Source organism: Ectopseudomonas composti (assembly GCF_900115475.1).
GTDB lineage: Bacteria > Pseudomonadota > Gammaproteobacteria > Pseudomonadales > Pseudomonadaceae > Aquipseudomonas > Aquipseudomonas composti.
On record NZ_FOWP01000001.1, the window covers coordinates 168,930 to 284,272 of the forward strand.

Genomic DNA, 115,343 nt, shown 5'->3' on the forward strand with positions numbered 1-115,343 from the left:
CCTGTTGCTGGCCGTGATGCTCAGCGTGCACGCGCAGGCCGCAGACGACCTGGTGGTGTGCAGCGAAGCCAGCCCGGAAGGTTTCGACATCGTCCAGTACACCGCAGCGACCACGGCCGACGCCAGCGCCGAAACCCTGTTCGAGCGCCTGGTGGACTTCGCCCCCGGCAGCACGCAGATCGTGCCCGCACTGGCGCAAAGCTGGGACATCAGCGGTGACGGTCTGGCTTACACCTTCACCCTGCGCAAGGGGGTGAAGTTCCACACCAACAAGGGCTTCACGCCCACTCGCGAATTCAACGCCGACGACGTGCTGTGGAGCTTCCAGCGCCAGCTCGATCCGGCTCACTCCTGGCACAGCCTGTCGCTGCGCGGCTTCCCGTATGCCGAGGCCATGGGCCTGGCGCAGTTGATCGAACGTGTGGAAAAGCTCGACGAGCACCGCGTGCGCTTCGTCCTCAAACATCCGGAAGCGCCCTTCCTGGCCAACCTGGCCATGGGCTTCGCCTCCATCTATTCGGCCGAATACGCCGATCACCTGCTCGCGACTGGCACTCCGGAGCGTCTGAACAACGAGCCCATCGGCACCGGACCGTTCATTTTCGAGCGTTATGCCAAGGACGCCCAGGTGCGCTTTCGCGGCAACCCCGATTACTGGAACGGCGCACCGGCGATCAAGCGCCTGGTGCTGGCCATCACCCCCGAGCCCAACGTGCGTCAGCAACGGCTCAAGGCCGGTGACTGCCAGATCACCCTGTTCCCACGCCCGGTGGACATCCCGGCGCTCAAGGCCGACCCCAGGCTGCAGGTGCTGGAACTGGATTCGCTGCTGACCGCCTATATCGGCATCAACACCCGTCACCCACCGCTGGACGACGTGCGCGTGCGCCAGGCACTGAACCTGGCCTTCGACAAGGCCGCCTACATTCGTGCGCAATTCGGCGAAGGCAATGCCACGCCGGCCGTGGCGCCCTATCCGGCCACCTTGTGGGGGCACGATACAACGCTGAAGGATTGGCCGCACGATCCCGGACGCGCTCGCCAGTTGCTGGCCGAAGCCGGTCACGCCGACGGCTTCAAGCTATCGATCTGGACCCGCCCCGGCGGCGGGCCGACCAATCCAAATCCAGGGATCGGCGCGCAGATGCTGCAGGCCGACCTTGCCGCCATCGGCATTCAAAGCGACATCCGCGTGTTCGAATGGGGGGAGCTGATCAAGCGCGCTAAGAATGGCGAGCACGACCTGGTGTTCATGGGCTGGGCTGGCGACAACGGCGACCCGGACAACTTCCTCACGCCCAACCTCTCCTGCGCCGCCGCCGAAAGCGGCGAGAACCAGGCGGGCTGGTGCGACAAGGCCTTCGATGCGCTGATCACCCAGGCCCGCCAGGAGCCCGAGCAGAACAAACGCGCTGCGTTGTACCGGCAGGCCCTGGCGATCTTCCATGAGCAGGCGCCGTGGATCGCCCTGGCTCACCCGAAGCAGTTCGTTGCGCTGCGCAAAGGCGTCGAGGGCTTCGTGCTCAGCCCGCTGGGCTCGAACAACTTTGCCCGGGTGAAGCTGCCGTGAGCCGTCCGCGCCATGCTTTTGTGGGAGGGGCTTTAGCCGCGAACCTGTCGCCGCTGAAGCGCCTCCCACAACACACCTGCCGATCCGCGACTGCCCCGGATTGCATCCGGGCTACGCACTATCCAAAACAGCACCGGGCCATGCAGTCCGGTGAGTACATACCGTCATGGAGTAAAAACGCCTGATGCTGTCATTCATCGCCAGACGCCTGGGGCTGCTGATCCCCACCTTCTTCGGCGTCACCCTGCTGACCTTCGCGCTGATCCGCCTGATCCCCGGCGACCCGGTGGAAGTGATGATGGGCGAACGCCGCGTCGACCCGGAAATGCACGCCCAGGCTATGGAGCGCCTGGGTCTGAACAAGCCGCTGTATGCGCAGTACTTCGACTACATCGGCCAACTCGCCCAGGGCAACCTGGGCGAATCGCTACGCTCACGCGAAAGTGTGTGGAGCGAGTTCCTCACCCTGTTCCCGGCCACCGTCGAACTGGCCCTGGCCGCCCTGCTGTTCGCCGGCACCCTGGGGCTGATTGCCGGGGTGGTCGCGGCACTCAAGCGCGGCTCGCTGCTCGACCATGGTGTGATGAGCATTGCCCTCACCGGCTATTCCATGCCGATTTTCTGGTGGGGCCTGCTGCTGATCATGTTCTTCTCGGTCGGCCTGGGCTGGACGCCGGTGTCCGGGCGCATCGACCTGCTCTATGACATCCCGCCGGTCACCGGTTTCATGCTGATCGACACCCTGCTCAGCGATGAACCAGGCGCCTTCGTCGACGCCCTGCGCCATCTGATCCTGCCCGCCATCGTGCTCGGCACCATCCCGCTGGCGGTGATCGCGCGGATGACCCGCTCGGCCATGCTCGAGGTACTGCGCGAAGACTACGTGCGCACGGCGCGGGCCAAGGGGCTGTCGCCAACACGCGTGGTGTTCGTGCACGGCTTGCGCAACGCGCTGATCCCGGTGCTGACGGTGTTCGGCCTGCAGGTCGGCGCGCTGCTGGCCGGTGCGGTGCTGACCGAAACCATCTTCTCCTGGCCGGGCATCGGCAAATGGCTGATCGAGGCTATCGGCGCCCGTGACTACCCGGTGGTGCAGAACGGCATCCTGCTGATCGCCTGCCTGGTGATCATGGTCAACTTCATCGTGGACATTCTCTATGGCCTGGCCAACCCACGTATTCGCCATCAGAAGTAAGGAAGGCGCCATGCATAACCACATTGCTCACGTAGGGTGGACGACGCTCTTTTCATCCACCGTGAAAACACGTCAGTGGACGGATCAAGAGGTGCGCCCATGACCACCTCCACCACGCTCGACCAAAGCCTGCTCTACCCCTCGCCACTCAAGGAGTTCTGGCAAGCCTTCGCCCACAACCAAGGCGCCCTCGGCGGCCTGGCCTTCATGATCCTGCTGGTGTTCTGCGCACTGTTCGCGCCCTGGGTCGCGCCGCACGATCCCAGCGAGCAGTACCGCGATTTCCTCCTCACCCCGCCGGTGTGGCTGGAGGGCGGCCAATGGCAGTTCTTGCTCGGCACCGACGAACTAGGCCGCGACCTGCTCTCACGGCTGATCCATGGCGCACGCCTGTCGCTGCTGATCGGCCTGGCCTCGGTGCTGATGTCGCTGATCCCGGGCATCCTCCTGGGCCTGATTGCCGGGTTCTTCCCGCGCCTGCTCGGCCCCAGCGTCATGCGCCTGATGGACATCATGCTGGCCCTGCCCTCGCTGCTGCTCGCGGTGGCCATCGTCGCCATCCTCGGCCCCGGGCTGATCAACACTATCTTCGCCATCGCCATCGTCTCGCTGCCGTCCTACGTGCGCCTGACCCGCGCAGCGGTGATGAGCGAGCTGAACCGTGACTACGTCACCGCCGCGCAACTGGCCGGCGCCGGGCTGCCACGGCTGATGTTCGTCACCGTGCTGCCCAACTGCATGGCACCGTTGATCGTGCAGGCCACGCTGAGCTTCTCCTCGGCGATTCTCGATGCCGCCGCGCTGGGCTTTCTCGGCCTCGGCGTACAACCGCCGACGCCCGAGTGGGGCACCATGCTGGCCTCGGCGCGCGACTACATCGAACGCGCCTGGTGGGTGGTGAGCCTGCCTGGCCTGGCGATTCTGCTCAGCGTACTAGCGATCAACCTGATGGGTGACGGCCTGCGTGATGCGCTCGACCCGAAACTGAAGAATGCGCAGTAAGGAGCCAGGAATGAGCCTGCTGAATATCCACAACCTGTCCGTACGCTTCGGCCCCGCCATGCCAGTGGTCGATGGCCTCGACCTCAGCGTCGAACAGGGCGAAGTGCTGGCCATCGTCGGCGAGTCTGGCTCCGGCAAGTCGGTCACCATGATGGCGCTGATGGGCCTGATCGACGCCCCCGGCATCGTCCAGGCCGACTGCATGCAGTTCGACGGCACCGACATGCTGCGGTTGAAAGGCCGCCAGCGCCGACACATCGTGGGCAAGGATCTGGCCATGGTCTTTCAGGACCCGATGACCGCCCTCAACCCCAGCTACACCGTGGGCTTCCAGATCGAGGAAGTGCTCCGCCAGCATCTCGGTTTGAAGGGCAAGGCAGCGCGTGCCCGTGCCCTGGAGCTATTGGAACGGGTGGAAATTCCCGGCGCCGCCAGCCGCCTGGATGCCTACCCGCACCAGCTTTCCGGGGGCATGAGCCAGCGCGTGGCAATTGCCATGGCGATTGCCGCCGAACCCAAACTGCTGATCGCCGATGAACCCACCACTGCGCTGGACGTGACCATCCAGGCGCAGATCATGGAGCTGCTGCTGGATCTGCAACGCGACCAGGGCATGGCCCTAGTGCTGATCACCCACGACCTCGCCGTGGTGGCCGAAACCGCCCAGCGCGTCTGCGTGATGTACGCCGGGCAAGCGGTGGAGCTGGGCCAGGTGCCAACCCTGTTCGATGCCCCCAGTCATCCATACACCGAAGCGTTGCTCAAGGCGATCCCTGAACATAGCGCCGGCGCCAGCCGCCTGGCCACCCTGCCGGGCATCGTGCCTGGCCGCTATGACCGTCCACTGGGTTGCCTGCTGTCACCACGCTGCCCCTACGTGCAGGAGCGCTGCCACCAACAACGTCCGACCCTGGACGAACATGCCCGTGGCGCCGCGCGCTGCTTCTTCCCGCTGGAGGTGGCCTGATGAGCACCGTACTCGAAGCCCATGAGCTGACCCGTCACTACAGCGTTTCGCGCGGTCTGTTCAAACCAGCGGCCACGGTCCAGGCACTCAATGGCGTGTCCTTCAGCCTGCAGGCCGGCAAGACCTTGGCGGTGGTCGGCGAGTCCGGCTGCGGCAAGTCGACTCTGGCCCGCGCCCTGACCCTGATCGAGGAGCCCAGCGCCGGCTCCCTGCAGATCGCCGGGCGCGAAGTGGCCGGCGCCAGCAAGGCCGAGCGCAGGCAACTGCGCCGCGACGTGCAGATGGTTTTCCAGAACCCCTACGCTTCGCTCAACCCGCGGCAGAAGATCGGCGATCAACTGGCCGAGCCGCTGCTGATCAATACCGACCTGTCACGCAGCGAACGCCGCGAAAAAGTGCAGGCGATGATGCAGCAGGTGGGCCTGCGCCCCGAGCATTACCAGCGCTACCCGCACATGTTCTCCGGCGGCCAGCGCCAGCGCATCGCCCTGGCGCGCGCTATGATGCTGCAACCCAAGGTGCTGGTGGCGGACGAGCCGACCTCGGCGCTGGACGTGTCGATCCAGGCGCAGGTGCTCAATCTGTTCATGGATCTGCAGGAGCAGTTCGCTACCGGCTACGTGTTCATCTCGCACAACCTCTCGGTGGTGCGCCACGTCGCCGACGACGTGCTGGTAATGTACCTCGGCCGTCCGGCAGAAATCGGCCCAGCCGAAGCGCTCTACAGCCGGCCACTGCACCCTTACACCCGCGCCCTGCTGTCGGCGACGCCAACGATTCATCCCAATCCGGACAAGCCACGGATGAAGATCAGCGGTGAACTGCCCAACCCCTTGGATCCGCCGTCGGGCTGCGCCTTCCACAAACGCTGTCCGCACGCCGACGAACGCTGCCGTGGCGAGCGCCCGGAGCTGAGACTGATCGATGCGCGGCAGGTGGCCTGCCATCATGTGGAGCGGATCGTCGACTAGCAAGCCGTTGAGAAACTACCTACGTTGCCATTGCTGCGTTAAAAACAGCCTCAAAATGCTCATTTACAACACGTAAACTGCGCTTTTTCGGCTGTTTTTGCCTTGCACTGGCTGCCTCGCCTACGGTTTTCAACGGCCTGCTAGCTCCCTACCATGGCGCGCCGCGTGGCAGGGTCTCGCGGTGCTCACCCTACAGGTCAAGTGCCGGCCGCCGGTCCCAAGCAATGGATTGAGCTGCGCCGATTCATGGCGCCGACGGCAGGGTCAGCTCTATGTTCTCCGCCAGCGAATCCTCTAGTCGCTGCAGCTCGACGCCGACCGCCGCGGCGTCATCGGCCAGGGTTTCGGCGATCTGCAGAAACTCTGGCGTCGCCTCGACGAAGGCCAGCACCACCAGCGGGTCAAATCGTGTACCGCTGGCGGCGCTGATCTGCGCCACCGCCTGAGCTGGGTTGATGCGCGGCAAATAGGGATGCTGGCAGGTCAGTTCTTCGAAGTGGCCCACCAGCGCCATCAAGCGCGCAGACAGCGGAATCTGCTCACCGAACAGCCCCTGCGGATAGCCTTTGCCGTCCCAGCGCTCATGCTGGCCGTAGACGATGTCTTTGGCATCGGAAAGAAAGTCGGTGATGCTGCCCAGCTTGCGTTCGGCACGTTCGAGCGCATCACGCCCGGCGATCACGCCTTCGCTCAGCAGACGCAGATCGTTGTCATCGGGCTCGCCATGGCTGAGCAGCACACGATCCGGCAGGGTCAGCCGGTCGATCACATGCAGCATGGCCGACTTGCCCAACTGGGCGATGCGTTCCTCGCTCAGGTACTCCGACAGCGCCGGCTGCTGCCGTCCCAGAGCGGTGGTGAGACAGCTCATATAACGCTCGATGCGCTCCAGACGCCGGCTGCTCGGGTTGTCACGCATGACGGCAACACTGGCCATGGCTTCGATGGTGACGTCCTGCAAGCGCTGGATATCGCGCGTCCGGCGCTTGACCTCGAGTTCCAGGTATTCGCTCTTGTCGCGCAGGTAATCGGTGGCCGCCTTGAGCTGCAATTGCGCCCGCACACGGGCCAGCACGATGGGCGGGCTGACCGGCTTGGTGATGTAGTCGGCGGCGCCGAGGTCGAAGCCCAGTTGCTCGTCGGCCGCATCGCTGCGTCCGGTGACCAGAATGAGAGGAATATGGCGGGTCTGCGGATCGGTCCTGAACCCGCGACACAGTGCGTAGTCGTTCTGCCAGTCGAGCAGAATCAGGTCTGGCTGCGGTTGCGACTTGGCAGCCTGCAACGCCTCCTCGCTGCCGACCAGGCGCACCTGATAGCGGTCGACCAATAACGCACCCAGGCGCTGGCGCGCGTCCACGGCGTCGTCCACCACCAGAATCAGTTCCTGCTCCGGCCTATCGAGCATCCCGCGCATGACGACCTCCGTTGGCACCTGCCTACTCATCATTAAAGGCACTGGGCTGCATTTGCGCTCAGGCCGACATACAAATGACCTCGACAGGGGTTTGAAAGTGCAATGCGGATTGGCAGGCCAGCGCGCGCAGCCGACAATCGTCAGCAATACCGTTACCAGAGGGCTGCGCCATGCTCGACCAGGAACGCTGCTGGCAGGCTGTTTGCGAACGCGATGAGGCGTTCGACGGACGCTTCGTTTTCGCCGTGCGCAGCACCAGCATCTATTGCCGGCCGAACTGCCCCGCGCGGCGGCCACGGCGCGACAACGTCAGCTTTCATGCCGATGCCGCGAGTGCCGAGGCGGCCGGTTTTCGTCCATGCAAGCGCTGCTCGCCGCAGGGGCAAAGCCCGGCGCAGCAACTCGACACGCTGGTCGCGGCCGCTTGTGAGCTTCTGCGCGGTGAACAGCGCCTGACGTTGCCGCAGCTGGCGGCGCGCATCGGCCTGTCGCCGTCACACCTGGCCCGAGCGTTCAAGGCGCGCACCGGGATGACGCCCAATGCCTGGGCGGCGGCGCAACGCCGCCAGCGCCTGGATGCCCAGTTGCCACAGGCAGATAACGTGCTCGAGGCGGCCCTGGCCGCGGGTTACTCCGGCACCCGAGCATTGTATGAGAAGCCCCAGGCCATGAGCCCGGCGCAGCGCCGCCAGCGCGGTGCGGGCGAACACCTGCGCTACAGCATTGCCCCTTGCCCGCTCGGCCAGGTGCTGCTGGCCACCAGCGACAAGGGCGTTTGCGCCCTGCTGTTTGGCGATGAACCGGCAGCCCTGCATGACGAGCTGCAACAGCGTTTCGGCGCCGCCCAGCTCGAAGAAGATGATCAAGGGTTGCGCAACTGGCTGCAGCAGGTGCTGGCGCAACTCGAAGAGCCCGAGCGCGCCGCCCATCTACCCCTGGACATTCGTGGCACGGCCTTTCAGCAACGCGTGTGGCAGGCGCTGCAGCACATTCCCCGCGGCGAAACCCGCAGCTATAGCGATCTGGCCGGGCAACTGCACAGCCACCCGCGGGCGATTGCTCGGGCCTGCGCCAGCAACGCCATTGGCTTGCTACTGCCGTGCCACCGCGTGGTCGCCAGCGATGGCAGCCTCAGCGGCTACCGCTGGGGGCTGGCGCGCAAACGGCAGTTGCTAGAACGGGAAAAACAGGACGCGTAGCCAGGATTGCATTGAGTTCGGAGGGCAGGTGCAACCCGCCAGGCCGCTGATGGCGGGTTGCACCCGCCCTACAGACTGTCCGCCCGTAGGGTGCGCCATGCGCACCGGCTCTTTCTCCGGTCTCTAGACCAACATCGCCTCGGCCACCTCCCTGCGCGTGCCGCGCCCGACCAGTTGCTCCACCAGGGTCAGGGCAAAGGCCATTGCCGTGCCCGGGCCCTGGCTGGTGATGCAGTTGCCATCAACCACCACCGCCTCATCGACGAAGGTGCAGCCATTCAGTCGATCACTGAAGGCCGGATAGCAGGTCATCCGGCGCTGCCTGAGCACCCCATACTGCTGCAAGGCTAGCGCCGGCGCAGCGCAGATGGCGGCGAACAGCTCGCCGGCCTTGGCCTGCTTGCGCACGCGCTCGGCCAGTGGTTCGAAATCGGCCAGACGCTGCGCGCCAGGCATACCACCAGGCAGAACGATCAGGTCGAAATCCTGCGCCAGCACGTCCACCAACATGGCATCGGCAGTCAGCCGGGTGCCACGGGCACAGGTGATCATCCGCCGCTCTTCGATACTGGCCACCAGTACCTCGATATCGGCGCGGCGCAGCACGTCGATCAGGGTCACGCATTCGAGATCTTCGACACCATCGGCAACCGTAATCAGGGCTCGCTTGCTCATCTATCAACTCCATTTAAGGCAAAAAAAAACTGTCCACCTGGTCATAAAAAGACACGACAGACCATAAATTCACCCGGTAAAACCTTGCTGGTATGATGCGCGGCTTTTGCGAAATCGGGGCAATTTTCCGGCCTGCACGGACGAATGTGCTTTGCTTTCTGCAGATCAATTTCGGCGCGTTCGCGCCTCGGGGAGCCACCATGCTGGAAAGACTGTTCCAACTCAGAGCCCATAACACCACTGTGCGCACCGAGGTACTGGCCGGGATCACCACCTTCCTGACCATGGCCTACATTCTCTTCGTCAACCCGGAAATGCTGGCAAAGACCGGTATGGACCACGGCGCGGTGTTCGTCGCCACCTGCCTGGCTGGCGCCATCGGCTCGCTGATCATGGGCCTGCTGGCCAACTACCCGATCGCCCTGGCGCCCGGCATGGGCCTCAACGCCTTCTTCACCTACACCGTGGTGATGACCATGGGCTACAGCTGGCAGACCGCTCTGGGCGCGGTGTTCCTCTCCGGCGCGATCTTCTTCCTGTTGTCGATCTTCAAGATCCGCGAATGGATCATCAACAGCATCCCGCTGGCGTTGCGCGCCGGTATCGCCGCCGGTATCGGCCTGTTCCTGGCGATCATCGCACTGAAGAACGCCGGCATCGTGGTCGATCACCCGGCCACCCTGGTCGGCCTCGGCGACATGAGCAAGGGCGGCGCGCTGCTGGCCTGCCTGGGCTTCTTCGTCATCGCCGCACTGGCCTATCGCAAGGTCACCGGCGCGGTGATGATCGGCATCCTGCTGGTCACCGGCCTGTCCATTGCCCTCGGCCTGTCCGAGCTGCAAGGCGTGGTGTCGATGCCACCGTCGCTGATGCCGACCCTGCTGCAGCTGGACATTGCCGGCGCGCTGGATATCGGCTTGATCAGCGTGATCTTCGCCTTCCTCTTCGTCGACCTGTTCGACACCTCCGGCACCCTGGTCGGCGTGGCACAAAAAGCCGACCTGCTGGACAAGGACGGCAAGATGCCACGCCTGGGCCGTGCCCTGCTGGCCGACAGCACCGCGACCATGGCCGGCGCCGCACTGGGCACCAGCACCACCACCAGCTACATCGAATCCGCTGCTGGCATCAGTGCCGGTGGGCGTACCGGCCTGACCGCCTGCGTGGTCGCCGCGCTGTTTCTCCTGGCCCTGTTCTTCGCCCCGCTGGCTGGCGCCGTGCCGGCCTACGCCACCGCGCCAGCACTGCTGTTCGTCGCCGTACTGATGATGAGCAGCCTGGCGCAGATCGACTGGGACGACCTGACTGTCGCCGCCCCAGTGGTGGTTGCCGCCCTGGCCATGCCGCTGACCTTCTCCATCGCCAACGGCATCGCGTTCGGCTTCATCGCCTGGACCGCGGTCAAGGTACTGGCCGGCCGCTGGCGCGAACTGAACCCGGCAATGTGGGTGCTCTCCGCCCTGTTCGTGATCAAGTTGGCCTACTTCGCCTGATCAACCGATAACGGCGTACTGCTTCGCGAGTACGCCCTACGCCGCCGCCCGGACAATCTGCGTAGGGTGGGCCGGGCGGCGTTCCGTTTCAGCCCACCATAGGCCTCGTCATGATCGTTCCCACGCTCCGCGTGAGAACGCCTCCCTGGGACGCTCTGCGTCCAGCGCCACCAATGATCGACGACAACGGCACATCGGCAACGGAGTCGCTACAATGGCGCCCCGTTTTCCTGCCCCATGAGTGACCGATGAGCCGCCCCGCATTCGACCCCGCCACCTACGAAGCCCAACTCGCCGAGAAGAAGGCACGCCTGGTCGAACTGCTGGCGCCCTTCGCCGCGCCGCAGCCCGAAGTGTTCGAGTCGCCGCGCGAGCACTACCGCATGCGCGCCGAGTTCCGCCTGTGGCGTGAGGATGGCCAGCGCTACTACGCGATGTTCGCCCCGGGCGACAAGCACACGCCGATCCTGCTCGACGACTTCCCCATCGCCAGCCTGCGCATCAATGAGTTGATGCCGCGCCTGCGCGCTGCCTGGCAGGCCAGCGAAGTGCTGTCGTTCAAGCTGTTTCAGGTCGAGTTCCTCACCACCCTGGCCGGCGATGCGCTGATCACCCTGGCCTACCACCGCCCGCTGGACGAGGCCTGGCAGGCCGAGGCGGAGAAACTGGCAGCTGAGTTCAATGTCAGCCTGGTCGGCCGTTCCCGCGGCCAGCGCCTGGTGATTGGCCGCGACTACGTGGAAGAGGAGCTGACCGTAGCTGGTCGCAGCTTCCGCTATCGCCAGCCCGAAGGCGCCTTCACCCAGCCCAACGGCCGGGTCTGCGAAAAGATGCTGGGCTGGGCCTACGACGTACTCAGCGAGCGCGGCGACGACCTGTTGGAGCTGTACTGCGGCAACGGCAACTTCACCCTGCCGCTGGCCACTCGCGTGCGCAAGGTATTGGCCACCGAGATCAGCAAGACCTCGGTCAACGCCGCCCTGGCCAACCTGGCCGATAACGGCGTGGAAAACGTCGAGCTGGTGCGCCTGTCCGCCGAAGAACTGACCCAAGCGCTCAACGAAGTGCGCCCGTTCCGTCGCCTGGCCGGTATCGACCTCAAGAGCTACGAGTTCGGCAGCGTCTTCGTCGACCCGCCACGCGCCGGCATGGACCCGGACACCTGCGAGCTGACCCGCCGCTTCGAGCGCATCCTGTACATCTCCTGCAACCCGGAGACCTTGGCCGCCAACATCGCCCAGCTCAACGACACCCATAAGGTGACGCGCAGCGCGCTGTTCGACCAATTCCCCTACACCCATCACATGGAAGCCGGTGTGTTGCTGGAACGGCGCTGAGCCGCCTCCCTGTAACTCGGATGCAATCCGGGGCAATGTGCAAGACCGTCCGCGGATTGCATCCGAGCTACACAGCTGGTGGGGAATGCGGTGCTAGCGTTCAAGCCCGCGCAACGCCCACCAGGCCAGCCCGGCCGACACTGCTTCGAGCAGCAACGCGTAGAGGTTGAAGGTCTGCTGCGCGCCACCGTCGAGCCACAGCCCGCCGACTCGAGCCAGTGCCAGCACGCTGTACAGCAGCACCAATAGCAGTAGCGCCGGCCGCAGTAGGTCCAGGCGCAGCAGCGCCATCACCAGATACGCCGCCAGCCCCAACTGCAGGCCACCGTAATAGGCGCGCACCTCGGTCACAGCAGCACTCTCCATCAGCAACGCGCCACTGAAACTGGCCATTTCCTCGGGCCGAATGAAGTAGGCCAGCCCCAACACGAGCAGGGCAGCGATCTGGATCAGCAAGACGATTCGGGCAAACAGCATCGTATGACTCCTCACTCGATGAGTGGCGGCATGACCTCAGGCATTTCACCGCCACAAGCCAGCTCGTTCAAACCTAAGACATTCGTGCAGAGCGCTGCCAGCAGAGACTGATGGCACTTTCGCCAGAATGATCTACAACTATCCTTGCAACTGCGACACCCCACCGTACTCGACAAGGAGGTCGACATGCCCGCCATCCCTCTTGCGTCGCTCACGTCGTACCGCTCGCCGACAACGGCGCAGCCATGTCCGAGTACCGCCTCGTCAACTCCAACTCAGGAGCTTGCACAACACCGTGAACCGGCGCGACGGACACCGCGCCACAGCCGATAGAACCATAACGGACACCCTGCCCCTACGCGAATACCTCGCCTGGCAGGCGTAGCCACATAAGGAGATGATCCATGCGTAAGTCACAAGGAACTCTGATCTGCACACTGGCGCTTGCCGCTCCCCTGCTCACCGCAGCGGCCCACGCCGGTACCTACCCCGACTTCGGCTACAAGCCACCTCCCGCCGAGTACAGTGGCCCGCTGTTCCAACTCAGTCAGTCCTACCCAAGCTCCGCCCCACCGGCATCCGCCTTGCCGGCCTTCTTCAAGCTGCTGCCAAAGGAACGGAGCAACGACTTCGAGACCTGGCGCGCCTACATGGATGCCGTGAAGGACTACTGCCTGGAAGGCAACGTGGAAAACGACTGGGACGTGCAGAAAAACAAGGTGCGCGACTGGTTCCACATGCCCTGGCAGCACTACGGCCCCCTGGGCCGCGAAGGCATTCACGGGATGACCAAGGAAGCGCAGATTCAGGCCAAGCAACTCGCGCCGACCCAGACCACCACAGGCCAGACCTACGCGGTCGGCATCTACAACGACATCGGTGCCTACACCATTGGCCAAGTATGGAAGGATCCGCAAAACCCCAATCCGGAATTCACCTCCAAGCCCAACAGCTTTGCGGATGGCACCGTGGTGTGCAAACCGCTGTTCGCCGATGTTGACCGCAGCCAGGTGCCCTTCCTACAGAATCCGGTGCTCTGGCAGGGCTACATCACCAAGACCTTCGACTCGGCTGACCGCGAGGTGAAAGAGGTTGCGCTGATTCAGATGGACATCGCTGTGCGCGACACCCGCATCAACGAAACCGGCTGGATCTTCGGCACCTTCCAGTACAACGGCGCTATTACCGGCAAAGCTGGCTGGGACAACTTGGTACCAGTGGGCATCATGTGGGGCAACGACCCTGAGGATAACGGTAACGATTACAGCAACCCTCAACCGAGCCAGACGCGCATCAACCCCAACCTCAAAGAGACCGCAATCAACGCCAAAACCAGCGAGCTGCCGCCGACCCACCTGGGTTGGAACGGCCGCCTCAACGGCCCGGTGGACAACCCGGTGAGCTCCTGTCTGAGTTGCCACATGACCGGCGAATACCCACAACTGGCGATCATGAACCCGACCTTCCAGGCCAATCCCCCAGCCGTAGGGTCGCCTGAGTGGATGCGCTGGTTCCAGAACATTCCCGCCGGTCAATCGTTCACCCCTGGCACTCAGAGCACCGACTACAGCCTGCAACTGGCTGGAGGCCTGGCCAACTTCTACGACTGGAAGTGCAATCAGGGCGGCATTTTCGCTGATGGCAACAATGCCTGCCAGAAGTCCAGCCAGCTGAAACTGATGCTAAAGAGTGGGATCAAGCCTGAGCAGATCCAGCCCGTACAGCGCGATCCGAGCCTGATGGAACTGGAGTAACCCGACTGCGGCTCCGGAGTCTCCCTTCGGAGCCGCATCATGATCCTTGGGCATCACCGGACATGGCGCTATCCTCTACGCCATCGCCCATTGGAGCCCCATTATGCGCCACTCGCTGCTCGCCCTCTGCCTCTTCACTGGCCTGGCTCATGCCAGCGAGCCACTGACCATCGATGTGCATCGCGACGCCAATTGCGGTTGCTGCAAGGCCTGGATCAGCCATCTGCAGGACAACGGTTTTACCGTCAACGACCATGTCGAGTCTGACATGAGCGCGGTCAAACAGCGCCTTGGCGTACCGCCGCGCCTGGCCTCCTGTCATACCGGGGTGATCGACGGCAAGTTCGTCGAAGGCCATGTGCCGGCCGCCGACATTCTCAAGCTGCGTCAACGGCCCGATCTGATCGGCGCCGCCGTACCCGGCATGCCCATGGGCTCGCCGGGCATGGAATATGGTGATCGTGTCGACGCCTATCAGGTCATCGGCCTGGATCGTGAACGCCAGGATCAGCTGCTGAGCAACTACCCGGCCAACTGAGTCGACACGGACGCAGCTACACTGCAGCGACAACCAACCTGGGAGTACGGCCATGCGCTGGCAACGCGGTAGACGCAGTGACAACGTGGTGGATACGCGTGGTCGTTCCGGCAGGCGCCTTGGCGGTGGCCTGAGCCTCGGCGGCGTGGCGGTGATCGTCATCGTCGGCCTGCTGATGGGCCAGGACCCGCTGCAGATTCTCGGCCAGATCGCCGGCCAGGCCACCCAGCCGCAGGTCGCGCAGACGCAGAGCGCGCCTCCGGCGAACGACGCGCAGAGCGAGTTCGTCCGCGCCATTCTCGGCGATACCGAAGACACCTGGCGCGAGCTGTTCCAGCAAGCCGGCCAGCAGTATCGCGACCCGCAATTAGTGCTGTTCTCCGGCGGCGTCAATTCCGCCTGCGGCTTCGCCAGCTCGGCAGTCGGCCCCTTCTACTGCCCCGGCGATCAGCGGGTGTATCTGGACATGGCGTTCTTCCGCGAGATGGAGCAGCGCTTCTCGGCTGCCGGCGATTTCGCCCAGGCCTACGTGATCGCCCATGAAATCGGCCACCACGTGCAGACGCTGCTCGGCGTTTCGGCCAAGGTCAACGCGGCACGCCAGCGTGGCGAACGAGTCGAGGGCGATGGCGGCCTGCTGGTGCGTCAGGAACTGCAAGCCGATTGCCTAGCTGGGGTCTGGGCGCATCACGCGCAACGCCGGCATGACTGGCTGGAAGCGGGCGACCTGGAAGAAGCGCTGAATGCGGCCAGCGCCATCGGCGATGACCGCCTGCAGAAGCAGGCGCGCGGCCAAGTGGTGCCGGACGCCTTCACCCATGGCACCTCAGAGCAGCGTGTACGCTGGTTCAGCAGCGGTTTCGAGAGCGGCCAGCCGGGGCGTTGCGACACCTTCAAGGCGGCGCGCCTGTAGCGTGCTGGCTCACACCACGAAACGCTTGCTCCACCAGGCAAAGCCGCAGGCTGCAAGGCCACACAGGGCAATCACCAACGCCATGGGCATCGCCGAACCGTCATGCAGGAAGGCCACCAACGCCGACGCGCCGGCGGCCACACTGAACTGCATGCTGCCCAGCAACCCGGATGCGCTGCCCGCATGTCGCCCCTGCCCCGCCATGGCGCAGGCAGTGGCATTGGGCAGCACGCACCCGAGGCTGGCCACGCAGATGAACAGCGGAATCAGCAGCGGCCACAGCTGGGCCGGTTGCCACAGCGCCAACCCCAGCAAACACAAGCCGCTGGCTAGGTACACCAGCACCATGCGCCGCAGCCACAGCGCCGGCCCGCCATTGCGTACCAGCCGCGCATTGACCTGCGCCATGATCACGAAACCCGCCGCGTTGCTGCCGAACAGCCAGCCGTAGTCCTCGGCCGGCACGTCATACAGCTCGATGAACACGAAGGGCGAGCCGGCGATGTAGGCGAACATGCCGGCCATCGCCACGCCACCGGCCAGGCTGTAACCCATGAACGGCGCATTGCCCAGCAGCGCGCGGTACTGACCAAAGGCACCGCTCAGTGGTGCCGGTGGCAGATGCTGCGGACGCGTTTCCGGCAGCCACGCCAGCACGGCCAGCAGGCACAGCCCGGCAAAGAGCGCCAGGCTGTGGAAGATCCACGGCCAGCCCAGGGTGTTGAGCAGCAATCCGCCACCGAGGGGCGCAAGAATCGGCGCCAGGCCCATCACCAGCACCAGTTGTGAGAACACCTTGGCCGAGGCCAGCGGATCGCACAGGTCACGCACCACCGCGCGGGTGATCACCATCCCGGCGCAGCCACCGAGCGCTTGCACGAAGCGCGCCGTCACCAGCCACTCCAGATTCGGTGCCAGGGCACAGGCCAGCGACGCCACGCTGAACAGCGCCACCCCAACCAGCAGCGGTACGCGGCGACCGAAGCGATCCGCCAACGGGCCATAGAACAGCTGACCGATGGCGATACCGACGAAATAGGCCGCCAGCGACAGCTGGATATGTTCGACATCGGTGCCGAACTGCTGGGCCAGGGTAGGGAAACTCGGTAGATAGAAATCGATGGCCAAGGGGCCAAAGGCGCACAGCGCGCCCAGAATCAGCATCGTTCGCAGGTTCATGAATAGTCCGGACTATTGTTAGCCGGCTAATCATCTCACCGACCGGGTCGCTTACGAAAGCGCGGGCCGCCGAACGACGGCCCGGATGACTCAATGCGGTCGCTGCTCCTCCTTGGCCTTCTCGCGCCGACCTACCCGCTGCGCCGCTGTTTCCACCAGCAGGTAGAACATCGGGATGACGAAGGTAGCCAACAGGGTTGCCGCGAGCATGCCGCCGATCACCCCGGTACCGATGGAGTGACGACTGGCCGAGCCGGCGCCGGAACTTATGGCCAGCGGCACGCAGCCGAGAATGAAGGCCAGCGAGGTCATCACGATGGGACGGAAACGCAGTTTGGCCGCCTCCAGCGCCGAGTCGAAGATGCCCTTGCCTTCGGCGCGCAGCAGCACGGCGAATTCGACGATGAGGATGGCGTTCTTCGCCGCCAGGCCGATCAGGGTGACCAGGCCGACCTGGAAGTACACGTCGTTCTGGATGCCGCGTAGCCATACCGCGAGGATCGCGCCGAACACCGCGAACGGCACGGCGGTCACCACCGCCAACGGCAGCGTCCAGCGCTCGTACTGCGCGGCGAGAATCAGGAAGACCAGGATCAGGCCGAAGACGAACGCCTGGGTGCCCGAACCCTGGGTCGCCAGTTCCTGGTACGCCGAACCAATCCAACCAAGACTGTAGTCCTCGCCCAGCACCTCATCGGCCACCTCCTGCATCGCCGCCAGTGCCTGCCCGGAGCTGTAACCCGGCGCTGGGCCGCCAAGGACCTTGGCCGAGGGATAGACGTTGAAACGGTCATAGGAATCCGGTCCGAGGATGCGCCGCACGCGCAGCAGGGTCGACAGCGGCACCAGATCACCGCTGCTGGAGCGCACATAGACCTGACCGAGGTCTTCCGGCTTGCGGCGAAACTCGGATTCGGACTGCAGGCTGACCTGCCAGGTGCGCCCATAGAGAGTGAAGTCGTTGACGTAGTAGCTGCCGAAGGTCGCCTGCATGGCGGTGAACACATCGCTGACGCTGACCCCCAGTGCCCGCGTCTTGGTGCGATCCAAGTCGATGTAGTACTGCGGCACGTTGGCGCTGAAGGTGCTCTGAATGCCGGCCAGCTCCGGCCGCTTGCTGGCCGCCGCGACGAAGGCCTGGACCTTCTCGCCAAGCTGCTCGACGCTGCCGCCGGAGCGGTCCTGAATGAAGGATTCGAAGCCACCGGTGGTGCTCATGCCGGTGATCGGCGGCGGGTTGAACGACAGCACCAGGCCGTCTTTCTGCGCGGCCCCCGCGCCCATGAACTCGCGCGTCAGGTTGCGCGCATCGAGCTCGGGTGTGGTGCGCTCGCTCCAGTCCTTGAGCGGCACGAAGGACACCCCAGCGTTGCTGCGCACGCCGAAGGTGAGCACGTCGAAACCGGCGAAGGTGACCACGTCCTGCACCGCCGGGTGCTCCATCAACTGCTGGCTCACTGCGCCGCTCAGGGCCTCGGTGCGATTGAGCGATGCGGCCGGCGGCAAGTAATAGGCGTTGATCACGTAACCCTGATCCTCATCAGGTACCAGCGAGCCGGGTACCCGCGCGAACAGCAGCATGATCAGCGCGATCATCCCGCCGAACAGCAGCAGCCCCACCAGCGAACGCTTGAGGAAGAAACGCACACCGGCGCCATAACCTTCGGTGGCCTTGTCGAAGAAACGGTTGAATACACGAAACGGCGCAGCCGGCTCGTGATGGCCGGGCTTGAGCAGCAGCGCGCAAAGCGCGGGCGAAAGGGTCAGGGCGACGATGCCGGAGATCACCACCGACACCGCGATGGTGATCGCGAACTGCTTGTACATCTGCCCCGCCAGGCCGCCGAGGAAACCCACCGGAACGAACACCGCGCAGAGCACCAGGACGATGGCGATGATCGGCCCAGTGACCTCCTCCATGGCCTTGATTGAGGCATCCCGCGCGCTGAGGCCTTGGGTGCGCATCACCCGCTCGACGTTCTCGATCACCACGATGGCGTCGTCGACCACGATGCCGATGGCCAGCACCATGCCGAACAGCGTCAGCAGATTGATCGAGAACCCCAGCATGTACATGCCGGCGAAGGTGCCCACCAGCGACACCGGAATCGCCAGCACCGGAATCAGTGTGGCGCGCCAGTTCTGCAGGAACACGAACACCACCAGCACCACCAACACCAGGGCCTCGAAAAAGGTCTTGATCACCTCGTCGATGGAGACCTGCACGAACTTGGTGGTGTCGTAGGGGATCTTGTAGGCGATGCCTTCGGGGAAGCGCTTGGCCAGGCGTTGCATGGTGCGCTCGACCGCTTCAGCGGTGTCGAGGGCGTTGGCGCCGGGTTGCAGATAGATACCGAAGGCGGCGTTCTGCTGGCCGTTGAGAGTGGTGACAAGCGAGTAGTCCTGGGCGCCCAGTTCGACCCGCGCCACATCCTTGAGCAGCAGGCTGGCACCGGTATCGTCGGTGCGCAGGATAACGCTCTCGAACTCCTTGGGATCGGTGAAACGCCCTTGCGTGGTGACGGTGTAGGTGAAGTCCTGTGGCTCCTTCAACGGCTGCTGGCCGAAGCTACCGGCGGCGAACTGCGAATTCTGCTCGCGAATGGCATTGACCACATCGGTCGGTGTCAGGTTGTACTGCGCCAGCTTGTCCGGGCGCAGCCAGATGCGCATGGAATAGTCCTTGGAGCCGAACTGGCTGGCGTCGCCAACGCCCTTGAGGCGCTTGAGTTCGTCAATGACGTTGATCAGCGCGTAGTTGCTGATGAAGATCGGGTCGCGCGAACCATCCGGCGAATAGAGGGTGATCACCTGGAGGATGTCGGAAGACTTCTTCTCTACCTTCACACCCTGGCGGCGCACCTCTTCCGGCAACTTGGCCAACGCCGCCTGAACCTTGTTGTTGACGTTGATGGTGGCCTGGTCCGGGTCGGTGCCGACCGCGAAGTACACCGTCAGACTCATCGCCCCACTGCTGGAGGAGTTGGACAGCTGGTAGATCATGTTCTCGACGCCGTTGATCTCCTGCTCCAGCGGCGCCGCCACGGTTTCGGCGATGACCTGCGAGCTGGCACCGGGGTAAGCGGCGCTGACCGATACCTGCGGCGGCAGGATTTCCGGGTACTGAGCGATGGGCAGCGCGCGCATCGCCGCCAAGCCGGCGAGCACGATGACGATGGAGATGACGGTGGCGAATACCGGACGGTCGATGAAAAAGCGCGAGATCATGGCCGTTACTCCTGCGCCGGGCTGGCTGGCGTGGCTGCCTTCGCCTCCTCGACCTTGACCGGGCTGTCCGGTCGTACCTTGGCCAGGCCATCGACGATCACCCGCTCGCCGTCACTGACGCCGGCGAGAATCACCCAGCGCCCGCCGGCCGTATCACCCGTGGTGACCTGGCGCATGCGCGCGACGCTCTGCTCGTCCACCACGTAGACAAAAGTCCCGCGTGGCCCCTGAGCCACGGCGCGCTCCGGTACGGTGATGGCATTGGGGCGAGTCAGGCCCTTGACCTGCACGCGCACGAACTGCCCAGGCAGCAGTTTCTGCTCGGGGTTCGGCACCACACCACGGGCGCTGACGGTGCCAGTGCCGCGGTCGATCAGGCTGTCGGTGAAGTCCACCTCGCCCGCCGTCGGATAGGCCGAACCATCACCAAAATAGACTTCGACACTCAGCTTGCCGCTACTCGGCGGCACCAGGCTGCCCTCGGACAATTCTCGGCGCAGGCGCTCGGCCTCGGCGTCCGGGTAGGCGAAATTGACGAAAATCGGATCGAGCTGAGTGATCTGGGTCAGCAGGCTGGCACTGGGATCGCCAGCGACGATCAGGCTGCCTTCGGAGACGCTTTCCTTGCTGGTCATACCGGTGATCGGTGCCTTCACCGTGGTGTAGTCGAGGTCGATCTGGCGCGACTGCACCTCAGCCTGGGCCGCCTCGATATTGGCCTTGCTCTGCTCGAAATTGGAGATAGCGTTATCCAGTTCGCTCTCGCTGGCGAAGCCCTTCTTCTGCAGTTCGCGGATACGCTTGAGATCTCGATCGGTCTGGCGAAAGCGTGCCTGTTCTTGCGCCAAAGCGCCTTTGGCGCGGGCCAAGGCAGCTTCATAGGGGCGCGAATCGATGCGAAACAGCACCTGATCCTTCTGCACCCGACTGCCCTCCTGATAGGTACGCTCCTGCAGGATGCCGCCAACCTGAGCCCTGACCTGCACCTCGCGGTAACCGGCGGTTCGTGCGGGGTATTCCAGCACGATGGGCAGTTCGCCCGACTTGATCTGCTCCACCGTCACGGCGGTCGGTGGCGCATCGGCCGCCTGAGCGTTCAGGGCTAGCAGGCCCAGACTGATGGGCAGGCAGAAACCGACCAGACGAACGAAGGGCATGAGGCATTCCTCTCCTTGGCTAGACGCGGGCAGTAGCGACATGACGCAGCCCGCCACCAGTAGGCGGGGCAAAATCGGTAAACTCGATACAATCTGAGCCTAGTTCCAATTAACCGGATCGCCATGCGTAGAACCAAAGAAGACGCGGAGAAGACCCGCTGCGCCATTCTCGCCGCCGCCGAACAGCTGTTCCTCGAGCGCGGAGTCGCCCACACCAGCCTAGAACACATCGCCCGGCATGCGGGGGTCACGCGCGGTGCGGTTTACTGGCATTTCCAGAACAAGGCGCACCTGTTCCACGAGATGCTCAATCAGGTACGCCTACCGCTGGAACCCCTGGCTGAGCAATTGGCGGCGGTCGATGGTCTGTCATCGCTGCAGTTGCTGCGCGACCTGTGCATAGAAGCCATGGCCAATCTGGTGCTCGACGAACAGCGGCGGCGCATCCTCACCGTGCTACTGCGCCGCTGCGAGTTCACTGAGGAACTACGCGAAGCCGAGGAGCGCCACGAAACCTTCGTCAATCAATTCATCGACCTGTGCGAACAGCAGTTCGCCCTGCCGACCGTGCAACCATACCTGCAGTCAGGCATCACCCCGCGCCTGGCCTCACGTACGCTGCACGCGCTGCTCGTCGGCCTGTTCAGCGACTGGCTGCGCGACCCCAACCTCTTCGACGCCCAGACCGATACCCCAGCGATGATCGACAGCTGCTTCCGCGGCCTACTGCGGCAGTGGCCGTAGCAGGCCGTTGAAAAACGTAAACAACGACTACACGGATGCAGGAAGCCAAAGCCGAGGTTGTTTTTAAACAGCCTGTCAGGCTGATGCATCGGTGCCCGCGAAGCTACGCGGGCACGACCTCGTAACCTTCTTCGCGAATCGCCGCCTGTATCTGCGCGGCATTCAGACGGGCATCGACATGCACCACCCCGGCGGCGAGGTCGACCTCGACCCGCGCGCCTTGATCCAGCGCCTGGATCGCCCGGGTGACGGCCCGTACACAATGACCGCAGGACATTCCGCTAACCTTGAATTGCTGCATTGCTGACTCCTTGAATCGCTGGTCGATGGGTGTAGTCTCGACCTTGCCACGATGGCAAGGTCAAGCCCTTGCGGCATGTCATTCGCTCCGATTTCAGCATGAGGATCATCACCATGCGCCTGCTCTGCTCCACCCTTGCCCTGCTGATGGCGCCTCTGACTCAGGCCGAACCCATGGCACCGTTGCCCTCGACAAGCCAGGGCGAAGGCTACGCGGTGCTGATCGTCTCGCGCGAACGCCTGGAAGTGGCCACCACCTGTGAGGTCGCGCTGTATCTGCATGACCAGATGGCCGCACGCCTGCATCAGGGCCAGTCGGTGTCCTTCAACCTGCCGCCTGGCAAGGTTTCGCTGCGCCTCGGCCTGACCGGCACCGGTCCCTGCCAGGACGGCATCAACCAGCTCGCCGGACAGTCGCTGGAACTGCAGGCCGGTGAAGTACGCCGCTACCGCATCGCCATGGGCAGCGATGGCCTGCGACTGCATGCCGCGCCCACGCTGAACTGAAGGCTTGACCTTGCCATGGGGGTAAGGTTGATCCTGTAGCCACGACGTTACAGGGAGCCCCGCTATGACCACCTTCGACCTGCCGATCCAGGGCATGACCTGCGCCAGTTGCGCCGGCCGTGTCGAACGCGCGCTGAACAAGTTGCCGCAAGTCAGCAGCGCCAGCGTCAACCTGGCCAGTGAGCGGGCACGTGTCGAGGCGGCGGCCGACAGCCTGCCGCAGTTGATCACCACCATTGAAGGCGCCGGTTACAGCGTTCCCAGCCAGCCGCTGGAGTTGGACATCGACGGTATGACCTGCGCCAGCTGCGCCGGCCGCATCGAGCGAGCGCTGGGCAAGCTGCCGGGCGTCAGCCAGGTCGCCGTCAACCTCGCCGACGAGAAAGCACGCCTGCATGTACTCGCCGGTTTCGATCCACAGCAGGCGCTGAAGGCCGTGGTAGCCGCCGGCTACAAGGCCAGCCTGTTGGACGAACGCCCGGCCACGGATCAGGTGCAACGCCGTTTGCAGCGGGAACGCCTGACCCTGCTGGCAGCTATCGTCCTGACCCTGCCGCTGGTGCTGCCGATGCTGGCCGAACCCTTCGGCCTGCACTGGATGCTGCCCGCCTGGGCGCAATTCCTGTTGGCCACGCCGGTGCAATTCCTTTTCGGCGCACGCTTCTATCGCGCCGCCTGGCAGGCGCTGAAGGCTCGTGCCGGCAACATGGATCAACTGGTGGCCATCGGCACCAGCGCCGGCTACGGCCTGAGCCTGTACCAATGGGCCGTGACGCCGGCCGGGCAGATCCCGCACCTGTACTTCGAAGCCTCGGCGGTGATCATCAGCCTGATCCTACTAGGCAAGTATCTGGAGAGCCGCGCCAAACGCCAGACCGCCAGTGCCATTCGCGCCCTGCAGGCGCTGCGCCCGGATCACGCGGTACGCCTGGTGGAGGGTCGCGAGGAACGCGTCGGTATCGACGCACTGGTGCTGGGCGATCTGATTCTGGTCAAGCCGGGCGAGCGCTTCCCGGTCGACGGCCAGGTGCTGGAAGGCAGCAGCCACGCCGACGAGGCGCTGATCAGCGGTGAAAGCCTGCCGGTGGCCAAGCAGCCGGGCGACAAGGTCACGGCCGGCGCCATCAACGGCGAAGGCCGACTGCTGGTGGAAACCACCGCCCTCGGCGCCGAAACCGTGCTGTCGCGCATCATCCGCCTGGTCGAGGACGCCCAGGCGGCCAAGGCGCCGATCCAGAAGCTGGTGGACAAGGTCAGCCAGGTGTTCGTCCCAGCCGTGCTGCTGATCGCCCTGGCCACGTTGCTCGGCTGGCTGGCAGTAGGCGCGCCGCTGGAGAACGCCCTGCTCAACGCCGTCGCCGTGCTGGTGATCGCCTGCCCCTGCGCGCTGGGCCTGGCCACGCCGACCGCGATCATGGCCGGCACTGGTGTTGCCGCGCGCCACGGCATCCTGATCAAGGACGCCGAAGCCCTAGAGGTGGCGCATGCCGTGCGCCACATCGCCTTCGACAAGACTGGCACACTCACCGAAGGCAAGCCGCGCATCGTCCATATCGGCCTGGGCGAATCCAGCGAGGCAGAACTGCTGCGCCTGGCCGGCGGCCTGCAGCAAGGCAGCGAACACCCATTGGCCAAGGCCGTGCTGCTGCGCTGCGCCGACCAACATATTGGTCTGCCAGCGCTCAGCGATAGCCGTGCGCTGGCCGGTCGTGGCATCACTGGCGATGTCGAGGGCCGCAGCCTGCAACTGGGCAGCAGCCGCCTGCTGGAGGAAAACCAATTGCACGCGGGTGCGCTTACCGAATCCGCACGCACCTGGGAGGCCGAGGGCCGCACCCTGTCCTGGTTGATCGAAACCGGCAGCCCCCCTCGCCTGCTCGGCCTGCTGGCGTTCGGCGACCAACTCAAGGACGGCGCCGCCGAGGCTATCGCCGAACTGCGTGAACAGGGCATCACCAGCCACCTGATCAGCGGCGACAACCAGGGCAGCGTCACCGCCGTCGCCAGCGTGCTGGGCATCGACGAACCACACGCTCAGGTGCTGCCAGCGGACAAGGCGCGCCTGATAACCGAACTGCGTCAGCACGGCACCGTAGCCATGGTCGGTGACGGCATCAACGACGCCCCGGCGCTGGCGGCGGCGGATGTCGGCATCGCTATGGGCGGCGGTACCGACGCAGCCATGCATGCTGCCGGCATCACCCTGATGCGTGGCGACCCGCGTCTGGTGCCGGCCGCACTGGACATCAGCCGGCGTACCTACGCCAAGATCCGCCAGAACCTGTTCTGGGCCTTCATCTACAACCTGATCGGTATCCCGCTGGCTGCCGCAGGCCTGCTCAACCCGATGTTCGCTGGCGCCGCCATGGCTCTGTCCAGTGTCAGCGTGGTGAGCAACGCGTTGCTGCTCAATCGCTGGCGACCGAAAGGATCGTAGCCGGCATTTTCTTGAACCGGCGCATGGTATGGGAATGCCATCATTGAACCTGCGCCTGGTGTCCGGCACCCTTCAGGCTTCGCCCAACTCATGGATGGAGGCCAAGGCATGCTGGATGCCAACCAGGCGCATATCACCCTCGCCATTCCTGCGGTCGAGAACGACCTGCAGGTTCTGAGCTTCGAGGGGCGCGAAACGCTCAACAAGCCCTACCGCTTCGACATCGAACTGGTCAGCCAGAACGCCGATCTCGACCTCGATGCTCTGATCAACCAGACCGCCTACCTGGCCTTCGGCCCCTCCGGCAAAGGCGTGCACGGTGTGGTCTACGCCATCGAGCAAGGCGACTCCGGCAAGCGCCTGACGCGCTACCGCATCAGCCTGCGACCACAGCTCGCCTACCTGGCCCATCGCTACAACCAGCGCATTTTCCAGCACCTGACGGTGCCACAGATCATCAGCCAGGTCCTCGAAGATCACGGTATCCAGAGCGACGCCTATCAATTCCAGCTCGGTTACATCTACCCCGAGCGCGACTACTGCGTGCAGTACGACGAAAGCGACCTGCACTTCATTCAGCGCCTGTGCGAGGAAGAAGGCATCAGCGTCCACTTTCAGCACAGCGAAGACAGCCACCGCCTGGTGTTTGGTGACGACGCCAGCGTCTTCCCCAAGCTCGATCCGCTGAATTACCAGCAAGACAGCGGCCTTTCCGCTGACAACGAAGTGGTCCGCGCCTTCGGCGTGCGCCTGGAAACCCGCAGCACCCACGCCACCTGGCGCGACTATGACTTCGTGCAGCCCAAGCTGCAGATGGAGGCGGACTACCGCAGCGAGTTCAGCCCGGCACTGGAGGTCTACGACTACCCTGGTCGCTTCACCGACCGCACACGCGGCAAGCACCTGGCCAAGCGCAGCCTGGAGCGTCTGCGCAGCGACTACGAACTGGCCGAAGGCCAGAGCGACGCCTACCTGATCTGCGGCCACTTCCTCGCCCTTGCCGGGCACCCGCGTGAGCAGTGGAACGACCTCTGGCTACTCAATGAAGTCATCCACGAAGGCAAGCAGCCACAGGTGCTGGAAGAGTCGGTGACCAGCAATACCAAGCCTGGCGACGGGTTCCAGCAGGGCTACCGCAACAGCTTCAGCGCCACCCCCTGGGACATCCCCTACCGCCCCGCGTTCGAACATCCCAAGCCCAAGGTACTCGGTAGCCAGACCGCCGTCGTCACGGGCCCGGCCGGCGAGGAAATCCACTGCGACCAATACGGCCGGGTGAAAGTGCAGTTCCACTGGGATCGCGAAGGCCTGGGCAACGACACCACCAGTTGCTGGCTGCGCGTAGCCTCCAACTGGGCAGGCAAGGCCTATGGCGGCGTGACCATTCCCCGCGTCGGCATGGAGGTGCTGGTCACCTTCCTCGAAGGCGACCCCGACCAGCCTCTGGTCACCGGCTGCCTCTATCACGCCGAACACGTCGTGCCCTACGACCTGCCGGCAAACAAGACCCGCAGTCTGTTCAAGACCCTGAGCAGCCCCGGTGGCGGCGGTTACAACGAATTCCGCATCGAAGACCGCAAAGGCGCCGAGCAGATCTACATCCACGCCCAGCGCGACTGGGACGAGAACATCGAGCACGACCAGAAAATCCGCGTCGGCAACGAGCGCCACGACACGGTCGAGGCCAACACCCATACCGAACTCAAGGCCGAAGAACACCGCACCACCGACCTCGACCGCAAGGTGGAAGTACGCGCCAACGATCACCTCACCGTCGCCCTCACCCAGCACAACAAGATCGGCACCGGCCAGTTCATCGAAGCCGGCAACGAAATCCACTACAACGCCGGAAGCAAGGTAGTGATCGACGCCGGCATGGAGCTCACCGCCGCAGGCGGCGGTAGCTTCCTCAAGCTTGACCCGAGCGGCGTGACCCTGAGCGGGGCGACGATCAAGATGAATTCAGGGGGTGGATCGGGTGCAGGAGCAGGCGCCAAACCGATACTGCCTGGACAGGTGTTGCCGGCAGATGCCGATAAGGCCGGCAATCTATTGATTCAGGCACAAAAGCAGGCATTGCAACGCGCTGCCAGTCAGGCTCAACCATTCTGCGCCATTTGCCAGCTCATGGAGCAGAAGCGATGAGCGAACAACCACGCCAGTACCTGCTGCTCGACGGTGCTCAGATCGACAACCTACTGGCTCAGCTCTACCAACTGGACGATGCGCCGCATCTTCACCGACTCTACCAGGGTACTCTCTACCAAGATCTGGCCGATATCGGCCCGGTACTGGTTCAGCTCTCCTGCGCAAACAGGCTGGAGGAGCATTTCGCCGAGCATTGGCAGGCAACAGCCGGCGTGTGGCTGGAAACCGATGCCAGTGAGCAAGACCTGACTGAACATCTACGCAGCCTGGTGCACGCCAACGTACAAGGTATGACAGTGCTACTGCGCTACTACGACCCCAGGGTCATGCGGCACTGGCTGGCCGAGTTGCCAGACGAAGAACGCAACTATCTGATGGGGCCAGTCAAGCGCGCGCGTATCGCGACTCGTGGCGGAGAGAACGAGCCGATCGAGCTTCAGCGCCAGGCGGCGTCCCCTGCTGCCCGCTATGACGATACACCCTGGCTGCACCTTAGCGACGAACAGGTCGAGCGCCTCAACCGCGCTCAACTGGAAACCTTCGACGAGCAGGTGCTAGTTCATATCGATCACTACTTCCCCGACTGCCTGGCTGGCAAGAATGTTGCCGCGCGTCAGGCTTGGGCGGTGAGCTGTCGACAAAGTGCCAATGCCCATGGCTACAGCGCTGCCGACCAAGTTGTGCAATGGGCAAATCTGCGTGCCGTGCTGGGAACGGAGTTTCCGCAGGCACCAGCGCATCAACCCTATCGCCAGATACTCGATACACCACAGTTGCGCCCCGAGCAGCGCTTGGAACGCCTGGCCCTCGAACTGCAACGGCAACTGCTGACCGACAAGGAAGTCACCGCATGACCACCTCGAATCAGAACCAGGCACTCAACCTGGCAGCGGCCAACAACGCCGCTCAGCAGAATTTCCCCGCTGAAGACCTGAACTGCTCGGTAGGCGCCTGCCCAGCCAGGCAGGCAGAGGTTTTCATCGTCCCGACCCGCTATGCCCTCGCCGAACAGCCGGCGGAACATACCTGTCTCCAGCCCGACACCACGCCGCAGAGCCACCCGATGGCGCTGCGCCGCCTGCGCACAGGCTACCTTTACCTCTGGCACCACGAAGGTCCCCTACGTCGCTACGCCGTGGCGGCCGACGGTCTGCTGACGGAACAAGCCCTGGACGACGAAGACTCCCAGCCCATGCAGGGCCAGGCAGCCGGTATTGCCCTGAACAAACAATACGATGCCTGGCTGCTTTACAGCGAAATCCCCCTGCCCGCCGAGGCCCGCAAACGACTGACGGATGTACCCGGCGAGCGCCGCGCACGCATGCGCCACATCGCCCTAACGCAAGTGGCCCACAGCCTGAAGGCGACCCACTGCCCTCCCTTCGACAACGCCGACCAGGTGCTGGCGGAACTGTTGCCCGAAGTGCGCGAAAAAGCCCTAGCCCACGACCATACGCGCAACGGTGCAGCCCACCGAGAAGGTGTGGACGCCCTCGGCCAACGGATGATGGAGAACCCCAGCTCCGAGAACGTGCAGACCTATGTGAATGCCCGGATCTGGCTGGCCGAGCGCGAGCGGGCCTCAGCACGCCACCCCGAAGCGGCGCAGCACGGGCCGGGAGAATGGAGTGCGGTCGCCTGGGATATACCCGCCACCGACGCCTGGCTCAACCGTGCCCGCAGAGAGGGCGCCGAGCTACATGCAGTATTCGTCGCCCTCGATGATGACCTGGGCGTGCTGCGCGACCTCAACCATGAGCAAGAGCGGCTGGAGGCTGGCCATGAGAACTGGATAGCCGACAACAACCTACGCCAGAGTGTAGGCGGCTTCATCCGCAGCCTGATCCGCGAGGACGGCGGTGAAGTGGCCAACCTGCTCAACTACCGCTACCGCGACCGTGATATCCAGCTCACCCCTGATCAAGGCGAAACCATTCTGGCCAGCCAGCGTCGGCTGGACGAACTGTTCAAGGAAGAAAGCCGCATCAACCAGGAACGCGGCCGCCGCTACAGCCATACCCAAGCCGATGCTGAACTGGCCAGGGTACATGCCGAAGTAGCCGCCACCACGGCGCCGGTGCGCGGCTTCATACCAATTGAGTTGCATGGAGAAGTTGAGTACGTCGTGCGCGAATACCGCAAGGAAAAGGTCGCCAACCTGGCCGGTGGCCGCGCCAATGCGCAGGTCGCCGAGCATATCGACCTGGAGCGTATGGACGCTTGGCTCGACCAGGAGGCTCCGGCACACTATCGCCAGGTGGAACAACGCCATCAGGCGCTCTATGCCGACCGAGACCGGTTCCTACCCCGCCATGCCTCGGGCACCTGGTTCGTCGACTACGACGATCCCGCGCACCAGCGCTGGCTCGACGAGTTGGCCGACGCCTGCCTCAGCGCCCAATGCAGCCGCCAGCAGGGCGCCGACCAGTTCGCCGACTATGTGCGCTCCGACGACCCCGGCAGCCTGCGCCTGGTCTTCCATGCCTGGAGTCCGTCGCTGGAGGCAGCGGTCAACAGCTCCAACCGCCTGAACGAACTGGCCGCCGCGCTCAGCCTCGACAACCTAGCCGATACCCGAGCGGCACTGGGCAAGACCCTGGACGAGGCAGCCCTGCGTGCCCTGGAGCGGCTCGCCGACGATGTCGAGGGCTACTGGGCTGGCGCCATCTCGCGCCTGGGTGCGGCGCTGCTCGCCGGCAAAACCCAGGCCGGCCTCGCCAGCCAGTGGATGGGCCTGCTGCTGGTGGCGCGCTTCGGCCAGGACTCGCGCCTGGTACGCGGCCTGGAGAACGGCGTGGAAGTCTGGCGCCTGCTGGGCGAAAAGGCCGACGCCCTGCAGCAGTGGACACGCAACACCGCGCAAGCCATCCGTAGTGGCAACGCCGCCGGCGTGCTGCAATCCCCGGCGGTACAGAACAGCGGCGGACTACTGCCGCTGGCCGCGCTGCTGCTAAACGCCCTGAACGCCAGCAACTATGCCAGCCAGGCCGACTTGCTCGAAGGGGAAGGTGCCCAGCGTCGTGCCGAACACCTGTCCGCCACCCTGTTCGCCGCCGCTGCCCTGACTGCAGTAGTGCAGAATTGGATGATTATTGGGAAGGGTATTGAGGAGATTGGGCGGAACGCAACAATTGCTCCGACGCTGACTTTGTTTGGGGGGATTGTTGGACTTCTCTCATTCGGTGCGGCAGGAGCAGAACTCATATCCCTTCAAAAACAAATCGAAAACACCCAGAGCCGGGTTGACCCCTGGCTAGATATCCGTCGCTTGGCCGTGACCGGGCAGGTAGCAGTCTATGGAGCACAAACTCTATTAGGGCTTGGTCTAACTGGAATGCGCCTGGCCAACAGGATCGATACCCCTACCGCCATTCGCCGTTTCCGGCTGGGCATGGGGCCGCTCAACCTGCTGTTACTGGGGCTGGGCGGGCTCTACCTCTATGCCTGGTCGCGTCAGTCCACCCCCTTGCAGAACTACCTGGCCGGCTGCTGCTGGTCGCGTGGCCGCGCCTACAAGCGTGAAAGCCTGGCTGCGGAACAGCAGGTAGCCGAATTCGAACAGTTGCTCGCCCTGCTGTATAAACCGCGGCTGGGCCTGCGGACTGAGAGCGTGCGGATCGCCGGTACACTGGGCGATACCGTTACCCAGGACGGCATCGCTGCCCTGACCGTCGACCTGCCGGGAGCCGATCCCGACAGCGTGCAACTGGAGCTGGCCCTGAGCGGCAACCCGACCCCGGCCAGCGTCAGGATATTCGGCGAAGGTACCCGGGGTACGCCAACCGACCTGGGCGCCACCTGGCTCGGCGACAGCCGCTGCACCTGGATACCGGCGGGGGAAGGTCAGGGCCTGCGCCTGAGCGGTTCCTTTGCCCGCCCGCTGACCCGCGCCTCGTTGCGCCTGCGCTATCACAGCCCGGTCGCCTTGCTGGCCGGCCTGGAGAACGTGATCGGCGGCCCACGTGGGCTCGCCTACACCCTTGGCCCCAGCGGGCTGCTGACCGACGGCGAGGTGATCGAGTTACGCGCCGACGACCCGACCCCGGAGCTGGATCGCGTCACGCCCCACCGCCTGGACGGCACCGAATACCTGCAACCCAAGGACTCCGCATGAGCCAACCCGCAGCCGGCAACCGCCGCAACGGCCTCTTCTCCCGCGACGACTACCTGGCCCCACCGCATATCCCCACCGGCCAGCCGCCCAAGGATGTGCTCAATACCATCTGGCGCAAGAACGAGGTATTTCTCGATATTGGTGACTACAGCATAGGCTCTGCGGTCATGGTGCTATGGCCATGCCTGATGCTTTGTTTGCTATTGATTTATTCCACACGGAATAGCTTGCCCGAGTTTTCAAATTTCCTGTTGGTAGGTGGGGCGATCATTGTTGGCATTCCAACCTTGATCGTACTCTATGGCCTGACCCAGTCAGTCCCTCTCCCTGTACGTTTCAACCGCCAGCGCCGCGAGGTCTGCGTGCCGCAGAAGGATGGCGGCTACTGGATCGTGCCCTGGGAGCAAGTGACCGCCGCCTCCACTGCCGTCTCCTCGGTTGGCCAGCATGGAAAGACCACCCAGGGCATGCTGGTGGTCGGTTTCACCAACCCTGATCCGAACGCCAGGGAGGCGGACAGGCATTTCTCCCTGGGCTTCAGTTGTGGTGGCGGTACCACGGCCATGTGCCTATGGGAATGCATGCGCAGCTATATGGAGATCGGCCCAGAGGCCGTACCCGATACACGCCTGGGCAAGCGGCCATACGAGGAAACCCAGATAGGCTCCATCGTGACCAGCCTGCGCAAGGGTGATATCAAGGACGTTCTGCATGGTCTGTTCTTCGTGATATTCCTTGGCACCTACTTCGCCGAGAAACTCCAGAACCTCAAACTGGCGCCTCCACCCGACCTGACCGATCCCGCCATCGTCGAATGGTCAAAACCCCTGCCCCCCGAACAATGGGCCAAGCGCTCCCCGGAACTGGAGCGTGCCATTGCTGAGCGAGAGGCTAAGTTGGCCCAACAGGCAGGCACAGCGGAAGATGAATCGAGCCGGTAATGGATGCCACACTATCGATAAAGGCCGCTCTGGCGAACACCCTATTGCTCATACTGGTGACCGGCACCATCAATCATATCTATGCTGCCTTCTTCGGAATTCGCAGGCTGGATAGGTACTTCTCCCGCAAGCCTGATCCAAGCTGGGAATCACGGAGCCCGTTCGATGGTTTCTATAGATTGCACAAGTACAGTTTTCTCTACTCGCTGGGCATACGCCGCCCCGCTGTAGGCGCGGGTCTATCGCTCTGGCTGTACTTCTCGTTCTTCAGCCTCTCGATCATTTGGATCACATTAGGCTTGGCGGCGCTCGGCAGGTATTTACTGGTCGGCCCCTTTGCCTAGGCGTATCCCGGCATGAGTGACGCATCGCACCTGCAAATCTTATTGGTCCTCGTCTGGGTGCTGCTTTTCGTAACCGGCGGCTTCAACGGCATCTACCTCTGCTTCCATGGGATAAGTCGGCTCGACCCATACTTTTCCAGGCTTCCTGATTTCAGGCAGGAGTCCGTCAGCCCCTTCGACCGCTTCTGCCGGATGCACCGCTACAGCTTTCTCTACACCCTGGGCTTGAATAAACCCAGGGTCAGCCTGCCCCTGTCGATATGGTTGTACTTCACCTGCATCAGCCTGACGGTATTCTGGATCAGCATGGCCATCGGCCAACTCAAGATTCATTTCGGGTTCAACCCTCTGGCATAGTCACGCGGAGTTCCTGCCTACGAGAAGGCTGTATCCATGAACATCGGCCAAGCCGCCAAAAACACCGGCCTCAGCGCCAAGATGATTCGCTACTACGAGTCCATCGACCTGCTGCCCCATGCCGGACGCACGGAGAGTGGCTATCGGCAATACAACGCAAGCGACCTGCACCGCCTGGCCTTTATCAAGCGGGCGCGGGATCTGGGGTTTTCACTGGAGGAAGTCGGCAAGCTGCTTGCGCTGTGGCAGGACAAGCAGCGCGCCAGTGCCGATGTGAAGGCGCTGGCCGAGGAGCATATCGCCGAGTTGGAGCGCAAGATTGCCGAAATGAGTGCGCTGCGCGACACGCTGGTGGAGCTGGCGACCAGTTGCCAGGGTGACAACCGGCCGGACTGTCCGATCCTCAAAGGCATCGAGCAGGGCGTGGGCTGTGGCGCATCCATCTGTGCGCACGGAGGTACCGTGTAGCCTGGATGCAATCCGGGGGAGGCTGCGAAAACGCCCCGGATTTCATCCGGGCTACGGCTCTGCGCGCATGGAGACCCAGTGCAATCCGGGGGCATGCGAGCGTCACTACAGGATGTAAGCAGGCCCACAAAGCAGGTGCGCGCGGCGCACCCTACGCAGTGAAGCCGTCTCAGCGCATCCAAGGCGGGATCGGTTCGGCGTCCTTGGGTTCGTCTTCGGCGTTGAGCAGGGCCTGCTTCTTCGCTTCCTCGGCCAGGGCAGCCTTGATCTCGCGCATTACCGCGTCGATGTCGGCGGCGTCCTCGGGCTCGGCGAATTCGCCGGTCAGCTGCGTATCGGGCAGCAGTTTGCCGGCCTCGTAGAGCGCCCACATTTCCTTGGCGTACTTGGTGTACCTGAGCTCGGGAGCGAACTGGCCAAAGTACTCGGCCATGTTGCGCACATCGCGCTCGAGCATGCTGAAGGCGTGGTTGTTGGCGGCGGCGTCCACGGCTTGTGGCAAGTCGATGATCACCGGGCCTTCGGGGCCGAGCAGCACGTTGAATTCCGACAAGTCGCCGTGCACCAGGCCGGCGCAGAGCATCTTGACGATTTCCTGGATCATGAAGGCGTGGAATTCACGCGCGTCATCCGGGTGCAGGTCGACGTCATTGAGCCGTGGTGCCACGTCGCCCTCGCCGTCGCCCACCAGCTCCATCAGCAGTACGCCGTCGAGAAAGTCGTAGGGCTTGGGCACCCTCACGCCGGCATTGGCCAAACGGAACAACGCGGCGACTTCGGCGTTCTGCCATGCGCTTTCCTGCTCCTTGCGACCATATTTGCTGCCCTTGGCCATGGCCCGCGCCTGACGGCTGCCACGCACCTTGCGGCCTTCCTGATACTCGGAAGCCTGGCGAAAGCTACGTTTGTTGGCTTCCTTGTAAACCTTGGCGCAACGCAGCTCGTCGCCGCAGCGCACCACATAAACCGCTGCTTCCTTGCCGCTCATGAGCGGTCGCAGCACCTCGTCCACCAGGCCGTCTTCGACCAGGGGTTCAATACGTTTGGGCGTCTTCATCGGTGTGGATCACGGGTCCTTTTTGGCCAGAGGCGGACTTTCAGAGGCCATCCTCTCACAGCGCGGGGCAGATGCCGACTCCCTCTGTTCAGGCACTGACCAGATGACGCCTGAGCGCCTCGATGGCGTAGCGTACTTTGGCCGGCTGAGCGTCGCGCCGAGGGGTGACGATATGCAGGCCGATGGGCTCGAGTTGCCAATCCGGTAGCAGCGGCAACAGCTCGCCGCGAGCCAGCAGTTCACGGATTTCCGGCTCAGGCTGCAACGACACACCCATACCCGACAGGGTGAACTGGCGCGCGGCCAGGATGTTGTTGCAGCTGATGCGCATCTCCAGCCGCAAGCGCTGCTGCACTCCACCGGGGCCATGCAAGGTCAGGTGCTGGCTACGTTCCAGATGCAGGCCGATCCAGTCGAGCTTGAGCAATTGCGACGGCTCGATTGGCAAACCTGCACGGGCCAGGTAGGCCGGAGCAGCGCACAGGATCATGCGCCAGTTGGTCACATAGCGTGCTACCAGGCTGGAGTCCTCCTGGCGGCCGACACGGATGGCCAGATCGATACGTGATTCGATCAGGTCGATCTGCTCATCGTGAAAGAACAGGCTCAGGCTCAACCCCGGATGGGCACTGAGCAACGGCGCCAGCGCTTCGCTCAGCAACGGCCCGGAAAACCCGACCGGGGCGGCGACACGCAACTCGCCCACCGGCGCATCACGCTGCTCGGCCAGGCGCTGCTCGGCTCGCTCTGCCAGTTCGACTATCTGCCGGCAGCTTTCATAGAACTGCGCGCCGGCCTCGGTCAGGGTCAGTTTGCGTGTGGTGCGGTGCAGCAGCGTGACGCCAGTGGCCTCCTCCAGTCGGCGCATCTGCTGACTGACCGCCGAAGCCGTCATGCCCATGACTTCGGCAGCTGCCACCATCGAGCCCTTCTGCACCACGGTAGCGAACAACGCCATGCGCTTGAGTTGCTCCATTATGAAGCCCTTCTTAATTATCCAAGTATATCAGGCCACTTTTTCCAGACTTTATCCAGCGGTGATCATGTATCAACCATCACCTACCAAGGATTACTTCATGAAGATCGCTCTGATCGGCGCCACTGGTTATGTGGGCGCACCGCTGCTGCAAGAAGCATTGAACCGCGGCCATCAGGTCACCGCATTGGTACGCCACCCGCAAAAGCTGAGCGCGCATCCGCAGCTGAACGCCATTGAGGCGGACGTTCACGACAGCACAGCGCTGGCCGCGCAGTTGCGTGGACATGACGCGGTGATCAGCGCCTTCAACCCGGGCTGGGGCGTGGCAGAGATTCGTGAACAGTTCATCGCCGGCAGCCGCTCGATCATCGCGGCGAGCAAGCAGGCTGGCATCAAACGCCTGCTGGTTGTCGGCGGTGCCGGCAGCCTTTATGTCGCCCCTGGCGTGCAATTGATCGACACCCCGGACTTTCCGGGCGAGTACAAGGAAGGTGCCGAGGGCGCACGCCAGGCGCTGAATATGCTGCACGAGGAAGCACAGCTGGAGTGGACCTTTCTCTCGCCAGCCGCCCTGCTCGTTCCGGGCCCACGCACAGGCAAGTTCCGTCTGGGCCACGACGAGCTGCTGATGAATGGCGATAAGCCGGGCAGCATTTCGGTCGCCGACCTCGCCGTGGCGCTGATCGATGAAACCGAGCGGCCGCAGCATATCCGCCAGCGTTTCACCTTGGCGTACTGAACGTCGCGGCCGCTCAAGCGGTCACTCCGAACGCTAATCACTCAGAGGACTTTTCATGAGCCCATTCAGCAGCAGCGCCTTCGTCGCAACCGACACCCCGGCGCGCTACATCAGCCGCCTGTGCAAACACTTCGCACACAAGATTCCAGTCAGCTTCGACGAGCAGCAGGGTCGCATCGAGTTTGGCGCAGGTCTGGCGACCTTGAAAGCAGAAAACCTGGGCTTGCGCCTGCAGGTTGAAAGCGCCAGCAGCGAGGACCTGCAACGTCTGGAGGGCGTTGTCGGCAGTCACTTCGAGCGCTTTGCCTGGCAGGAAGAACTGACCCTGGACTGGCAGCCCGACTGATCCCTCAGAGCGCATCCAGCCGCGCGCGCAAGCGGCGCAGCACCGCCAGCGACTCGGAATTATCGCCATGCACGCACAAGCTGTCGGCCCGCAGCCGCAGCGGCTTGCCATCGATATCGGCAAACGGCTCGCCGCTGGCGATGGCCAGCGCCTGAGCAAGGATACGCTCGGGGTCCTGGTGCACCGCAGCGCTGAGCCGGCGCGGCGCCAGTTGCCCATCGGACAGATAGGCACGGTCGGCGAAGGCCTCGAACATCAGCGGCACATCGGCCTCGTCAGCCAGATGCAGCTCCCGGTCATTGTCAGCCAGCGCCAGCACCATCAGCGGCAGGCCCTTGCGGTAGCTGGCACAGGCATCCAGCACCGCCATCAGTAGCGCATCGTCACGCACCAGGTCGTTGTACAGCGCGCCATGCGGTTTGACGTAGGCCAGCTGGCAACCAGCCGCTCGGCAGAAGGCATCCAGTGCTCCCACCTGATAAAGCACCAGTGCGCGGACCTCCTCCGGCGAGCATTGCAGATGACGCCGACCAAAGCCTTGCAGATCCGGATAGGACGGATGCGCGCCAATACTCACGCCGTGCGCCACGGCCAGCTCGACACAACGCGCCATGATCAGCGGATCACCCGCATGGAAGCCACACGCCAGATTGGCCTGGTCGATCAGCGGCATGGCCAGTTCATCGTCGCCCATGCGCCAGGCGCCGAAGCCCTCGCCCATGTCGCAGTTGAGAAGAATACGGTTCATGCTGGCAGCTTAGAGCGCCTGGAAAGCCGGCGTAAAGCCCTCCCAGCACTCGAGAATTAATCGTATTTACAAAATTTACACCTGCTTGCAGCCCAGTCGCCACGGCCTCTCCAGCCCGGAGACATGGACTCCAGCATCATCTGCAATTGAACCTTATATGCAAATCACTATCATCCCGGCCGTCTGCAACCGTTACGACTGCACCCTCTTACCGCCAGGAGTAGATCGATGTCCGCCCTTAATTCCCGTACCGCCTTGGCCAGCGCCATTGCTTTGGCCGCCAGCTTCGGCGCCCAGGCCAACGAGCCCATTGCCCTGGGCGACGTGGTCGTCAGCGCCTCCGGCTTCGAACAGAAGATCACCGAAGCCCCCGCCAGCATCAGCGTGATCAGCCGCGAAGAACTGCAGCAGAAGCGCTACAACAACCTGGCGCAGGCTCTGGGTGATGTGGAAGGTATCGACATTGGCCAGGGCACCGGCAAGACCGGTGGCCTGAACATCAGCATTCGTGGCATGCCCAGCCAGTACACCCTGATCCTGATCGATGGCCGCCGTCAGAACGCAGCCGGTAACGTCACCCCCAATGGTTTCAACGAAACGTCCACCAGCTTCATGCCGCCGATGTCCGCCATCGAGCGTATCGAAGTGATCCGTGGCCCGATGTCGACTCTGTATGGTTCGGATGCCATGGGCGGTGTGATCAATATCATCACCCGCAAAGTTGGCAAAGAGTGGGCAGGCTCTTTGACTCAGGATTACACCTATCAGGAGAATCGCGATTTCGGCGATACCCGTAGCACCAGTGTGTATGCCAGCGGTCCGCTGATCGATGACCTGCTCGGCCTGCAAATACGGGGCAGCCTGTTCAATCGCGAAGAGTCCGAGCTGAGCTATGGGGATGGTGTAGAAGTCAGTAAACGCGGCCCATCTCCAGTCGATGGCGGTACCAACAATCTCGGGGCACGTCTGACTCTCACACCGCACGAGAACCACGACTTCGCTCTGGACATTGAGCGCAACCGCCAGAAGTACAACAACGACGAGTGCCAACTCGGCAGCCTCGATGGCTTGAACCGCGACTGCACAGCCAACGCCACCACCGCCAACGGTTATGTCGACGAGCTACGCTTCGAGCGCGAGCAGATCGCCCTGACCCACACCGCACGCCTGGGCTTCGGCACTCTGGACTCCAGCTTGATGCACAACCGTACCGAAACCATCGGTCGCACCATTCCCGGCAACGTTATCGGCAACAGCTCCGGCATCCCAGGCACACTCATCGGCGACGACCGAGATCTGGAAACGACCAACTTGGTTTTCGATACCAAACTCGTAGCACCAATAGGCGAATCACACATCGCCACGCTCGGCGGCCAGTGGTGGAAAGCCGAAATGACAGACGGCATCGCTCTGGACGATTTCGAGCAAAAAACCTGGGCACTGTTTGCCGAGGATGAATGGCGTCTGCGTGACGATTTGGCTCTAACGCTGGGCACACGCTATGACGACCATGAGGCGTTCGGCGGCCACATCAGTCCACGTGCCTACCTGGTCTGGAATACAACCGACAACTGGACCCTCAAAGGCGGTATCAGCCGCGGGTACAAGACTCCGGATCTGAATGATCTACATAGTGGCATCAACGGCGTCACCGGACAGGGCACCATCATCACCATCGGTAACCCGGACCTTGAACCAGAGACCACCACCAGCACGGAGTTCGGTGTCTACTTCGATAGCCTGGAAGGCTTCAACGCCAACGCCACGCTGTTCCACAACAAATTCAAGGACAAGATTGCGACTGGTGACCCGGTTTCCAACCCGCTGTGCGCCGGCAACAACGGTGGCACCTGTGCCCAGCAGATCAACATCGACGAGGCGGTCACTCAGGGCCTGGAACTGGCTGCCAGCTGGAACTTCGCACCAGCCTGGACGCTGAGTGCCAACTACACCTACACCGACAGCGAGCAGAAGAGCGGCGACAACAAGGGTGAACCGCTGACCAATACGCCGGAGCACCTGGCCAATGCCAAGCTTGCCTGGCAGACCACTGATCGTTTCAATCTTTGGCTGAAGAGCGAATACCGTGGCGAGCGTGCTCGCTTTACCTCGAAGTACGAGAACCTGGCCAACACCAATGGCAGCTACTCCACCAATCAGTCGATCTACGACACCCTCGGCAAGAACACCAAGGCCTACACCCTGTTCCACCTGGGCGGCTCGTTCAAAGCCTCGGAAAACGTGACGCTCAATGCAGCAATCTACAACTTGCTCGACAAAGACTTCGTCAAAGGCAAGGCCTACACCACCTACGCCAACAGTGGTGCAGCCAACGGTACGGCTTACGGTACGGACTATATCCAGAGCACCCAGTCCACCACTGGTGTGATGGAAGAAGGTCGTCGCCTGTGGCTGTCGGCGGTAATCGAGTTCTGATCCCGCGCAGATACGCAAAAGCCGCCACCCTGTAAGGGCTGGCGGCTTTTTCTTTCTGCCGGGTCACTTCAAATCCGCAAGGTGCGCCATGCGCACCTGGGATAGCGGCGTTGATCGTTCAGGCGCGCCCGACGAACAGTCGGCTACGACCCTGCTTACAGGTAGTAAGACTTCAACGGCGGGAAGCCATTGAATTCCACGGCGCTGTAGCTGGTGGTATAGGCCCCGGTGGACAGCCAGTACAGGCGGTCACCGCTGGCCAGGTTCAGCGGCAGGCCGTACTTGTAGTTCTCGTACATGATGTCGGCGCTGTCGCAGGTCGGGCCGGCGATCACCACCTCTTCCATCTCGCCCTTCTTCTCGGTCCAGATCGGGAACTTGATGGCTTCGTCCATGGTTTCGATCAGGCCGCTGAATTTGCCCACATCGGCATACACCCAACGCTCGACGGCGGTACGCGACTTGCGCGCCACCAGCACCACTTCCGAAACCAGCACGCCGGCGTTGGCGATCAGCGAGCGACCCGGCTCGAGGATGATTTCCGGCAGCTCGTCACCGAAGTCTTCCTTGAGGAAGCGGGTGATTTCCTCGGCGTAGGTTTCCAGATCATTGGTGCGCTGGATGTAGTTGGCCGGGAAGCCGCCACCCATGTTGATCATCTGCAGGGTGATGCCATCTTCTTCTTTCAGACGCTCGAAGATCACCTTGACCTTGGCGATGGCGGCGTCCCAGACGTCGATGTCGCGCTGCTGCGAGCCGACATGGAAGGAAATGCCATAAGGCACCAGACCCAACTGCTTGGCCAGAATCAGCAGATCCAGGGCCATGTCCGGCTGGCAGCCGAACTTGCGGCTCAGCGGCCAGTCGGCACTGGTGGAACCTTCGGTGAGGATACGCACGTAGATCTTCGAACCCGGCGCGGCCTTGGCGATGTTGCGCAGGTCGGCTTCGGAGTCGGTGGCGAACAGGCGCACACCCTTGTCGAAGAAGTAACGGATATCGCGGGATTTCTTGATGGTGTTGCCGTAGCTGATGCGCTCCGGGCCAACGCCGGTGGCCATCACCTTGTCCAGCTCGTAGATCGAGGCGATATCGAAGCTCGAGCCTTTATCACGCAGCAGTTCGATGATCTCGGTGGCCGGGTTGGCCTTGACCGCGTAGTAGATCTTGGCGAACGGGAAGCAGTTGCCCAGTTGATCGTAGGCGTCGGCGATGATTTGCCGGTCGATCACCACGAACGGGGTTTCGTGCTGATCGGCGAACGCCTTCATGCGCTGGAAAGTGGCGGGTGCGTAGTAGTCTTCGACCTTGATCGACATGCTGGGGACTCCAATGGCAAAACCGGGAACACATTGATTCGGGCAGCAGAACCGCTTACAGGTTCCGCTACGTGTCGGGGCTGGCCGCGCCATGCGCTGGCCTGAACGTCTGACAGTTTCCCCACTTTGGTTCGCCTACTTCCCAAGGCATGTCGCCGAGCATCACCGGTACCGACCATAAGCCGGCCGGCAACCTCTCGTCGTCAGTACTTGAGCCGGATGGATCGTTTCCAGCATGGACGTTCGGGCGCGGACTTTAAGACCATGCGCCCCTCAGATCAACCGGAAATTCTGCCTAATTTCATGTCGTTCCAGATATCACACAAAACGTCCTGAAATGCTGAACAGGCGGGGCTTTCAGCCAGTTTGGCGCAGCAGTGTTTCAGGCCCATTGCAGCGCCGATAACGCCCCTGCTATTCAGTACACGTCGCGGCGGTAGCGACCGTCCTCGACCAGCGCCTGCACCGCCTCGTCGCCAAGCAGTTCACGCAGCACCGCATCGACGCCGCCGGCCATGCCTTGCAGGCTGCCGCACACATAAATGGCAGCCCCTTCGGCCAGCCAGGCCTGCAGACGCTCGCTCTGCTCGCGCAATAGGTCCTGCACGTAGCGTTTCTCGGCCTGATCGCGGGAGAAGGCCAGATCCAGGTGCTGCAGCTCGCCCCTGCTCAGCGCCGCCTCCAACTCCTCGCCACAGAAGAAATCCTGTGCGCGGTTGCGCTCGCCGAACAGCAGCCAGTTGCGCCCCTGCCCCGCCAGCGCGCGTGCCCGCAACAGCGAGCGCAGCCCGGCCAGACCGGTGCCGTTGCCAATCAGGATCAGCGGGCGGTCATCGTCCGGCAGGTGGAAGCCGCTGTTGCGCCGTACCCGCGCCAGCAACTGGCCGCCCTCGGGCAGGTGCTCGGTTAGCCAGCCGGAACCCAGGCCTAGGCAGCCATCGGCCTGCACCGCCTGACGCACGATCAACTGCAGCACGCCGTCGGCCGCCACCGAGGCGATGGAGTATTCACGCGAGCCCAGCGGCGCCAGAGCATCGACCAGCGCCTGGGCGTGCAGCCCGACCAGGTGAGCGAAACTGTCCGGCAATTGCCGCTCGGCCAGTGCCTCGCCGAGGTTGAGCGACTGGCCATCCAACGTCACCGTTTCGCTACCGGCGAACCCGGAATGCTGCAGCCAGGTCTGCACACGTGCAGATGCGTGACACGGGCGAATCTCCAGGATGTCGCCGGCTTGCCAGGTGCTTTGTGCCGGTGGCGTCAGGCCGATGAAAAACACCGGTGCGCCCTGGCTGCCTGGGTTGAGCAGCCGGCGCTCGGCCAGCGTCCAGTTCTGCCACGGCGCCTGTTCGAAACGCACCGGCGCGGCACCGGTCAGCTCGCTCAGTTGCTGCTGCCAGCGCTGCAGCGCAGCCTGGTCGGCGCCGTCGACCTCAACACTGTCGAACAGCCGATGCGCCCCTTGCAACCCCAGCCAATCGTTAATGCGCCGGGCGAAGCCGCAGAAGTGCTCATACTGCCGGTCCCCCAGTGCCAGCACGGCGTAACTGAGCTGGCCCAGCGGGGCCGAGCCGCCAAGCACCTTGCGCTCGAAGCCCTGCGCGGCATCCGGCGCCTCACCATCACCAAAGGTGCTGACCACGAACAGCGCTTTTTGCGCCTGACTCAGGCTGTCGGCGTCGAGGCGCGAGAGTGGCTCGACCCGCACTGGGATACCGGCAGCCTGCAACTGCCCGGCGCTCTGCCAGGCCAGTTGCTCGGCAAAGCCGCTCTGGCTGGCGAAACCGACCAGCCAGCCCTCGCCCGACTCGTTGCCCTTCAGCGTGCCGCGTGCCGCCAGCGCCGCGCGCTTCTTGCGCCGGCGATCCAGGTACAGCAGCAAGCCGGTAACGAAGAACAACGGCATGGCGCCGGTGGCCAACATCATCAGGATGCGCCCCGGCATGCCGAAATACTCGCCGACGTGCAGCGCATAAATGCTGGCCAGCAGCTGCGCCTTGAAGCTCTTCTCAGCGTAGCGTTCATGGCGGCTGACTTCGCCACTTTTCGGATCGATCTGGAACTGGTTCAAGGCGCGCACATGCTCAGCGCCATCGAGTACATAGAAGACCGTCGCCGGCTGCCCCGCCACCGGCGGCAGGCGCAGGTTCCAGGCAACCAGCCCGGAGCCCGCAGTCTGCTGGATGCTCTGCCATACAGCGTCGTAGTCAACTTCCGGCGCAGGACCGCGGGGCACCTGACGTCCGCCACGGCCACGCTCACCGCGCTGCTCGGGGGGAGTATCAGAGAGCATGCGTGTCAGCCCCTCGCGGTACCAGTCATAAGACCAATACAGCCCCGTTAAACCGGCACAGAGGTAGAACAACAGCGCCCAAGTGCCAGCGACAGCATGCAGGTCCCAATTGAAGCTGCGGCCCTTCTTCTTCCAGTCCAGGGTCAGCCAGATACGCCAGTTTAGGGCCTTGCGCGGCCACCGTAGATACAGGCCGGAGAAGCAGAAGAACAGCAGCGCCACGGTACTCGCAGCGGTGATCTGCTTGCCTACTTCGCCCATCGATAGAAAGCGGTGCAGCATCAGCATCAGGTGGAAGAAATCCTGACCAATGGGCTCGGCCAGCACCTCCCCGGTGTAGGGGTCGAAAGGGATGCGCGGCCCGCGGCGCTCGCCCGGCGGTGGCATAAGAAAAGCAGTGCCAGGCCCGTCATGGCGACCATCAACCCACAGCCCGGTGACGTGATCAGCGGTGGCCGCCTCGATCCGCGAGGCCATCTCGCCCGGTGTCAGGTGCCCCTGCGCACTGGGCTGAATCTGCCAGCGCTCGGCATTCAGCGCCCGGGTTATCTCGCCCTCGAAGCTATAGAGCGCGCCGGTGATACCCATGATGGCCAACACCAGCCCGGCGCTGATGCCGAAGAACCAGTGCAGCTGGAAGATGATTTTCTTGAACACGACGGAGCCACCCTTACCCTGACCCACTGCGACGGGCGGCTACTCTATATGGGAATAATTTTCATAACCATTCATTTACGCGATATTTACGCATCTACTGCACGGCCCGTCAGCATCACCTACCGGCCCACCTGAAAACCGATGGCCGCTCTCCGCCAGAGCGCACAGTTATCGGTATAATCCCGCGTTTTACGGGTGCCAAGGCACCCTCAACGATTCCATCCAGGCACATATTCATGACCACCCAGGCCGCCGAAGTCGCCAAGCGCCGTACTTTCGCCATCATTTCCCACCCGGACGCCGGTAAGACCACCATCACCGAAAAGCTGCTGCTGATGGGCAAAGCCATCGAAGTGGCCGGCACCGTGAAGTCGCGTAAATCTGACCGTCACGCCACCTCCGACTGGATGGAAATGGAGAAGCAGCGCGGCATCTCCATCACCACCTCGGTGATGCAGTTCCCCTACCGCGAGCACATGATCAACCTGCTCGACACCCCCGGCCACGAAGACTTCTCCGAAGACACCTACCGCACCCTGACCGCGGTGGACAGTGCGCTGATGGTGCTCGACGGCGGTAAGGGCGTCGAGCCACGCACCATCGCCCTGATGGACGTCTGCCGCCTGCGTGATACGCCCATCGTCAGTTTCATCAACAAGCTCGACCGCGACATCCGCGACCCCATCGAGCTGCTCGACGAAATCGAGGCGGTGCTCAATATCAAGGCCGCGCCGATCACCTGGCCGATCGGCTGCTACAAGGATTTCAAGGGCGTCTACCACCTGACTGGCGACTACATCATCGTCTACACCCCGGGTCACGGCCACGAACGCACCGCAGTCAAGATCATCGAGAAGCTGGATTCCGACGAAGCTCGTAACCACCTCGGCGACATGTACGAGCGCTTCGTCGAAGAGCTGGAACTGGTGCAGGGCGCCTGCCATGAGTTCGAACCCGAAGCCTTCCTCAAAGGCACGATGACCCCGGTATTCTTCGGCACCGCATTGGGCAATTTCGGCGTCGACCATGTGCTCGACGCCGTGGTCGATTGGGCGCCGCGCCCACTGCCACGCGTAGCCAACGAGCGCACCGTGGAGCCGACCGAGGAGAAGTTCTCCGGCTTCGTGTTCAAGATCCAGGCGAACATGGACCCGAAGCACCGCGACCGCATCGCCTTCATGCGCATCTGCTCGGGCAAGTACACCCAGGGCATGAAGATGCGCCACGCGCGCCTGGGCAAGGACGTGCGCGTCGGCGACGCCCTGACCTTCTTCTCCAGCGAGCGTGAGCACCTGGAAGAAGCCTATGCCGGCGACATCATTGGCCTGCACAACCACGGCACCATCCAGATCGGCGACACCTTCACCGAAGGCGAAAACCTGGGTTTCACCGGCATCCCGCACTTCGCCCCGGAACTGTTCCGCCGCGTGCGCCTGAAAGATCCGCTGAAATCCAAGCAACTGCGCCAGGGCCTGCAGGAGCTGGCCGAGGAAGGCGCCACCCAGGTGTTCTTCCCCGAGCGCAACAACGACATCGTGCTCGGCGCGGTCGGTGTGCTGCAGTTCGACGTGGTCGCCAGCCGCCTGAAAGAGGAATACAAGGTCGAGTGTGCCTACGAGGCGATCAACGTCTGGTCGGCGCGCTGGATCGAGTGCAACGACGAGAAGAAGCTCAAGGAATTCAAGGACAAGGCCTTTGAAAACCTCGCCGTTGATGGCGGCGGTCATCTCACCTACCTGGCCCCGACCCGCGTCAACCTGAGTCTGATGGAAGAGCGTTGGCCAGACGTGAAATTCCGCGCGACGCGCGAGCATCACTGATCCATCGAACAAGGCCCGCTCTGCGGGCCTTGTGCTATCTACTCATCCTCCTCCTCCAGCGTCCAGGCCACCAGCGAGTCGCCCAGGCGCGTACCGAACGAGCCGTGCCCGCCGGCCATTACCACCACATATTGCTTGCCGGTCTTCTCCGACACGTAGCTGATAGGCGTGGCCTGGCCGCCGGCCGGCAGCCTGTCCTTCCACAACTCCTCGCCGGTGCGCATGTCGTAGGCGCGCAGGTAGTAGTCCAGCGTGCCGCTGAGAAAGCCCAGACCACCGGCAGTGACCAACGGGCCGCCGAGGTTCGGTACGCCGACGGTCAGGGGAATGCCCAGCGGGGCACTGTCGCGGCTGGTGCCATTCTTGCGCTGCCAGACCTTGTCCATGCTGCGCAGGTCCACCGCCGTGACAGTGCCCCATGGCGGCGCCTGGCAAGGCAGGCCGAGGACCGAAAGAAACGGCTTCAGGCTGACCATGTAAGGCGCGCCACGATTGGGTTGCAGACCGGTTTCGCCACCGCCATAACGAACATCCTGCGCCTCCTCACGCTTGACCAGCCGTGACACGAACGCCAGGTAATTAGGCGCGCCGAAGAGAATCTGCCGCTGCGGGTCGACCGCCACCGATGGCCAGTTGAACACGCCGACGTTGCCCGGGTAGATCAACGATCCCTGCTCCGATGGCGGAGTGAAGTCGCCCTCGTACCGCAGGCGATGGAACTGGATGCGGCAGATCAACTGATCGAAGGGCGTACCGCCCCACATGTCGCGTTCGCGCAGCGGCTCGTCAGGGGCATAGCTGAGTTTTGATGCCGGCTGGGTCGGCGCGGTGAAGTCGCCCTCCACCGTACCCTGCGGCACCGGATGCTCGCTGACCGGCACGATGGGTTCGCCGCTGCGCCGGTCAAGCACGTAGAGATCGCCGCGCTTGGTCGGCTGGATGATCGCCGGCACAGGCCCATCAGCGCCGTCGATATCTATCAGCGTGGGCTGAGACGGCAGGTCACGATCCCAGAGGTCATGATGCACGGTGCGGAATTCCCAACGCACCTTGCCGGTTTCCAGGTCCAACGCCACCAGCGCCGCGGTGAAACGTTCGGCCTCGGCGCTGCGTTGCACACCCCACTGATCTGGCGTCTGGTTGCCCATGGGGATGTACACCAGGCCCAGTGCCTCGTCCGCCGTGGCGATGGTCCAGGAATTTGGCGTGCTGCGCACGTAGGTCTCACCGGCCGGCAGCGGCTCGGTGGCATCGGGACGGCCAGGATCGAAGTTCCACACCAGCGCGCCGGTGCGTACGTCGTAGGCACGGATCACCCCACCCGGCGAATCCACCGAGCCGTTGTCGGTCACCGAACCACCGACTATCACCAGTTTCTCGGTGACCACCGGCGGCGAGGTGGGCAGGTAAATGCCCAGCGCGTCATCGCCCAGGCCCACCTTGAGGTCGACCATGCCGGCCTCGCCAAAGTCCTCGCACGGCTTGCCGTCATGCACATCGAGCGCGTACAGCGTGGCATCGTTGGTAGGCAGGAACAGTCGCTGGGTGCAGCGCGCCGTTGCCGCTGGTGAAGGCTCCGGCGCCGCGCCATCTCGGGCGGCAATCAGTGGGCCGCGATAGGCTGTCGCATCGTGGTAAGCCAGACCACGGCAGGTCATGTGCTGGTAATACTCGGCCTGACGGTTGATCGCTGGGTCGAAGCGCCAGCGCTCCTCGCCGGTGTCGGCATCCACCGCGATGGCGATGCTGTGCGGCGTGCAGATGAACAGGTTGCCACCGACCTTGAGCGGCGTCACCTGATTGGTAATCTCGCCGGGGTCGCCCTCACCGGGCAGATCCCCCGTGTGGAACTCCCAGGCCTTCTTCAGCCGCCCGACGTTGGCCGTGGTGATCTGCTCGGCACTGGCATAGCGCTCGCCACGCGACGAGCCGCCGTAGGCAGTCCATTCGCTGGCCGAACGACTGGCTGTCGCCACACCGGCAGCGGCCATGCGCGGCTCGTCGAAGCGGCCGGGCAAGCGATGATAGTCCTGCGTCAACGAATAGCCCGCCATGCCCGCTCCCAGCAGCAGGCCGATACCCAGCATCACGCTGGCACCGTCACGCCAGGGTTGCCCAGGCGCGATATGCCGGTTGATCCAGGGCAGCAGTAGCCACAGGCCGAGCACGCACCACAGGTCGATGCGCGGCGCCATCTGCCACCAGTCGAAGCGCACCTCGAAAACTGTCCAGGCCAGGCTCGCCAGCAACACCAGGGCATACAGCCACAGCGCCGCGCGCTGACGGCGATGAATCAGCACGCCCACCGACAGCAGGCCGAGGCCGGCCAGCAGGTAGTACCAGGAACCGCCCAGCCACAGCAGATAAGCGCCACCGAGCGCCAGCAGCGCGCCCAGAACGATAGCCACCCAGACCGTAAGCGTGATGCGCAGGAGCTGCGCCTTGTTGTTGTCAGTCATTGCTCGCTCCCCGAAACGCTGCCCCCGGAGATCGGGGCCGTGATCTGTGGATGCGAAGTGAGGGATAGAGTTCAGCGATTCTGCGAGTAAGGCTGCACTTGCAAAGCCATATGCTGGACATGTCGCCACCCAACGCTCTACAGAGTGTAGAAAAACCGGCTGCTAACTGATCAACAGGTGGCCATCTTTAGCTGTGCAGGACAAGCGGAGCAGATCCGGTTGCGCCAACAGCCGTTCAGCAATTGCCGGCTCCAGCTCGGTACGGATGCGACGCGCCAGCGCACGAGCGCCGAAACGCCCGTCATGCTCACGACACAGCCAGGCGCGGGCGCTCTGCTCCACCTGTAGTGAGCGGCCCTGACGGCCCAGGCGCTGGTTGAGCTTGTCCAGTTCGATATTCAGCAAGGCATCCAACCACTGCTCGTCGACCCGCTCGAACACCAGAATGCGGTCGAGGCGATTGAGCCATTCCGGCTCGAAGCGCTCGTGCAGCACCTGCTCCAGCAATGCACCCTCGCCTTTCGGTGCCAGCCCCAGCCAACGCCGCCAACCGCGCGTGAAACGCTCGCGGTAGCGCTGCGCCTGCTGCGCGCCGACGTTGCTGGTCATGAAGATCAGGCTGTTGCGGAAATCCAGGGTACGGCTGCCGGCAGTCAACGTCAGGCGGCCATGCTCGAGAATGCCGAGCAGGCTGCGCAGCACTTCCGGGCTGGCCTTCTCCAGCTCGTCGAACAGCACGATGCCGGGCCTGCCGAAACTGCCAGCGATGGCTTCGGCATCGAATAGCGTGGTGCCTTCCTTGCTGCCAACGTAACCAGGCGGCGCACCGGTCAACGCCGCAGCGTAGTGCTCCTGGGCCAGGGTGTGCATATCGATGCGGCACAGGGCATCGGCACGGCCATGAATGGCCTGCGCCAGCAGACGCACGATCTCGGTCTTGCCGACACCGGTCGGCCCCATGAACAGGTTGACCGCCAGTGGCCGCTCGCGCTCGCCGATATCGGCCTTGACCACCTTGAGCATGGACTCGACCTGCGCCAGCACCGCGTCCTGGCCGACGATACGCGAACGCAGCAAGGCCATCACGGTAACGGGCTCGAAGAGGAAGCGTGATTGCAGCCGAGTGACGCCCTGCTGCTCCAGGCGCTCGCGGTTGCTGTCGATCAGGTCGTTGGCGAAAGGCATAGACCGCCTCGGGTGTTGGAAAAGCTCGCGGCTAAAGCCGCTCCTACAAGGGCGCTGCCCCTCCCACAGCATTCATCCGGCCGTGCGTTCCTTGCCCGGATGTGGCAGCTCACCCACCGGACAGTCAGCCACACCGATGGTCGAGCGAGTGAGTTTCTCCACGTCCTCCTGGGCCTTCTGCGCATCCAGCACCCAGGTGCGATAGAACTCGAACGGACAATCAGCCACACCCTTGTCGCCATCACCGGAGTTGTAGACGCCGGTGTAGCCACGATGGAGTAGCTTGAACAGGTGGTTTTGCGACTGGTCGTTGGCGCGCGCATCACGGATCTGCGACACCGACAACTGGGCGTACTGGATGCCCATTTCTTCCTCGCCGCATTCCCCGAGAGTGCGGCCATCGAAGCCGATCAATGCGGAGTGGCCGAAGTAGCTGTACACGCCGTCGAAGCCGGTGGCGTTGGCTACCGCCACGTAGCAGTTGTTGGCCCAGGCCATGGTCTTGGCCATCAGCACCTGCTGCTCCTTGGCCGGGTACATGTAGCCCTGGCAACGCACGATCAGCTCAGCGCCCTTCATCGCGCAGTCGCGCCAGATTTCCGGGTAGTTGCCGTCGTCGCAGATGATCAGGCTGATCTTCATGCCCTTGGGGCCTTCGGAGACGTAGGTGCGGTCGCCCGGATACCAGCCCTCGATGGGGCACCAGGGAATGCACTTGCGGTAGCGCTGGACGATCTCGCCCTGATCGTTGATCAGGATGAGCGTGTTGTACGGTGCCTTGTGCGGGTGCTCTTCATGGCGTTCGCCGGTGAGCGAGAAGATGCCCCAGGTCCTGGCCTCGCGGCAGGCGGCGGAGAATATCGCCGTCTCTTCGCCGGGGATGGTCGCGGCGGTGGCCATCATCTCGTCCTTGTCGTACATGATGCCCATGGTGCTGTACTCGGGGAATACCACCAGATCCATGCCGGGCAGGCCGAGCTTCATGCCCTTGATCATCTCGGCGATCTGGCGCGCGTTGTCGAGCACCTCGGCCTTGGTGTGCAGGCGCGGCATCTTGTAATTGACGACGGCGACGCCGACGGTATCAGGGCTGCTGGAAATATCGCCGTGACGCATGGAAAACCTCCGGTTGACTGCTTGTTTGTAGGAGCGGCTTCAGCCGCGAAACTCTCTCTGTGTCGACGGTTATCGCGGCTGAAACGCAATGCCGCCCAGCCTCTCCTACAGGAACGTTCTGCGAACTGGATTCCCGCCTACGCGGGAATGACGGTGAAAACCCACGTCATCCCCGCGCAGGCGGGGACCCAATAAACAGCCTCAGTGACTGATCATCCACGGCCTGGCCGATGGGCTGGCCTTGAGGCCGTGGGGGTTGGCCTTGGTGCGCTCGACCGGTTTGCTCGGGCCGCAGCAACTGCAGCCGGCCGGGTGCTTGCGGTTGGCCTTGTACGCTTCGAGGCTTTGCGGCGCGTGGGCGCTGCGTTCGTTGGTTTCATGAGCGCGGCGCTGGCTGCCGGCCATGCTAGCCAAGCCCGGAGCACTGAGGATCACCCGCTCGCTCGTCGAGTCGCAGTATGGGCAGGCGCAAGCGGCGTCACGCTCAGCCATCGGCCGCAGCACGGTGAAATCGCCACAGCTCGGGCAGTCGTATTCGTAGATGGGCATGGTGCACTCCTCGATAAATTCGGTGCGCACGGCGCACCCTAGGGTGGCCGTGCGCGCGAGCATCACTTGTCGTAGGCGATGGGCAGGTCGATGCTGCCGTCGAGGAACTTGGTCGGGCCGCTGGCGCTGGGGTTGATGTCGAACTCGAAGATATCGGTCGGCAGCCACAGCGTGGCGCAGGCGTTGGGGATGTCGACCACCCCGCTGATATGCCCCTGCACCGGCGCCGAGCCGAGCAGCGAGTAGCCCTGGGCCGGCGAGTAGCCGAACTTGGTCAGGTAGTTGATGGCATTGAGGCAGGCCTGTTTGTAGGCCAGGTTGACGTCCAGGTAGTGCTGCTTGCCGTCGTCGTCGACCGAGATGCCTTCGAAGATCAGGTAGTTGTTGTAGGTGGGCACGATCGGGCTGGGCTTGAAGATCGGGTTCTTGATGCCGTACTTGGCCATACCGCCCTTGATCAGCTCGACCTTCATGTGCACCCAGCCGGCCATCTCGATGGCGCCGCAGAAGGTGATCTCGCCGTCGCCCTGGCTGAAGTGCAGGTCGCCGACCGACAGACCGGCGCCATCGACGTAGACCGGGAAGAAGATCTTCGAGCCGCGCGACAGATCCTTGATGTCGCAGTTACCGCCATGCTCACGAGGCGGCACGGTGCGTGCGCCGGTGGCGGCCGCCAGGTCGCGCGCCTCGCCCTTCATCTTGCCCATGTGCGCGGTGCTGGCGAACGGCGGGTTAGCCAGCGGCGGTACGCGAGTCGGGTTGGTGTCGATCAGCGCCTGCTCACGCTTGTTCCAGTCGGCGAGCATCTTGTGATCTGGCAGGCAGCCGATCAGCCCAGGGTGGATCAGGCCGGCGAAACGCACGCCGGGAATGTGCCGGCTCTTGGTGAACATGCCCTCGAAGTCCCAGATCGACTTCTGCGCCGAGGGGAAATGGTCGGTGAGAAAACCGCCGCCGTTGTTCTTCGAGAAAAAGCCGTTGAAGCCCCAGAGCATGTCCTGCTTGGCGCCAATATCGAGCAGTTCGACGATCAGCAGGTCGCCCGGCTGAGCGCCTTTCACGCCTACCGGGCCGGACAGGTAATGCACGGTGGACAGGTCGACGTCGCGCACATCGCTGGCGTCGTCGTCGTTCTTGATCGCACCGCCGGTCCAGTCGTAGGTCTCGAGAATGAAGTCATCGCCCGGGTTGACCCAGCAGGCCATGGGAATGTCCGGGTGCCAGCGGTTGTGCACCTGTTCGTTATCGGTAGCAGCCTGGTTGAGGTCGACCTTGATCAGGGTATCGGTCATGACTGAACTCCATAAGACCTGTGAGGAATGCCGGCCTGTGCCGGGGTACGGAGTCAGTCTCGGGCGCACGGAGAAATCGGCAAATACGTTGGATGACGTATGCCCGTATTGCAGGATTCATGAGGCCTTCAGGCCTTTTTCGCGGACACGAAAAAGCGGCCGCTGCATGGAGAACACAGTGGCCGTAAAGCGGGAATAGATGCCCTCTCCCTAACCCTCTCCCGCAAGCGGGAGAGGGGACTGATTGGCGCTGTCCCTAGGACTGGCGCCGTTCTATTCCCCTCTCCCTTTCATTGGAGGCACGCCTAGTGGAGAGGGGTTAGGGAGAGGGCAAAAACCTCACACCGACAGATAACGACTGATGCTCGCCTCGTCGACCTTGTCGCGAGTTTCCTCGACGACGAACTTGCCCTTCTCGATGACCAGGAAGCGGTCAGCGATTTCCATGGTGAACGACAGCACCTGCTCGGACACCACGATGGTCAGGTCGCGCATGTTGCGGATCTCCTTCAGGCTGCGGGCGATGTCCTTGATGATCGACGGTTGAATACCCTCGGTCGGTTCATCGAGCAGCAGCACCTTGGGGTTGGTGGCCAACGCGCGGGCGATGGCCAACTGTTGCTGCTGGCCACCGGAGAGGTTGCCGCCCTTGCGGTGGCGCATGTCATGCAGCACCGGGAACAGCGCATAGAGATCGTCCGGCACCTTGCCCCCGGCGGAGGCCGGCAGACCGGTCTGGATGTTTTCCAGCACGGTCATGTGCGAGAAGATCATCCGCCCCTGCGGCACATAAGCGATGCCGCTTTCCACCCGCTGATGGGTTTCCAGTTTCGACACGTCCTTGCCGTCCACGCGGATCTGCCCACCCCATTGCGGCAGGATGCCCATCAGGCTCTTGAACAAGGTGGTCTTGCCCATACCGTTGCGGCCCATCACCGCGACGATTTCCTTCCTCGCCACGTCGAGGTTGAGCTCGTGGAGGATCTGGCTCTGGCCGTAGCCGGAAGCGAGGTTGCTGATCTGGAACATGCTTGTCACTCCAACATAGACGGTGCGCATGGCGCACCCTATGGTCTGATACCCGGGTGTAGGGTGCGCCGCGCGCACCGTTGCGTAGCCATGACCATCAATGCCCCAAGTACACCTCGATGACCTTGGGATTGCTCTGCACCGCCTCCATGTTGCCTTCGGCCAGCACCTTGCCCTGGTGCAGCACGGTGACGCGATGAGCGATGCTCTTGACGAACTCCATGTCGTGTTCGATGACCAGTACCGAGCGGCCCTGGCTGATACGGTTGAGCAGATCGGCCGTGGCCACTCGCTCGCTGACGCTCATGCCGGCCACCGGCTCGTCGAGCATCAACAATTGCGGGTCCTGCATAAGTAACATGCCGATCTCCAGCCACTGCTTCTGCCCGTGCGAGAGCAGGTCGGCCTGACGGTGCAGGTGATCGCCGAGCATGATCTCCTGCGCCACCTGTTCGACCCGCTCGATCACCTCTTGCGTGCGCTTGAAGAACAACGCGCCGAACACCTTGCGTCCGGCCGGGTAGGACATTTCCAGGTTTTCAAACACCGTCAGGTTTTCGTAGATCGACGGGTTCTGGAACTTGCGCCCGACGCCAGCACGAACGATGTCGAACTCACGCATCTTGGTCAGCTCACGGCCGTCGAAATCGATGCTGCCGGTGGTGGCGCGGGTCTTGCCGCAGATCAGGTCGAGCACTGTGGTTTTGCCAGCGCCGTTGGGGCCGATCACCACGTGCACCTCGTTGCGATCGACGTAGAGGTTGAGGTCATTGACCGCCTTGAAACCATCGAAGGACACGGTCAGCCCCTCGATGGCCAGTACCGGCTTGGCGGCCTGAAAGCCTGCTGGGCTGTTCATGGCGTGGTCTCCAGTTCAGGGGTTGGGCGCTTGCTGGTGGCAACGGCAACAGGTTTCGGCGCAGCGACTACCTGCGGTTTGCGCCGCAGGCGGGCCAGCCAGCGCTTGCCGTGGCTGTCCCACAGGCCGGCCAAGCCATTGGGGAAGTACATGACCACGACGATGAACAGGCCGCCCATCAGATACAGCCACAGCTCGGGGAAGCTCTCGGAGAAGTAGGTCTTGCCGAAGTTGACCAGCAGCGCGCCGTACACCGCGCCCAACAGCGACAGGCGCCCGCCGACCGCGGCGAAGATGACCATCTCGATCGACGGCACGATGCCAACGAAGCTCGGCGACATGAAGCCCACCTGCAGGGTGAACATCGCCCCGCCGATACCGGCGAACGCCGCACCGACGCAGAACACGAAGATCTTGAAGCTGGCCACGTCGTAGCCGGAGAAGCGCACCCGCTCCTCCTTGTCGCGCATCGCCAGCAGCAGGCGGCCGAGCTTGGAGGCGATGATGAAACGGGCGATGAGGATGCAGCCGATGAGCAGCGCCGCACTGACGAAGTAGAGAATCAACTTGGCCTCGTCACTGCGGATGTCCCAGCCCTTGAGCGTGCGCAGATCGGTGATGCCGTTGACGCCACCGGTCAGCCCCTGCTGGCCGATGATCAGCACGGTGAGGATCAGCGCGATGGCCTGGGTGACGATGGAGAAGTACACGTCACCGACGCGGCGCTTGAACATCGCGACACCGATCACCAAGGCCAACAACACCGGCACAGCCACCACCGCGATCAAGGTGAAGCTCAGGCTGTGGAAGGGTTCCCAGAACAGCGGCAGTTCGGTGATCTGGTTCCAGTCCATGAAGTCCGGGATACCGGGTGTGGACTGGATCTTGGTGCTTTCCGGGTCGGATGCCTCGAGCTTGAGGAACATCGCCATGCAGTAGCCACCCAGGCCGAAGAAGATGCCCTGGCCCAGGCTCAGGATGCCGCCATAGCCCCAGCACAGCACCAGGCCAACGGCGACGAAGGCGTAGGTCAGGTACTTGCCGACCATGTTCAGGCGGAAGGCATCCAGCGCCAGCGGAAATACCACCAGGATCAGCGTGGCGAGCAAGGCCAGGCCAATGGCGCCTTGCTTGCCGCCGAGCAGGCTTTCGTATGCGTTTTTCATCCGTTAATCCCCCTGCATACAAAAAGTCGCTTTGAACCGTAGCGAGCAGCCCCAGCAGCAAGAAGCCCGGAGCGCTGCAACGAAGGCGTACACGCAATACGTCGAGCAAGCGAGCACCGCGCGCCGCCGCAGATGGGGCGCGCAGTAGGTTGAAAGTGATTTTTCATTTGCGCACCTTGGCCGAGAACAGCCCCTGCGGACGCAGCATGAGGATCAGCACCACCGCGGAGAGGGTCAGCACCTTGGCCATCGAACCACTGGTGAAGAACTCCAGCAGCGATTGCGCCTGGGCGATGCTGAACGCCGAGGCGATGGTGCCAAGCAGGCTGGATGCACCGCCGAACACCACCACCAGGAAGGTGTCGACGATGTACAGCGAACCTGCGGTCGGCCCGGTTGAACCGATGGTGGTAAAGGCCGCGCCCGCCACGCCGGCGACGCCACAACCAAGGGCGAAGGTCATGCGGTCGACGCGCTTGGTGTTGATGCCCACGGAGCGCGCCATCACCCGGTTCTGCATGGTGGCGCGCACCTGCAGGCCCCAGCGCGAGCGGTAGATCATCAGAAACAGCAGCGCGGTGAGCAGCAGGGTCAGGCCCATGACGAACAGGCCGTTGCGCGGAATATCGATGGCCTCGGTCGGGTTCCACGAACCCATCAACCAGTCCGGCAACGTAGCGCTGACTTCACGCGCGCCGAAGATCGAACGAAAGCCCTGCTGCATCACCAGGGACAGGCCCCAGGTAGCCAGCAGGGTGTCCAGCGGACGCTGGTAGAGCTTGCTGATCATCGCCCACTCCACCAGCCAGCCAATGGCGCCGGCAATCAAGAACGAGAGGATGATCGCGAGAAAGAAGTAGTAAGGCCCGAAGGCCGGTGCGTAGCTGGACGTCAGCGAGGACACCACGAAAGTGGTGTAGGCGCCGATGGTGAGAAACTCGCCATGGGCCATGTTGATCACGCCCATCTGGCCGAAGATGATCGCCAGCCCCAGAGCCATCAGCAGCAGCACGCAGAACACGGACAAGCCGTTGAACCCCTGCATGGCTGCGATGGCGCCGAATTCCGATAGCCATTCCATGTCGATGGTCTCCAGAAGAAAAGAGATAAGCCGGTAGGAGCCGGCTTGCCGGCAATTCACTCTTTGCCAGCAAGCCGACTCCTACGAGAGGGTGCTGCTTACTGGTAGCCTTTCGGGAAAGGGTTCGGCTCGATCAGGTCGGACTCGAACACCACCTTGAACTGACCGTCTTTCTGCACTTCACCGATGCGGGTCTTGCTCCACAGGTGATGGTTGTCGTGCACCTTGACGTAGCCTTCCGGCGCAGTGTCCAACTCGATGCCCGGAGAGGCGGCGACCACCTTGTCGATGTCGAAGCTGCCGGCTTTCTCCACGGCGGCTTTCCACAGCCATGGGCCGAGGTAGGCGGCCTGGGTCACGTCACCGATCACCGCGTCCTTGCCGTACTTGGCCTTGAAGGCCTCGACGAAGGCGGCGTTGTTCGGGTTGTCCAGGCTCTGGAAGTACTTCATCGAGGCGTAGAAACCGGCCATGTTCTCGCCGCCGATACCCAGCAGCTCGTCTTCGGTGACCGACAGGGTCAGCAGGGTCTGCTTGTCGGCGGTGACGCCGGCGGCCTTCATCTGCTTGTAGAAAGCGACGTTGGAGCCACCGACCACGGCAGCGAACACCACGTCAGGCTTGCGCAGCTTGATCTTGTTGATCAGCGAGCCGAACTGGGTGTTGCCCAGCGGGTAGTACTCCTCGCCGACCACCTTGCCGCCGAGCACGTTCTCGATGTGCTTACGGGCGATTTTCATCGAGGTACGCGGCCAGATGTAGTCCGAGCCGAGCAGGTAGAAGGTCTTGGCGCCCTTCTCCTTGGCTACCCAGTCCAGGCCCGCGAGGATCTGCTGAGTGGCTTCCTGGCCGGTGTAGATGACGTTCTTCGACTGCTCCAGGCCTTCGTAGAAGGTCGGGTAGTAGAGCAGGCCGTTTTCCTTCTCGAACACCGGCAGCACTGCTTTACGCGAAGCAGAGGTCCAGCAGCCGAACACGGTGGCGACCTTGTCACCGACCAGCAGCTTGCGCGCCTTCTCGGCGAAGGTCGGCCAGTCGGAAGCCCCATCTTCCTGCACGACCTTGATCTGCCGGCCGAGCACCCCGCCGCTGGCGTTGATCTGCTCGATGGCCAGGCGCTCGGCCTGGATCGAACCGGTTTCGGAAATGGCCATGGTGCCGGTGGCCGAATGCAGGATGCCGACCGTGACCTCGGTGTCGGTCACCGCCAGGCCGGTGGTGTTGACCTCGGCGCTGGCCACATGGCTGAACAGGCTGGCGGCCAGCAGCGAGAGCGCTGCCGCCCCCACCGCCAGCCGGCGGGGAAGAAGTCGAATCGGTTGAGAGTCCATGGTCGTGCTCCTGTGCTGGTTATTCGTGCCGAACCACGCCGGCTTCGCAGCTAGGATGCGTTTGCCCCACCGAGCGGGGTATACGCAGCATGACGTAAGGGCATACGTCATCTGACGTACAGCGCCCTGCGCCAGCCTGGTGCAAGCTGAGCGCAGCAAGACCAGGCAGACAGAAGCCCGCGCGCGCGGCAGAGGCCTCGCCGAGCCAGGGCATGGAAGTTGCACTTTCAGCCTGTAGGCGCGGCTGGGCAGCATCGTGCTGCTGCGAAAACGCTTCGCGACTGAAGCCGCTCCTACAATCCGCCCACGATCAGGACTTCGCCCGTGCAGCCAACCGGCACCCAGCGCATCATCAAGATTCGCCGCGACTACAACGCCTGGGTCGCCGACGAGACCATGGAGGACTACGCCCTGCGCTTCACGCCCAGGTCGTTCCGCAAATGGTCGGAGCTACGCATCGCCAACACCGCGCTCGGCGCCGTGTCGTTCCTCGCCCTGGAGGCCATCGGCGGGGCCCTCGCGCTGTCCTACGGCTTCACCAACACCCTGTGGGCGATCCTCGCGGTCAGCCTGGTGATCTTCCTCACCGGTCTGCCGATCAGCTACTACGCTGCCCGCTCCGGCCTGGACATGGACCTGCTGACCCGTGGCGCCGGTTTCGGCTACATCGGCTCGACCATCACCTCGCTGATCTACGCCAGCTTCACCTTCCTGTTCTTCGCCCTGGAAGCGGCGATCATGGCGCTGGCTCTGGAGCTGTACTTCAACATCCCGCTGGCCCTGGCCTATGTGATCTGCTCGGTCATCATCATTCCGCTGGTGGCCTATGGCATCACCCTGATCAACCGCCTGCAGATGTGGACACAGCCCGTGTGGCTGTTCCTGCTGGTGCTGCCTTACGTGTTCGTCATCGCCAAGAACCCCGAGGCACTGTCGGACTGGACCAGCTTCGCTGGCCGCGAGGGCGAACCTGGCAGCTTCAACCTGCTGCACTTCGGCGCTGCCTGCACCGTCGCCCTGGCCCTGATCACGCAGATCGGCGAGCAGGTCGACTACCTACGCTTCCTACCGGAAAAAACCCGCGCCAACCGCGTACGTTGGTGGACCGCACTGCTGCTGGCAGGTCCCGGCTGGATCATCCCCGGCGCGCTGAAGATGCTTGCCGGTGCCTTCCTCGCCTTTCTCGCCCTGCAACATGAAATCCCCATGGAGCGCGCCGCCGAGCCGACGCAGATGTATCTGGTGGCGTTCAACTACGTGTTCGCCTCGTCGCAATGGGCACTGGCGGCCATGGTGCTGTTCGTCATCGTCAGCCAGGTGAAGATCAACGTCACCAACGCCTACGCCGGCTCGCTGGCCTGGTCGAACTTCTTCGCCCGCATCACCCACAGCCACCCCGGCCGCGTGGTATGGCTGGTGTTCAACGTGGCCATCGCGCTGATGCTGATGGAGCTGGGCGTGTTCGAGGCGATCGAGGAAGTGCTCGGCCTCTATGCCAATATCGCCATCGCCTGGATCGGCGCGCTGGTGGCCGACCTGGTGATCAACAAGCCGCTGGGCCTGTCGCCGAAATACATCGAGTTCAAGCGCGCGCACCTCTACGACATCAATCCGGTGGGCGTCGGCGCCATGCTGATCGCCTCGCTGCTCTCGGTGCTCGCCCACGGCGGCCTATTCGGCGCACTGGCGCAAGCGGCTTCACCAGCCGTGGCGCTGGGCTCGGCTTTTTTGTTGGCGCCGTTGCTGGCCTGGCTGACCGGTGGGCGCTACTACATCGCTCGCGAACGTCAGCCGCACCTGCTCTACCCCCACACCGAAGCCGGCCAGGTGCAGTGCTGCCTGTGCAACAACCGTTTCGAAGAGCCGGACACCGCGCACTGCCCGGCCTACGGTGCGCCCATTTGTTCGTTGTGCTGCTCGCTCGACGCGCGTTGCGAGGATCGCTGCAAGCCGCGTGCACGCCTGACCGATCAGCTCGACGACTTCATCGGCTGGCTGTTCCCACGGGTTTCCATCCCGCGCCTGCACAGCCGCCTGGCGCAGTACCTGGGCCTGCTGAGCCTGCTGGTACTGATGCTGTTTGGAGCACTGGCACTGATCTACAGCCAGGTCTCGCTGGGGCTGCCGACACAAGAACCGGAGATGCGCCAGACGCTGTTCCAGGCGTTCCTCAAGGCCTTCCTGACCCTCTCGCTGTTCGCCGGCATGCTTGCCTGGTGGCTGGTGCTGACCCGCGAAAGCCGCCGCGTGGCGCAGGAGGAATCGGATCGACAGACGCTACTGCTGATGCAGGAGATCGAAGCCCACCGCAAGACCGACGAAGCCCTGCAGCAAGCCAAGGAGGCCGCTGAGGCGGCCAACGCAGCGAAGAGCCGCTATGTCACTGGGCTGTCGCACGAGCTGCGCACACCACTCAACAGCATCCTCGGCTACACCCAGATTCTGCAGCGTGATGCCGCCATGCCGAACCAGCACAAGGATGCTCTGGCCACCATCCTGCGCAGCGGCTCGCATCTGCTGTCGCTGATCGATGGCCTGCTCGACGTGGCCAAGATCGAAGCCGGCAAGTTGCATCTGGAGCTCGCGGAAATTCCCTTCCCGGCGTTCATCGACCAGATCGAGCGTATGTTCACACCCCAGGCCGCCGAGAAAGGTCTGCGCTTTCGCCTTGAATCCAGCGGCCGCATGCCCACGGTGGTGCGTGGTGACGAGAAACGTGTGCGGCAGATCCTGATCAACCTGCTGGGCAACGCGGTGCGCTTCACCGAGCGTGGCGAGGTGTGCCTGCGGGTTGGCTACATGCGCGAGACGGCCACCTTCGAGATCATCGACACCGGTATCGGCATCGCCGCGGAACAGATCGAGCGCATCTTCCAGCCTTTCGAACGCGGCGACCTGATGCACCAGGACAACGGTGTCGGCCTCGGCCTGACCATTACCCGCATGCTCACCTCGTTGATGGGGGGCGAGCTCTCGGTGCACAGCGAACCCGGCCAGGGCACGCGCTTTCAGGTCCGCCTGTTCCTCTCCGAAGTGCGCGTACCGCAGGCGGTGGTGCACGTCGAACACGACATCACCGGCTACCAGGGCGAGCGCCGCCTGATCCTGGTGGTGGACGATCACCTCGAACATCGCCGCGTGCTGGCCGGCATGCTCGAACCACTGGGCTTCGCAGTTATCCAGGCCACCAGCGGCCAGGAGGCGATTCGCCAGGTGGCGCTGCACAATCCGGCGCTGATCCTGATGGACCTGTCCATGCCGCAGATGGACGGCTGGGAAACCAGCCGCCTGATTCGCCGCAACACGCAGTGCCAGGCGCCGATCATCGTGATCTCCGCCAATGCCTTCACCGATGACCGTGAGCGCAGCATCGCCGCCGCCTGCGACGACTACCTGGCTAAACCGGTGTACACCCCGCAGTTGCTCGAGCGCATCCAGCATCAGCTCGATCTGACCTGGCTGCGCCGCACCCAGGAGCAGTCGCCACTGCCCGAGGCCATGGTGCTACCGGGTAGCGACGACCTGCAGGCGCTGCGCGAACTGGGCGCTCTGGGCTATGTGCGCGGCATCCAGCAACGCCTGGACGATATCGACCGCCGCAACCCGAGCTGCGCCGGCTTTACCGCATCCATGCGCCTGTTGGTGAAGCGCTTCCAGCTCGACGAATTCAACCGCCAACTGAAGGAGGCCGAACATGAATGCGCCGCTCCACCAGCCTGAGTCATGCTCGACCGCCAGCCTGTCGGCCGAACGCGGCATCATCCTCATCGTCGACGACACGCCGGACAACCTCGCGTTGCTCTCCGACGCCCTCGACGACGCTGGCTACATGGTGCTGGTGGCGTTGGACGGCGCCAGCGCACTGGGACGCATCCAGCGGCGCCGGCCCGACCTGATCTTGCTCGACGCAATGATGCCGGGGCTGGACGGTTTCGAGACCTGCAGGCGCATCAAGGCCGAACCGAGCAGCGCCGATATCCCGGTGCTGTTCATGACCGCCCTGACCGACAGCGAGCACGTGGTGCAGGGCTTCGAGGCCGGCGGCATCGATTACGTGACCAAGCCGATCAACCCCGAGGAAGTGCTCGCCCGTGTCGCCTCGCACCTGCGCACCGCGCGCATTCTGCAAGCCGCACGTGCGGCATCGAAACCCGTCAGCCTCAGCCTCGACGATGCCCCGGCGCATGCCAGGCTATCGGCGCGCTTCCAGCTCACCGAACGCGAGGTGCAGGTACTGCGCTGGGTCGCCTGCGGCAAGACCAACCGCGACATCGGCGACATCCTCGGCCTCAGCCCGCGCACGGTGAACAAGCACCTTGAGCACGTCTACGTGAAGCTCGGCGTGGAAACCCGCACCGCCGCTACCTCGGTGGCGCTGGCGGCAATGAGCGAGCGGGGATGACCCCAGCCCCTGCATGTGTCGTCTTGCTCCAGAGCCAGCAAAGGCGTAGCCCGGATGCAATCCGGGAGCGCTGTGCCGGTGATTCCCGGATTTCATCCGGGCTACGGTTCTGACCCACGCGTAGGGCGGGTGCAACCCGCCATTGCCGAACCGGCGGGTGTCACCCGCCCTACAGAATAAGTGAACGCCCGTAGGGTGCGCCGCGCGCACCCGGGCAAAGGCGTTGGTGCGCACGGCGCACCCTACGGTATTCGGAATTGGCTTAGAGTTACCGCAATGCAGACCTGCTTCGGAGCCGCCATGCCCCATCCCAATATCGTCATTCTCACCGGCGCCGGTATCTCCGCCGAGAGCGGTATCCGCACCTTCCGCGCCGCTGACGGGCTCTGGGAAGACCACCGCATCGAAGAAGTGGCCACGCCCGAAGGCTTCGCCCGCGACCCCGCGTTGGTGCAACGTTTCTACGATATGCGTCGCGCCCAATTGCGCGACCCGGCCATCGCGCCGAATGCCGGGCACCTGGCCCTGGCCAAGCTGGAAGACGGCTGGCAGGGCGAGTTCCTGCTGGTCACACAGAACGTCGACAACCTGCACGAGCGCGCCGGCTCCAGACACCTACTGCACATGCACGGCGAGTTGCAATCGATGCTGTGCAGCAACAGCCAGCAGCGCTTTCCATTGCAGGACGACATGCCGGTTAGCCAGGCGTGCACCTGCTGTGGCCTGAAGGGCACCTTGAGGCCGGACATCGTCTGGTTCGGCGAAATGCCCTATCACATGGAGCGCATCTACGACGCGCTGGAGCAGTGCGAGCTGTTCGTCAGCATCGGCACCTCGGGTCATGTCTACCCGGCGGCGGGGTTCGTCGAACAGGCCCGTCGCGCGGGCGCGCATACGCTGGAGATCAATCTGGAACCGAGCCAGGGCCATTCGCTGTTTGCCGAGAAACGCTACGGCCCGGCCACCGAGCAATTGCCCCGCTGGGTGGCTGAGCTGCTGACGAGCTAAGAGCCACAGGCCTTTTAGGCGCCAGCTTGCTGGCGATTAGTCTATCTGCCACAACAGAACGTAGGGCGGGTGAAACCCGCCAATTATCGAGCCGGCGGGTTGCACCCGCCCTACGCTTATCAGCTGACGTCCCCTCTCCCCCGGCCCCTCTCCCGCAAGCGGGAGAGGGGTGGCAAGTACCTACTGCGCAGCGGCGTCGACAGGCGCCGCCGCTTCGGCCGGCACCTCCGGCTCCGGGCTGAACACGCCATGGCTCCAAGCGTAGTAGCCCAAGCCCAGCGCCAGCAGCAGCGCCAGTATCCACGGCCACACCACCGGCTTGTTGGCATAAGGATCGCGCAGAGCGCGGTCGCTGCCTTTGGGCAATTCCGCCATCTGCGTGAGCGCGGTGCCGAAGGGGATGCTGATGCGCGCCTGGGCATTCACCGCCCAGCCGTTGCCATCGAGGATCGGCCCCAGGCTGCGGCGACGCAGCTTGAACCAGGCCAGCAGCATGGCCGGCCCGGAAATGGCCAGCAGCACGCCGAGCAGCAGCAATGGAACCTGCCACCAGGCCAGCGACAGAATCCCTGTGACCACTGCAGCCAGTGCCGTGCCCAGAGCGCCGACCGCCAGGCCGATGGCCGCGAAGATACCGGCGAACTTGGCGATATCGAAGGCCGGGGTAGGCGTAGCGGCCGGAGCGGCCCCGGTTTCGCCGACCTTGGCTGCGGTCTTGCTGACCATGTCCGCGTCACGGCTGGCGGCGAGCTTCTGTACCTGATCGGAAACCAGCTTGGAAATGCGTCGATACGGTGACCAGAACGCCTCGCGAATGCTGATGGCGTGCTGCACCACCTTGACCACGGTGGCATCCCAGTCGTTGCCGTCGCGGTCGTAGAACAGGCCATGGCGGCCCGCCTGCAGATCACCTTCGCTGCCAGCGGTCACCGCCACCACGATATTCAGCGCCTCCTTACCCCGCACCGGCTCGCCGCGACGCGTGCACGTGCAATAGAGCAGGAAGCAATCGCTGGCCGCCGCCACCTTGGCGTGAGCCTCGACGTTGTCGACCTCCACCACCAACTCGCAGCTCTTGCCGTCGATATACAGAACCCCGGCCTGGAACACGGCCTTCTCGTGACGCGAATAGAACGCCTGGAAGGACACGAAGTTGCGCAGCAGCGTAACCAGGCCATGACGCAGGCGAATCAGCTTGTCCAGTTCGACCAGCCCGTCCGCCGCCTCGGCCACGGTCTTGTCCTCTTCGACCAGCGCCAGCAAACGGGCCTCGGCGCCCTGCTCCACCAGTTCGAGAATACGTCCGCGCTCCAGCATTTCGGCAATCGCCACTTTCGGCGTCTCGGCGCGCCAGGCCAGGTAGTTGCTGCACAGCGCAACCAGGTGCTGCCACTGCTCGCGCGACAGGCTGTCCTGCTCGCCATACACCGGCACCACCACACGCTGGCGAAACTCATCGATGGCACGCTGCCAGGCCGGGTTGAGCCCCTTGTCCAGCGGCAGCTCATCGCCATGCTGCACCACCGCCAGCGGCAGGTCGGCCACCTCGCTGGCATCGGCTAGGGACAGCGCGGCCAGACGCACCAGCTCTTCTTCCTTGGCATTCATCAGGGCGGCAGCACGCGGGTCGAACTCGGCCATGGCCACGCGCGTGAAATAGTCGTCGATCTTGGCGCGCACCGCGCTCAGCGCCTCGACAGCGGCCACCGTACCCTCGCCGAAAGCATCCAGCCCCTGCTCGGCGGCACGCGCATGCCAGGCATGCAGCTGACGCGCCTGATCGAAGAAGGCGGTGATCTGCTCGGCACCGATGGCCGGCTCACCACTGCGGTCGGTCTGTGCGCCCAGGCAGGCGATGATATCGGCGATGGCGGCCTTGAGTTCGGCATCATCGGTCAGCGTCGCCGGCACCAGACCATCACCATTGGATTGGTGCGGCGGGAACAGCTTCGCCAGATCGGCGGTATCGGCCGGCGTCAGGCTCTCGGCATCGGGCCGCCCAAGCACCCCCAACAGGCGTTGCGCGGCCAGACGCAGGCGCGCGCCCACAGCATCTTCGGTGAGCGAGGACAGCTGCAGCGGGCCGTCATGGAACAGCACGGCGGGGTCGACCAGGCGCGCCAGTGTCCAATCGACCACATCGAGAATTTCCGGGGCGCGGATACGACCATCATTGTTCAGGTCGATGTATTGCAGCATGCGCCGATCCAGCTCCAGGTTGTTCACCGGGCAGGCCAGGCTGGCCCAGAGTTTCTGGTCCAGGCCGCGCAGAGCAGCGAGATCCGCCGGGGTTTCAAGTTGCACCTGATCGAAGCCGCCGGCACGGAAGAAGCGCCAGCGATGCGCGAGAGCTTGAGTCATCTACAGAAGATCCTTTCTTTTGTGAGGGCGACTGCGCCACGAAGCCAGCGACGATCCGTCGCTGTGTATCGGCGCGTGGATCAGCCAACAGACTCCTACTACCCAGGCGCTGTTCGCCTCAGTGTAACCGAGGCGCAGCGCCGTGCGCCTATCGTGCCTCGACCGTCATCGGCTGCGCCTCGGGCTGCTTGATCAACGCATAGAGCACGCCAGTAAGCAGGCTACCGGCAACGATGGCCAGCAGGTACAGGAGCGCGTGGTTGATGGCGTTGGGGATCAGCAGCACGAACAGACCACCATGCGGCGCCATCAGCTTGCAGCCAAAGTACATCGACAGCGCCCCGGTCAGCGCACCACCGGCGATACTCGCCGGGATCACCCGCAGTGGGTCCTTGGCGGCGAAGGGAATCGCCCCCTCGGAGATGAAGCACAATCCCAAAACACCGGCTGCCTTGCCGGCCTGGCGCTCGCTCTGGGCAAACTTGCGCCGCGCCAGCACGGTGGCAATGGCCATGGCGATCGGCGGCACCATACCGCCAGCCATGGTCGCAGCCATCGGCGCGTAGCTGCTCGACGCCAGCAGACCGACCGAGAACGCATAAGCCGCCTTGTTGATCGGCCCGCCCAGGTCTACGCACATCATGCCGCCAAGCAGCGCGCCAAGCAGGATGGCATTGGTACTACCCATGCTGTCGAGGAACTGGGTGAGCGACTGCAACACATCAGCCACGGGGCTGCCGACGATATAGATCATCGCCAGGCCGGTGACCAGACTGGCCAGCAGCGGGATGATCAGAATCGGCTTGAGCGCCTCCAGACTCTCCGGCAAGCGCACCCAGCGGGCAATGGCCTTGGCCGAATAGCCGGCGATGAAACCGGCGACGATGCCACCGATGAAGCCGGCCCCCAGCGAGCTGGCGAGCATCCCGCCGATCATCCCCGGCGCCAGGCCCGGGCGATCCGCGATGGAATAGGCGATATAACCGGCCAGCACCGGCACCATCAGCTTGAAGGCGGCATCACCACCTATCTGCATCAGCGCGGCGGCGAAGGTGCCCTCCTCCTTGAACGCCTCGATGCCGAAAACGAACGACAGCGCGATCAGCAGACCGCCTGCCACCACCATCGGCAGCATGTAGGAAACACCGGTGAGCAGGTGCTTGTAGGGACCGGACTTCTCGCCGCTGCTGGCCGCGGCCTTGCCTTCGGTTGACGCGGCCTCGCTCACCGGACGCGCCTCGCTCAAGGCCCGCTCCAACGTCTGTTGCGGCTGCTTGAGCGCCACGCCAGTGCCACAGCGATAGACCTTCTTGCCAGCGAAACGGCTGGTATCCACCTCGATATCGGTGGCCAGCAGCACGGCATCGGCGGCGGCGATGGCGGCATCGTCGAGCAGGTTGCGCGCACCGACCGAACCGCGGGTTTCCACCTGCAGGTCGATGCCCATGCGCAGCGCCGCCTGCTGCAGCGCTTCGGCAGCCATGAAGGTGTGCGCCACACCGGTGGGGCAAGCGGTCACTGCTACCAGTCGGCGGCGGCCGTTCGCAGCAGGCTCGCTACTTTCGCCATAGGGCTGAGCACGCTCGGCGGCGTCACGCAGAAAACGCTGTGGGTCGGCCAATGCCTCGGCCGGTGAAGCCTGAAACAGACGCTTGCCGGCAAAACGGGCCAGCGGCAGCTCACCGGTCTTGACCACCAGCACCCAGTCGGCGGCGGCGATCTGCGCTTCGCTCAATGGCGATCCAATCGCGCGCGCGTCATGCACCTCGACACGGGTTTGCCAGCCCAGGCGCTCGGCTGCGGCCTGCAACAAGCGCGAACACAGCACGCTGGTGACCTGGCCATTGGGACAGGCAGTGACGATCAGCAGATTCATGGTGGGTGCCTCTTATTTTTCTAAAGGGTGCAATTGCACGGCCGCTTCGAAACGGGCCAGTTGCTCGCGATCATGGATGCCGAAGCCGATCTGGGTGACCGCCTGCGCGGCCACCGCGGTGGCCAGGCGCAACGTACGCTCGGCCGGCCAGCCCTCGAGCAGGCCGTGCAGGCTGGCCGCCAGCAGCGAATCGCCGGCACCAACCGTGCTGACAACCTCGACACGCGGCGGTAAGGCGCGCAGGGCAATCTCCGGCCCATGCCAGTCGACGCCGTCGGCGCCACGTGACAGCAGCACGTGCTCGATACCCTGTGCGCGCAGCGCCTGCACGACAGCAGGCAGGTCGCTGCCGCACACCTCGGCCAGCTCTTCTTCGTTGGGCTTGATCAGCCACGGGGCGACGCCCAGGGCTGCCTGTAGGGCGGAACCACTGCTATCGACCGCCAGCGGCACGCCGCTGGCCTTGATCCGCCGCAGCAGACCGGCGAACCACTCAGGCGTCACACCCCGCGGCAGGCTGCCGGCAACCACCACGGCGTCATGCCCGGCGAGCAACGGCTCCAGCTCATCTTGTAGACGTTGAAGGTGCTCGGCCTCGACCTGCGGGCCGGGGCCGTTGAGGTCGGTGATACAGCCATCGGCCTCGGCCAGCTTGATATTGCTGCGCGTCTCACCTGGCACACGGACAAACAGATCGCGGAAACCACGCTTGTGCATCAGGCTCTCGAACGGTGCGGCATTGGCGCGGCCGAGAAAACCGCCGACGCTCAGGCTGTGGCCAAGGTCGGCCAGCACCTGGGCGACGTTCAGGCCCTTGCCGGCGGCGTGGCTGCGCAGCTCATGGCAGCGGTTGATCGCGCCGGGCTGCAGGCGGTCGAGACGCAGGGTCAGGTCCAGCGCCGGGTTCAGGGTCAGGGTCAGAATTCGAGCCATCAGTGCATCTCCGCCACCAGCGCACGCACGGCGCTGGCACTGTCCAGGGTCAGGGCGCGGTCCGCCAGGGTTCGCGCCTGGCGGCTGTCCAATTCGCGCACACGCGCCTTGACCAGGGCAATCGAACGCGGCGTCACGCTCAGCTCGTCTACGCCCAGGCCAACCAGCAGCGGCACGGCCAGGCGGTCGCTGGCCAGTTCACCGCAGACACCGACCCACTTGCCCTGTGCATGGGCAGCGGTCACGGTCATCTCGATCAAGCGCAGCACGGCCGGGTGCAGGCCATCGGCCTGCGCCGACAGCTGCGGATGACCGCGATCGATGGCCAGGCAGTACTGGGTCAGGTCATTGGTGCCGATACTGAAGAAGTCCACTTCGCGCGCCAGCACCGGTGCCAGCAGCGCCGCCGAGGGCACTTCGATCATGATGCCGATCTGCAGGTCGCGCACTTCGATCTCTTCGCGCAGGCGCTGCACCAGGTCACGCGCCGCGCGCCATTCCTCCACCGAACCGACCATGGGGAACATGATCCGCAGCGGACGGCCATCGGCCGAGGCGAGCAAGGCGCGCAGCTGGGTTTCCAGAATCTCCGGGCGCTGCAGGCTCAGGCGAATGCCGCGCACGCCGAGGAAGGGGTTCTCCTCGGCCGGCATAGGCCAATACGGCAACGGTTTATCGCCGCCGACATCCAGCGTGCGCACCACCAGCGGGCGCCCGGCCAACGCATCGAGCACGCGCCGATACTCGCGCTCCTGCGCGGCATGATCCGGCGCCTGGGCATGCTCCATGAACACCAGTTCGGTGCGCAGCAGGCCCACCGCTTCCGCGCCCAGCGCCACCGCATCGGCGGTTTCGCCACTGGCGCCGATATTGGCCGCCACCTCCACGAGCACGCCATCGCGCGTCTGCGCACTGTCAAAACGCGCGGCATGCGCCTGCTCACGGCGTTGCTGTGCGCTCTCACGCTCATGTAGCGCCTGGTCGCGCTCTGCTGCGTCCGGAGCGATGCGCAGCAGCCCGCTGTCGCCATCGAGCAGCAGCGGCGTGCCTTGCGCCAACGCCAGCACGCCATCACCGGCACCTACAACAGCGGGAATCCCCAGGGCGCGGGCGATGATCGCGCTGTGTGCGGTGGCGCCACCGCGAGCGGTCAGGATGCCGGCAACGCGCTGGCGGTCGAGGCCAGCCACGTCCGACGGCACCACCTCGGCCATCACCAGAATGTAGGGCTCGCTCGGCTCACTGGGCAACTCAACGCCACAGAGGTGTGCCAGCACACGGTTGCCGATATCACGCAGATCAGCCGCACGCTCGGCCAGCAGCGGGTCGTGCAGTGCTTCCTGGCGTTTGGCCGCGGCCTCGACTTCGACCTGCCAGGCTGCTTCGGCGCTCGCCCCCTTGCTCAGGCAGGCTTCGACATCCTCACGCAGCGCCGGATCAGCGAGCATGGCCAGGTGGGCACTGAAGATCTCACGAATGCTCGCCACGCCGGCACCATCGACCAGGCGCTGAATCTGCGCGGCGACAGCCGCCAGTGCTGAATCCAGTCGCGCGCGCTCCTGATCGACGCCCTGGCCTCGCTCGGCGAAATCAAACACCGGCGGCGTACGCACCAACGCCGGGCCGATGGCGATACCGGGCGAGGCACCGACCGCCTGCAGACGGCTACCGGCAACGGGGGCGAGCGCTGCGACCGGCTCCAGCTGCGCTGCCACCTCGGGCAACGCTTCGCTCAGCGGTTCGACGGCTTCGCCCAGGCCACTTTCCAGCGCGGCACGAATGGCCGGCAATGCGCTGTCGGCAATCGCTGGTTCGGCGCTGAATTCGAGCATCTGGCCGCGTCGCGCACCCAGCGCCAGCAAACGGCTGAGGCTCTTGGCCGAGACCCCGGCCCCCGTGTCACCGAGCAAGCGCACGCGAACTTCGCCGGTGAAGCCCTGCACCAGTTCGCTCAGCGCCTTGGCAGGGCGCGCGTGCAGACCATGGGCATTGAGCAGCGGCACACTGAGGTTGGGCCAGTCTGGCGGCACTTCACCGCCCAGCGCCTCGATCACCTGGCGGCTGTCGCTGGCTTCACTGAACGCAGCAGCACGACCACCAATCAGCACATCGCACAGGCGCTCCAGCGCCTGACGGTGCGCCTCGCCCTGGCTGGCCAGGCAGAACAGGCCGCGTAGCGCCTCATCGCGAAACGTCAGCGGCTGCGCTGGGGTGACGAAGGCCAGGCCAGGCCGCTCGACACTGGCCTCGCTGTGCAGCCACCACAGACCATCGCCCAGCGGCAGCGGCTCACCACGCGCCAGCCCGAGGGCGAAGCCACTGCGAGCACAGCCGGCTTGACGCAACAGACGCGCGCCCTGCCAGAGCAATTCGTCGAAGTCTTCGGCGGGCTGTGCCAGCGCCACCAGTTGCCCGTCCAGTGCCAACGCCTGCGGTGCGCCCTGCAGCAGTTCGAGTATCTGCGCCGGCTCGTGGGCTTCACGCAGCGCCTGGCTCAGATCGCCTTCGCCCAGGGCACGGGTCAGTAGTTGCAGCAGGTGCAGGTGTTCGTCGGATTGCGCGGCAATGGCGATGGCCAGGTAGACCTGCTGGCCGTTGCCCCAGTCCACGCCTGCGGGGAACTGGATCAGGCTGACGCCGGTGCGCAGCACCTGATCGCGGGTCTGCGGCGTGCCATGGGGAATCGCGATGCCCTGGCCGAGATAGGTCGAACCCTGCGCCTCACGTGCCTGCAGGCCTTCGAGGTAAGCCGCAGTAGCCAGGCCGGCACTGGCCAGCGCATCGCCGAGCATGGCCAGGGCTTCGCCCTTGTTCGCCGCCGCTCGGCCCATCTGGATTTGGCTGGCATCGAGTTCGAGCATGGTGGTCTCCGACTTATTGTTTTGGCTAAGACTAGCTGATGAATCGCATTGCTGAAACGTTTCATCAGGCACTGGCACCTTATCCGATAATGGGTAATCCTTGAAGCCCGGTCGTCGTCGAGTCGGTGTAGACTCGCCGCGCTCGCACGCTCGAAATTCTCTCTCTGCATGGTGCTGCGCCCGTGAAACTCAGCGACATTGCCCGCCTGGCTCAGGTCTCCGTGACCACCGCCAGCTACGTGATCAATGGTCAGGCCGAACGTCGGCGCATCAGCCCTGCGACCGTGGCCAAGGTCTTGGCAGTGGTCGAGGAGCATGGTTATCGCCCGGATCAGCAGGCCGCCAGCCTGCGCCGTGGGCAAAGTCGCTGCCTGGGCTTCATCCTGCCGGACCTGGAAAACCCCAGTTATGCGCGCCTGGCCAAGTTGCTCGAACAGAAAGCTCGCGCCGCCGGCTATCAGTTGCTGATTGCCAGTTCCGACGATGACCCGAGCAGCGAGCGGCAGTTGCTCGAACTGTTCCGTTCACGCCGCTGCGAGGCACTGATCGTCGCCAGTTGCCTGCCAGCGGATGACCCGCTGTATCCAGCCATCGTCGCCGCCGGCCTGCCGGTCGTGGCCGTGGACCGCGCGCTGTCGCCCACCCACATTCGCTCGGTGGTCAGCGATGACGAGCAGGCCGGGCGTACCCTGACCGAAAGCCTGCTGACGCCCAAACCCCGGCATATCGCCCTGCTCGGCGCACGTGCCGAGTTGGTCATCAGCCAGGCGCGCGAACGGGGCTTCCATTCGGCACTGCAAGGTTTCGACGGGCGCATCAGCGTCTACCACGGCGAGCTGTTCAGCCGCGCCAGCGGTTACCGGCAGATGCAGGCACTGCAGGAGGAAGTCGGCCCGCCAGATGCACTGCTGACCACCGCCTATGTGCTGCTCGAAGGGGTGTTCGACGCTCTGCGTGAACAGGGCAGCGAGCAATGGCCGGCGGTACGTCTGGCCACCTTCGGCGATACCCAGCTGCTGGATTTTCTGCCGCTGCGGGTCAATGCCATGAGCCAGCAGCACGAACGCATCGCCGAACGCGTGCTGGCCTGGACCCTACGGGCGGTGGAGCACAACGACTACCAGCCCGGTATCGAGGCCATCGGCCGCAGCTTCAAGGCGCGAGCCTAAATATCGGCCTTAGAGACTGAGGCGGGTTGCACCCGCCCTGCGCGCCGGGCGGCTCACTGACCACCCTGAATCTTCCGCAGCAGCGGCTCGCACTGGCTCGGCTCATCCCCAGCACTGGGCGCCACCAGCGCCAGCAAGCCGGCGGCTGGTGCTACGGCCACCCCCAACGCGACCATGCCGGCACCTCGCAGTGCCAGCGGCGTAGCCTGCACGCCAGGCGCAGGTTCCTTGAACGTACCGCGCACATACAGCGGCGAGCGCAGGGAAAAGATACGGAAGCCCTTGGTCGACGGCGTGATGGTGAAATCCAGGCGCTCGCTGGCGAAGTTGGCGCTGCCATCGACCTTGATCACCGCATTGTCGGTGTCGATGACGAACAACCGCGTACTCATCAGCCCCTGCTCGATCCCGAGATCAGCCGCCGCGCAGTGGATCTTCACCTCCTCGTCGCCGAACAGCCTGCCCACCAGGTAGTTGCCGACATTCAGCCCGGCGATCTCCATCAACCCACGGCTGACCGCTCCATCGTTGATCAGCATCTTCAACTCGCCATCGGCGCTGCCGAGCAAGGCCGCCACCGAGTTGCCGCGACCGCTGATGCGCGCATCGCCGTTGAGCTCGCCGAAGCTGGTCTGCATCGGCGCGAAGGTCGGGAACAGTTGCTTGAGTTTGAGATCGCGTGCGCGCAGACGCATCTGCCCCTGCAGCGGCGTGGTCGCGCCGTTCAGACGAATCTGTGAGTCAAGCACACCGCCGGCCATGCCAAAACGCAATGGCTCCAGACTCAGCGTGCCGTCATTGAGCACCACATGGGTGTCGAGATCGGTGATCGGCAACTGCTCGCTGTGCACGATGCGCTTGCCGACGAAGCGCACGTCAGCGTCCATCGCACGCCAGCGGTCGGTACGAAACCCGGAAACGGGCAACGCCTTGTTCGCCGGCTGTACGTCCCGCTCACCACGTTCGCGCTTGTCCTCGCTGGAGCCGGCGCCGATCAGCGGTGCCAGGTCACTGAACAGCAGCTGGTTGGAGGTCAGTCGGCCGGACAGTTTCGGCCGCGGCTCGCGGGCCACGAACGTCAGGTCGCCATGGATATCGCTGTCGCCGATCCGGCCATTGAAGCCGAGGTAGCGAAAGGTCGCCCCGTCGGCGTCGTGCAGGTCGGCCTGCAGACGACCATCGGTGCTGTAAGGCGGGGTATCCGGCAAGGTCACGCCGGTCAGCGGATACAGCTGACCCAGGCTGGCACCGGACAGGCGCAAACGCAGATCCAGAGCGCCCAGGTTCTGCGGATCGGTCAGGCTGCCGGCCAGCACGATGCGCGTCGCACCAATGCGCAGATCGGCCTGCAGCGGGAACGGTTGCGACGCGTCGTGCAGCGCCAGCAGGCCACCGACCTTGCCATTGCCGGTCAGCGGCTGACCACGGAAGCTGCCCTTGGTCTGCCAGGCGAAGGCGTAATCCTGGGCGCTGACATTGCTCTGCGCCAGACGCTCGGCAGTGCTCTTGCCCACGATGTCGGCGAATGGAATCGGCTCCCCCAGCGGTTCGATCACCGACTCCAGACGGGTGTTGCTGACCTTGTCATCCAGCTTCACCTGCCCCTTGTCGAAAACGATGGTGCCGATATCCAGCGTCCATGGGCTGGGCTGAGCGTTATCGTCCGGCTGTTCCTTGCTCAGGTCGAACACCCAGTTGGCCCGGCCATCGGCCAGGCGCTGCAGATCGGCGACCGGCGCACCAAGTTCGATACTGGGGATATTCACCGTCTTCCATAGAAGCGGTAGCGGAGACAGGCGAAAACTCACGCTATCGAGGCTGACGAAGGTATCGCCCTGCGCCCAATCGGGGTTACCCAGACGCAACTGCTCGGCGGCAAAATGTGGCCAGGGTAGCCAGGCACTCAAGCCTTGCTGGCCGGCCTCACGCTGCCAGACCACGCGCAGGTCGCCCTCGATGGCGAACGGCCGATTCAGAGCCGCAGAAACCTGCTCGTTGATCAACGGCCGCGCCCGGTTCCAGTCGAACAGCACCAGAAACAGCATCAGCGCCGCCACCAACAGCAGAAAAACGGCGAGCAACGCGCCCAACAGTTTGCGTACTTGGCGCACCCAGCGACCTCCTTATTTCACTGCCCGAGTGAAACTCGTCCATGTCCATACGACTGAAAAGATTCGCCAACGCTCCCTTGCTCTGGCAGGAAAGGGAAAAATAGCCGACTCTGAACGCCCACTCGTGAGCTGACCGATGCGCCTGATCGACACCCATACCCACCTCGATTTCCCCGATTTCGACGCCGATCGCGACGAAGTGCTCGCGCGCAGCCGCGCGCTCGGGGTACAGCGCATGGTGGTGCTTGGCGTCTACCAGGCCAACTGGCAGCGGCTGTGGCAGTTGGTCGAGGACAACGAAGGCCTGTACGCCGCATTCGGCCTGCATCCGGTCTATCTGGACGAGCACAGCCCGCAGCATTTACTTGAGCTGCGCGACTGGCTGGGCAAACTGGCTGGGCAGCGCAAGCTGTGCGCTGTGGGTGAGTTCGGCCTGGACTATTACCTGGAGCATCTGGATCGCCAGCGCCAACAGGCACTGTTCGAAGCGCAGCTACAACTGGCCGCCGACTTCGAACTGCCGGCGCTGCTGCACGTACGCCGCGCGCATGCCGCGACCATCGCCACGCTCAAACGCTTTCGTCTGCCGCGCGGCGGCGTCATCCACGCCTTCGCCGGCAGCCATGAGGAAGCCCGCGAGTACATCAAGCTGGGTTTTCGCCTCGGCCTTGGCGGCGCCGCCACCTGGCCGCAGGCCAATCGGCTGCGCAAGGTGGTGGCAGCTCTGCCACTGGACGCCATCGTGCTGGAAACCGACGCCCCTGACATGGCGCCGGCCATGTACGCGAATCAGCGCAACAGCCCGGAATACCTGGCTGAAATCTGTGCCGAGCTGGCGGCGCTACGCGGTATGACGGCCGAGGAGCTGGCAGCGGCCAGCAGCCGTAATGCGGATAAAGTGTTCGGCTGGTACTAAAGTCAGGTCGACTCTGTGGGAGGGGCTTCAGCCGCGACGACTACAAACGCATCGCTGCTGAAGCGCCTCCACAGAGCAGTCAAACCCGGAACGCGCTGATCAGTTGCTTGAGACGCGAAACCAGTTCGCTCAGTTCGCGGCTGGCCTGTTCGGTCTGGCTGGCACCGGCTGCGGTGCGCTCACCCGCGTGGTTGATCTCGACGATGTTCTGATCGATATCGTGCGCCACCGCTGTCTGCTGCTCGGCAGCCGCCGCGATCTGCTGATTCTGATCGACGATCATGCCCACCGCGCCAAGGATGTTCTCCAGGGCCGACTGCACCTTGGCCGACTCGCTCACCGTGCCGTCAGCCATCTGGTGGCTGGCATTCATCGCCTTGACCGCGGCACCGACGCCGCCCTGCAGTTTGACGATCATCGTCTCGATTTCTTCGGTGGACTGCTGCGTGCGCTTGGCCAGGTTACGCACCTCGTCGGCCACAACGGCAAAACCACGGCCCTGCTCGCCCGCACGCGCCGCCTCGATGGCAGCATTGAGCGCCAGCAGGTTGGTCTGCTCGGCAATGCCCTTGATCACATCCAGCACCTGGCTGATGGCGGCACTGTCGCTGGCCAGCTGATTGATCACCGCCACCGACTGATCGATCTCGCCGGCCAGACGCTGAATCGCGCCGACCTGCGCTTCGACCAGCGCGCGCCCGGTGACCGTCTCCTGATTCACGCTCTGCGCACTGCCTACCGCCGCGGCGGCACTGCGCGCCACTTCCTGAGCCGTTGCCGACATCTGGTTCATCGCGGTCGCCACCTGCTCGATCTGCGCACGCTGGCTGGCCACCGCCTGGTTGCTCTCGCCCGAGACCAGTTCGACACGATCCGCCTGGCCGCCGACTTCGCCCACCGTATGCCCGACGCGCTCGATCAGGTCATGGATGCGCACCACGGTCTGGTTGAATACCTGGCCCAGCTCGCCCAGCTCATCACGGCTCTGCGCCTGGAAGTTGACCGTCATATCGCCCGCCGCCACCTTGTCCATCACCTGGCCTAGGTTCTTCAGGGTCGAACGAGTAGACACATAGAAACCGCTGTAGAGGTAGACAATCAGCAGGAACACCACCACCAGCGCCACCACCAACAACACCATCTGGGCGCGGTTCTCGGTCAGGCGCTCGCTCAACTGACTGTCGAGGAAGGCCAGCAAGCCGTCGTTGAACGCATAGGTCTTGGCCATTTCCTGGCTGACCTGATCGTAGAACTGCGCCCAAGGCGTATCCAGGCTGTCGGCGATGATCACCTGATCCTCGAACAGCACGGCGCTGTCCTTGAGCGTCTGCCGACTGGCCTCGGCGAGACTGCCCAAGCCGTTCTGAGCAGCGACGTTGCCGGCCAGCGCTTCCTGCAGGTTCAGGCCATATTCGGCATGGAGTTTCTCCAGCAGCAGCAACAGCTCATCGAACTTGGTGCTGGCTGAAGAATTGAGGAAGCCCTGTCCCAGGGAATAAGCACCAATAGCGCGGCCCTGGCTCAGGGTCTCGGTAATCTGCGGGGTGACATTGGTGATCAACTCGGTGATCTGCCGCACCTGACGCTGCGGATCCTGGCTGAGGCCGGCCTGGCTGGCCACCAGTTTGATGAACACCTGGGAAGAGCCGAGCAGCTTCTCGACGATCACCGCCTTGCTTTGCAACGACGTCTCGGCCTCGGCGCTCTTCAGATCGGCCAGCAGTTCGTCGCGTTTGGCGACGAATTCGGCACTCTGCTCGGCATCGTAGGTCACCGGATCGAGACCTTGCAGACCGGCGCTCAGCGACTGCTCCAACTGGTCGATGCGCCCCTCCAGATCCCCCGCCTGACCGGACTGACCGATCATCGAGTTGATCTGCACCAGATCGTTGAGGCTCTCCAGGTCGCGGCGCAGCTGCAAGCTACTACCCAGCAACTCGAGGCTCTCCAGGGCAGTCTGGGTGCCAACGAACTGTCGATAGGAATCGCGCACCAGGTAGAAGTTGGTGACGAGCATGGGCAGGAAGAATAGAACGCTGATCAGGCTGAACTTCATACCGAAGCTGAGGCGATTCATCAGCGCGATGGCCGGATACAACACGGTCTTCACTAGACGTCTCCAGTTGCCATTATTGTTATTGGTATCACTTGAACGGCCGCCGCGCCTGTTACGGGCTGACAACGGCGTCCTGCGCAGCCCGACCTGTTGCGCGTGGATCGACGCGGTCAATACAGGCAGTAAATGTGACGATAATCACTAAACAGGCTCGGCTACCGCCTCCTTATACCCCTTATCGACAGGCGCCTTTGTAACTTAAGGTTAAACACGCGCAGCGCTAGTCGCCCTCCTTGAAAGGTAAGCGTAGTTCGCCATAGCAATGATAGAAGGACGCAGGGCGGGCACAGTCCGCCACGCTGCGTTACAGCAGGCTGCACACAGCCTGCATGGCGCCGCCTGGATACGGGCTCTAGATGAACAGCACCCAAACCGCGTAACCGGCGTACCAGACCACGGCAGCACGTATCAGCAGTTGCCACAGTTGATCCAGGGTATCGACACCCTCTTCGCCCATCACCGGCGGCGGCATTTCGCCGGCCGCACGCCCGGCCTTGACCACCAATTGCGCGGCGGAAATGTCCCAGCTCAGCAGCTCATGCAACAAGGCGCGGCTGACGGCGACGAAGTTGCCGACCAGGGCGAAACTCGAAGCCAGCACCCGCGCGGGCAGCCAATCGAAGGCATGCCGTAGTTGCACGGCTCGCTCACGTAGAGCTGGCTGCTCCGCATGCTCCGCGCTCAATGCCAGCAAGCGATAAGCCAGCGCAGCCATGGGCCCCAGCAGCAGGTACCAGAAGATCACCGCAAAGAAGCTCTGGTAAGCCTGCCACAGCAAATGCCCCTGAACCTGCTGGAGCAGCTCGGCGCCCTCCTCCGGCGTCAACGCCAGGTCACGTTCGGCCACATGGTAGGCCGCCTGACCATCACCGCGCCGCCAGGCATCACGAAACGGCCCCAGCGCCGCGAGCAGGTCACCACGCCCCAGGCTGTAGATCAGTACCAGCAGGTGCACGGGCAAGGCCAGCCAGCCGTAAGCCAGCGGCTTGAGGATCAACAACACCAGGCCGAGCAGCAACACCGGCAGCAGCACCAGAAGCGCCAGGCACAACCAGGGGGCTTGCTGCAGGCCACTTTTTTGCAAGCGCTGCAATTGCGCCAGCCAAGGGCCGTCTTGCTGGATGCGCAGGCGCCATGCGGAAAATTTCTCGACCCACAGCACCAGCAGAATCACCAGAAAACTCATTGCTACCTCTCCTTCAATTCGGCATGCAGGCGCGACCAGTCGAACGCTGGCCCCGGGTCGGTCTTGCGCCCTGGCGCAATATCGCAGTGGCCACGGATACGCTGCGTCGATAACGCCGGGTAGGCGTCCAGCAGTTGCCGCGTCAGTTCTGCCAAGCGGGCGTACTGAGCATCGGTATACGGCAGGTCATCCGTTCCTTCCAGCTCCACACCTAGCGAAAAATCATTACAGTTGTCACGCCCGTCGAACCAGGACACGCCAGCGTGCCAGGCACGATCCAGACAGGAGACGAACTGCGTGGGCCGGCCATCACGCTCGATGAAGAAATGCGCGGAAACCTGCAGGGATGCAATCTCGACAAAGAAAGGATGTTCATGCGTGGGCAGCTGATTCTGAAAGAACGCCTGCACCTTGCCAGTGCCGAACTGCCCAGGCGGCAGACTGATGTTGTGCACCACCAGCAGGGAGATCTCGCCACTGGGGCGAGCATTGAAATTCGGCGAAGGACAGTGATGAATGCCCTGAAACCAGCCGGTTGAGGGGTCGAGCTGCATGGAATGCTCCTGAACGAGCCCCCACTCTAGAGCAGGTGGCTACAGCGGCCAAGAGCGAGGCCGCAACAGGATGTGCAAGAGGGGAAATCTCAGGCTAAAACAAAGAGCGGGAAACGCAGAACGGTGAGTTTGTAGGATCCAGCTTGCTGGCGATCATCCGCTCGCCTGACGAGGACTATCGCCAGCAAACCGACTCCTACAGATAGCAGCAGAGCTGCTCTCAGACGTAAATCAGGCGTTCTTCAGTTTGCGCAGGTTACCGATTACCGACTCCAGCGCACGATCGAACAACAAGGCATCGTCGAGCAGGCGAATGGCGTTGCGACGGAACTCCACGGCCAGGGCGTTACGCGTTTTCTCCAGCACCTTCATGCCGGTGCGATTGACGAACACGTACTTGCCAGTCGGCTTGATGATCGCCGCCAGCTTGCAGCGCAGTTTGTGTTCTTCGTCCTCCTGAAACTCGACCCAGCTGCCGACGCGCAGGCTATCTACGTACTGCAGCGCCTCGTCATCGTCCGGCAACACTACATCGGGCTCCTGAGGCCGAGTCTGCCCGGGCGCCAGAAGAATGATTTCCTCGACCACCTCGACCATGGCCGGCGCGTCTTCCACCGCCTCGGCAGCCGGCAGCTCCAGCAGCGGCAGCTCGATGTCGGCTTGAGCAGCGTCGCTCGTCGCCTCGGACTCCTGTGGCGCCACCTCAGGTTCCGGTGCAACGCGCTTGAAGCGCTGGAAGGCCTGCACATGCAGCACTTCCAGCTGACTGAAGAATTCGCTGGTGGAGAAAGGATCGAAGGCCGCACTGGCCATGCCTTCACGCAGCGCCTTGAGCAAGCCAGGCACCAGCTCCAGCAAGCGCAGACGCGCTTCGGGATCTTCATGTGGCGCGACGCTCCAGACCAGATCATCCATCGTCTGCAGCGCAGCATGCCACTCGTCCGAGTCCACGCCATGCTTGAGGCAAGTGAGCATCAGCACCTTGCTCCAGGCTTCCTGCAGCAGACGCACCACCACCTCCGGCAGAGTCTTGCCCAGCAGACGCTCGTTCAATGCATGTTCGACCTGGCGGCGAGCTAACTCGGCCTTGGCGCTGCCTTCTTCGGCATCGCGGGTGCGTTGTTCGAGCAATTCGCTACGACGGCGCTCGTCGCCGGTGAACGCCATGAACTCGGCCAGCAGCTCGGAGAAGATCGCCGGATCATCGACGAAATCGTTGAGCAAACGCTGAACCACCTGCTCGATCTTCTGATACAGGCTGTCGCGCTGCGCATCGTCTTGATCGACCCAGCCCAATGCCGCAGAAGCAATTTCATTGAGCAGGCGGCGTGCCGGATGGCTGCCACGGCTGAAGAAGGTCTTGTCCAGCACGGCGACCTTGAGCATGGGGATCTGCAGGCGGCCGATCAGTGCCTTGAGCGAATCCGGCAACGTGCGATCATCGAGAATGAACTCGAACAGCATCGACACCAGATTGATCACATCCTCATCGACCTCACCCACCACCCGCGTCTTGCCGCTCTTGCTACTGGCACGCTCGAGCAGTTGTTCGAGTTGCTCGCGAAGGTCGAAATCTTCGATGTTGACCTGTGCCGGAGCACGCTGCTGCATATGCGACAGCAGGCGCATCAGATCATTACTGGTGATCGGCAGCGCATCGCTGACCTGGGCACGGCGCGGCATCGCGCTACCGCGCACTTGTGACAACAGATCCTGCAAGGCGCCGAATACTTCCTGCACGCCTTGATCGGCACCCTCAAGCAAGGGCATGCCTTCCTCACCGGCGCTGTGGGCATAAGAGGACGTTGCAGGGCGCTGCTGGCGGCGCGGCTGTGCGGACTTCAGCTCAGGCAGTATGCCTGCGCTGATCAACGCCTGATTGGCCTCGGCGTAGAGAACATCACAGCCGCCCAGCACGTATTTTTCGAACAATTTGAGGATGATCAGCTTGACCTTGATCTCCACGCCCAGACCACTACAGGCGTCGAGAAAGTATTCGCTGAGCAAGGTCGGGCCGAGCGGGTTGCTCTTGTCATCGAGCTTCTTGCTGATCAGCGCATTGAGGCGCGTGGTGAGATGGCCCAACGCGACCGCATCACGGCTCAACACCTTGGCCACCATGGCGTCCAGCGCCACTGTTTCTTCCAACTCGTCGTTCTGCACCAGGCTCAGGCTATCGAACGACACGGCATCCAGAGCAGGCTGAGGCTTGCCAATTTCATACTGATTGAGGTTGGCGAAGGACTCGAACACCTTCTGCAGGAAGCCACGCTCGATATTCTTGCGCTTCAGACGCAGGTCGCGCATGGCCTCGAAGAAAGCATTCTGCTCGGCATTGCTGGTCGCCCGATCTGCCATCTCGAAGAGGGTATCGTCGGCGTTATCGAACAGGCTCTGCAGGTTCTGCTTGAGCTGTTGCGCCGCTTTGTCACGCACCTGAATCAGCGCCACGGGCAGTCTTCCTACCGGCGAAGTTGGCGATTGCTCTGCGGTGGCCTTGTTCAGGTGCACCACGTTCGCGTCGGTCTTCATTCTAGTCTCCCGCAGACTGCCCGAACCCGGGCTTCCTGGTCTGCACAGCGTCAACCGAGCGTCGTCCGTAACGTCAAAGGCCTGGCGTCAATAATGAAAAATGTAAAGGCATTATAGGGAGGCTGCGCGCCATACCAAGCCAATTTTTCCCACAGACATGATCCACATCACAGATAGCCACACGCCATCTCCAGACGGTAGCCAATACACGACAGTCGCACCTCCACAGCCTAACCCTGGCAGGCCTTCGGCGCTGCACCGATGGTCGGGCCACGGGATCCGCTCCCGTGATTAAGAGCTGCGGCCACTTATAAAAGTGCCTCATCAATTCTGCAGAACGACAAAAGCCCCGGCGCCGCGATGGAGCATTGCCCTGCAACCGCCTGCCTCTATAATCGCCGCTCGCCTACACCGGAGCCGACCATGCCCAACCTGACCCTCGCCGACCTCAGCAGCGAAATCGAAGCCAATGTCCGCCGTGCCCTGGCCGAAGACATCGGCAGCGGCGACATCACCGCCCAGCTGATTCCGGCTGAACGCCTGGCCAGCGCCCGCGTGATTACCCGTGAAGAGGCAGTGATTTGCGGCACCGCCTGGGTCGATGCGGTCTTTCGTCAGCTCGACCCGCGCGTCGCGGTGCACTGGCAAGTGCAGGATGGCGACAAGGTTAGCGCCGACCAGACCCTGTTCCGCCTAGAAGGCCCGGCCCGTGCGCTGCTCAGCGGCGAACGCAGTGCACTGAACTTCCTGCAGACCTTGTCTGCCGTCGCCACCCGCTGCCGTTATTACGCCGACCTGGTCGAAGGCACACAGGTCAAACTGTTGGACACCCGCAAGACCCTGCCCGGTCTGCGCCTGGCGCAGAAATACGCCGTGACCTGCGGCGGCTGCCACAACCACCGCATCGGTCTGTTCGACGCCTTCCTGATCAAGGAAAACCATATCGCTGCATGCGGCGGCATCGCCCAAGCAATTTCCGCCGCCCAGCAGATCGCCCCCGGCAAGCCGGTGGAAGTGGAAGTGGAAAGCCTGGAAGAACTGCGCGAAGCGCTGGAAGCTGGGGCAGATATCGTCATGCTCGACGAACTGTCACTAGAGGATATGCGCGAAGCCGTAAGACTCACCGCCGGCCGCGCCAAGCTCGAAGCTTCGGGCGGGATCAACGACAGCACGTTGCGCGTTATAGCGGAAACCGGCGTTGATTACATCTCGCTAGGGACGTTGACCAAGGATGTGAAAGCAGTGGACTTGTCGATGCGGTTGGCACTGTGAACCACTGACCACTGTAGGAGCCCCCGTCCCGGGGCGATGACGCTTACAGCCGCCAAACAACGAAATACATTGCACAACAAGGCCCGCCAGATACTGCAGTTTGGCGGCAACGTCCATACGCAATGCATGTATTCGGACAGCACCATCCACGCATCGATAGTGAACGGATAATCGCGATGCACGCGCCGCACTGCATCACGCAACAGCTCGACATGCCGCAGCAACAGATCATTGCGCCGGCGTTGCAGCAGATTCACGGTAAAGAACCAGCTCGCCCCCGGCACGAAAGCACGGCGATAGTTCGGCATCCTTGCCCCTCCAGAAACACCAAAAGGTCAAGCCTAGACGGCCACGGAATAGCTCAAGACCCGGCAACATCAGGTAACCCGTAGGGCACATTAGTCGCAGGCGTAATGCGCCGAACGAAAGCCGCACACCACAAAATTCCAGGGAGCAAAACTCCCCGCGCAAGGCCGGGGCGTTCAGTGTTGCAACGGATATCGTGGTTCGCGGTGAACGACGGATTACGCTTCGCTAATCCATCCTACGGAGTTGATCCGCCTTACGGGGTTAATCCAAATCACAAGTAGCGCCAGACAATAAAGTACAAGTGACGCCTCGTGTTCCTGGCGATCGAGGGCGGGCAGTAATATCTGTGTTCAAATCAACAGCGAAGTCTATCTCCTCACAAGCCTGGGCGATTGGTGCGGGAATAGCGCCTTGCTGGGCGAGCTCAATCAATACCGCACCTGCATAGACTTTTGCTTCCGCAAGGCAGGCATTCTCGGCAGAAGAAGCCACATAACGCTGGTACGCAGGCAAGGCTATCGCAGCCAGGATACCGACAATCGCCACGACGACCATCAGTTCAATCAGGGTGAATCCTCTACTTAAATCTTTTTTCATCTTATTCACCACTTTAACTAAGAAGCAGTCTCAATCCAACACTAACACGTGAAACCCACACACCCTTAAAGCAAAAAATAATGAAAGATAGAGAGTGACATTATCAACGTCAACTTATTCACTAATCAGACCGAGCCACCTTTCGGCGCAACTTCTGCTGAAAGCTTTTTGGCATCTCAGCTAGACAAATCCACCACAAGGAGAGCGAATCCTCATACCACGCCCCAAATCTCTCGCATCATATGCAGGCGGACCAACAGACCAACTCACGCGAACATGAACGATAACCATGCCTCATCCAGTTTCATAGCGTGGGCTGCGAAGCCCTGTTACCCCGCCCAAAACAATATCATCAAGAACCAAAGTACCCACCAACTGAAAGCAAACATCATTCACTTAAGGTTTTCCCCCTCACAAATGGAACGACACCTTCATAAAAGACGGCATGTTTTTCGCCAACGTCCAAATGCACGGGCGCATGATCACCGACGATAACAAATTCCACACCCTTCATCTTGGACGAGGACAGCAGTTTTGCAACCCCATCAAAGAACTGCGCCTGCAATTTAAAATTTCGACAGGACTCAGAGGCCTCAGCAATATCAAAACGCGAGCAGTCAAATACATCATACCTAAGATCACGCAAATCATAAGGTGCATGAGTATTTAATGTAAGCCAATAGAAAAATAACGAACCATTTTTTGAAAAGAACGTTTTTACCTCTTTCAGCATATCCAAGTCACAAGCACCCGGAAACGAATAGCAGCGAGCTGGCCAAATCCGATTTTCAAAAAAAATGCTATGTGAGAAACCAGCCTTGGGATACCAATTATGTCGGTCGTACATGACACTGGCCGCGCCATGCATTGCCAGCGTTTCATAGCCCATGCGCCCCAACTGATTCGGCAAACAACTATCAAACCCCTCCGTTACCTGGAGCAAGTTGTAGCTTTCCGGATACATACGGCACAGTTCTCGCAACTCGCCGGCTAAGGTATATCCGCTTTGCCTCACTTCACCGAACTCGAGTGATTCCATTCTTGCCCGGTAAAGCGGAGACAGGATGGCGTCCTGAATACGCCTGTCTTTCGTCGCGCCCCAAGACTCGACCACCACAAGCAAAATGCGCCTCGCCAAATTACCTGTATTCAAAGATTCCCATAACGGAGCCGAGGCCCCAGCCGTACTCAGAGGTTTCAAACCAGCAGAGCCACCCGAAAACACGGAAAAAAAGAGTGCTCCCCTGCTTCGCCAAAACAACAGCGACTGACTGTCAACAAAGGAATAGCCTGACAATCTATGAAGCCGTACTTTATCCTTTGTAACAACCTCCCCCCCAATCAACTTCAGCAAAATAAGCGCATTAAAAACGCAAAGAGCGAACATGATTGAAGCGCGCTTTCCCGCCAGAAAAACAAGCAACCAAATAATCGACACTGAGATTATAATCGACAAAATCAGCAACACATGAAGCCCTGATGCCAGAAGAGAAAATTTCAGCAAGTACAGGACATCAAATATTCTGACAAAAGGCATTACCTGCCCCAACAAACTTAACACATCAATTATCAAAAATAGAAACAGAAAAAAACCCGCCAACAACCTAAAACTCAACGCAAATAAAACCACCACAAAAGCGTAGTCCAAATTAATCGCAGGCCGATCTATCCCCAACCATTTTGCACAAACAAAAAACACCAAATTGGGAAAGATACAAAAACAAAAAATCAGCAACGCATTGCGCCACGCAGCAGGCCAACTACTCAACATCAGATATAAACCCGCCTTTTCCCACATAAAAGAAAGCCCCAGCACAGGCCAGGGCTTCGATACTATAAATCTAGTAGAATTAAGAGGATACGGAACAAGTTGCGCCGTTCTCTAGATCACAGGTAATGGTAGCGCCACTACCACCATTCGCAGTGGAAGAAATGTCATCAGTAATAGCCGTCGGCGCTGTAATACCGGCACATGCAACGTTAGCAGGGGTAGGTACATCAGGTCCATTTGGATCAAGCAGAGAGGCTAGCGCTACGTTAGCATAGGCTTTGGCTTCACCTAGACAAGCGTTGTCAGCGGAGCGCTGAGTATAGTTCTGATAAGCAGGCAGAGCGATAGCAGCCAGAATACCGATAATCGCAACCACGATCATCAGTTCGATCAGGGTAAAACCTTTTTGAGCTTTCATTGAAGTTCTCCTAAGTTGATATCAGGTACTGGGACCTGATCAGGGTTTAGCAGAACCCGTGCCAACTTCCAAAGCGCTGAAATCAACGCTTCTCTCATGCTCGCCTCCGACAGCCCCTCCACCCAACAGCACAAGCTGACATTTTTCGTCACATGCCTGACAAGCATTTGGCAGCCTATGCCATGTGCGCTATAAGGCAGGCATTCGCGCAAGAGGTACACCATGAACGATGCGGTTTCCCTTTCAGGCCTGGCCAGACAGATTGTCGCGGCGCAGTTGCTGGATGAGAAGAGCGCCCAGCAGGCGCAAACCCAGGCCAAACGCAACCAGCTGCCACTGGTAACCTACCTGGTGCAGAACAAACTGGTAAAAAGTCGCGACTTGGCAGAATTGGCCTCCGAGCAGTTTGGTGTAGCCTTCATCGATCTTTCTGCCATTGACAAGGAAGGGCAGCCCAAAGACCTGATCAGTGAAAAGCTGGTACGCCAGCATCGCGCTTTACCGCTATGGCGCCGTGGCAACAAGCTGTTTATCGGTGTGTCCGACCCTAGCAACCATCAATCCATTACCGATATTCAATTCAGCACGGGCCTCAATACCGAAGCGGTGCTGGTCGAAGACGACAAGCTAGGCGAGGCCATCGAAAAATTCTTCGACAGTGCCACCAGCGGCATGGAAGACCTAGGTGATGTCGATTTGGATGGCCTCGATGTGGAGGCAGTCGACGACGACAAGAACGATGCGTCCAGTGGCGGAGACGCCGATGATGCACCCGTGGTGCGTTTCGTCAACAAGATGCTATTGGATGCTATTCGCCTGGGTTCCTCCGACCTGCACTTCGAGCCCTACGAAAAGGCTTACCGGGTACGCTTTCGAACCGACGGCATCCTTCACGAAACGGCGCGACCGCCGATTCAGTTGGCGCCGAGGATTTCCGCCCGCCTCAAGGTAATGGCCGCACTGGATATTTCCGAAAGGCGCAAGCCGCAGGATGGCCGGATCAAGATGAAAATCTCCAAGACCAAGGCCATTGATTTCCGCGTCAACACCCTGCCCACACTATGGGGCGAGAAGATCGTGATGCGGATTCTCGACCCTACAAGCGCGCAAATGGGCATCGACGCTCTAGGGTACGAGGAAAGCCAGAAAGACCTGTATATGGCAGCCCTTAAGCAACCGCAAGGCATGATTTTGGTAACCGGCCCCACCGGTTCAGGCAAAACGGTGTCGCTCTATACCGGCCTGAATATCCTCAACACCCCCGATGTGAATATCTCCACCGCTGAAGATCCGGTGGAGATCAATCTGGAGGGCATCAACCAGGTCAACGTCAACCCCAAGCAGGGCATGGACTTTACCGCGGCGCTACGCGCCTTCCTGCGCCAGGACCCGGACATCATCATGGTCGGCGAGATCCGCGACCTGGATACCGCCTCAATCGCGGTAAAAGCAGCGCAGACCGGGCATATGGTGATGTCCACCCTGCACACCAATAGTGCTGCGGAAACCCTGACCCGCCTGCGCAATATGGGCGTGCCGTCATTCAATATTGCCACTTCGGTCAACCTGATCATTGCCCAGCGCCTGGCACGCAAGCTATGCAGCAGCTGCAAGAAGGAAGTGGACGTACCGCGCGACACCTTGCTGGCCGAGGGCTTCCCTGAAGACAAGATCGGCAGCTTCAAGCTCTACGGCCCTGTAGGCTGCGAAAATTGCAAAAATGGCTACAAAGGTCGTGTCGGTATTTATGAAGTGGTTAAAAACACGCCCAACCTGCAGCGGATTATCATGGAGGAAGGCAACTCCATCGATATCGCAGCACAAATGCGCAAAGATGGCTTTAATGATTTGCGTGCCTCCGGCCTGCTCAAAGCCATGCAAGGCGTGACGAGCCTGGAGGAAATCAACCGCGTGACCAAGGATTAACCCATGGCGACGAAAGCACTAAAAACCAGCACATTCGTCTGGGAAGGCACCGACCGTAAAGGCAGCAAGATCAAAGGGGAGCTCAGCGGGCAGAACCCCGCACTGGTCAAAGCACAACTGCGCAAACAGGGGATCAACCCAACTAAGGTCCGCCAGAAATCCAGCTTCGCCCTGAGCAAGGGTAAAAAGATAAAACCGCTGGATATCGCTCTGTTTACACGGCAGATGGCGACCATGATGAAAGCCGGCGTGCCATTGCTGCAGAGCTTTGACATCATTGCCGAAGGCTTCGATAACCCCAACATGCGCAAACTGGTGGAGGACCTCAAGCAGGAGGTGGCTGCGGGTAACAGCTTTGCTTCGGCCCTGCGCAAACAACCCAAGTACTTCGACGACCTGTACTGCAATCTTGTCGATTCCGGGGAGCAGTCCGGTGCCTTGGAAACTTTGCTCGACCGCGTGGCAACCTACAAGGAAAAGACCGAAGCACTCAAGGCCAAAATCAAGAAGGCGATGACATACCCGACCGCGGTGGTAGTCGTGGCAATCGTTGTCTCGGCGATTCTGCTGATCAAGGTGGTGCCGGCCTTCGAGAGTGTATTCTCCGGCTTCGGCGCCGAGCTACCGGCGTTCACACAGATGGTCGTTGGCCTCTCAGTGGTCCTGCGTGAATGGTGGGTGTATGCACTGCTCGGTATCTTTGCTTTAGGCTACGTGTTGAAAGAGGCCAACCTGCGTTCTGAGAAGTTCCGTGATAGCAAGGATCGCCTGCTGCTCAAGGTGCCAATCGTTGGCGAAATTCTGTACAAGTCCTCGGTGGCCCGCTTTGCACGTACGCTCTCGACTACTTTCGCCGCTGGCGTGCCACTGGTCGACGCGCTGGACTCAGTGGCTGGGGCGACCGGTAACGTGAAATTCCGCAATGCGGTGGGCCAGATCAAGAACGACGTTTCCAGCGGTACTCAACTCAACTTCTCTATGCGCTCGACCAACGTGTTCCCGACTATGGCCGTGCAGATGACCGCAATCGGCGAAGAGTCCGGCGCTCTGGATGAAATGCTGGCTAAGGTCGCCACCTTTTATGAAGACGAGGTTGATCACATGGTCGACAACCTCAGTAGCCTGATGGAACCGATGATCATGGCCGTACTGGGCGTCGTGGTTGGTGGCTTGGTGATTGCCATGTACCTGCCTATCTTCCAACTGGGGAATGTGGTCGGCGGTTAACACTCATGTACCTGATAGACTTTCTGGCCAGCAACGCGTTGGCCTTCGTTTTCTGCGTGCTGCTGCTAGGACTACTAGTCGGTAGCTTCCTAAACGTTGTGATCTACCGCCTTCCAAAAATGCTCCAACGCGACTGGCAAAGCCAGGCGCGTGAGGTGCTGGAGCTCCCAGCGGCGCCTCAATCAGAAACCTTCAATCTGATTCTCCCTAACTCCAGCTGCCCCAGTTGCGGCCATGAGATTCGCCCCTGGGAGAACATCCCAGTCATTAGCTACCTATTCCTGCGCGGTAAGTGCTCGAACTGCAAGACGCCGATCAGCAAGCGTTACCCCATCGTCGAACTGGCCTGTGGGCTGCTTTCCGCTTACGTCGCCTGGCATTTCGGTTTCACTTGGCAGACCGGGGCGATGCTGGTGCTGGCCTGGGGGCTGCTGGCGATGAGTCTGATCGATGCCGATCACCAGATTCTGCCGGACGTGCTGGTGCTGCCGCTGTTGTGGCTGGGGTTGATCGTCAATTACTACGGGTTGTTCACCAGCCTGGAAGACGCGCTGTGGGGTGCAATTGCCGGTTACCTGAGCCTGTGGTCGGTGTACTGGCTGTTCAAGCTGATCACTGGCAAGGAAGGCATGGGTTATGGCGACTTCAAGTTGCTGGCCATGCTCGGTGCATGGGGTGGCTGGCAGATTCTGCCGCTGACCATTCTGCTGTCGTCGCTGGTCGGGGCGGTGCTGGGAGTAATCATGCTGCGCATGCGTGGCAGTGATTCCGGCACGCCGATTCCCTTCGGCCCTTATCTGGCGATTGCCGGCTGGATCGCCTTGCTCTGGGGCGATGTGATTACCGGTAGCTATCTGAAATTCGCTGGGTTTTGAACTGCCCCAGCTAACCTCGTCACTCTCGCGAAGAGCCTGTCCCCGAAGCGCTCCTGATCGGACGGGAATCCATACCGCAGACTGTATCCCCGCCTTCGCGGGGATGACGGATCGCGGGACACGCGGTTCGCATCATCCAGCAATCCCCCCTACAATCGCGGCCTTGAGCAATAACGAGGCTGCATTGGCGTTATGAAACCCTGGATACTCGGCCTGACTGGCGGCATTGGCAGCGGTAAGAGCGCGGTGGCGCAAGGTTTTATCGAGCGCGGCGTGCATGTGGTCGATGCTGACCATGCGGCGCGCTGGGTGGTCGAGCCAGGCCGTCCGGCGCTGGCAAAAATCGTCGAACACTTCGGTGAGGGCGTACTGCAAGCCAATGGCGAACTGGATCGAACGGCACTGCGCAAACTGATCTTTGCCGACCCCGAGCAGCGCCGCTGGCTGGAAAGCCTGCTGCATCCGCTGATCGGCCAGGAGATCGTTCAGGTCCTTGCGCGTGCCGAGTCGCCTTACGCCATTCTCGTCTCACCGCTGCTGGTCGAGTCTGGCCAGCGGCAAATGACCCAGCGAGTGTTGGTCGTCGACACCCCTGCAGAACTGCAGGTCCAACGCACCATCGTGCGTGACCAGAGCTCGGAAGAGCAGGTTCGCGCCATCATGCAGGCGCAGGCCAGCCGCGAAGAGCGGCTGCGCCATGCCCACGACGTTCTGGTCAATGATCGCGATATGGCGTGGCTGGACGCGGAGGTCGAACGCCTGCACAACTTCTATCTGACCCTGCGTGGAGGCCAGCCATGACCACTACCGTTCAATGCCCGACTTGCGGCGCGCCCGTTGAGTGGAAAGCCGAAAATACCTATCGTCCGTTCTGCTGCGAGCGCTGCAAGCTGATCGATCTGGGCGCCTGGGCCTCCGGAGAGCATGCAATTCCCGGCAATGATCTGGAAGACGATGTATTCAGTGGCGACCTGCCAACCCAGCCTCATTGACGAACAATCGCGGCTAAAGCCGCTCCTACAGTAAGCGTCTGGGTGAGCTACGGAAAACCATCAGCATCGTACGCGCTCACAGGCGGTGCGCACGGCGCACCCTACTCATACCCACACAGAGCGCTCAGGGGCGCATGAAAGCGTAGTCACGCTCATCGTCGAGGTTGTCGGCGAGAAACTGCAGTTCGTGCGCCAGTTCCTGGGGTTCACGCAGCGCCTTGCTCTGCCGCACGACCTCCGACAGCAGCGCACGCAATGCCACCACCGGCTCGTAGCCCTGCACTTCGGCGTCATGCAGACCATCCTGAACAACGTCTCTCGCCCAGCTGTGAACACTCATGTTCGAGTCCCTCGGATAGGTTTTTCACAGCATGGCGGCAGGACCGCTTCGGATATTGACGGGGATCAATCCGCTCGACGGCATTCAATCGGCCAATACAAGGTCATTCACTCGCCGCGGTCACCCTCCTTCCAGGGCGCTTGCAGGTAACGGCTGCGGTTGAAGGTTTCCAGCCAGTCCGGATAGAACACCACCAGCGCCGTGACGATGGTGCCGTTGATAAACGCCTCGGGGAACGCCACCAACCACAGGTAGCCGGCGAAGTCGTCCAGCCAGGGCGGCATGGGGAACAGACCGTCCATCCATAACAGGGCGAGACCGCCGAGCAGGGTCATCAGCGTAGCCAATGCCGCCGGGAAGAATCCGCAGAAGAAGATATAGACGAACAGGTTACGCGGCTGTGCACGCTCTACGCGGATCGCGCACAGCTCGGTGACCAGCACAGGTATCAGCACCAGCAGCACCCCGTTGACGCCAAGCGAAGCCAGGTCCATGCGGCCGATAGCCAGCAGGCCAAGCTGTGCGGCCAGGCCTGCAAGCACGGCCAGAGGCCAGTCGAGCAGCAGGGTTACGGCAGTCATGCCGATGAAATGATAGGAAAGCCCGGAGTCGAAATCGCGGCGCACCAGCCACAGTAGGAACAGTGCGAGCATGGTGCCGAACAGCAGATGCTGGCGGCGCAGATCGCTGAACAACTCGACCCAGGGCGCCCGCGCCACCGCCCAGAGCAGCGCCAGCCCATAGATCAGCCAGCCACCGAACAGGGTAGAAAATGCCAGCAGGTTGGAAGCGATCATGTGCGCACACCCTCTCCTTCATTTTTCGCCGTACCAGGCAGTCTACACCGGCACTTGCTCTGCCTGAGCAATCGAGCAAGAACGGGCAAGATGTTCACTGCTGAGGTTTTCGATGCATTCCTCGCAGGCGTCACAACCTGCGCCGGAGTGACGAAGCGGTTTACCCCTGAAGTACCTAGCGAATGCATTGAGCCCTACTGGCCTAAATCCAGAGCGCCTGGATAGCTTAGGGGTGGACTGAAATAGTCGTCATTCCCGCGCAGGCGGGACGGCAGCACCTGGGCTCCCGCCTTCGCGGGAGTGACGGTGTGGAGTTATTTCCAGAGCTTCCTTAGCGGATTACCCCCCGTGCAAGCGGGGTCCAGCTGCTCGGTGCTACCGCCAATGATTCCCCTTCGGGCCAGCACAAGCGCTGTTCGGCGATGGAGCCGCTGTGCCACCACTCGGGAATGACGGCTGTCTTCATACAGCCCCCCGCACTCGCAGCCTTCAAGCGATTACCCGGCTCATCACACGGTAAGCGCTAGCATGCCAGCCTGCGCTACAGCTAAGCTCTGGACATGGACGATTCCGATTATCTGCGCCTACTCACGCACCAGGCCGAACAGGCCAATGCCTTCCTCTCCAACGCGAAGAAATGGGAGCGCGAACGCTGGGTTTGCCAGCGCCTGCTGCAAGCGCTGAATGTGCGCCACCATCACGACGATTTCACGCCCAGCGGCCAGGAGCCGCCCGACGTGCTGTTTCGCGACGCCAATTTCGAAGTGTTCTTCGTGCTCGACGAAGGTCGCCGTCTCAATGACGAGTGGCGCGCGGAACTGGAGCGGCGCCGCAGCGCCTTTTCCCTGAGCCAGCTGGTGCGCCGCGAGGCACGCCCCAAGCGTATTCCTGCCAGTGAGATGCAGGCACGCCTGGCGCCGACCTTGCGCAAGAAGGCGCACAATTATCGCGAACGCGGCATCGATCTGGGCGAGCTTGACCTGGTCGCCTTCGTCAGCCTCAAACGCGCCGTGCTCGACTGCAACAGCCACTTCCCGCCACCCACCGAATATCTGCGCCAGGGCTGGCGCTCACTGTCGCTGGTTGGTCCGCGCTTCGCCCGCGTACTGTTCGCCCACCCGGACGCGCCGGACTTTCTGCGGCAGAACCTCGGGCGCAGCCTGTTGTTCGATATTGGTATCGGCCTATGAGCCCATTGCAGGAATTGCTGGCCGATGTGCCGCAGGTCGGCCAGGTACGCTGGATAGGTGTGCGCCCCAAGGCGCGTGAGGCCATGCTCGAAGTCGAAGCCGTGGAAGCTCGGCGTGAAGCCGGCCTGACGGGTGATCACAGCCGCCCAGGGCCACGCAATGCGCGGCAGGTCACCCTGATTCAATGGGAGCACCTGGCCGTCGTCGCAGGTCTGCTTGGCCGCGATACGCCGATGGAGCCAAGCGAGCTGCGCCGCAATATCGCGGTCGCCGGCATCAACCTGTTCAGCCTCAAGGGCCGCCGCTTTCGTATTGGCCAGGCCATACTGGAAACCACCGGCTGGTGCCAGCCCTGCGCCCGCCTGGAGGAGCGCCTCGGGCGCGGTACCTTCCAGGCCATGCGCGGCCATGGCGGTATCACCGCCCGCGTGATAGAGGGCGGCATCATCCGCCTGGAGGACGCCGTAAGTGTGGAAACCCTCGAAACGATATCTGACCCGCAGGACAACGACGCTCGCCAAGGCTGGCGGGCACGCCTAGAATAGCCGCATTCAAGCAGAGGCCCGCCCATGACCAGCCGCCTGAGCCCCGAAGACCAGCAGAAAGTCGACCACTACCTGAGCGCACCGCAGCATCAGGTCGAACGGCAGCCGTTTCGCGTCTGGCGCCTGCTCACCGTGGTGCTGGTCATTGTCATCGGCCTGGGTCTGCTGAGCCGTTTTCTGAGTCGACTGGTGCTATGAGCTGCCTCGCGCTCGCCCTCTCGCACTCACACCGCCTTTTTCAAAGCCTTGTGAGCACTATCCATGTCCCATCGCATCGTGATTGTCGGCGGCGGCGCCGGCGGTTTGGAGCTGGCCACCCGCCTTGGTAGAAAACTGGGCAAGAGTGGCGCAGCCCGAATCATCCTGGTCGACGCCAACCTCACCCACATCTGGAAACCCCTGCTGCACGAAGTGGCCGCCGGCTCGCTGAACTCCTCGGAAGACGAACTGAACTACGTGGCCCAGGCCAAGTGGAATCATTTCGAGTTCCAGCTCGGGCGCATGTCCGGTCTCGACCGCGCTGGCAAGAGCATCACCCTGGCCCCCACGCTGGATGACGATGGCCAGGTGCTGATGCCTGAGCGCAGTATCAGCTATGACAGCCTGGTAATCGCCGTCGGCAGCACCACCAATGACTTCGGCACCCCTGGCGCCGCCGAGCACTGCATTTTCCTCGACACCCGTGCGCAGGCCGAACGCTTCCACCGGCGCATGCTCAGCCACTACCTGCGCGCACATGCCAGCGAGAGTGAAGACGGCTCGAGGATCGACATCGCCATCGTCGGCGCCGGCGCCACGGGCGTCGAACTGGCCGCCGAACTGCACCACGCCGCCAAACAGCTGGCTGCCTATGGCCTCAATCGCATTCGCCCCGAAGACATGCGTATCACCCTGATCGAGGCGGGGCCTCGTGTACTGCCAGCCCTGCCCGAACGCATCGCGCGTCCGGTGCACCAGACCCTGGAGAAACTCGGCGTCACTGTACTGACCGGCGCCGCCGTCAGCGAAGTGACTGCCGAAGGCCTGAAAACCGCCGACGGCAACTTCATCCCGGCGAGCCTGAAAGTCTGGGCTGCCGGTATCCGTGCCCCCGATTTTCTCAAGGATCTCGACGGCCTGGAGAGCAACCGCATCAATCAGTTGCAGGTGCGCCCGACCCTGCAAACGACGCTCGATGACGATGTCTTCGCCTTCGGCGACTGCGCTGCCTGTCCACAGCCGGGCGATGAAGGCCGCAACGTACCACCGCGTGCCCAAGCCGCACACCAGCAAGCATCGTTGCTGGCCAAGTCGCTACGCTTGAAGATCGCGGGCCAACCGCTGCCGGAATACCGCTATCGCGACTACGGCTCGCTGATCTCACTGTCGAGCTTCTCGGCAGTCGGCAACCTGATGGGCAACCTGACCGGCAGCGTGATGCTCGAAGGCTGGCTGGCGCGGGTGTTCTACGTGTCGCTCTACCGCATGCACCAGATGGCCCTGTATGGCGTGCCGCGCACCCTGCTACTGATGCTCAGCGACCGCATCGGGCGCAGCACCGAGCCACGCCTCAAGCTGCACTGAAGCTGTCTATACTGGGGCACGGACGCCCCAGTCGCTGGCGGGCGTCCTGCTCGCCAACACCTGCCCATTCGAGGCATCGCGCATGAATACGCAATGACCCAGCAACGCCCCGCCTTGAGCCGAGCCACAGGCTCGACAGCCACCTGACGCCCCCATTCCAGAATCCGCCTGCAACGGAGCATCGCAGATGCACCCAAGCAAAACGCCTGCCGCCAAACCCTCAGCTCTTGCATTGCTCATCGCCGCCACTGGCGTGGTCTACGGCGACATCGGCACCAGCCCGCTGTACACCCTGAAGGAAGTTTTCAATTACGGCGTAGCGCCCAACCATGAGGGCGTACTGGGCATCCTCTCGCTGATCATCTGGTCGTTGATCTGGGTGGTCTCGATCAAGTACGTGCTGTTCATTCTGCGTGCGGACAACGACGGCGAAGGCGGTGTCATGGCCCTCACCTCGCTGGCACAACGCGCCGCACGCAACTACCCACGCCTGCGCAAGGTGCTGCTGTTGATCGGCCTGTTCGGTGCAGCGCTGTTCTTTGGCGACAGCATGATCACCCCGGCAATCTCGGTGCTGTCGGCGGTCGAAGGCCTGCAGGTCGCCTTCGATGGTATCGAACGCTGGGTCGTACCACTGGCGCTGGTGATACTCGTCAGCCTGTTTCTGATTCAGAAACACGGCACGGCGCGTCTTGGCATCCTCTTCGGCCCGATCATGCTGCTGTGGTTCAGCGTGCTCGCCATACTGGGTATCCATGGCATCAGCCAGTATCCGGAGGTGCTCAAGGCGCTGAACCCGTACTGGTGCATCCACTTCTTCATCGTCCACCCCGGCATCGGCGTGGCCATCCTCGGTGCCGTGGTGCTGGCACTGACGGGCGCCGAGGCGCTGTATGCCGACATGGGTCACTTCGGCCGCAAACCCATCGCCCGCGCCTGGTTCTTTCTGGTGCTCCCCGGCCTGCTGCTCAACTACATGGGCCAGGGTGCGCTGATCCTCGCCAACCCGGCCGCTGCGCACAACCCGTTCTTCCTGCTGACACCGAACTGGGCGCTGCTGCCGATGGTGGCACTGTCCACCCTGGCCACGGTGATCGCCTCCCAGGCCGTGATCTCCGGCGCATTCTCGCTGACCCACCAGGCCATCCAGCTGGGCTACATCCCGCGCATGTTCATCCAGCACACATCGGAGACCGAACAGGGGCAGATCTACATCGGCACGGTGAACTGGATGCTGATGATCGGCGTCGTGCTGCTGGTGCTCGGTTTCGGCTCATCCAGTGCCCTCGCTTCTGCCTATGGCGTGGCCGTGACCGGTACCATGCTGATCACCACGCTGCTGGCCGCTGCCGTGATGCTGCTGTTGTGGAACCTGCCTAAGTGGCTATCGCTGCCGATACTCGCTGGCTTCCTGCTTGTCGACAGTCTGTTCTTCATCGCCAACCTGCCCAAGGTACTGGCCGGCGGCGCCTTCCCGCTGGTCGCCGGTATCGTCCTGTTCGTGCTGATGACCACCTGGAAGCGCGGCAAGGAGATTGTCTTCGAGCGTCTGGGCGAAAACGCCCTGCCACTCGAGGTATTCAGCGATAGCATCGCCCGCCAGCCCCCGCATCGGGTAAAAGGCACCGCGGTGTTTCTGACTGCGCGCACCGACAGCGTGCCGCACGCACTGCTGCATAACCTGCTGCACAATCAGGTACTGCACGAGAAAGTGGTACTGCTGACAGTGGTCAGCGAGGACAGCCCGCGCGTTGCCTCGAGCAAGCGCGCACAGGTTGAAGAACATGCCGAAGGCTTCTACCGCGTAGTGCTGCATTTCGGCTTCAGCGAGCGCCCTGATGTGCCGTTGGCGCTCAGCCACTGTCATGTGCCGGGGCTGAGCTTCGAGCCGATGCACACCACCTACTTCATCAGCCGGGAAACGGTGGTCTCGACCCGCCGCTTCGGCATGGCCCGCTGGCGAGAGCTGCTGTTCTCGTTCATGTTGAAAAATGCCAACAGCAGCCTGCGCTTCTTCAATCTGCCACTGAACCGGGTGATCGAGCTGGGCACTCAGATGGAAATCTGAAACGCAGAAACGAAAAAGCCCGCACTAGGCGGGCTTGTTCGTTGTAGTGGTGGGTCGTGTAGGATTCGAACCTACGACCAATTGGTTAAAAGCCAACTGCTCTACCAACTGAGCTAACGACCCAAAAATGGTCGGGGTAGGGGGATTCGAACTCCCGACATCTTGCTCCCAAAGCAAGCGCGCTACCGGACTGCGCTATACCCCGATAGGAAGTTGGCTCCGCGACCTGGACTCGAACCAGGGACCCAATGATTAACAGTCATTTGCTCTACCGACTGAGCTATCGCGGAACTTCGGTCTTCCAGCTCTGTTGCGCTTTGGCTTTCGCTTTACCGCTTCAGAGGCGCGCCATTTTACGTAGCAAAATTTCCCTGTCAACCCCTGCAAACTGCTTTTACGACAATGCTTTGCAGCGCGAGCATGGACTACTATATGTTTCATCGAACTGCGGCACGACGCAGGACGCGCCAGCCGACGACGCCAGCCAGGACAGTCCATGAGCACCCAGGACAAGCCCCCCGTTCATCCCAAGGTGGTCAGCCTCGCCAGCCGCGGCATCCAGCCGCGCTTCAGCGACCTGGTGCAAACCTGTCGCAAATTGGTGATGAACCGCTTGGCAGAGCACCTCAGCGGCGTTTTCGGCCAGGTCGATGACACCCTGTTCGAATGCGCCGAGAAGGCCGAAAACAACAAGGTGCAGACGCTGTTCTTCGACAACATGCGCGAAATCCGCCGCCAGCGTCCGCAGATCGAGCGCAGCTACCACCAGACGATCGCCAGCAACTTCTCCGATTTCCTCGACGGCAAACTGCAGAACCAGATCGCCGCCCCGATGGACCCGGAACAGTTAGCGCTGGTACAGAACGAAGATTACGAAGAGACCCTGCAGGTCACCAACATGGTCAGCCGGGTCAAGGCGCGCTGCACTCAGCCGCTGTTTGCCTTGGAGCAGCGCCTGGCGTTGCTCAACAACGGCCAGAAAATCGGCGAGGACAGCAACCCCTTCGGTCCGCAGGCCATTGCCCAGGCATTTCGCGATGCGCTGGCGCCCTGCCCGTTTCCGCTGCAGATCAAGACCATCCTCTACATGCTCTTCGATCGCCATGTGATGCAGAGCCTGGATTCGCTCTATGGCGCGCTCAACCAACGCCTGATCGACGCAGGCGTGCTGCCCAATCTCAAGTACAGCGCGCAGGTCAACCCGAGCCTCAGTCGCCCCGAATCGCCCAAGGTAGAAACCCCGGCGAGCAAACCGCAAGCAACGAGCAGGCCAGGCACTGCAGCCTCGGCCCCAGAGCCAGCGCTATTCGATCTCGACCTCAGTGCACCGCCGCCGAGCGATCCAGGCGCGCTGTTCAGTGGCCTGTCCAGCCTGCTCGACGAGCATCGCCACAGTCACCCGGATGCCCCATTGCTCGGCGGTACACGGAGCATCGTCAGTTTCTCTCCACGCGAAGCCAGCCGCACCTATAGCGCCAATGAGTTGCTCGCTGCACTCAACCGTATGCAGCAGCAGTCGGCCCACGAGCTGGCTCAGCGCCTGCACAAGCCACAGGCCGTCGAAGGCCTCAAGGCTGATCTGCAACAGCAGCTAGAAGCGCACAGCAGCTTGCCCGGCGACAGCAAGGTGTCGGATCAGGAGGCCGACGTCATCGATCTGGTCGGCATGCTGTTCGACTTCATCCTCGACGACGAGAACCTGCCGGACGCCTGCAAGACTGCACTCTCACACTTACATACGCCGTACCTGAAAATCGCGCTTCTGGACAAGGCGCTGTTCACCCAGCACCACCATCCAGCGCGGCGCCTGCTCAATACGATGGCCCAGGCCGGCGTACTGTATGGCAGCGAGGGCGACGAACGCGGCCTGCTGGCCAAGATGCAGTGGGTGGTCGAGCGGGTGATCCACGGCTTTAGCGGCGACCTCGGGCTGTTCGACAGCCTGATCGAAGAATTCAACGAATACGTCGAAACCCTGCGCCACAAGGTCGAGCTGCGCGAACGTCGCGCCGTCGAGGCCGCCAAGGGCCGCGACCGCCTGCTAGGTGCGCGCGAACAGGCGCTGGAAGTGGTTCGGCAATGCGTCGAGCAGCGCGACCTGCCAGCGATCATCCGCAACTTCCTGGAGCTGACCTGGGCCGATGTGCTGGTCTTCGTCTTGCTGCGCCATGGGGAGCAGAGCGCGGAATGGCGGCGCTCCTGCGAGGTTGCCGAGCAACTGGCGTGGAGTGGTACGCCGCTCGGCGACGACGACAAGCAGCGCCTGCAGGAAATGCGCGTGCCCATGCTCAGCGACCTGCGCAAGGGTCTGGAATTGCTCGGTGGCTACCACGAAGACGGCATCCGCCGCCTGCTGCAGGACCTGGTGGCCTGCCAGCACGCTGTGCAGGCCAAGCAACCACAGTTGGCGGCGCAGCTCAAACCGACGCTGCCGGAGAGCCCGCTCGGCGCCATGCTCGGCGAAGATGCCGACCTGGCGCGCCAGGCGCCACCACGCACCAAACTCTCGAGCCGAGCTCAGGCGCTGGCCAAGGAACTGGCCAACGTCGAGTTCGGCACCTGGTTCGAATTCGTCGAAGGCGACAAGAGTCGCGTGCTCAAACTTTCCTGGTTCAGCCCAACCACGCACAACTATATGTTCGTCGACAACAGCGGCCAGCGCGTCGCGATCAAACCGCTGACCCTGCTGGCCAGCGAAATGGAAAAGGGTCTGGCCCGCATCGTCACTCCCGAACGCGCGACTCCGCTGGTGGATCGTGCACTGACCGCCATCTACCGTGTGCTGCAGCGCTTCACTGGGCGCACAGCCGAACCCCGCTGAGGAATTTCCATGGAAGAGCGTCGCCAACACAGCCGCCATGGCACCGAAATGCAGCTGGAGGTCTTCGACCTGAACAGCGGGCAGCGCCTGGGCCGCATCGTTGACCTGTCTGCCGATGGCTTCATGTTGTTCAGCGATACGCCGCAGACCGCAGACGCGGTGCTGCAGTGCCGGCTGGTCGGCACCTCCGGTAGCGATGAGGTTCAGGAGGTGCGCCTGGGTGCCGACTGCCTATGGAGCCGCCCTGGCGCCGATGGCCAGCACTGCTGGGCAGGCTTTCACATCATCGACCTGGCCGAGGATCAGGCCAGGGCGCTAGAGAGCCTGCTGGCCAGACTCTGAGCACGTAGGGTGCACTGTGCGCACCGATATTCCCGTGCAACTGGTGCGCACGGCGCGCCCTACAAGACAAGGCCCGCAGGCTGACGTCGCTGGCATGTTGAAACGAAAAACGGAGCCCGAAGGCTCCGTTTTTCATCTGGCGAACGCTTACTGCGTCAGCTTCTTGTAACGCACGCGGTGCGGCTGCGCGGCGGCATCGCCCAGGCGTTTCTTGCGGTCGGCCTCGAACTCGGTGTAGTTACCTTCGAAGAAGTTGACCTTGCCATCGTCCTCGTAGGAGAGGATGTGCGTGGCGATACGGTCGAGGAACCAGCGATCGTGGGAAATCACGATGGCGGCGCCAGGGAAGTCCAGCAGCGCTTCTTCCAGCGCACGCAGGGTTTCCACGTCGAGGTCGTTGGACGGTTCGTCGAGCAGCAGCACGTTGCCGCCCTGCTTCAGGGTCAGCGCCATGTGCAGGCGACCGCGCTCACCACCAGAGAGATCCTTGACGAACTTCTGCTGGTCGGCGCCCTTGAAGTTGAAGCGACCAACGTAACCGCGTGACGGCACCTCGTAGTTGCCGACCTTGATCATGTCGAAGCCGTCGGAGATCTGCTCCCACACGGTCTTGTTGCCTTCGAGCGCCTCGCGGCTCTGCTCGACGCTGGCAATCTGCACGGTCTCACCGATCTCGATCCGGCCTGCGTCCGGTTGCTCCTTGCCGGTGATCATGCGCAGCAGGGTCGATTTACCCGCACCGTTACCGCCGATCACGCCGACGATGGCGCCTTTCGGAATACTGAAGGACAGGTCGTCGATCAGCACGCGGTCACCGAAGGACTTCGACACATTGACGAAATCGATGACCTTGTCGCCCAGGCGCGGCCCGGCAGGGATGTAGATCTCGTTGGTCTCGCTGCGCTTCTGGAATTCCTGCGATTGCATTTCCTCGAAGCGTTGCAGACGCGCCTTGGACTTGGACTGACGTGCCTTGGCGCCCTGACGAACCCATTCCAACTCGGCTTTCATGGCCTTGGCATGCGAGGCCTCGGACTTGGCTTCCTGAGCCAGGCGGTTCGCCTTCGATTCCAGCCAACCGGAGTAATTGCCCTCGTAGGGGATGCCATGACCGCGGTCGAGCTCGAGAATCCAGCCGGCGACGTTGTCGAGGAAGTAACGGTCGTGGGTGATGGCCACCACGGTGCCGGGGAAATCGTGCAGGAAGCGCTCCAGCCAGGCCACCGAGTCGGCATCCAGGTGGTTGGTCGGCTCGTCGAGCAGCAGCATGTCGGGTGCCGACAGCAGCAGGCGGCACAGCGCCACGCGACGCTTCTCACCACCGGACAGGTGTTCGATCTTCGCGTCCCAGGCCGGCAGGCGCAGGGCGTCGGCGGCGACATCCAGTTGGCGTTCGAGGTTGTGACCATCGGACGCCTGCAGAATGGCTTCGAGCTTGGCCTGTTCGGCAGCCAGCGCGTCGAAGTCGGCATCCGGCTCGGCGTAAGCGGCATACACTTCGTCGAGACGCGCCTGGGCCTGCTTGATCTCGCCTACGGCCTCTTCGACGATGTCGCGCACGGTCTTGCTCGGGTCGAGCTGCGGCTCCTGCGGCAGGTAGCCGACCTTGATGCCTGGCATCGGACGGGCCTCGCCATCGATCTCGGTGTCGACGCCGGCCATGATGCGCAGCAGCGTGGACTTACCGGCACCGTTGAGGCCCAGTACGCCGATCTTGGCGCCCGGGAAGAAGGACAGAGAGATGTCCTTGAGAATTTCACGTTTCGGCGGGACAACTTTGCTGACCCGATGCATGCTGTAGACGTACTGAGCCATGGAAAACCTGACTGGTGAGAATTGGGAGCTGGAAACGGCGCGCCATGCAGGTCGCGTGAAAACATGATGACTGCGTCGAGGGCGCAATCTCTTGGCTATGTTCGCGTTAGCTGTTGTACACCTTGTAGGAGCGGATTTATCCGCGAAATTCGCGGCTGAAGCCGTTCCTACCGAGAAGCAGGGTCGTTAACGTGCGCTAGCCATCAGTTTTCACACCACCTACGCGTACGCAATGTGCAGAGACCTTAGCCCCTGCGGAGGCGAACGCCAAGTAACGCGCGGACAGTTCACGCGCGCGGCGCAAAGCTACCGCAATGTACGTGACAGGGCAAACCTACGCTCGTCGGCGCAACTGGCACTTGGCCACATTTGCAGGCATGCTAGCCGGCTCGCGCGAGCGCAGGCATGCTCGCGCGCCACAACGCTACACTAGCCCAGCACTAGCTGCAGGTTCACAGAACGTGTCGATCCCCTCCTCCCTGCCGTCTTCTCCTTCCGGCGAGCCGCGCGCGCCGAAGCGTCGCGAAGCGTTGCGGCGTGCACTGGTGGTACTGGTTCTGGCTATCCTGGCCCTGTTGGCCTGGCAGCTGACGCAGGAATACCGCCAGTTGCTCGACAGCCAGAAGCAACTGAGCCAGGGCTACAGCGCCCAGCTGGCCAGACATGTGAGCCTGAACATGCGCCTCAAGGCCCAGGCAGGCCAAGCGATGCTGCAGAGCGCAGCGGCGCGCGACAGTAGCGACGACGAGTTGGTCACACTACTGCGCAGCATCTTCCCGACCTTGAACAGCTTGGCCTGGCTCGACACCCACGGGCAGTTGTTGGCCGACAGCGCCAGCGAGTCGCGCGACCTCAGCTTCATTCGCAACCAGTTGCAGCGCAGCGACTCCGCGTCCTATCACTTCGCCTTCAGCGCGCAGGACGGCGGCACCCTGTATCTGTTGCTGCGCCAGTCCGACGACAGCCACCGCGTGTTGCGCATGCGCACCAGCGCGTTGCGCAGTTGGCTGCGCGAGCAACATCAGAGCGAGCACAGGTGGCTGCTCGAAGACGTCCTCAGCCAGCGCGTCATCGCGCGCGCCGATGACCTGCAGCAGGCAGGCAGCATCGTCACCCCGGTTACCGCAGCCGAGCAGGCGCAGAGCCTGGAACTGATCGCCCTGCCTGGCAGCGACTGGCAACTGCGTGCACTGTTCGACGCGGATCGCGTCGGCAATGAACTGATGCCAACCCTGGCAGGCAAGTTCCTGCTGTTCGCCTTGTGCAGCCTGCTCACCCTGCTGGCGCTTTATGGTCTGCAGCGTGAGCAGCGTCGCCTGCAGCGCCTGAACACCGAATCACGCCGCTCACTGCGCCAGGCGGCCAGCGCGCTTGGTGCCGTCGAAGAACGCATCCTGGTGACCCAGGCCGACGGCAAGCTGCGTTACCTCAACCCGCAGGCCGAAGCCTTGTTCGGCCTGAGCAGTGAAGCTGCATGGGATGTCCACCTGCTCGATCTGCTACCCGACCTCGACCCACTGCTGCTCAACAGCCCGCAACTGACCCCTGACCTGGGGCCGGAGCTGGTCAGAGTGGAAGACGATGGGCGCGCGCGCCTGTTTGCCGTGACCCGCAGCGATATCAGTGGTGTCGGCCGGCAGGCCGGTTACGTCTGGGTGCTGCGTGACGTCACCGACGAGCAACAGGCGATGCGTGTCCTGCAAGAGACCCGCAGGCGCTATCAGGACATCTTCGAAGGCACCGGCGTGGCGCTGTGCGTGCTCGACCTCTCCGGTCTGCGCAGCGTCCTGCTGCAACACAAATTGCGCGACGCCGCAGGGCTGCAGCGTTGGTTGCAGGCCGATGCCGGGCATCAGGACCTGCTGCTCGATCAACTGCACATCACCGAGGCTAACCAAGTGGCTCTCAACCTGCTCGGGGTGAAGTCCACCGAACAGGCCTGGCAGCAACTGATCGGCAACGGTCCGGTACAGCCGGACGACCTGCGTTATCGCCTGGCCGTGGCCGTGCTCGAAGGCCCCAACCTGGTGGAGCTGGAAACCCAGCTGGTGACCGCACAGGGTCTGCAGCGCCACGTGTGGCTGGTGCTGCGCCTGCCGGAAATGATCCAGGACTACCAGGCAGTCACCCTGAGCATCAGCGACATCACCAGCCGCAAGCGCATCGAGCTGTCGCTGATCGAGCGCGAGCGCTTCTGGTCGGAAGTGGTGCGCTCGGTACCGGACCTGCTCTACGTGCATGACATGCAGAACAAGCAGGTGCTGTTCAGCAACCACAGCCTCGGCCTGCAACTGGGCTACAGCAAGGCCGAGCTCAGGGGCATGCGCGAGGATTTCTGGGAGCAGGTGCTGCACCCGGACGACGCCGAGTACTACTGGCGCATCCGCAACCTGCAGAAAGTGGTGGGCGACGGCCTGTTGCTCGAATCGGTACTGCGCTGGCGCCACCGCAATGGCCAATGGCACTGGTTCAGCATTCGCGAGCAGGCGCTGGCGCGTGACGAGCGCGGCCGCGTCAGCCGCCTGATCGGCGTGGCCAAGGACATCACCGAACAGATCGAGCGCAACCAGTCGCTGCGTGACAGCGAACAGCGCTACCGCCTGCTGGCAGAAAGCATCAGCGATATGATCGTGTCTACTGATAGCGCGCTCAACCTCAACTATGTCAGCCCCTCAGTCGAACCGGTACTCGGCTATTCCGCCGACTGGGTGATGAGCAACAGCATCTTCAACCTTGCGGCCAATCCACAGCAGCTGAGCGGCCTCAATCTGCTGCTCGAACGCATCCGCGATGCACTTGGCGAGCGCGACCGACTCAACCGCTTACGTGAAGAACTGCCGGACCAGTTGTTCGTCTTCGACTGCATGCGCTCCGATGGTCGCAAGATCCCGGTGGAGCTGCGCCTGGTGCTGATGTGGGACGAGAGTGGCCGCTTCGAGGGCATCCTCGGTGTCGGTCGCGATATCAGCCAGCAACGGCGCGCGGAAAAAGACCTGCGCATGGCGGCCACGGTATTCGAGCACTCCACTGCGGCGATTTTGGTCACCGATCCGGCCGGTTACATCGTTCAGGTCAACAAGGCGTTCAGTCGCATCAGCGGCTATTCCGCCGGCCAGGTGCTCGATCAACTACCAGGCATGCTGACCGCCGACCGTCAGCAGGCGACCCACATGCAGTACATCCTCGGCCAGCTCAACCAACGCGGCAGCTGGGAGGGCGAGGTGTGGCTCAAGCGCAAGGGTGGCGAGAACTTCCCGGCCTGGGTCGGCATCACCGCGGTACACGACGAGGAAGGCGACCTGGTCAGCTATGTGTGCTTCTTCAGCGACATCAGCGAGCGCAAGGCCAGCGAACAGCGCATCCATCGCCTGGCGTATTACGACGCCCTGACCCATCTGCCCAACCGCACCCTGTTCCAGGATCGCCTGCACAGTACCCTGCAGCATGCAGATCGGCACGACGAATGGGTGGTGCTGATGTTCCTTGACCTCGACCGCTTCAAGCCGATCAACGACTCACTGGGTCACGCTGCCGGCGACCGCATGCTCAAGGACGTAGCCGTGCGCCTGTCGGCCTGCGTCGACGGTGACGACACCGTGGCGCGCATGGGCGGCGACGAGTTCACCCTGCTCCTGCAGCCGCGTGCCACCCGAGAAGGCGCGCTGAATCGTGCCATTCATGTCGCCGAGCAGATCCTCTCCAGCCTGGCCCGCCCCTTCGTGCTCGAAGGCCGCGAGTTCTTCGTCACCGCCAGTATCGGCATCGCCCTCGCCCCGCAGGACGGTGACGAGCTGAGCCAGTTGATGAAGAACGCCGACACCGCGATGTACCACGCCAAGGAGCGCGGCAAGAACAACTTCCAGTTCTACCAGGCCGACATGAACGCCAGCGCCCTGGAGCGCCTGGAGCTGGAAAGCGACCTGCGCCACGCCCAGGAGCAGGGCCAGTTCGTGCTGCATTACCAACCGCAGTTCTCCGGCGACGGCCGCCGCCTGACCGGCGTGGAAGCCCTGCTGCGCTGGAATCATCCGACCCGCGGCCTGGTGCCACCCAATGACTTCATTCCAGTCCTGGAAGAGCTCGGTCTGGTGGTACAAGTCGGTGAATGGGTGCTGGAGGAAGCCTGCCGTCAGCTCAAGGCCTGGCACGAAGAAAAGATTCGCATCCCCAAGGTCTCGGTCAACCTCTCCGCTCGTCAGTTCGCCGAAGGAGATCTGACTGCACGTATCTCGACCATCATCGCCAGAACGTCCATCCCGCCGGCCTGCCTCGAAGTGGAGCTGACCGAAAGCATCCTGATGCGCGATGTCGCCAGCGCCATGCAAACCCTGGCCGACCTGAAGCAACTGGGCCTGTGCATCGCGGTGGATGACTTCGGCACCGGCTACTCGTCGCTGAACTACCTCAAGCAGTTCCCCATCGACGTGCTGAAGATCGACCGCAGCTTCGTCGACGGCCTGCCGGAGGGCGAGCAGGATGCGCAGATCGCGCGCGCGATCATCGCCATGGCCCACAGCCTGAACCTGGCCGTGATCGCCGAAGGTGTCGAGTCGCAGGAGCAGTTGGACTTCCTTCGCGAGCACGACTGCGATGAGGTACAGGGCTACCTGCTGGGCAGGCCGATGCCCGCGCAACAGCTCACCGCACAGTTCAGCGGCACCGCGCTGTTCATGCTCGACTGAGCCAGGCGAACCCCGCATGAGGGCCATTTGTCTGCCTCATGACCGACCTTCATATGCCTGAATGCGACCTTTGCGGTAGAATCCGCCCCCTCTTTCTACCGCCCAGCTGATTTCAGGGGACCGCCATGTTCAGCCGTGATTTGACCCTCGCTCGTTATGACGCCGAACTCTTTACCGCGATGGAGCAGGAAGCTCAGCGCCAGGAAGAGCACATCGAGCTGATCGCCTCGGAAAACTACACCAGCCCGGCGGTGATGGAAGCCCAGGGCAGCGTGCTGACCAACAAGTACGCCGAAGGTTACCCAGGCAAGCGCTACTACGGTGGCTGCGAATACGTCGACGTGGTCGAGCAACTCGCCATCGACCGCGCCAAGGAGCTGTTCGGCGCCGACTACGCCAACGTCCAACCGCACTCCGGCAGCCAGGCCAACAGCGCCGTGTACATGGCCCTGCTCAATGCTGGCGACACCGTGCTGGGCATGAGCCTGGCCCACGGCGGCCACCTGACCCACGGCGCCAGCGTCAGCTTCTCTGGCAAGATCTATAACGCCGTGCAGTACGGCATCAACGACCAAGGCCTGATCGACTACGACGAAGTCGAGCGCCTGGCCGTCGAACACAAGCCGAAGATGATCATCGCCGGCTTCAGCGCCTACTCGCAGGTGCTGGACTTCCCGCGCTTCCGCGCGATTGCCGACAAGGTCGGTGCCTACCTGTTCGTCGACATGGCCCACGTAGCGGGCCTGGTTGCCGCCGGCCTGTACCCGAACCCGGTGCCGTTCGCCGACGTGGTCACCACCACCACCCACAAGACCCTGCGCGGCCCGCGCGGCGGCCTGATCCTGGCGCGCAAGAACGAAGAACTGGAGAAGAAATTCAACTCCGCCGTCTTCCCGGGCGGCCAGGGTGGCCCGCTGGAGCACGTCATCGCTGCCAAGGCGGTGTGCTTCAAGGAAGCCCTGCAGCCTGAATTCAAGGCTTACCAGGCTCAAGTGATCAAGAACGCCCAGACCATGGCTCAGGTGTTCATCGACAACGGTTATGACGTCGTTTCCGGCGGTACCGAGAACCACCTGTTCCTGCTCTCGCTGATCAAGCAAGACATCACCGGTAAGGACGCAGACGCAGCCCTGGGCCGCGCCTTCATCACCGTGAACAAGAACAGCGTACCGAACGACCCGCGCTCGCCGTTCGTCACCTCCGGCCTGCGTATTGGCACCCCAGCCGTGACCACTCGCGGCTTCAAGGAAGACGAGTGCCGTCAACTGGCGGGCTGGATCTGCGACGTGCTGGCCAACATCGGTAACGACGACGTCGAAGGCCGCGTGCGTGAGCAGGTCAAAGCCCTGTGCACCAAGTTCCCGGTCTACGGCAACTAAGGCAGCACCTGAAACGAAGAAGCCCGCCAATTGGCGGGCTTCTTTTTGCCTGGTCGATTTCCTTGTCGTGTATGGCATGCAGCCGGTGCGCACGAAGTACCCTACAAGTCCGCGGATCTGCTCGAAGCCGAAGGGTGCGCCGTGCGCACCGACAACGAAGCAGACGTGTTATGCGGGTTGCTTCACGTAGCGCGCCAGCTGCGCGTCACGGCTCATCACATCGAGGGTAGCGGCCAGCACCTGCTCGCTGGTGGCATCGGCTTGGCTGAAAATGCTGCCGAAATTGTCGTGGGTGACCTTGGCGAAGTGCGCACGGTCCTTGGACTCGACGCCCAGCAAAGTCGCGTAGGCATCCAGCGCCTCGCCCTGACCCATGGCCATGTCTTCAGCGATGGAATCGAGCATACCGTTCATCGCCAGCATGGAGCGTCCGTTATAGCCCAGCGCGCCGCTGGTATCGCAGCCGTTGGTACCGGAGGTCATGCCGAAGGTGGCATTGCCGAAGGTACCGTTGGTGGTGGTGGCCAGGAAGTGTGGCGCAATGCCACGCTGCCCTTCGAACAGCATGTTGCCCCAGCCACAGCCATTGCCCCCGGCCGCATCAGCGAACGCGCCAACGCTGGCCATGCTCAGGACACCAAAGATCAAACCCTTGCCCAACATTCGCTTGCTCATAGCTATCGCCCCGTCATATCGAATGATTGAAACTGCATAAGGAGCTTTGGTCAGGTCACCCCAGCTGTCAAACAACCCGCGCTACCGTTCGTGCAACTCGACACAATTCGAGACCGCCGACAGCCGCCTTGGCTATAGTGTTGGGAAACCTGCAGATCGGAGTTCGGGAATGAGTGATACAGCCAACGAGCGTCGGCGCTTTCAGCGCATCGCCTTCGACGCCCCCACCGTGCTCGTGCAAGGCGAACGGCGCTGGTCGGCGGTGCTGCATGACCTGTCGCTCAAGGGCCTGATGGTGGAAACACCGGCAAACTGGAACGCTGACCCGGATCAGCCGTTCGAAGCGCAGATCCAGCTCGGCGACGAGGCGCGGGTAAAGATGGAGGTTCTGCTGACCCGAACCCAGGCCGGTTATCTCGGCTTCGTCTGCCGCCATATCGATCTGGATTCGATCAGCCATCTGCGTCGTCTGGTGGAGCTCAATCTGGGCGACGAGAGCCTGCTGGAACGGGAGCTCGCCGCCCTCGGCGACAAACCCTGATCAAGGCTGCCCGAGCGTTTCAGTGAAACCCTGGCGGATTTCGTCCTCGGGCAGGTTGTCACCAATGAACACCAGCACGCTTTCGCGCGCCTCGTCCGCTGCCCACTCACTGTCCCAATCGAAGCTGTAGAGCTGCAATACGCCCTGAAATACCAGGCGACGCGGCTCCCCTGCCACGGCCAACACGCCCTTGTAGCGCAGCAGTGCATCGCCGAAGCGCGCCAGCAAACCTTCCATGAATGCGCTGAGGCGCTCCAGATCGACCGGCTCGGCGCTCTCCAGCACCAGTGTGCGAATGCGATCTGGTGTCTTGCTCGCCGCCACCAGCGGACGCAAGCTCAGGCCGCGATCCGGCGTGGGATCGAGTTCGAAGCCACGCAGATCGAGTAGCGCTGCAAGATCGATACGGCCATGCTCGACCACCTCGATCGGCGCGCGCCGATTGATGCGCTGCAAACGAGCTCGCAGCGCCTCGACGCTGTCTGCATCGGCCAGATCGGTCTTGCTCAGCAGGAGCAAATCGGCGAAACCGACTTGGGCCTGGGCGATGCTCTCGCTCAGGTGACGCTCAGCATTGACCGCATCGACCAGGGTGACGATACCGTCGAGTCGATAGCGCGCTCCCAACTCCTCGACGGCGAAGAAAGTCTGCGCAACAGGCGCCGGATCGGCCAGACCAGTGCACTCGATCACCAGACGGTCGAAGGCCAGCTCGCCGCTGTCGAGCTTGTCTAGCAACAGAAACAGTGCCTTCTCCAGCTCGACATGAATCGAGCAGCACACGCAACCGTTGGCCAGAGTGACCAGCTTCACCGGCTCATCGCCGAGCAACTGGCCGTCGATGGGCGTGGCGCTGAATTCGTTCTCGATCACCGCCAGGCGCAAACCGTGCTCGACCTTGAGCATATGGTGCAGCAGGGTGGTCTTGCCGGCACCGAGAAAGCCGGTGAGCACGGTGACGGGAACAGCGGATGGCGGCATGCGATTGGTCCTCGCGAAGCATCGGGCAACAGCCACGAATGAACACGCCACAAGACGCGCGGCGCGAAACCTGGCCCAGTGGGCGGCCGACACCATAGCGCGCCCGCGCTCCCGACGAAAGGACACGTCAAGCATGCTTTGCAAGGGTTTCAGTGAAGGGGGCGTTAAGCGGGTTCGGACCTAGAACCTGGCGATTATCGCCTGGCTGTGTGGCGAGTGTCCGAACCCTACCGGAAGATGCTCGACGGCACCATTGCCTGCCTGCGCCTAGACATCGCACTGCGCAACTCAGTGGACGCGGCAGGCAGCCTCGGCTTCCTGGCGACGCTGACGTCGCGCCTGGATGCGTTGCGCCTCACGACGTGCATCGCGCGACTCGACGGCCTTGGCGTCGAAATTGAAGGCTCGGGAAAAGAAATCGAAGAACAGGAACATGATGGTGTCTCCTCGTTTGGATACGCCTTCATGCTGCGCGCCGATAGCCTGCTACCTATTGACCTGAATCAATTTCCGCCGGAGCCCAGTCGCGGCAGAACGCCGCACCACAGGACACTCGTAGCCCGGATGCAATCAGGGGGATATTGGCCATGCACACGGACTTCATCCGAGCGACAAAACGGTAGGGGCCGGCTTGCCGGCGATGCGCTTTGCCGCTTGGATCGATGAAAGAGGCTTCAGCCGCAACGCTCGTCACTCGAACAATGCATCCAGCGCCTGTTCCAGGCGCGTCACGGCGATGACCTGCAACCCCGCTGGCGCCTCCTTCGGCGCATTGCCCTTGGGTACGATGGCGCGCTTGAAGCCGTGCTTGGCGGCCTCCTTCAAACGCTCCTGACCACTCGGCACCGGGCGGATCTCGCCGGACAGGCCGATCTCGCCGAACACCAGCAGGTCGTGCTCCAGCGGCCGGTTGCGCAGGCTGGATATCACCGCCGCCATCAGCGCCAGGTCGGAGGCCGTCTCCAGCACCTTGACCCCGCCGACCACGTTGAGGAAGACGTCCTGGTCATAGGTGGGAATGCCACCGTGACGATGCAGCACCGCCAGGAGCATGGCCAGACGATTCTGATCCAGGCCCAGGGTGACGCGCCTCGGGTTGCCCAGATGGCTGGTGTCGACCAGAGCCTGCACCTCCACCAGCATCGGCCGCGAGCCCTCCCAAGTGGCCATCACCACGCTGCCGGGCACCGACTCCTGAGCGCGGGTGAGGAAGATCGCCGACGGGTTGGAAACCTCCTTGAGGCCCTTGTCGGTCATGCCGAACACGCCCAGTTCGTTGACCGCGCCGAAGCGGTTCTTCACCGCCCGCAGCAGGCGCAGACGACCGTCGGATTCACCCTCGAAATACAGTACGGTATCGACCATGTGCTCCAGCACACGCGGCCCGGCCAGCGCACCTTCCTTGGTCACGTGACCGACGAGAAAGATCGCCGTGCCGCTCTGCTTGGCGAAGCGCACCAGCAGCGCCGCACTTTCGCGCACCTGGGCCACACCACCGGGAGCCGACTGCAGCTGTTCGGTGAAGATAGTCTGGATCGAGTCGATCACCATGACCTTGGGCTTTTCCTGGCGGGCGGTGGCGATGATCGACTCGATGCAGGTCTCGGTCATCACCTTGAGCTTGTCCTGCGGCAGGTCCAGGCGCCGTGCACGCATGGCCACCTGTTGCTGCGACTCCTCACCGGTGACGTACAGCGCCGGAAAGCGCTGGGCGATGTTGCACAAGGTCTGCAGCAGGATGGTCGATTTGCCGATACCGGGATCGCCGCCGATCAACACCACCGAGCCGTCCACCAGACCACCGCCAAGCACCCGATCCAGTTCACCGGAGGCAGTGGAAAAACGCGGAATTTCTTCGACACTGACCTCAGCCAGAGTCTTTATGTTGGCCTTGTCGCCTGCCCAGCCGGCACGCCCGCTGGGCGTCGCGCCCTCGACCACGGTTTCCACCAGGGTATTCCAGGCGCCGCACTCACCGCACTGCCCCGCCCACTTGGGAAAGGTGGCGCCGCACTCGGTGCAGCCGTACATGCGTTTAGCCTTGGCCATGGGGAAATCGTCCTGCCTGTTGAGCGAAGGCTGGAACGATACCGAACTACTGGATAGATTTACAGACCATCGACACTGATCTTCACCAGGGAACGCCATGCAGATCGAACTGCTACCCACCACTGCCGAGCAGTTACCGCTGATCCGCAACCTTTACCAGTTCTACTCCTACGACAGCTCGGACTGGGAGCAGGAAGACGTCGAGGTCGACGGCCGTTTCTACATCCATGACGAGCACCTGCAGCGCTATTGGCAGGAGCCTGGCTGGAGCGCCAGCCTGATCCTGGCCGATGGTTTCATCGCCGGTTTCCTGCTGGTCGAGCGCAGCGAACTGCCCGACATCGATGCGCCGGAGTTCGCCGACCTGTTCATCCTCAAGCGCTACCGCCGGCTGGGTATCGGCCGCGCGCTGGTGCAACAGGCGATGGGCGACGGTAGCACCTGGCTGGTGCGCTTCTACCGCCAGGACGACGTGGCTCTGGCCTTCTGGCAGCAGTTGATGAGCGAGTTACCGAGACCGCCGCGGGCGGTCTGGACGGAAGATGAGGCGGACGGGCTACTCACCTATCTGATCAACCCGCCCGTGCATTGAAGCCTGTCAGCTCCGATGACGTAGCCCGGATGAAATCCGGGAGGGCCGGTGCGTGCGGCGCACCCTACCGGTAGCGACCTCGTAGAGTGCCCGTGCGCACCGCATGCTTCCGAGTGCTCAACCGCGGCAGCCGTTGCCACAGCCACAGCACTGCCCGGAGGCACGCTTGAGCTGACGCGCCAGTTCGTCCTTGAGCGCGACGCGGTTGAGTTTCAAGGCGCTGAGGGTGACGTCGTCGAGCAGCTCGATACCGTCCTCGATACGGCAAATACGCTTGTCCAGCGCTTCGTATTCTTCGGCCTGACGAGAGAACTGTTCATCGCTCTGGCGCAGACGCTGTAGTTCGGTGCGCAGTTCGGGGAAGTCATGAACCAGCGGGTGATGGTCGACGTGCATGATGGAGCCTCTGACAAGAAAGATGGCTCCAGCCTAGCGCCACACGTCGACCCTTCATTTGATCAAGATCAAGCACCGCCTGCCTTACGCAGTAGTTCGGCGATCTCATCCTTGAGCCCCACCCTCTGCAGTTTGAGTCCCTGCAAGACCAGGTCATCAGCGGTCTCGCGACCGTCTTCGATTTCGTAGATGCGCTTGTCCAACGCCTCGTACTCACCTGCCAGGCGAGGAAAGTGCGGGTCACTCTGCATCAGTTGGCGCAGCGCATCGTGATGCTGAGGAAACTCTCGATTTAGCGGGTGATGTTCAAGCGGCATGGAGGACCCTCCCCGGAGATTGTTCTTTTAGCCTAGTCGAAGCTTGGCCAGGTGCAGTCGGTGATATCTGGCTCCGCAAGAGGTCGGGCCAGCGAACGCTGCCTGCGCCAGAACCACGAAATGAAATGTTGCAGCTTTTCTGCTTTTTCCACGGTGCTTGCGTTAAATTGGCGGGCCATTGGCTACTTATCCCCCTACATGACACTCCTGATAGCGTTCGCTGTCCTCTCCATTCTGGTTTCGTTCATCTGTTCCATCCTCGAAGCCGCCCTGCTCTCCCTCACGCCCAGTTACATCGCTCAGCAGAAGGTCGAAAAACCGCTGCTGTACGAACGGCTGAAAGAACTCAAAGACAAGATCGACCAGCCGCTGGCGGCCATCCTGACCCTGAATACGGTGGCACATACCGTCGGTGCGACCGGTGTTGGCGCGCAGGTGGCGATCGTCTTTGGCGATGGTTACCTGGGTATCGCCTCCGCAGTCATGACCCTGCTGATTCTGGTGCTCTCGGAGATTCTGCCGAAGACCATCGGTGCCCGCTACTGGCGTACCCTGGCGCCCATCCTGCCGGGCCTGCTGCGGGCGATGATCCTGCTGCTCAAGCCGTTCATCGTGATGTCGGACCTGATCATGCGCCTGTTCGGCGGCAAGGAGCCGGAGCACGACATTCGCCAGGAAATCAAGGCGCTGACCCTGCTAGGCCGCGAAGTGGGCAAGCTCGACGAAGACGAGCACCGAGTGATCAGCAACATTCTCGATCTCCACGAAATTCGTCTGCGCGACATCATGACCCCGCGCATCGTCTGCGAATCCGCCGCACCAGATGAGTCGATCGCCGCTTTCAAGGCGCGTGCCCGCGAGAGTCAGTTCTCCCGTTACCCGGTAATCGGCGAAGACGAATCGCCGCTGGGCGTGGTGTTCCGTTACGACGCACTGGCCGCGGAGAAC

90 protein-coding genes, 3 tRNA genes and 2 pseudogenes (2 of these 95 cut by a window edge) are annotated in these 115,343 nt (G+C 62.7%); 48 read left to right on the forward strand and 47 right to left on the reverse strand.

What is annotated here, in order from left to right; translation table 11 throughout:
* The 5 genes from BM059_RS00830 to BM059_RS00850 all read left to right on the forward strand — a co-directional run.
* A protein-coding gene (locus tag BM059_RS00830) for an ABC transporter substrate-binding protein (RefSeq protein WP_139220692.1) crosses the window boundary here: on the forward strand, positions 1-1,570 show its 3' portion. Its footprint begins 29 nt before the window's first position; only the last 1,570 of its 1,599 coding nucleotides appear in the window; the start codon falls outside the window, past its left edge; the stop codon is at positions 1,568-1,570.
* A 184-nt stretch (positions 1,571-1,754) separates the two neighbouring features.
* Positions 1,755-2,765 carry an ABC transporter permease subunit gene (locus BM059_RS00835; protein WP_074936065.1) on the forward strand — a complete coding sequence of 337 codons (1,011 nt, stop codon included), beginning with the start codon at positions 1,755-1,757 and terminating at the stop codon, positions 2,763-2,765.
* Between the two features lie 99 nt (positions 2,766-2,864).
* Positions 2,865-3,767: an ABC transporter permease subunit gene (locus BM059_RS00840; RefSeq protein ID WP_036999305.1), complete on the forward strand. Its 903-nt coding sequence runs from the start codon at positions 2,865-2,867 to the stop codon at positions 3,765-3,767.
* Positions 3,768-3,777: 10 nt separating this feature from the next.
* A complete protein-coding gene (locus BM059_RS00845) occupies positions 3,778-4,734 on the forward strand; it encodes an ABC transporter ATP-binding protein (RefSeq protein ID WP_074936066.1) in 957 nt (318 codons plus the stop codon).
* Positions 4,734-5,705, forward strand: coding sequence for a peptide ABC transporter ATP-binding protein (locus BM059_RS00850; protein ID WP_074936068.1), 972 nt, complete (start codon positions 4,734-4,736; stop codon positions 5,703-5,705). The genes BM059_RS00845 and BM059_RS00850 overlap by 1 nt, the downstream gene beginning before the upstream one ends.
* Positions 5,706-5,949: 244 nt before the next feature.
* Here BM059_RS00850 and BM059_RS00855 read toward each other — a convergent pair whose 3' ends face one another.
* On the reverse strand, positions 5,950-7,122 hold the full coding sequence (locus tag BM059_RS00855) for an HD domain-containing phosphohydrolase (RefSeq protein WP_074936070.1): 1,173 nt from the start codon (positions 7,120-7,122) through the stop codon (positions 5,950-5,952).
* A 170-nt stretch (positions 7,123-7,292) separates the two neighbouring features.
* On the opposite strand from BM059_RS00855, the gene ada reads away from it, so the two are divergent.
* Positions 7,293-8,321 carry a bifunctional DNA-binding transcriptional regulator/O6-methylguanine-DNA methyltransferase Ada gene (ada, locus tag BM059_RS00860; RefSeq protein WP_074936072.1) on the forward strand — a complete coding sequence of 343 codons (1,029 nt, stop codon included), beginning with the start codon at positions 7,293-7,295 and terminating at the stop codon, positions 8,319-8,321.
* A gap of 123 nt (positions 8,322-8,444) precedes the next feature.
* On the opposite strand, the gene BM059_RS00865 is transcribed toward ada, so the two are convergent.
* Positions 8,445-8,996, reverse strand: a complete 552-nt coding sequence (locus tag BM059_RS00865; protein ID WP_036999300.1) for a DJ-1 family glyoxalase III — start codon at positions 8,994-8,996, stop codon at positions 8,445-8,447.
* 200 nt (positions 8,997-9,196) lie between these two features.
* Between BM059_RS00865 and BM059_RS00870 the strand changes: the two genes are divergently transcribed.
* Positions 9,197-10,489, forward strand: a complete 1,293-nt coding sequence (locus BM059_RS00870; RefSeq protein ID WP_036999299.1) for an NCS2 family permease — start codon at positions 9,197-9,199, stop codon at positions 10,487-10,489.
* Positions 10,490-10,737: 248 nt separating this feature from the next.
* Complete coding sequence (gene trmA / locus BM059_RS00875) at positions 10,738-11,826, forward strand: tRNA (uridine(54)-C5)-methyltransferase TrmA (protein ID WP_074936073.1); 1,089 nt, start codon at positions 10,738-10,740, stop codon at positions 11,824-11,826.
* A gap of 93 nt (positions 11,827-11,919) precedes the next feature.
* On the opposite strand, the gene BM059_RS00880 is transcribed toward trmA, so the two are convergent.
* Entirely contained in the window at positions 11,920-12,303 is a 384-nt protein-coding gene (locus tag BM059_RS00880) for a DUF4345 family protein (protein WP_074936075.1), read from the reverse strand.
* 404 nt (positions 12,304-12,707) lie between these two features.
* Here BM059_RS00880 and BM059_RS00885 point away from each other — a divergent pair, with 404 nt between their 5' ends.
* The 3 genes from BM059_RS00885 to ypfJ all read left to right on the forward strand — a co-directional run bounded on the left by BM059_RS00885 (position 12,708) and on the right by ypfJ (position 15,508).
* Positions 12,708-14,057, forward strand: a complete 1,350-nt coding sequence (locus BM059_RS00885) for a hypothetical protein (protein ID WP_074936077.1) — start codon at positions 12,708-12,710, stop codon at positions 14,055-14,057.
* A gap of 103 nt (positions 14,058-14,160) precedes the next feature.
* The gene (locus tag BM059_RS00890) at positions 14,161-14,595 is read left to right on the forward strand and encodes a DUF411 domain-containing protein (protein ID WP_074936079.1); all 435 of its coding nucleotides are present in this window, start codon (positions 14,161-14,163) and stop codon (positions 14,593-14,595) included.
* A gap of 52 nt (positions 14,596-14,647) precedes the next feature.
* Positions 14,648-15,508 carry a KPN_02809 family neutral zinc metallopeptidase gene (gene ypfJ / locus BM059_RS00895; protein WP_074936081.1) on the forward strand — a complete coding sequence of 287 codons (861 nt, stop codon included), beginning with the start codon at positions 14,648-14,650 and terminating at the stop codon, positions 15,506-15,508.
* Between the two features lie 9 nt (positions 15,509-15,517).
* Here the strand turns inward: ypfJ and BM059_RS00900 are convergent, their stop codons facing one another.
* From BM059_RS00900 to BM059_RS00910, 3 genes are all read right to left on the reverse strand, one after another.
* Positions 15,518-16,687: a multidrug effflux MFS transporter gene (locus BM059_RS00900; protein WP_074936083.1), complete on the reverse strand. Its 1,170-nt coding sequence runs from the start codon at positions 16,685-16,687 to the stop codon at positions 15,518-15,520.
* 90 nt (positions 16,688-16,777) lie between these two features.
* Entirely contained in the window at positions 16,778-19,915 is a 3,138-nt protein-coding gene (locus BM059_RS00905; RefSeq protein ID WP_074936085.1) for an efflux RND transporter permease subunit, read from the reverse strand.
* 5 nt (positions 19,916-19,920) lie between these two features.
* Positions 19,921-21,072 (reverse strand): efflux RND transporter periplasmic adaptor subunit, encoded by a 1,152-nt coding sequence (locus BM059_RS00910; protein WP_074936088.1) that lies wholly within the window; start codon positions 21,070-21,072, stop codon positions 19,921-19,923.
* 123 nt (positions 21,073-21,195) lie between these two features.
* On the opposite strand from BM059_RS00910, the gene BM059_RS00915 reads away from it, so the two are divergent.
* A complete protein-coding gene (locus BM059_RS00915; RefSeq protein WP_036999280.1) occupies positions 21,196-21,816 on the forward strand; it encodes a TetR family transcriptional regulator in 621 nt (206 codons plus the stop codon).
* A 103-nt stretch (positions 21,817-21,919) separates the two neighbouring features.
* Here BM059_RS00915 and BM059_RS00920 read toward each other — a convergent pair whose 3' ends face one another.
* Positions 21,920-22,117 (reverse strand): heavy-metal-associated domain-containing protein, encoded by a 198-nt coding sequence (locus BM059_RS00920; RefSeq protein WP_074936090.1) that lies wholly within the window; start codon positions 22,115-22,117, stop codon positions 21,920-21,922.
* Positions 22,118-22,230: 113 nt separating this feature from the next.
* Between BM059_RS00920 and BM059_RS00925 the strand changes: the two genes are divergently transcribed.
* The 9 genes from BM059_RS00925 (at position 22,231) to cueR (ending at position 33,432) form a co-directional block, all read left to right on the forward strand.
* Positions 22,231-22,623 carry a hypothetical protein gene (locus BM059_RS00925; RefSeq protein ID WP_074936092.1) on the forward strand — a complete coding sequence of 131 codons (393 nt, stop codon included), beginning with the start codon at positions 22,231-22,233 and terminating at the stop codon, positions 22,621-22,623.
* 64 nt (positions 22,624-22,687) lie between these two features.
* Complete coding sequence (locus tag BM059_RS00930; protein ID WP_074936094.1) at positions 22,688-25,060, forward strand: heavy metal translocating P-type ATPase; 2,373 nt, start codon at positions 22,688-22,690, stop codon at positions 25,058-25,060.
* Positions 25,061-25,168: 108 nt separating this feature from the next.
* A complete protein-coding gene (locus BM059_RS00935; protein WP_074936096.1) occupies positions 25,169-27,205 on the forward strand; it encodes a type VI secretion system Vgr family protein in 2,037 nt (678 codons plus the stop codon).
* Complete coding sequence (locus BM059_RS00940) at positions 27,202-28,062, forward strand: DUF4123 domain-containing protein (protein WP_074936098.1); 861 nt, start codon at positions 27,202-27,204, stop codon at positions 28,060-28,062. The genes BM059_RS00935 and BM059_RS00940 overlap by 4 nt, the downstream gene beginning before the upstream one ends.
* Positions 28,059-31,322, forward strand: a complete 3,264-nt coding sequence (locus BM059_RS25035) for a toxin VasX (RefSeq protein ID WP_083413214.1) — start codon at positions 28,059-28,061, stop codon at positions 31,320-31,322. The genes BM059_RS00940 and BM059_RS25035 overlap by 4 nt, the downstream gene beginning before the upstream one ends.
* The gene (locus tag BM059_RS00950) at positions 31,319-32,263 is read left to right on the forward strand and encodes a DUF6708 domain-containing protein (protein ID WP_074936100.1); all 945 of its coding nucleotides are present in this window, start codon (positions 31,319-31,321) and stop codon (positions 32,261-32,263) included. Before BM059_RS25035 ends, BM059_RS00950 begins: the two co-directional genes overlap by 4 nt.
* Positions 32,263-32,607, forward strand: a complete 345-nt coding sequence (locus BM059_RS00955; RefSeq protein WP_074936102.1) for a hypothetical protein — start codon at positions 32,263-32,265, stop codon at positions 32,605-32,607. The genes BM059_RS00950 and BM059_RS00955 overlap by 1 nt, the downstream gene beginning before the upstream one ends.
* Before the next feature lie 12 nt (positions 32,608-32,619).
* The gene (locus BM059_RS00960; RefSeq protein WP_074936104.1) at positions 32,620-32,964 is read left to right on the forward strand and encodes a hypothetical protein; all 345 of its coding nucleotides are present in this window, start codon (positions 32,620-32,622) and stop codon (positions 32,962-32,964) included.
* Positions 32,965-33,000: 36 nt separating this feature from the next.
* Complete coding sequence (gene cueR, locus BM059_RS00965; RefSeq protein ID WP_074936105.1) at positions 33,001-33,432, forward strand: Cu(I)-responsive transcriptional regulator; 432 nt, start codon at positions 33,001-33,003, stop codon at positions 33,430-33,432.
* A gap of 169 nt (positions 33,433-33,601) precedes the next feature.
* On the opposite strand, the gene BM059_RS00970 is transcribed toward cueR, so the two are convergent.
* Both BM059_RS00970 and BM059_RS00975 read right to left on the reverse strand, forming a co-directional pair.
* Positions 33,602-34,489 carry a PA4780 family RIO1-like protein kinase gene (locus tag BM059_RS00970; RefSeq protein WP_074857790.1) on the reverse strand — a complete coding sequence of 296 codons (888 nt, stop codon included), beginning with the start codon at positions 34,487-34,489 and terminating at the stop codon, positions 33,602-33,604.
* An 88-nt stretch (positions 34,490-34,577) separates the two neighbouring features.
* Positions 34,578-35,465, reverse strand: a complete 888-nt coding sequence (locus BM059_RS00975; RefSeq protein WP_074936107.1) for a LysR family transcriptional regulator — start codon at positions 35,463-35,465, stop codon at positions 34,578-34,580.
* Between the two features lie 100 nt (positions 35,466-35,565).
* On the opposite strand from BM059_RS00975, the gene BM059_RS00980 reads away from it, so the two are divergent.
* Together BM059_RS00980 and BM059_RS00985 are read left to right on the forward strand one after the other, a co-directional pair.
* On the forward strand, positions 35,566-36,207 hold the full coding sequence (locus BM059_RS00980; protein WP_074936108.1) for an NAD(P)-dependent oxidoreductase: 642 nt from the start codon (positions 35,566-35,568) through the stop codon (positions 36,205-36,207).
* 55 nt (positions 36,208-36,262) lie between these two features.
* A complete protein-coding gene (locus tag BM059_RS00985) occupies positions 36,263-36,553 on the forward strand; it encodes a DUF2218 domain-containing protein (protein WP_074936109.1) in 291 nt (96 codons plus the stop codon).
* Positions 36,554-36,557: 4 nt separating this feature from the next.
* On the opposite strand, the gene BM059_RS00990 is transcribed toward BM059_RS00985, so the two are convergent.
* A complete protein-coding gene (locus tag BM059_RS00990; protein WP_074936111.1) occupies positions 36,558-37,301 on the reverse strand; it encodes a 5-oxoprolinase subunit PxpA in 744 nt (247 codons plus the stop codon).
* Positions 37,302-37,529: 228 nt separating this feature from the next.
* On the opposite strand from BM059_RS00990, the gene BM059_RS00995 reads away from it, so the two are divergent.
* The gene (locus tag BM059_RS00995) at positions 37,530-39,737 is read left to right on the forward strand and encodes a TonB-dependent receptor domain-containing protein (protein WP_074936112.1); all 2,208 of its coding nucleotides are present in this window, start codon (positions 37,530-37,532) and stop codon (positions 39,735-39,737) included.
* A 155-nt stretch (positions 39,738-39,892) separates the two neighbouring features.
* On the opposite strand, the gene BM059_RS01000 is transcribed toward BM059_RS00995, so the two are convergent.
* The gene (locus BM059_RS01000) at positions 39,893-41,056 is read right to left on the reverse strand and encodes a type III PLP-dependent enzyme (RefSeq protein WP_017678861.1); all 1,164 of its coding nucleotides are present in this window, start codon (positions 41,054-41,056) and stop codon (positions 39,893-39,895) included.
* 418 nt (positions 41,057-41,474) lie between these two features.
* Entirely contained in the window at positions 41,475-44,003 is a 2,529-nt protein-coding gene (locus tag BM059_RS01005; protein WP_074936784.1) for a PepSY domain-containing protein, read from the reverse strand.
* A 236-nt stretch (positions 44,004-44,239) separates the two neighbouring features.
* Between BM059_RS01005 and BM059_RS01010 the strand changes: the two genes are divergently transcribed.
* Positions 44,240-45,823, forward strand: a complete 1,584-nt coding sequence (locus BM059_RS01010) for a peptide chain release factor 3 (RefSeq protein ID WP_036999242.1) — start codon at positions 44,240-44,242, stop codon at positions 45,821-45,823.
* A 38-nt stretch (positions 45,824-45,861) separates the two neighbouring features.
* Here BM059_RS01010 and BM059_RS01015 read toward each other — a convergent pair whose 3' ends face one another.
* The 10 genes from BM059_RS01015 to urtA form a co-directional block, all read right to left on the reverse strand.
* A complete protein-coding gene (locus BM059_RS01015) occupies positions 45,862-48,282 on the reverse strand; it encodes a membrane-bound PQQ-dependent dehydrogenase, glucose/quinate/shikimate family (protein WP_074936114.1) in 2,421 nt (806 codons plus the stop codon).
* Between the two features lie 162 nt (positions 48,283-48,444).
* Positions 48,445-49,467, reverse strand: a complete 1,023-nt coding sequence (locus BM059_RS01020) for an AAA family ATPase (RefSeq protein WP_074936116.1) — start codon at positions 49,465-49,467, stop codon at positions 48,445-48,447.
* A 72-nt stretch (positions 49,468-49,539) separates the two neighbouring features.
* Positions 49,540-50,583: an aliphatic amidase gene (locus BM059_RS01025; RefSeq protein WP_074936117.1), complete on the reverse strand. Its 1,044-nt coding sequence runs from the start codon at positions 50,581-50,583 to the stop codon at positions 49,540-49,542.
* A gap of 201 nt (positions 50,584-50,784) precedes the next feature.
* A complete protein-coding gene (locus tag BM059_RS01030; RefSeq protein ID WP_074936119.1) occupies positions 50,785-51,132 on the reverse strand; it encodes an FmdB family zinc ribbon protein in 348 nt (115 codons plus the stop codon).
* 62 nt (positions 51,133-51,194) lie between these two features.
* On the reverse strand, positions 51,195-52,424 hold the full coding sequence (gene fmdA / locus BM059_RS01035; protein WP_037005392.1) for a formamidase: 1,230 nt from the start codon (positions 52,422-52,424) through the stop codon (positions 51,195-51,197).
* Between the two features lie 339 nt (positions 52,425-52,763).
* A complete protein-coding gene (gene urtE, locus BM059_RS01040; protein ID WP_074936120.1) occupies positions 52,764-53,453 on the reverse strand; it encodes an urea ABC transporter ATP-binding subunit UrtE in 690 nt (229 codons plus the stop codon).
* A gap of 97 nt (positions 53,454-53,550) precedes the next feature.
* Positions 53,551-54,312, reverse strand: coding sequence for an urea ABC transporter ATP-binding protein UrtD (gene urtD, locus BM059_RS01045; protein ID WP_037005395.1), 762 nt, complete (start codon positions 54,310-54,312; stop codon positions 53,551-53,553).
* Positions 54,309-55,478, reverse strand: a complete 1,170-nt coding sequence (gene urtC, locus BM059_RS01050) for an urea ABC transporter permease subunit UrtC (RefSeq protein WP_074936122.1) — start codon at positions 55,476-55,478, stop codon at positions 54,309-54,311. Before urtC ends, urtD begins: the two co-directional genes overlap by 4 nt.
* 163 nt (positions 55,479-55,641) lie before the next feature.
* Positions 55,642-56,559, reverse strand: a complete 918-nt coding sequence (urtB, locus tag BM059_RS01055; RefSeq protein WP_074936124.1) for an urea ABC transporter permease subunit UrtB — start codon at positions 56,557-56,559, stop codon at positions 55,642-55,644.
* A gap of 98 nt (positions 56,560-56,657) precedes the next feature.
* Positions 56,658-57,890: an urea ABC transporter substrate-binding protein gene (gene urtA / locus BM059_RS01060; RefSeq protein WP_074936126.1), complete on the reverse strand. Its 1,233-nt coding sequence runs from the start codon at positions 57,888-57,890 to the stop codon at positions 56,658-56,660.
* A 324-nt stretch (positions 57,891-58,214) separates the two neighbouring features.
* Between urtA and BM059_RS01065 the strand changes: the two genes are divergently transcribed.
* From BM059_RS01065 to cobB, 3 genes are all read left to right on the forward strand, one after another.
* Complete coding sequence (locus BM059_RS01065) at positions 58,215-61,610, forward strand: hybrid sensor histidine kinase/response regulator (RefSeq protein WP_074936128.1); 3,396 nt, start codon at positions 58,215-58,217, stop codon at positions 61,608-61,610.
* Positions 61,585-62,292: a response regulator gene (locus tag BM059_RS01070; RefSeq protein ID WP_074936130.1), complete on the forward strand. Its 708-nt coding sequence runs from the start codon at positions 61,585-61,587 to the stop codon at positions 62,290-62,292. The genes BM059_RS01065 and BM059_RS01070 overlap by 26 nt, the downstream gene beginning before the upstream one ends.
* Before the next feature lie 276 nt (positions 62,293-62,568).
* Positions 62,569-63,300, forward strand: a complete 732-nt coding sequence (gene cobB / locus BM059_RS01075; protein ID WP_074936132.1) for a Sir2 family NAD+-dependent deacetylase — start codon at positions 62,569-62,571, stop codon at positions 63,298-63,300.
* Between the two features lie 180 nt (positions 63,301-63,480).
* Here cobB and BM059_RS01080 read toward each other — a convergent pair whose 3' ends face one another.
* From BM059_RS01080 to ptsP, 4 genes are all read right to left on the reverse strand, one after another.
* Positions 63,481-65,661: a hypothetical protein gene (locus BM059_RS01080; RefSeq protein WP_074936133.1), complete on the reverse strand. Its 2,181-nt coding sequence runs from the start codon at positions 65,659-65,661 to the stop codon at positions 63,481-63,483.
* A 148-nt stretch (positions 65,662-65,809) separates the two neighbouring features.
* Entirely contained in the window at positions 65,810-67,537 is a 1,728-nt protein-coding gene (locus BM059_RS01085; protein WP_074936135.1) for a fructose-specific PTS transporter subunit EIIC, read from the reverse strand.
* A gap of 12 nt (positions 67,538-67,549) precedes the next feature.
* The gene (gene pfkB, locus BM059_RS01090) at positions 67,550-68,470 is read right to left on the reverse strand and encodes a 1-phosphofructokinase (RefSeq protein WP_074936137.1); all 921 of its coding nucleotides are present in this window, start codon (positions 68,468-68,470) and stop codon (positions 67,550-67,552) included.
* Positions 68,470-71,331 carry a phosphoenolpyruvate--protein phosphotransferase gene (ptsP, locus tag BM059_RS01095; RefSeq protein ID WP_074936138.1) on the reverse strand — a complete coding sequence of 954 codons (2,862 nt, stop codon included), beginning with the start codon at positions 71,329-71,331 and terminating at the stop codon, positions 68,470-68,472. The genes pfkB and ptsP overlap by 1 nt, the downstream gene beginning before the upstream one ends.
* A 182-nt stretch (positions 71,332-71,513) precedes the next feature.
* Between ptsP and cra the strand changes: the two genes are divergently transcribed.
* Positions 71,514-72,500, forward strand: coding sequence for a catabolite repressor/activator (cra, locus tag BM059_RS01100; protein ID WP_037000708.1), 987 nt, complete (start codon positions 71,514-71,516; stop codon positions 72,498-72,500).
* 53 nt (positions 72,501-72,553) lie between these two features.
* Here cra and BM059_RS01105 read toward each other — a convergent pair whose 3' ends face one another.
* A complete protein-coding gene (locus tag BM059_RS01105; protein WP_074936140.1) occupies positions 72,554-74,611 on the reverse strand; it encodes an AsmA family protein in 2,058 nt (685 codons plus the stop codon).
* Between the two features lie 136 nt (positions 74,612-74,747).
* Between BM059_RS01105 and BM059_RS01110 the strand changes: the two genes are divergently transcribed.
* On the forward strand, positions 74,748-75,527 hold the full coding sequence (locus tag BM059_RS01110) for a TatD family hydrolase (RefSeq protein WP_074936142.1): 780 nt from the start codon (positions 74,748-74,750) through the stop codon (positions 75,525-75,527).
* Between the two features lie 79 nt (positions 75,528-75,606).
* Here the strand turns inward: BM059_RS01110 and BM059_RS01115 are convergent, their stop codons facing one another.
* The 4 genes from BM059_RS01115 to BM059_RS01130 form a co-directional block, all read right to left on the reverse strand.
* Positions 75,607-77,637 (reverse strand): methyl-accepting chemotaxis protein, encoded by a 2,031-nt coding sequence (locus BM059_RS01115; protein WP_037000711.1) that lies wholly within the window; start codon positions 77,635-77,637, stop codon positions 75,607-75,609.
* A 358-nt stretch (positions 77,638-77,995) separates the two neighbouring features.
* The gene (ampE, locus tag BM059_RS01120; protein ID WP_074936143.1) at positions 77,996-78,829 is read right to left on the reverse strand and encodes a regulatory signaling modulator protein AmpE; all 834 of its coding nucleotides are present in this window, start codon (positions 78,827-78,829) and stop codon (positions 77,996-77,998) included.
* A 2-nt stretch (positions 78,830-78,831) separates the two neighbouring features.
* The gene (gene ampD, locus BM059_RS01125; protein WP_074936145.1) at positions 78,832-79,383 is read right to left on the reverse strand and encodes a 1,6-anhydro-N-acetylmuramyl-L-alanine amidase AmpD; all 552 of its coding nucleotides are present in this window, start codon (positions 79,381-79,383) and stop codon (positions 78,832-78,834) included.
* A gap of 231 nt (positions 79,384-79,614) precedes the next feature.
* On the reverse strand, positions 79,615-81,915 hold the full coding sequence (locus BM059_RS01130; RefSeq protein ID WP_074936147.1) for a DUF1631 domain-containing protein: 2,301 nt from the start codon (positions 81,913-81,915) through the stop codon (positions 79,615-79,617).
* A 423-nt stretch (positions 81,916-82,338) separates the two neighbouring features.
* Between BM059_RS01130 and nadC the strand changes: the two genes are divergently transcribed.
* The gene (gene nadC, locus BM059_RS01135; RefSeq protein WP_074936149.1) at positions 82,339-83,187 is read left to right on the forward strand and encodes a carboxylating nicotinate-nucleotide diphosphorylase; all 849 of its coding nucleotides are present in this window, start codon (positions 82,339-82,341) and stop codon (positions 83,185-83,187) included.
* 101 nt (positions 83,188-83,288) lie between these two features.
* On the opposite strand, the pseudogene BM059_RS25560 reads toward nadC, so the two are convergent.
* From BM059_RS25560 to BM059_RS25570, 4 genes and pseudogenes are all read right to left on the reverse strand, one after another.
* A pseudogene (locus tag BM059_RS25560) lies at positions 83,289-83,495 on the reverse strand (REP-associated tyrosine transposase); the annotation flags it as partial.
* 262 nt (positions 83,496-83,757) lie between these two features.
* Positions 83,758-84,093 carry a pilin gene (locus BM059_RS25800; protein WP_074936151.1) on the reverse strand — a complete coding sequence of 112 codons (336 nt, stop codon included), beginning with the start codon at positions 84,091-84,093 and terminating at the stop codon, positions 83,758-83,760.
* A gap of 388 nt (positions 84,094-84,481) precedes the next feature.
* Positions 84,482-85,891, reverse strand: coding sequence for a sulfatase-like hydrolase/transferase (locus BM059_RS01150; protein ID WP_074936152.1), 1,410 nt, complete (start codon positions 85,889-85,891; stop codon positions 84,482-84,484).
* Positions 85,892-86,179: 288 nt separating this feature from the next.
* Positions 86,180-86,282: pseudogene (locus BM059_RS25570) on the reverse strand (prepilin-type N-terminal cleavage/methylation domain-containing protein); the annotation flags it as partial.
* A 222-nt stretch (positions 86,283-86,504) separates the two neighbouring features.
* Here BM059_RS25570 and pilB point away from each other — a divergent pair.
* From pilB to yacG, 5 genes are all read left to right on the forward strand, one after another.
* Positions 86,505-88,208: a type IV-A pilus assembly ATPase PilB gene (gene pilB, locus BM059_RS01160; protein WP_074936156.1), complete on the forward strand. Its 1,704-nt coding sequence runs from the start codon at positions 86,505-86,507 to the stop codon at positions 88,206-88,208.
* A 3-nt stretch (positions 88,209-88,211) separates the two neighbouring features.
* On the forward strand, positions 88,212-89,435 hold the full coding sequence (locus tag BM059_RS01165; RefSeq protein ID WP_074936158.1) for a type II secretion system F family protein: 1,224 nt from the start codon (positions 88,212-88,214) through the stop codon (positions 89,433-89,435).
* A 5-nt stretch (positions 89,436-89,440) separates the two neighbouring features.
* A complete protein-coding gene (locus tag BM059_RS01170) occupies positions 89,441-90,310 on the forward strand; it encodes a prepilin peptidase (RefSeq protein ID WP_139220693.1) in 870 nt (289 codons plus the stop codon).
* Between the two features lie 192 nt (positions 90,311-90,502).
* A complete protein-coding gene (gene coaE, locus BM059_RS01175; RefSeq protein WP_074936159.1) occupies positions 90,503-91,111 on the forward strand; it encodes a dephospho-CoA kinase in 609 nt (202 codons plus the stop codon).
* Positions 91,108-91,302, forward strand: coding sequence for a DNA gyrase inhibitor YacG (gene yacG, locus BM059_RS01180; protein ID WP_037000730.1), 195 nt, complete (start codon positions 91,108-91,110; stop codon positions 91,300-91,302). The genes coaE and yacG overlap by 4 nt, the downstream gene beginning before the upstream one ends.
* Before the next feature lie 124 nt (positions 91,303-91,426).
* Here the strand turns inward: yacG and BM059_RS01185 are convergent, their stop codons facing one another.
* Positions 91,427-91,642 (reverse strand): hypothetical protein, encoded by a 216-nt coding sequence (locus BM059_RS01185; protein ID WP_074936161.1) that lies wholly within the window; start codon positions 91,640-91,642, stop codon positions 91,427-91,429.
* Between the two features lie 107 nt (positions 91,643-91,749).
* Positions 91,750-92,439 (reverse strand): energy-coupling factor ABC transporter permease, encoded by a 690-nt coding sequence (locus BM059_RS01190; RefSeq protein ID WP_074936163.1) that lies wholly within the window; start codon positions 92,437-92,439, stop codon positions 91,750-91,752.
* A 560-nt stretch (positions 92,440-92,999) separates the two neighbouring features.
* Here BM059_RS01190 and BM059_RS01195 point away from each other — a divergent pair.
* The 5 genes from BM059_RS01195 to BM059_RS01215 all read left to right on the forward strand — a co-directional run bounded on the left by BM059_RS01195 (position 93,000) and on the right by BM059_RS01215 (position 97,805).
* Positions 93,000-93,629 (forward strand): DUF1780 domain-containing protein, encoded by a 630-nt coding sequence (locus BM059_RS01195; protein ID WP_074936165.1) that lies wholly within the window; start codon positions 93,000-93,002, stop codon positions 93,627-93,629.
* The gene (locus BM059_RS01200) at positions 93,626-94,174 is read left to right on the forward strand and encodes an MOSC domain-containing protein (RefSeq protein ID WP_074936166.1); all 549 of its coding nucleotides are present in this window, start codon (positions 93,626-93,628) and stop codon (positions 94,172-94,174) included. Before BM059_RS01195 ends, BM059_RS01200 begins: the two co-directional genes overlap by 4 nt.
* 24 nt (positions 94,175-94,198) lie before the next feature.
* Positions 94,199-94,372 carry a DUF3094 domain-containing protein gene (locus tag BM059_RS01205; RefSeq protein ID WP_037000736.1) on the forward strand — a complete coding sequence of 58 codons (174 nt, stop codon included), beginning with the start codon at positions 94,199-94,201 and terminating at the stop codon, positions 94,370-94,372.
* A 63-nt stretch (positions 94,373-94,435) separates the two neighbouring features.
* Positions 94,436-95,737, forward strand: coding sequence for an NAD(P)/FAD-dependent oxidoreductase (locus tag BM059_RS01210; RefSeq protein WP_074936168.1), 1,302 nt, complete (start codon positions 94,436-94,438; stop codon positions 95,735-95,737).
* Positions 95,738-95,924: 187 nt separating this feature from the next.
* On the forward strand, positions 95,925-97,805 hold the full coding sequence (locus BM059_RS01215; RefSeq protein WP_074936169.1) for a potassium transporter Kup: 1,881 nt from the start codon (positions 95,925-95,927) through the stop codon (positions 97,803-97,805).
* 47 nt (positions 97,806-97,852) lie between these two features.
* On the opposite strand, the gene BM059_RS01220 is transcribed toward BM059_RS01215, so the two are convergent.
* The 3 genes from BM059_RS01220 to BM059_RS01230 form a co-directional block, all read right to left on the reverse strand.
* Positions 97,853-97,928: transfer RNA gene (locus BM059_RS01220), tRNA-Lys, on the reverse strand.
* A 5-nt stretch (positions 97,929-97,933) separates the two neighbouring features.
* Positions 97,934-98,010: transfer RNA gene (locus tag BM059_RS01225), tRNA-Pro, on the reverse strand.
* Between the two features lie 9 nt (positions 98,011-98,019).
* Positions 98,020-98,095 (reverse strand) — tRNA-Asn (locus tag BM059_RS01230).
* Positions 98,096-98,301: 206 nt separating this feature from the next.
* Here BM059_RS01230 and BM059_RS01235 point away from each other — a divergent pair.
* A complete protein-coding gene (locus tag BM059_RS01235; RefSeq protein ID WP_074936171.1) occupies positions 98,302-100,626 on the forward strand; it encodes a DUF1631 domain-containing protein in 2,325 nt (774 codons plus the stop codon).
* Between the two features lie 9 nt (positions 100,627-100,635).
* Positions 100,636-100,968: a PilZ domain-containing protein gene (locus BM059_RS01240; protein WP_074936173.1), complete on the forward strand. Its 333-nt coding sequence runs from the start codon at positions 100,636-100,638 to the stop codon at positions 100,966-100,968.
* Positions 100,969-101,115: 147 nt separating this feature from the next.
* Here BM059_RS01240 and ettA read toward each other — a convergent pair whose 3' ends face one another.
* Entirely contained in the window at positions 101,116-102,783 is a 1,668-nt protein-coding gene (ettA, locus tag BM059_RS01245; RefSeq protein ID WP_037000742.1) for an energy-dependent translational throttle protein EttA, read from the reverse strand.
* A gap of 545 nt (positions 102,784-103,328) precedes the next feature.
* On the opposite strand from ettA, the gene BM059_RS01250 reads away from it, so the two are divergent.
* Complete coding sequence (locus BM059_RS01250) at positions 103,329-107,465, forward strand: sensor domain-containing protein (protein WP_074936787.1); 4,137 nt, start codon at positions 103,329-103,331, stop codon at positions 107,463-107,465.
* Positions 107,466-107,590: 125 nt separating this feature from the next.
* On the forward strand, positions 107,591-108,844 hold the full coding sequence (gene glyA / locus BM059_RS01255) for a serine hydroxymethyltransferase (RefSeq protein ID WP_074936174.1): 1,254 nt from the start codon (positions 107,591-107,593) through the stop codon (positions 108,842-108,844).
* A 168-nt stretch (positions 108,845-109,012) separates the two neighbouring features.
* Here glyA and BM059_RS01260 read toward each other — a convergent pair whose 3' ends face one another.
* Positions 109,013-109,519 (reverse strand): DUF3015 domain-containing protein, encoded by a 507-nt coding sequence (locus tag BM059_RS01260; protein WP_037000744.1) that lies wholly within the window; start codon positions 109,517-109,519, stop codon positions 109,013-109,015.
* 169 nt (positions 109,520-109,688) lie between these two features.
* Here BM059_RS01260 and BM059_RS01265 point away from each other — a divergent pair, with 169 nt between their 5' ends.
* Positions 109,689-110,060 carry a PilZ domain-containing protein gene (locus BM059_RS01265; RefSeq protein WP_037000745.1) on the forward strand — a complete coding sequence of 124 codons (372 nt, stop codon included), beginning with the start codon at positions 109,689-109,691 and terminating at the stop codon, positions 110,058-110,060.
* Here BM059_RS01265 and yjiA read toward each other — a convergent pair whose 3' ends face one another.
* From yjiA to radA, 3 genes are all read right to left on the reverse strand, one after another.
* On the reverse strand, positions 110,061-111,041 hold the full coding sequence (gene yjiA / locus BM059_RS01270; RefSeq protein WP_074936176.1) for a GTPase: 981 nt from the start codon (positions 111,039-111,041) through the stop codon (positions 110,061-110,063).
* A gap of 288 nt (positions 111,042-111,329) precedes the next feature.
* Positions 111,330-111,476 (reverse strand): hypothetical protein, encoded by a 147-nt coding sequence (locus tag BM059_RS25355; protein WP_167364549.1) that lies wholly within the window; start codon positions 111,474-111,476, stop codon positions 111,330-111,332.
* Between the two features lie 255 nt (positions 111,477-111,731).
* Positions 111,732-113,090, reverse strand: a complete 1,359-nt coding sequence (gene radA / locus BM059_RS01275; protein WP_074936177.1) for a DNA repair protein RadA — start codon at positions 113,088-113,090, stop codon at positions 111,732-111,734.
* Between the two features lie 97 nt (positions 113,091-113,187).
* Between radA and BM059_RS01280 the strand changes: the two genes are divergently transcribed.
* Complete coding sequence (locus BM059_RS01280) at positions 113,188-113,682, forward strand: GNAT family N-acetyltransferase (RefSeq protein ID WP_074936179.1); 495 nt, start codon at positions 113,188-113,190, stop codon at positions 113,680-113,682.
* Positions 113,683-113,799: 117 nt separating this feature from the next.
* Here the strand turns inward: BM059_RS01280 and BM059_RS01285 are convergent, their stop codons facing one another.
* The gene (locus BM059_RS01285; protein WP_074936180.1) at positions 113,800-114,078 is read right to left on the reverse strand and encodes an HP1242/YdcH family protein; all 279 of its coding nucleotides are present in this window, start codon (positions 114,076-114,078) and stop codon (positions 113,800-113,802) included.
* 68 nt (positions 114,079-114,146) lie between these two features.
* On the reverse strand, positions 114,147-114,395 hold the full coding sequence (locus tag BM059_RS01290; RefSeq protein WP_037000750.1) for an HP1242/YdcH family protein: 249 nt from the start codon (positions 114,393-114,395) through the stop codon (positions 114,147-114,149).
* 198 nt (positions 114,396-114,593) lie between these two features.
* Between BM059_RS01290 and BM059_RS01295 the strand changes: the two genes are divergently transcribed.
* Positions 114,594-115,343, forward strand: partial view of a CNNM domain-containing protein gene (locus tag BM059_RS01295; RefSeq protein WP_037000751.1) — the 5' portion only. The gene runs 276 nt beyond the window's last position; 750 of the gene's 1,026 nt are visible here — the first part of the coding sequence; it begins with the start codon at positions 114,594-114,596; its stop codon lies beyond the right edge, outside the window.

Bases quoted from the DNA above. Each gene is read 5' to 3' on its own strand.
- BM059_RS00835 (WP_074936065.1), top strand. From the start codon at position 1,755: ATGCTGTCATTCATCGCCAGACGCCTGGGGCTGCTGATCCCCACCTTC.
- BM059_RS00840 (WP_036999305.1), top strand. From the start codon at position 2,865: ATGACCACCTCCACCACGCTCGACCAAAGCCTGCTCTACCCCTCGCCA.
- BM059_RS00845 (WP_074936066.1), top strand. From the start codon at position 3,778: ATGAGCCTGCTGAATATCCACAACCTGTCCGTACGCTTCGGCCCCGCC.
- BM059_RS00850 (WP_074936068.1), top strand. From the start codon at position 4,734: ATGAGCACCGTACTCGAAGCCCATGAGCTGACCCGTCACTACAGCGTT.
- BM059_RS00855 (WP_074936070.1), bottom strand. From the start codon at position 7,122: ATGCGCGGGATGCTCGATAGGCCGGAGCAGGAACTGATTCTGGTGGTG.
- ada (WP_074936072.1), top strand. From the start codon at position 7,293: ATGCTCGACCAGGAACGCTGCTGGCAGGCTGTTTGCGAACGCGATGAG.
- BM059_RS00865 (WP_036999300.1), bottom strand. From the start codon at position 8,996: ATGAGCAAGCGAGCCCTGATTACGGTTGCCGATGGTGTCGAAGATCTC.
- BM059_RS00870 (WP_036999299.1), top strand. From the start codon at position 9,197: ATGCTGGAAAGACTGTTCCAACTCAGAGCCCATAACACCACTGTGCGC.
- trmA (WP_074936073.1), top strand. From the start codon at position 10,738: ATGAGCCGCCCCGCATTCGACCCCGCCACCTACGAAGCCCAACTCGCC.
- BM059_RS00880 (WP_074936075.1), bottom strand. From the start codon at position 12,303: ATGCTGTTTGCCCGAATCGTCTTGCTGATCCAGATCGCTGCCCTGCTC.
- BM059_RS00885 (WP_074936077.1), top strand. From the start codon at position 12,708: ATGCGTAAGTCACAAGGAACTCTGATCTGCACACTGGCGCTTGCCGCT.
- BM059_RS00890 (WP_074936079.1), top strand. From the start codon at position 14,161: ATGCGCCACTCGCTGCTCGCCCTCTGCCTCTTCACTGGCCTGGCTCAT.
- ypfJ (WP_074936081.1), top strand. From the start codon at position 14,648: ATGCGCTGGCAACGCGGTAGACGCAGTGACAACGTGGTGGATACGCGT.
- BM059_RS00900 (WP_074936083.1), bottom strand. From the start codon at position 16,687: ATGAACCTGCGAACGATGCTGATTCTGGGCGCGCTGTGCGCCTTTGGC.
- BM059_RS00905 (WP_074936085.1), bottom strand. From the start codon at position 19,915: ATGATCTCGCGCTTTTTCATCGACCGTCCGGTATTCGCCACCGTCATC.
- BM059_RS00910 (WP_074936088.1), bottom strand. From the start codon at position 21,072: ATGCCCTTCGTTCGTCTGGTCGGTTTCTGCCTGCCCATCAGTCTGGGC.
- BM059_RS00915 (WP_036999280.1), top strand. From the start codon at position 21,196: ATGCGTAGAACCAAAGAAGACGCGGAGAAGACCCGCTGCGCCATTCTC.
- BM059_RS00920 (WP_074936090.1), bottom strand. From the start codon at position 22,117: ATGCAGCAATTCAAGGTTAGCGGAATGTCCTGCGGTCATTGTGTACGG.
- BM059_RS00925 (WP_074936092.1), top strand. From the start codon at position 22,231: ATGCGCCTGCTCTGCTCCACCCTTGCCCTGCTGATGGCGCCTCTGACT.
- BM059_RS00930 (WP_074936094.1), top strand. From the start codon at position 22,688: ATGACCACCTTCGACCTGCCGATCCAGGGCATGACCTGCGCCAGTTGC.
- BM059_RS00935 (WP_074936096.1), top strand. From the start codon at position 25,169: ATGCTGGATGCCAACCAGGCGCATATCACCCTCGCCATTCCTGCGGTC.
- BM059_RS00940 (WP_074936098.1), top strand. From the start codon at position 27,202: ATGAGCGAACAACCACGCCAGTACCTGCTGCTCGACGGTGCTCAGATC.
- BM059_RS25035 (WP_083413214.1), top strand. From the start codon at position 28,059: ATGACCACCTCGAATCAGAACCAGGCACTCAACCTGGCAGCGGCCAAC.
- BM059_RS00950 (WP_074936100.1), top strand. From the start codon at position 31,319: ATGAGCCAACCCGCAGCCGGCAACCGCCGCAACGGCCTCTTCTCCCGC.
- BM059_RS00955 (WP_074936102.1), top strand. From the start codon at position 32,263: ATGGATGCCACACTATCGATAAAGGCCGCTCTGGCGAACACCCTATTG.
- BM059_RS00960 (WP_074936104.1), top strand. From the start codon at position 32,620: ATGAGTGACGCATCGCACCTGCAAATCTTATTGGTCCTCGTCTGGGTG.
- cueR (WP_074936105.1), top strand. From the start codon at position 33,001: ATGAACATCGGCCAAGCCGCCAAAAACACCGGCCTCAGCGCCAAGATG.
- BM059_RS00970 (WP_074857790.1), bottom strand. From the start codon at position 34,489: ATGAAGACGCCCAAACGTATTGAACCCCTGGTCGAAGACGGCCTGGTG.
- BM059_RS00975 (WP_074936107.1), bottom strand. From the start codon at position 35,465: ATGGAGCAACTCAAGCGCATGGCGTTGTTCGCTACCGTGGTGCAGAAG.
- BM059_RS00980 (WP_074936108.1), top strand. From the start codon at position 35,566: ATGAAGATCGCTCTGATCGGCGCCACTGGTTATGTGGGCGCACCGCTG.
- BM059_RS00985 (WP_074936109.1), top strand. From the start codon at position 36,263: ATGAGCCCATTCAGCAGCAGCGCCTTCGTCGCAACCGACACCCCGGCG.
- BM059_RS00990 (WP_074936111.1), bottom strand. From the start codon at position 37,301: ATGAACCGTATTCTTCTCAACTGCGACATGGGCGAGGGCTTCGGCGCC.
- BM059_RS00995 (WP_074936112.1), top strand. From the start codon at position 37,530: ATGTCCGCCCTTAATTCCCGTACCGCCTTGGCCAGCGCCATTGCTTTG.
- BM059_RS01000 (WP_017678861.1), bottom strand. From the start codon at position 41,056: ATGTCGATCAAGGTCGAAGACTACTACGCACCCGCCACTTTCCAGCGC.
- BM059_RS01010 (WP_036999242.1), top strand. From the start codon at position 44,240: ATGACCACCCAGGCCGCCGAAGTCGCCAAGCGCCGTACTTTCGCCATC.
- BM059_RS01015 (WP_074936114.1), bottom strand. From the start codon at position 48,282: ATGACTGACAACAACAAGGCGCAGCTCCTGCGCATCACGCTTACGGTC.
- BM059_RS01020 (WP_074936116.1), bottom strand. From the start codon at position 49,467: ATGCCTTTCGCCAACGACCTGATCGACAGCAACCGCGAGCGCCTGGAG.
- BM059_RS01025 (WP_074936117.1), bottom strand. From the start codon at position 50,583: ATGCGTCACGGCGATATTTCCAGCAGCCCTGATACCGTCGGCGTCGCC.
- BM059_RS01030 (WP_074936119.1), bottom strand. From the start codon at position 51,132: ATGCCCATCTACGAATACGACTGCCCGAGCTGTGGCGATTTCACCGTG.
- fmdA (WP_037005392.1), bottom strand. From the start codon at position 52,424: ATGACCGATACCCTGATCAAGGTCGACCTCAACCAGGCTGCTACCGAT.
- urtE (WP_074936120.1), bottom strand. From the start codon at position 53,453: ATGTTCCAGATCAGCAACCTCGCTTCCGGCTACGGCCAGAGCCAGATC.
- urtD (WP_037005395.1), bottom strand. From the start codon at position 54,312: ATGAACAGCCCAGCAGGCTTTCAGGCCGCCAAGCCGGTACTGGCCATC.
- urtC (WP_074936122.1), bottom strand. From the start codon at position 55,478: ATGAAAAACGCATACGAAAGCCTGCTCGGCGGCAAGCAAGGCGCCATT.
- urtB (WP_074936124.1), bottom strand. From the start codon at position 56,559: ATGGAATGGCTATCGGAATTCGGCGCCATCGCAGCCATGCAGGGGTTC.
- urtA (WP_074936126.1), bottom strand. From the start codon at position 57,890: ATGGACTCTCAACCGATTCGACTTCTTCCCCGCCGGCTGGCGGTGGGG.
- BM059_RS01070 (WP_074936130.1), top strand. From the start codon at position 61,585: ATGAATGCGCCGCTCCACCAGCCTGAGTCATGCTCGACCGCCAGCCTG.
- cobB (WP_074936132.1), top strand. From the start codon at position 62,569: ATGCAGACCTGCTTCGGAGCCGCCATGCCCCATCCCAATATCGTCATT.
- BM059_RS01080 (WP_074936133.1), bottom strand. From the start codon at position 65,661: ATGACTCAAGCTCTCGCGCATCGCTGGCGCTTCTTCCGTGCCGGCGGC.
- BM059_RS01085 (WP_074936135.1), bottom strand. From the start codon at position 67,537: ATGAATCTGCTGATCGTCACTGCCTGTCCCAATGGCCAGGTCACCAGC.
- pfkB (WP_074936137.1), bottom strand. From the start codon at position 68,470: ATGGCTCGAATTCTGACCCTGACCCTGAACCCGGCGCTGGACCTGACC.
- ptsP (WP_074936138.1), bottom strand. From the start codon at position 71,331: ATGCTCGAACTCGATGCCAGCCAAATCCAGATGGGCCGAGCGGCGGCG.
- BM059_RS01110 (WP_074936142.1), top strand. From the start codon at position 74,748: ATGCGCCTGATCGACACCCATACCCACCTCGATTTCCCCGATTTCGAC.
- ampE (WP_074936143.1), bottom strand. From the start codon at position 78,829: ATGAGTTTTCTGGTGATTCTGCTGGTGCTGTGGGTCGAGAAATTTTCC.
- ampD (WP_074936145.1), bottom strand. From the start codon at position 79,383: ATGCAGCTCGACCCCTCAACCGGCTGGTTTCAGGGCATTCATCACTGT.
- BM059_RS01130 (WP_074936147.1), bottom strand. From the start codon at position 81,915: ATGAAGACCGACGCGAACGTGGTGCACCTGAACAAGGCCACCGCAGAG.
- nadC (WP_074936149.1), top strand. From the start codon at position 82,339: ATGCCCAACCTGACCCTCGCCGACCTCAGCAGCGAAATCGAAGCCAAT.
- BM059_RS25800 (WP_074936151.1), bottom strand. From the start codon at position 84,093: ATGAAAAAAGATTTAAGTAGAGGATTCACCCTGATTGAACTGATGGTC.
- BM059_RS01150 (WP_074936152.1), bottom strand. From the start codon at position 85,891: ATGTGGGAAAAGGCGGGTTTATATCTGATGTTGAGTAGTTGGCCTGCT.
- pilB (WP_074936156.1), top strand. From the start codon at position 86,505: ATGAACGATGCGGTTTCCCTTTCAGGCCTGGCCAGACAGATTGTCGCG.
- BM059_RS01165 (WP_074936158.1), top strand. From the start codon at position 88,212: ATGGCGACGAAAGCACTAAAAACCAGCACATTCGTCTGGGAAGGCACC.
- BM059_RS01170 (WP_139220693.1), top strand. From the start codon at position 89,441: ATGTACCTGATAGACTTTCTGGCCAGCAACGCGTTGGCCTTCGTTTTC.
- coaE (WP_074936159.1), top strand. From the start codon at position 90,503: ATGAAACCCTGGATACTCGGCCTGACTGGCGGCATTGGCAGCGGTAAG.
- yacG (WP_037000730.1), top strand. From the start codon at position 91,108: ATGACCACTACCGTTCAATGCCCGACTTGCGGCGCGCCCGTTGAGTGG.
- BM059_RS01185 (WP_074936161.1), bottom strand. From the start codon at position 91,642: ATGAGTGTTCACAGCTGGGCGAGAGACGTTGTTCAGGATGGTCTGCAT.
- BM059_RS01190 (WP_074936163.1), bottom strand. From the start codon at position 92,439: ATGATCGCTTCCAACCTGCTGGCATTTTCTACCCTGTTCGGTGGCTGG.
- BM059_RS01195 (WP_074936165.1), top strand. From the start codon at position 93,000: ATGGACGATTCCGATTATCTGCGCCTACTCACGCACCAGGCCGAACAG.
- BM059_RS01200 (WP_074936166.1), top strand. From the start codon at position 93,626: ATGAGCCCATTGCAGGAATTGCTGGCCGATGTGCCGCAGGTCGGCCAG.
- BM059_RS01205 (WP_037000736.1), top strand. From the start codon at position 94,199: ATGACCAGCCGCCTGAGCCCCGAAGACCAGCAGAAAGTCGACCACTAC.
- BM059_RS01210 (WP_074936168.1), top strand. From the start codon at position 94,436: ATGTCCCATCGCATCGTGATTGTCGGCGGCGGCGCCGGCGGTTTGGAG.
- BM059_RS01215 (WP_074936169.1), top strand. From the start codon at position 95,925: ATGCACCCAAGCAAAACGCCTGCCGCCAAACCCTCAGCTCTTGCATTG.
- BM059_RS01235 (WP_074936171.1), top strand. From the start codon at position 98,302: ATGAGCACCCAGGACAAGCCCCCCGTTCATCCCAAGGTGGTCAGCCTC.
- BM059_RS01240 (WP_074936173.1), top strand. From the start codon at position 100,636: ATGGAAGAGCGTCGCCAACACAGCCGCCATGGCACCGAAATGCAGCTG.
- ettA (WP_037000742.1), bottom strand. From the start codon at position 102,783: ATGGCTCAGTACGTCTACAGCATGCATCGGGTCAGCAAAGTTGTCCCG.
- glyA (WP_074936174.1), top strand. From the start codon at position 107,591: ATGTTCAGCCGTGATTTGACCCTCGCTCGTTATGACGCCGAACTCTTT.
- BM059_RS01260 (WP_037000744.1), bottom strand. From the start codon at position 109,519: ATGAGCAAGCGAATGTTGGGCAAGGGTTTGATCTTTGGTGTCCTGAGC.
- BM059_RS01265 (WP_037000745.1), top strand. From the start codon at position 109,689: ATGAGTGATACAGCCAACGAGCGTCGGCGCTTTCAGCGCATCGCCTTC.
- yjiA (WP_074936176.1), bottom strand. From the start codon at position 111,041: ATGCCGCCATCCGCTGTTCCCGTCACCGTGCTCACCGGCTTTCTCGGT.
- BM059_RS25355 (WP_167364549.1), bottom strand. From the start codon at position 111,476: ATGTTCCTGTTCTTCGATTTCTTTTCCCGAGCCTTCAATTTCGACGCC.
- radA (WP_074936177.1), bottom strand. From the start codon at position 113,090: ATGGCCAAGGCTAAACGCATGTACGGCTGCACCGAGTGCGGCGCCACC.
- BM059_RS01280 (WP_074936179.1), top strand. From the start codon at position 113,188: ATGCAGATCGAACTGCTACCCACCACTGCCGAGCAGTTACCGCTGATC.
- BM059_RS01285 (WP_074936180.1), bottom strand. From the start codon at position 114,078: ATGCACGTCGACCATCACCCGCTGGTTCATGACTTCCCCGAACTGCGC.
- BM059_RS01290 (WP_037000750.1), bottom strand. From the start codon at position 114,395: ATGCCGCTTGAACATCACCCGCTAAATCGAGAGTTTCCTCAGCATCAC.